Source organism: Streptomyces sp. NPDC001920 (genome assembly GCF_053594495.1).
Genome location: NZ_JBSFEP010000002.1, coordinates 1 through 113523, shown reverse-complemented (window position 1 = coordinate 113523; position 113523 = coordinate 1). Strand labels below are relative to the sequence as shown.

Below are 113523 nucleotides of genomic sequence, written 5' to 3'. Positions count from 1 at the left end.
TTCGGTAATCCGACCGGCGTTGTCAGTGGCTCCCCCTAGTCTGAGAAAGCACGGGGGCCTCGCCCCTGTCACTTCTCTCAAGAAAGGTGCGGACCGGCGTGGCCGACCGTCTCATCGTCCGTGGCGCGCGCGAGCACAACCTGAAGAATGTCTCGCTCGACCTGCCGCGCGACTCGCTCATCGTCTTCACGGGCCTGTCGGGGTCGGGCAAGTCCTCGCTGGCCTTCGACACCATCTTCGCCGAGGGCCAGCGGCGCTACGTCGAGTCGCTGTCGTCGTACGCCCGGCAGTTCCTCGGCCAGATGGACAAGCCGGACGTCGACTTCATCGAGGGCCTCTCCCCGGCGGTCTCCATCGACCAGAAGTCGACCTCGCGCAACCCGCGCTCGACGGTCGGCACCATCACCGAGGTCTACGACTACCTGCGTCTGCTCTTCGCGCGCATCGGCAAGCCGCACTGCCCCCAGTGCCGCCGCCCGATCTCGCGCCAGTCGCCGCAGGCCATCGTCGACAAGGTGCTGGAGCTGCCGGAGGGGAGCCGCTTCCAGGTGCTGTCGCCGCTGGTGCGCGAGCGCAAGGGCGAGTTCGTCGACCTCTTCGCCGACCTCCAGACCAAGGGCTACTCCCGCGCGCGTGTGGACGGCGAGACGATCCAGCTGTCCAACCCGCCCACGCTGAAGAAGCAGGAGAAGCACACCATCGAGGTGGTCGTCGACCGCCTCACGGTGAAGGACTCCGCCAAGCGCCGCCTCACCGACTCCGTGGAGACCGCGCTCGGCCTGTCCGGCGGCATGGTCGTGCTCGACTTCGTCGACCTCCCCGAGGACGACCCCGAGCGCGAGCGGATGTACTCGGAGCACCTGTACTGCCCGTACGACGACCTCTCCTTCGAGGAGCTGGAGCCGCGCTCCTTCTCCTTCAACTCGCCGTTCGGCGCCTGCCCCGAGTGCACCGGTATCGGTACGCGCATGGAGGTCGACCCCGAGCTGATCGTCCCGGACGAGGACAAGTCGCTCGACGAGGGCGCGATCCACCCCTGGTCGCACGGCCACACCAAGGACTACTTCGGCCGGCTGATCGGCGCCCTCGCGGACGCCTTGGGATTCCGCACGGACATCCCCTTCGCGGGCCTGCCGCAGCGCGCGAAGAAGGCGCTCCTCAACGGCCACAAGACGCAGATCGAGGTCCGCTACCGCAACCGGTACGGTCGCGAGCGCGTGTACACCACGCCGTTCGAAGGTGCCGTCCCCTTCGTCAAGCGCCGGCACAGCGAGGCCGAGAGCGACGCCAGCCGTGAGCGCTTCGAGGGCTATATGCGCGAGGTGCCCTGCCCGACCTGCGAGGGCACCCGCCTGAAGCCGATCGTCCTCGCGGTCACGATCATGGAGAAGTCGATCGCCGAGGTCTCCGCGATGTCCATCAGCGACTGCGCGGACTTCCTGGGCGAGCTGAAGCTCAACGCCCGCGACAAGAAGATCGCCGAGCGCGTGCTGAAGGAGGTCAACGAGCGGCTGCGGTTCCTGGTCGACGTCGGCCTGGACTACCTCTCGCTGAACCGTGCGGCGGGCACGCTCTCCGGTGGTGAGGCCCAGCGCATCCGCCTCGCCACCCAGATCGGCTCCGGGCTCGTCGGCGTCCTGTACGTCCTCGACGAGCCGTCCATCGGCCTGCACCAGCGCGACAACCACCGGTTGATCGAGACCCTGGTCCGGCTGCGCGACATGGGCAACACGCTCATCGTCGTCGAGCACGACGAGGACACGATCAAGACCGCCGACTGGATCGTCGACATCGGCCCCGGTGCCGGTGAGCACGGCGGCAAGGTCGTGCACAGCGGCTCGCTGAAGGAGTTGCTGGCCAACGCCGAGTCGCAGACCGGCCAGTACCTGTCAGGCAAGAAGTCCATCCCCCTGCCGGACATCCGCCGTCCGCAGGACCCGTCCCGGAAGCTCACGGTGCACGGCGCCCGTGAGAACAACCTCCAGGACATCGACGTCTCCTTCCCGCTGGGCGTGTTCACCGCGGTCACCGGCGTCTCGGGCTCCGGAAAGTCGACGCTGGTCAACGACATCCTGTACACGCACCTGGCCCGCGAGCTCAACGGCGCCCGCAACGTCCCAGGGCGGCACACGCGCGTGGAGGGCGACGACCTCGTCGACAAGGTCGTGCACGTCGACCAGTCGCCCATCGGCCGCACCCCGCGCTCGAACCCGGCGACGTACACCGGCGTCTTCGACCACATCCGCAAGCTGTTCGCCGAGACCACCGAGGCGAAGGTCCGTGGCTACATGCCGGGCCGCTTCTCCTTCAACGTCAAGGGCGGCCGCTGCGAGAACTGCGCGGGCGACGGCACGATCAAGATCGAGATGAACTTCCTGCCGGACGTGTACGTCCCGTGCGAGGTCTGCCACGGCGCCCGGTACAACCGGGAGACCCTGGAGGTCCACTACAAGGGCAAGTCCATCGCCGAGGTCCTGAACATGCCGATCGAGGAGGCGACCTCGTTCTTCGAGGCAGTCCCCGCCATCGCCCGGCACCTCAACACGCTGAAGGACGTCGGTCTCGGCTACGTCCGCCTCGGCCAGTCAGCGACCACCCTGTCCGGTGGTGAGGCCCAGCGTGTGAAGCTCGCCAGCGAGCTCCAGAAGCGCTCCACCGGCCGCACGGTCTACGTCCTCGACGAGCCGACCACCGGTCTGCACTTCGAGGACATCAGCAAGCTGCTGAAGGTCCTCTCCGGACTGGTGGACAAGGGCAACACGGTCATCGTCATCGAGCACAACCTCGACGTGATCAAGACCGCCGACTGGATCGTCGACATGGGCCCCGAGGGCGGTGCCGGCGGCGGCCTCGTCATCGCCGAGGGCACGCCGGAGGAGGTGGCCGCTGTCCCGACCAGCCATACCGGCAAGTTCCTGCGCGAGATCCTCGGAGCCGATCGGATCAGCGATGCGTCCTCGGTGAAGGCCCCGCGCAAGGCGGCGGCCAAGAAGACGGTCGCGGCAGGGGCGACGACGCGGAGGACGGCGACGGCCAGGACCGCGAAGACGGTCAACAACAAGGCCACCGACAAGGCGGCCGGAGCCGCCAAGAAGACGGCAGCGGCGAAAAGGGCGGCACCCGTCAAGAAGGCGGCACCCGCGAAGAAGACGACGCGGGCGCGCAAGGCCTGAGGCTGGCCGGAGCCCTGAAATGTGCGGTGCCCCGCGGGAACTCCCCGCGGGGCACCGCTCGTTCCATCTTCAGCCGCCCGATCCCCGCGGCGAAGACGCACCTTGACTGCTCAACACAGTGAAAGAGAACGGAACGCCTACCGGAACGCCCCCAGTTCGGAGGCGTACGGAGGTTCGGCGCCCGCCCGGGAGCAGGTGATCGCGGCAGCCCGCGCCGCGAACCCCAGCAGCCGTGTCCAGTCCTCGGCGCCCAGTCCCAGGAGCGCCTCGGCGGACAGGGCGTCCTGGGCTTCCAGTCCGTGCAGCAAGGCCGCGTTCACGGTGTCGCCCGCACCGATCGTGTCCACGACGTCGACCTTCTCGCCCGGCGCGGAGTGCACCCCACCGCCCCGGGTGTAGGCGGTCAGCCCGTTCCCGCCGTGAGTGATGACGACGGCCGCAGGTCCCGCGGCCAGCCACTCATGAGGGGTGCCGCCCAGCCACAGCGCGTCCTCCTCGGAGAGCTTGAGCAGAGACACCGAGGGCAGCCAGCTCTTGAACCGTGCCCGGTAGCCGTCCGGGTCCGGGATCAGCACCGGCCGGATGTTCGGGTCGAGTGCGGTGAACACCCCCCGCGCCGCCGCGGTGCGCATCAGCTCCTCGTAGGCACTCGCTCCCGGTTCCAGGACGAGTGAACAGGTACCGAAGGACACCGCGCGAGTGGCGGCAGGGAGCTTCGGCGGTGCCGTGAAGAGCCGGTCCGCGGTGCCCTCCACATAGAAGGAGTAGGCGGCCGAGCCGTCGGCGTCGATGGTGGCGACCGCGAGCGTGGTCGGCTCCGCGCCGCGCTGCACGGCCGAGACGTCCACCCCGGCCTCCCGCAGCCCGTCGAGCAGGGCCTCGCCGAAGGCGTCGTGGGAGGTGCGGGAGCAGAAGGCGGTCGAGGAGCCGAGGCGGCCGAGGGCCACGGCGGTGTTGTAGGGGCCGCCGCCGAGCGCCGGCTTCAGGCCGGCCAGGGCGCCCGTGCCCTGCGGTACCAAGTCGATCAGGGCCTCACCGGCGACGACGATCACGAGACGGTTCCTTTCACGGACGTCAGGGACTGAGTGGGACTGTCCAAGGCCGAGGGCTCGGCCCTGCCACCGGGTTTCCCGGCCCCGGCCGGCTGCTCGTGCTGCACCGGCTGCTCGCGCTGCACCGGTCGCTCCGCCCCCGCCGGATCACCGGACCGCACGGATTGCTCGGGCCCCCGGGGCTGTTCCTCGCAGCCGCACGAGGTTCGATGGACGAACGCGCACGGGAGTCGCCGGGTCCTGGCAGGCCGGTCCGGCGAATCGAGTCGGTCCAGCAGCACACGAACCGCCTGCGCGCCGATGTCCTTGCTGGGCTGGGCGATCGCGGTGAGCCGGGGTGAGAACAGATCGGCCCAGGCGAAGTCGTCGAAGCAGCACAGCGCGATGTCGTGGGGCACGGACAGACCCCGGTCACGCAGGGCGCGCAGGGCGCCGATGGTCATCGCGTTGTTGGCGGTGACGAGTGCGGTGGGCGGCGAGGGGAGCGACAGGAGTGCGGCCGTGGCCCGTTCGGCGCCGGCCGACGCGGAGTCGCCGTGTACGACGAGGTCCCCGTCGTACCCGACCCCGGCGGCCGCCAAGCCGTCCCGGTAGCCGGAGAGGCGCTCGCTGGTGGTGCTGAGTCCTGGCAGCCCGGCGACCAGCGCGATCCGGCGGTGACCGAGGGCGGCGAGGTGGGTGACCAGCTGCGCCATGGGCTCGGCACTTTCGGCGCAGACCTGGTCGAACCCCGTCGAGTCGTCCCCCGAGCTGCCGACCACGCGGTCGAGAAGGACGGTCGGCACCTTGTGGCGCTCCAGATAGGCGATCAGTTCGCGCGGATCGGCCGAGGGAGCGACGATCATGCCGTCCACACGGCGTTCGTGGAGCAGCTGGACGACCTTGCGCTCATGTTCCGGATCGTCGTGCGGGTCGGCTATCAGCAGGCTGTAGCCGTGTTCCAGGGCGGCGGCCTCGACGCCCTGGAGTATCTCCGTGAAGTACGGGTTGCTGATCGCCGACACCGCCAGCCCTATGGACCGCGTGCGAGATGTCACGAGAGAACGAGCGAGGGTGTTGGGGGTGTACCCGAGTTCCTCCATCGCGTCCAGCACCGCCTGGCGCGTGTGGGGCAGCACCGGCCGGGTGCCGTTCAGCACGTGCGAGACGGTTGCCACGGACACGCCGGCGCTCCGCGCGACGTCGGCCATGGTTGTCATCGTGGTCCCCTCCCGTCTCCGCCCGCACCACGTCCTTCCCGGGGGTGCCATGGGCCTTCTGGCCGGGAAGGTATCTCATTGAGAGCCGGACGTAAACGTTTGCGCAATCGTTTACGTCGACGGTGCGGCCTCTGGGCTCCGGCTCTCCTACGAGGAGGAGAGGAGAGAGACCGCCGAGGCGAGGGGGTTGCGTGAGGCCACGGGAGGGTGCCGGCGGAAGGCCTCGGGAGAAGAAGGCCTCAGGAGAGGAAAGCCTCAGGACGGGAAGGCCTCAAGGGAGGAAAGCCTCACGGGAGGAAAGCCGCAAAGGAGGATGCTCACTCCCAGTCCCACCCGATGCCCACGATGCCCGTGCGCACTCGTGGCTCCACGAGGTGCACCGAACGGTGCAGCCCGCTGAGGGCCAGCGCTTGGCGTCCGCTGCGGGGCGCTGCCGGGGAGTGCTGGGAGAAGCGGTGGCACCGGACCGGGAGGGTGTTCTCGGCGAAGCGGACCTGCAGGGCGTACTGACCGCCCGCGAGCGGGAAGCCGCGGGCGTACTCGCGGGACACGTCGGCCGTGCCGTCCTCGACGGCGTAGCGGAAGAGGTAGGTGTCGCCGGCCCGCAGCCGTGTGCCGAAGAGCAGCTCGGCGACGAGCACACCGGTGTCGTGGTGCCGGCGGATGCGTCCCGTGCGGCAGTTCTCCAGGGCGTGCACCGCCATGCGTTCCGGTACGCATCCCGGGTCTCCGTGGTGGACGGCCACGAAGCGGTCCACGCCGTCCCTGTGGGCCCGAACGATGTGATGCGACTCGCGTCCGGCGAGTTCGCGGAGGGCGCCGATGCGTACCCGCTCGTGGTGGGCGAGCGTGTGCACGCCGCTGTCCACCGGACAGTCGAGGTCGGCGAGCAGCTGCTCCAGGACGCCCGAGGCTTCCACCAGGGAACGGTAGGAGCGAGCTGCCGGCCGCTGAAGGGCCGTGTGGTCGTCGGGGTCCTCGAGCAGCCGGATCAGTGACTCCTCCGGCAACTGGAGAATCTCCTCCAGCGCCCGTACGGCTCGCAGTGACTCCGGTCGCTGCGGCCTGCGGGCCCCCTGCTGCCAGTAGCTCAGGCTGGTGACGCCGACCTTCACTCCGCGGCGGGACAGATGGTGCTGCACACGCTGCAGCGGCAGTCCCCGGGCGGCTATCGCCGCGCGCAGAGCGACGTGGAAGGGGCCGCCCCGCAGGGCCGTGTCCAGTTCCGCGGTGGCTGGGGCGGGGATGTCCGCGTGCTGAGTGGCGTGCGGCATGCAGGGGCCTTTCTGTGGTGTTCACAACGGCTGGTCGGACCGTTCGCGCGGCTGCTCGGGGCCACCCCGTGGGCGCGGCAGAGGTTCTTCACGTCCGTACGCCGTCGTTCACGGCCCCGAGTTCCTCCGCATTGAAGCGTGTTGACCAATCCCCGACAACACCTGATGCCCAACGCGAAGCAGGTCTGGCCGAGTCCTGATGCCGTCGTGCGAGCGACCTTCTCTAGCGGCCCCGCACGTCAGGGTGTTGCGCGTACACGGCTGCGCGCATCGCAGGTCGGTCCGTGGGGTGGGCTGTGCGGTAGCGCGAGCGGCGTCGAGACGCTGTGCGTGACGAGGGGTGCGAGCGCCACCGGCCCCACTTACGGATCACCTCGCCCCTCGATGTCGGCCTGCTCACACCGACGTCGGGCACCCGGTCCCACGGCACCGGGTTCTCACGGGCGCGGGTGCGAGGGGCCGCAGCCGCACGGGTGAGCCACAGGGGCCGCGCCGGGGGGCAGGCCCGCACCGGTGCTCATGGTTGTCCACAGCCTCGTCGGACTGTCAGCCCTCGCCAGTAGGGTGTGAGACATGGCCGACCCCTCCAGCTACCGCCCCAAGCCGGGACAGATCCCGGACTCTCCCGGGGTGTACAGGTTCCGTGACGAGCACCGCCGGGTGATCTACGTCGGAAAGGCGAAGAGCCTGCGCCAGCGCCTGGCGAACTACTTCCAGGACCTGGCGGGCCTCCATCCGCGCACCCGCTCGATGGTCACCACGGCCGCCTCCGTGGAGTGGACCGTCGTGTCCACGGAGGTCGAGGCACTGCAGCTGGAGTACTCCTGGATCAAGGAGTACGACCCCCGGTTCAACGTCAAGTACCGCGACGACAAGAGCTACCCGTACCTCGCGGTGACGATGAGCGAGGAGTTCCCGCGCGTGCAGGTGATGCGCGGTCACAAGAAGAAGGGCGTCAGGTACTTCGGTCCGTACGCGCACGCGTGGGCGATCCGTGACACCGTCGACCTCCTCCTGCGCGTCTTCCCCGTGCGCACCTGCTCGGCCGGCGTCTTCAAGAACGCCCGCCGGACCGGCCGCCCCTGCCTGCTCGGGTACATCGGCAAGTGCTCCGCCCCCTGCGTGGACCGCGTCTCCCCCGAGGAGCACCGGGAACTGGCCGAGGAGTTCTGTGACTTCATGACCGGCCGCACGGGCACCTACCTGCGCCGCCTGGAGAAGCAGATGACGGAGGCGGCCGAGGAGATGGAGTACGAGCGGGCGGCCCGCCTGCGCGACGACATCGAGGCCCTGAAGAAGGCCATGGAGAAGAACGCGGTCGTGCTCGCCGACGCGACCGACGCCGACCTCATCGCGGTCGCCGAGGACGAGCTCGAGGCGGCCGTGCAGATCTTCCACGTCCGCGGCGGGCGGGTGCGCGGACAGCGCGGCTGGGTCACGGACAAGGTCGAGGAGATCACCACCGGAGCCCTCGTCGAACACGCGCTCCAGCAGCTCTACGGGGAGGAGACGGGGGACGCCGTACCCAAGGAGGTCCTCGTCCCCGCCCTGCCCGACCCGCTGGAGCCCGTGCAGGAGTGGCTGTCGGGGCGCCGAGGTGCCAACGTGTCGCTGCGCATCCCGCAGCGCGGCGACAAGCGCGCCCTCATGGAGACCGTCGAGCGCAACGCCCAGCAGGCCCTCGTGCTGCACAAGACCAAGCGTGCCTCCGACCTGACCACGCGATCGCGCGCCCTGGAGGAGATCGCCGATGCCCTGGACCTGGACAGCGCCCCGCTCAGGATCGAGTGCTACGACATCTCCCATCTGCAGGGTGACGACGTCGTGGCCTCCATGGTCGTCTTCGAGGACGGGCTGCAGCGCAAGAGTGAGTACCGCCGTTTCCAGATCAAGGGCTTCGAGGGGCAGGACGACGTCCGCTCCATGCACGAGGTGATCACCCGCCGCTTCAAGCGCTACCTCGCCGAGAAGGAGAAGACGGGGGAGTGGACCGACGGTGAGGGCGCCCTCTCCGACACCTCGTCCGCCCCGCTCACCGACACCTCCGAGGCCCTCACGGAGGCCGGCTCCGCCCCTCTCACAGCCGGGCTCAAGGACGACGACGGCCGTCCCAAGCGCTTCGCCTACCCGCCGCAGCTCGTCGTCGTCGACGGCGGCCGGCCGCAGGTCGCCGCCGCCCGGCGGGCCCTCGACGAGCTCGGCATCGACGACATCGCCGTCTGCGGCCTGGCCAAGCGCCTGGAGGAGGTCTGGCTGCCCGGCGAGGACGACCCGGTCGTGCTGCCCCGTACCAGCGAGGGTCTCTACCTGCTCCAGCGCGTCCGCGACGAGGCCCACCGCTTCGCGATCACCTACCAGCGCACGAAGCGGGCCAAGCGCTTCCGGTCGAGCCCGCTGGACGAGGTCCCGGGCCTCGGGGACACCCGCAAACAGGCGCTGATCAAGCACTTCGGTTCGGTGAAGAAGCTGCGATCCGCGACAATCGAGGAGATCTGTGAGGTTCCCGGCATAGGTCGCAAGACGGCCGAGACCATCGCCGCGGCCCTCGCCCGGGCGGCCCCGGCCGCACCCGCCGTGAACACGGCGACAGGAGAGATCATGGAAGACGAGGACTCCGCGACGACGGCGGAGACCTCGGGGGAGCCCGTGTCCGCGGGCGCCCCGGACGAACGACGGGGGCAGGAGAGATGAGCGAGCACGAGACACAACCCACGGCCGAGCGAGATCGCCGCGCCCGGGAAACCCACCAGGAGACCGGCGAGGACCTCACCCGGCAGGACACACGCCAGGAAGACGGAGCACAGGTGAGTACGGGCATCGAGGCAGCCGGGGCCCCCGAGGCGACCATCCCCGAGCTGGTGATCATCTCCGGCATGTCGGGGGCGGGCCGCTCGACGGCCGCGAAGTGTCTGGAGGACCTCGGCTGGTTCGTCGTCGACAACCTCCCGCCGGCGCTGATCCCCACCATGGTGGAGCTGGGTGCCCGTTCCCAGGGCAACGTGGCGCGGATCGCGGTCGTCGTCGACGTCCGTGGCCGTCGCTTCTTCGACAACCTGAGGGAGTCCCTCTCCGACCTGGACACCAGGGGCGTGACACGCCGGATCGTCTTCCTGGAGTCCTCCGACGACGCCCTGGTGCGCCGCTTCGAGTCGGTGCGTCGTCCGCACCCGCTCCAGGGGGACGGCCGGATCGTCGACGGCATCGCCGCCGAGCGCGAGCTGCTGCGCGAGCTGCGCGGTGACGCCGACCTGGTGATCGACACCTCCAGCCTGAACGTGCACGAGCTGCGGGCCAAGATGGACGCCCAGTTCGCGGGCGAGGAGGAGCCCGAGCTGCGGGCCACGGTCATGTCCTTCGGCTTCAAGTACGGCCTTCCGGTCGACGCCGACCTGGTCGTGGACATGCGTTTCCTGCCCAACCCGCACTGGGTCCCGGAGCTGCGCCCCTTCACCGGCCTCAACGAGGAGGTCGCGGCGTACGTCTTCAACCAGCCCGGCGCGAAGGAGTTCATCGACCGCTACGCCGAGCTGCTCCAGCTGATCGCGGCCGGATACCGCCGCGAGGGCAAGCGGTACGTGACGATCGCGGTCGGCTGCACCGGCGGCAAGCACCGCTCGGTCGCCACCTCGGAGAAGCTCGCGGCACGCCTTGCCTCCCAGGGCGTGGAGACCGTGGTCGTGCATCGGGACATGGGACGCGAATGACGGGACGTACTCCGCGGCTGAGCAGGCTGCGCCGCGCGTTGCCCGAGTCGCGCGCCGACCGGCCCGCCGAGACCCGTGGCGGCCGGCCGCGCCGCCGGGGCACCCAGCCCAAGGTCGTCGCCCTGGGCGGCGGCATGGGTCTGTCCGCCTCGCTCGCCGCGCTGCGCCGGATCACCGGCGACCTCACCGCCGTCGTCACCGTCGCCGACGACGGCGGATCCAGCGGGCGCCTGCGGGACGAGCTGGGCGTGCTGCCGCCCGGCGACCTGCGCAAGGCGCTGGCCGCGCTGTGCGGCGACGACGACTGGGGCCAGACCTGGTCCCGCGTCATCCAGCACCGCTTCCACTCCCAGGGCGACCTGCACGACCATGCGGTCGGCAACCTGCTGATCGTCGCCCTGTGGGAGCAGCTCGGCGACCACGTCCAGGCCCTCGACCTGGTCGGCAGGCTCCTCGGGGCGCATGGGCGTGTGCTGCCCATGTCCGCCGTGCCCCTGGAACTGCAGGCACTGGTCAAGGGGCACGACCCCGACCGGCCCGAGGACGTCGACACCGTGCGCGGCCAGGCCACCGTCGCCCTCACCCCCGGCGAGGTGCAGTCGGTGCACGTCGTGCCGCACGACCCGCCGGCCGTGCCGGAGGCCGTCGCCGCCGTCCGGGACGCGGACTGGGTGGTGCTGGGACCGGGGTCGTGGTTCTCCTCGGTCATCCCGCACCTGCTCGTCCCCGAACTCCTGGACGCCCTCACCGAGACGAAGGCGCGCCGGGTACTCTCGCTGAACCTCGCCCCGCAGCCGGGAGAAACCGAAGGCTTCTCCCCGCAGCGTCATTTGGAGGTTTTGGGACGACACGCCCCTAAACTCGCCCTGGACGTGGTGCTGGCCGACGAGGCCGCCGTGCCGGACCGGGATGTGCTCACCGAGGCCGCCAAGCGGCTCGGTGCCGCGGTCGAGCTGGCGCCGGTGGCCCGGACGGACGGGACGCCCCGGCACGACCCGGAGCTGCTCGCCGCCGCGTACGACCGTATTTTTCGGATGCATGGAAGGATCGGCCCATGGCGATGACGGCAGCGGTGAAGGATGAGATCTCCCGGCTTCCCGTCACCCGGACCTGCTGCAGAAAGGCGGAGGTCTCCGCCATTCTGCGGTTCGCCGGCGGCCTCCACCTGGTCAGCGGACGCATCGTGATCGAGGCGGAGCTGGACACCGCGATGGCGGCTCGTCGGCTCAAGCGGGACATCCTGGAGATCTTCGGTCACAGCTCCGAGCTGATCGTCATGGCGCCGGGCGGGCTGCGCCGCGGTTCGCGCTACGTCGTGCGGGTGGTCGCGGGCGGTGATCAGCTGGCCCGCCAGACCGGTCTGGTCGACGGGCGCGGCCGCCCGATCCGCGGCCTGCCCCCGCAGGTGGTCTCCGGGGCGACCTGCGACGCCGAGGCCGCCTGGCGCGGAGCCTTCCTCGCCCACGGCTCGCTCACGGAGCCCGGCCGTTCCTCCTCCCTTGAGGTGACCTGCCCGGGCCCCGAGGCCGCGCTCGCCCTGGTCGGTGCCGCGCGCCGGCTGTCGATCGCGGCCAAGGCCCGTGAGGTGCGCGGCGTGGACCGCGTGGTCGTCCGCGACGGCGACGCCATCGGCGCCCTGCTGACCCGACTCGGGGCACACGAGTCGGTGCTGGCCTGGGAGGAGCGCCGGATGCGCCGCGAGGTCCGCGCCACGGCGAACCGGCTCGCCAACTTCGACGACGCCAACCTGCGCCGCTCCGCCCGCGCGGCCGTCGCGGCCGGGGCCCGCGTCCAGCGCGCCCTGGAGATCCTGGGCGAAGAGGTCCCCGAGCACCTCGCCGCCGCCGGACGGCTGCGCATGGAGCACAAGCAGGCCTCCTTGGAGGAGCTGGGCGCGCTCGCCGACCCGCCGCTGACCAAGGACGCCGTCGCCGGCCGTATCCGCCGACTGCTCGCCATGGCCGACAAGCGCGCCCAGGACCTCGGCATCCCCGGTACGGAGGCCAACCTCAGCGAGGAACTCGCGGACAACCTCGCCGGATGATGTGACGTCAACAAATCGGTGCCGGTGTCCACTTGGGGCATCGGCACCGGTGTTTGTCAGTCTTTGCGCCGCTCTTGACTGGGCGTGATGTTGGCATGAGCCTGGCAGTCATTCGTCACTGTGGCGAATCACTGCTAGGGGGGTTCATGAGACCCAGAGCGAGATCGATCCTCGCTGCCGGCGCGCTCCTCATAGGTGGAGCGAGTATCGCACCCATCGCCCAGGCACAACCGGGAAGTTCACAAGAAACCGACCCGAACGAAGTCAAGGTCTTCCGCGCCGAGGTCACCAAGAAGCAGGTACCCCTGCTGCTGGCGGCCGGCCAGGACGGCCACGAACTCAGCGAGCGGGCGCCCGAGAAGGGCAAGGCCACCGTCGAGGTCTACCTCACCGACGACCAGGCCGAGAAGCTGGAGAAACAGGGCGTCGAGCTCACCGAGCACAACCTCTCCGCCAGGGCGCAGGCCCGTACCGAGAAGGCCGCGGAGGGCGTGTACCGCCCGTACAGCGGCAGCGGGGGGCTCAAGGAGGAGATGGTCCGGGCCGGGCAGGACAACCCCGGCCTCACGAAGGTCGTCTCCATCGGCAAGACGGTGCGCGGCCAGGACATCCTGGCGCTCAAGCTCACCAAGAACGCCAAGAAGACGAAGGACGGCGCCAAGCCGTCCGTCCTCTACCTCTCCAACCAGCACGCGCGCGAGTGGATCACGCCGGAGATGACGCGGCGTCTGATGCACTACTACCTGGACAACTACAAGACGGACAAGCGGGTCAAGAAGATCGTCGACTCGACCGAGCTGTGGTTCGTCATCTCGGCCAACCCCGACGGCTACGACCACACCTTCCAGGACCCCGGCAACCGCCTGTGGCGCAAGAACCTGCGCGACAACAACGGCGACGGGACCATCAGCACCGGCGACGGCGTGGACCTCAACCGCAACTTCCCCTACAAGTGGGGCTACGACGACGAGGGTTCGTCGCCCAACGCCACCAGCGAGACCTACCGCGGCGCCTCCCCGGGCTCCGAGCCGGAGACGAAGGCGCTCGACGCCTTCCAGCGCCGTATCGGCTTCGAGTACGGCATCAACTACCACTCCGCGGCCGAACTCATCCTCTACGGCGTCGGCTGGCAGGTGGCGACCGAGACCCCGGACGACGTCCTGTACAAGGCGCTGGCCGGCACACCGGAGAACCCCGCGGTCCCCGGCTACCACCCGCAGGTCTCCTCGGAGCTGTACACGACCAACGGCGAGGCCGACGGACACGCCTCGAACGTCAACGGCATCGCGATGTTCACGCCCGAGATGTCGACCTGCCAGACCGTGTCGAACCTCGACCCGAACGACCAGTGGAACGCGGCCGACTGCCAGTCGGTCTTCAACTTCCCGGACGACGAGAAGCTGATCCAGCAGGAGTTCGCCAAGAACGTCCCGTTCGCGCTCTCCGTGGCCGAGTCCGCCAAGCACCCCGACCAGCCGTCGTCCGCGGTCGGCCTGAAGGCCGCCGACTTCACGCCGGCCCCGTTCACCACCTCGTACTCGCGCGGCGCCGACCAGGAGGTCTCCGTCGTCGTACGCAAGTCCGTGCGCGACAAGGAGCTCAAGTACCGCGTCAACGGCGGCCGTACGGAGGACATGCGGCTCAGGCCCTTCAAGGGCGGTGAGAGGTACGGCGGTGAGGACAACCTCTACTTCGACGAGTACCGCGCCAAGGTCGCCGACGGCGACCCGGGCGACAAGGTCGAGGTGTGGTTCACCGGCGAGACCAGGAGCGGGAAGAAGGTCTCCAGCGAGCACTTCACGTACACGGTCGCCGAACGTCCGCGCGCGGACGTCCTCGTGGTCGCCGAGGAAGGCGCCGGCGCCCCCCACGCGCAGAAGTACGTGGACGCGCTCAAGGCCAACGGCCACCGGGCGATCGTCTGGGACGTCGCCGCTCAGGGCGCGCCGGACGCGCTCGGCGTGCTGAGCCACTTCGACACCGTCGTCCACTACACCGGCGCGAACACCCCCGGCAACGCCACTCAGCTCCAGCTGCGGGCCCACCTCAACGAGGGCGGCAAGCTGATGGAGGCGGGCGAGCAGGCCGGCGGCAACGTCGACCTCGGCGGCGGCACACTGTCGAACGACTTCAGCCAGTACTACCTGGGCGCCTACACCCGCACCGCGCTCTCCGGCGCCACCGGTTTCACCGGCTCCGGCAAGCTCGGCGGTTTCACGGGAGCGCTCGGCGAGGCCACGGGCAACCCGCTCGACAAGGCCGGGAACTACAGCCTCACCTCCGACCAGCTGCCCGCAGACAAGTACCCGCAGTTCGCCGGTGCGGGCGCGGGCCAGTTCGCCGGGACCGCCAATCCGTACGGTCCGTACGCCGGTTCCTGGATGGCGGCCGCCGTGCACACCGACGACGCCTGGAAGCGGCTCACCAGGACCGTCGACCTCACCGGTGTGACCGCGGCGCAGAAGCCCACGCTGCGTACCCAGCTGCTGTGGGACGTCGAGCCCGGCTACGACAACGTCCTGATCGAGGCCCACACCGGGGCCGACGACTGGACGACGCTTCCCGAGCTGGGCGGCGCCAGCAGCAACAGCGTGCCGGCGGAATGCGAGGCCGGGTTCTACATGGCGGAGCACCCCTGGCTCGCGCACTACCTGACGCAGTCGGCCGCGGGCTGCACGGCGTCCGGCACCAGCGGTTCGTGGAACGCCCTCACCGGCGCCTCCGCGGGCTGGAAGCAGGTCGAGTTCGACCTGAGCGCGTACGCCGGCAAGTCGGTCGAGATCTCGATCAGCTACGTCTCCGACCCGGGCTTCGGCGGACGCGGCGTCCTCGCCGACCAGGCCTCGCTCGTCGTCGGCGGCACGGCCACCGAGACGGAGGGCTTCGAGACCTCGCTCGGCGCCTGGAGCGTGACCGGACCGCCCGCGGGCAGCCCGGCCGTCCTCAAGAACTGGGCACGCACCGGAGCGCTGTTCCAGACGTACGGTGCGGTCACCACGGACGACACCGTGCTGCTGGGCTTCGGCCTCGAACACCTCACCTCGGCGGCGGACCGAAAGGCGCTCATCGGAAAGGCCCTCGACTCACTTGACGACTGACACGCCGAGGTCAACTTCGCACCACGCAAAGTGACCGAATCGAGTGACCCGGGCTTCCGGGCGGGGCGGTCCGTACCCCTACTGGCGGGTACGGACCGCCGTGCCGTCTATGAGGCATCTGGATGTCACTACGGCGGCCTCAGAGAGGTAGGGTCGTAGGCGGTCGGGGACATCCCAAACAGAGCTCGCCGGCACCGCATGGCCGGCGTACCAACGAGGAGATCGGTTCGTGACGATCCGCGTAGGCATCAACGGCTTCGGTCGTATCGGTCGCAACTACTTCCGCGCGCTGCTGGAGCAGGGCGCTGACATCGAGATCGTGGCTGTCAACGACCTGGGTGACACTGCGACCACGGCTCACCTGCTGAAGTACGACACCATCCTGGGCCGCCTCAAGCAGGAGGTCACCCACACCGCCGACTCGATCACCGTCGACGGCAAGACCATCAAGGTCCTGTCCGAGCGCAACCCCGCCGACATCCCGTGGGGCGAGCTGGGCGTCGACATCGTCATCGAGTCGACCGGCATCTTCACGAAGAAGGACGACGCCGCCAAGCACATCGCCGGCGGCGCCAAGAAGGTCCTCATCTCGGCTCCGGCCTCCGGTGAGGACATCACCATCGTGATGGGCGTCAACCACGACAAGTACGACGCGGCGAACCACCACGTCATCTCCAACGCCTCCTGCACCACGAACTGCGTGGCGCCGATGGCGAAGGTCCTCGACGAGAACTTCGGCATCGTCAAGGGTCTGATGACGACGGTGCACGCGTACACGAACGACCAGCGCATCCTGGACTTCCCGCACAAGGACCTGCGCCGCGCCCGTGCCGCCGCCGAGAACATCATCCCGACCACCACGGGTGCCGCCAAGGCGACCGCGCTGGTCCTGCCGCAGCTCAAGGGCAAGCTCGACGGCATCGCGATGCGCGTCCCGGTCCCGACCGGCTCGGTCACCGACCTCGTCCTGGAGCTCGGCCGCGAGGTCACCAAGGAAGAGATCAACGCCGCCTTCCAGAAGGCCGCCGAGGGCGAGCTGAAGGGCATCCTCGAGTACACCGAGGACCCGATCGTCTCCTCCGACATCGTCAACGCCCCGGCGTCCTGCACCTTCGACTCCTCCCTGACCATGGTCCAGGAGGGCAAGAACGTGAAGGTCATCGGCTGGTACGACAACGAGTGGGGCTACTCCAACCGCCTCGTCGACCTGACGGTCTTCGTCGGTAACCAGCTCTGATATCCAGAGCAGGCACATTGTTGTGAGTGCAGGGCTCGGGCGGCGCAGGGACGCGCCGTCCGAGCCCTGACTCACGTGCAGGTCAGACCTGTTGGATCACGAGCGTTTCCGAGCGATCACGAGCCCTTCTCAGGAGTCCCCTTCATGAAGACGATCGACGAACTTCTCTCCGAAGGCGTCGCAGGCAAGCGGGTCTTCGTCCGCGCCGACCTGAACGTGCCGCTGGACGGCACCACGATCACCGACGACGGCCGTATCCGCGCCGTGCTGCCCACCGTCAAGGCGCTGGCCGAGGCGGGCGCCCGCGTGGTCGTCGCCTCGCACCTGGGCCGCCCCAAGGGCGCCCCGGATCCCGCCTTCTCCCTGGCCCCGGCCGCCGCCCGCCTCGGTGAACTCCTCGGCGCCGAGGTCGGGTTCGCCACGGACACCGTGGGCGAGTCCGCGCAGGCCACCGTCGCCGGCCTCGCCGACGGGCAGGTCGCGGTCGTCGAGAACCTCCGCTTCAACGCCGGCGAGACCAGCAAGGACGACGCCGAGCGCGGCGCCTTCGCCGACCAGCTCGCCGCCCTCGCCGACGTGTACGTCGGTGACGGCTTCGGCGCGGTGCACCGGGGGCACGCCTCGGTCCTCGACCTCCCGGCCCGTCTGCCGCACTACGCGGGCCACCTCATCGCCACCGAGGTCGGCGTCCTGAAGAAGCTCACCGAGGACGTGCAGCGGCCGTACGTCGTCGCGCTCGGCGGTGCCAAGGTCTCCGACAAGCTCGCCGTGATCGACCAGCTGCTCGGCAAGGCCGACCGTCTGCTCATCGGCGGCGGCATGGCCTACACCTTCCTCAAGGCCAAGGGCTACGAGGTCGGTATCTCCCTGCTGCAGGAGGACCAGATCCCGGCCGTCACCGAGTACATGGAGCGCGCCGAGAAGAACGGCGTCGAGATCGTGCTGCCGGTCGACGTCCTGGTCGCCACCGAGTTCCCGGACCTGAAGACCAAGGCCCCGGCCAACCCCACGACCGTCGCCGCGGACGCCATCCCCGCCGACCAGGAGGGCCTGGACATCGGTCCTGAGACCCGCAAGCTGTACGCCTCGAAGCTCGCCGACGCCGCCACCGTCTTCTGGAACGGCCCCATGGGCGTCTTCGAGCACCCCGACTACGCCGAGGGCACCAAGGCGGTCGCCCAGGCCCTCGTCGACTCCAAGGGCTTCACCGTGGTCGGCGGCGGCGACTCCGCCGCGGCCGTGCGCACCCTGGGCTTCGACGAGAACGCATTCGGCCACATCTCGACCGGCGGCGGCGCCTCCCTCGAATACCTTGAGGGCAAGACGCTCCCCGGCCTCGCCGCACTGGAGGACTGACCCTTTATGAGCACGCGCACGCCGCTGATGGCGGGCAACTGGAAGATGAACCTCAACCACCTCGAGGCCATCGCCCACGTCCAGAAGCTCGCCTTCGCCCTCGCGGACAAGGACTACGAGGCCGTCGAGGTCGCCGTCCTGCCGCCCTTCACCGACCTGCGCTCCGTGCAGACGCTGGTCGACGGCGACAAGCTGAAGATCAAGTACGGCGCCCAGGACATCTCGGCGCAGGACTCCGGTGCCTACACCGGCGAGATCTCCGGCTCCATGCTGGCCAAGCTGAAGTGCACGTACGTGGCCATCGGCCACTCCGAGCGCCGCCAGTACCACGCCGAGACCGACGAGATCGTCAACGCCAAGGTCAAGGCCGCCTACAAGCACGGCCTGACCCCGATCATGTGCGTCGGCGAGGAGCTGGACGTCCGCGAGGCCGGCAACGCCGTCCCGCACACGCTCGCCCAGGTCGAGGGCGGTCTGAAGGACCTGCCCGCCGAGCAGGCCGAGACCATCGTGATCGCCTACGAGCCCGTCTGGGCCATCGGCACCGGCAAGGTCTGCGGCGCCGAGGACGCCCAGGAGGTCTGTTCCGCCATCCGCGGCAAGATCGCCGAACTGTACTCGCAGGACGTGGCCGACAAGGTCCGCATCCAGTACGGCGGCTCCGTGAAGTCCGGCAACGTCGCCGAGATCATGGCGCAGGCCGACATCGACGGTGCCCTGGTCGGCGGTGCCTCGCTGGACGCCGACGAGTTCGTCAAGATCGTGCGCTTCCGCGACCAGTGAGTATGCGGTAGCGGCGATACGTCGTACCCTTGCGGGGGCATGGTGGCCTACCACCGTGCCCCCGTCGTCCGTACAAGTCCGAGGAAGTTGGTCCAGCCGTGGTTTTGGGGTTCTCGATCGCCCTGATCGTCTTCAGCCTGCTGCTGATGCTGCTGGTGCTGATGCACAAGGGGAAGGGCGGCGGTCTCTCCGACATGTTCGGTGGTGGCATGCAGTCGTCCGTCGGCGGCTCCTCGGTCGCCGAGCGCAACCTCGACCGGATCACCGTCGTGGTCGGTCTGCTCTGGTTCGCCTGCATTGTCGTGCTGGGCATCCTCATGAAGGTGAACAACTGACCGGCACGCACAATCCCTACGCAAGGCCCCATGTTCGGTACGCGCAGCTGAGCGCGGCCTATCATGGGGCTTGCGTCTTGGTGTGAGGGTTCTGTAACTCCAATCACTGGACGCGCGTTGGGCCTTACGTAGACTGAGGCGCTCGCGGCGAAGCGGAACGCCGACTCGCTTCGCGGCACCATCACGCAGGGAGTTACGACCGTGGCAAGTGGCAACGCGATCCGAGGAAGCCGGGTCGGGGCGGGGCCGATGGGCGAGGCCGAGCGCGGCGAGTCCGCGCCGCGTCTCCGCATCTCCTTCTGGTGCTCCAACGGGCACGAGACGCAGCCCAGCTTCGCCAGCGACGCGCAGGTTCCCGACACCTGGGACTGCCCGCGTTGCGGCTTCCCCGCCGGACAGGACCGGGACAACCCGCCGGACCCGCCGCGCACCGAGCCCTACAAGACGCACCTGGCGTATGTACGGGAACGGCGCAGCGACGCTGACGGCGAGGCGATCCTCGCCGAGGCACTCGCCAAACTGCGGGGCGAGATCTAGGAGTTGGGACCGGCCGGGTGCCTTCGGGTGTCCGGCCGGTCCTGTATGCGGCTCGGACTGCGGCGGACTCCCGCCGTCAGGCCGGTTGTCAGTGGTGCCCTCTACGGTTTGTCCATCGATCTTGTGCATCGGTGTCCGGAGGGGGAGTCATGGCGTCGGCTGAGGTGGTGGGTGCGCGTGCACCCGCTTGGCGTGGGGGATTCGGGCGGCTGTGGAGCGCGGCCGTGCTGTCCGGCTTCGGTGACGCCCTGCGTACGGCCGCCCTGCCGCTGCTGGCCGTGACGCTGACGGACCAGCCGTTGCTGATCGCCGCGGTCACCGCCTGCGGTTATCTGCCGTGGCTCCTGTTCGGGCTGCTCGGCGGCGCCGTGGCCGACCGGGTGGATCAGCGGCGCGCGATGTGGGCGGTGGACGCGTCACGGGGCCTGCTGATGGGTGCCTTCGCGGTGGCCGTCGGACTCGGCCACGCCTCGATCGGCCTCCTCATCGCGCTGGCCTTCGTCCTGACCGCTCTGCAGACCGTCTTCGACAACGCCGCCACGGCCCTGCTGCCCCACGTGGTGGATCCGAAGGCGCTGGGCAGCGCCAACGCCCGGTTGATGACCGGGCAGCGGATCGCCGGCGGGCTGCTGGGGGCGCCCGCGGTGCCACTGCTGCTCGCCGCGGGAGCGGCCGTCCCCTTCGCGGCCGACGCCGTCACCTTCGTGCTGGCCGCGGCGCTGATCGCCTCACTGCGGACCGCGGCGCCCGATCGGGCGCCGAAACAGGCAGGGAGCACCCTGCGCCGGGACATCGCGGACGGGCTGCGCACCCTGTGGCGTGACCGGGCGCTGCGCGGGCTGTGCGCCGCGACGGCTCTGTGCAACATCGGCATGGGGGCACTGATCGCCACCCTGGTCGTCCTGGTGACCGGATGGCTGGAGGCGGGCACCACCGGATTCGCCGTCGCGTCCACCGCGTACACCGTCGGCAGCCTGGCCGGGGGAGTCGGGAACCGGTGGGTCACCGCCCGGCTCGGACGGGCGCGGGCCGTGCTCCTCGCCGGATGCGTGCAGACCGGCGCCCTCGTCGTCATGGGCACGGTACGGAGCCTGACCGCCCTGGCGGCCGCCCTGGCCGTCTTCGGATTCCTGGGGATGGTGTGGAACATCAACACCACGACCCTGATGCAACAGCGCGCCCCCGTCGACATGCTGGGCCGGGTGAGCTCCGCCTTCCGGACGCTGGCCGTCGCCGGGGCCCCGCTGGGAGCCCTGCTCGGCGGTGCCGCCGCCACCGCCTGGGGCCCGAACGCCCCCGTCCTGCTCACGGCCGCCTTCTTCGTCCTGTCGGTCCTCGCGCTGATACCAGGCGCCGGATGGGACGTACCTGTTGTCGCGTCGCCCGCCGTTTCACCGGACGACGACGCGACGACAGCTCACGTCACCCGCTGATCAACTAGGTTGGAACAGCCCCATCAGGCACGAAAGAAGGCTGAAGTCGGACATGAACGCAGACGGTCGTACCAGGCTGAACCGGACGCCCCAGTGGACCGCGCTGGTCAGGCATCGCGAGGAGTTGGGCGAGGTCCAGCTGCGGGAGCTGTTCGCCGCCGACCCGGATCGCGGCGCGGGGTACACGCTGCGGGTCGGCGACCTGTACATCGACTACTCCAAGCACCTGGTCACCGATGAGACGCTGCGGCTGCTGCGCGAGCTGGCCGCCGCGACGGACGTCTTCGGACTGCGGGACGCCATGTTCCGCGGCGAGAAGATCAACACCACCGAGAACCGGGCCGTGCTGCACACCGCGCTACGGGCCCCGCGGGACGCGGTGATCGAGGTCGACGGAGAGAACGTCGTGCCGGGTGTGCACGCGGTGCTCGACAAGATGGCCGACTTCGCGGACCGGGTCCGCTCCGGCGCCTGGACCGGCCACACCGGCAAGCGCATCCGCAACGTCGTCAACGTCGGCATCGGCGGCTCCGACCTCGGCCCGGCGATGGCCTACGAGGTGCTGCGCAGCTTCACCGACCGCGACCTCACCGTCCGCTTCGTGTCGAACGTCGACGGCGCCGACCTGCACGAGGCCACGCGTGACCTGGACGCGGCCGAGACGCTGTTCGTGATCGCCTCGAAGACCTTCACCACCATCGAGACGATCAGCAACGCGACCTCGGCGCGCAACTGGCTGCTGGGCGAGCTCAAGGCGGGCCCCGAGGCCGTCGCCAAGCACTTCGTCGCGCTGTCGACGAACGGCGAGAAGGTCGCCGACTTCGGCATCGACACGGCGAACATGTTCGAGTTCTGGGACTGGGTCGGCGGGCGGTACTCGTACGACTCGGCGATCGGACTGGCGCTGATGATCGCCATCGGCCCTGACCGCTTCCGCGAGATGCTCGACGGCTTCCGGCTCGTGGACGAGCACTTCCGTACCGCCCCCGCCGAGTCCAATGTGCCGCTGCTGCTCGGCCTCCTGGGCATCTGGTACGGCAACTTCCACGACGCGCAGTCGCATGCCGTGCTGCCGTACAGCCACTACCTGTCGAAGTTCACCGCCTATCTGCAGCAGCTGGACATGGAGTCCAACGGCAAGTACGTCGGCCGGGACGGGCAGGAGGTCGACTGGCAGACGGGGCCGATCGTGTGGGGCACGCCGGGCACCAACGGACAGCACGCTTACTACCAGCTGATCCACCAGGGGACCAAGCTGATCCCGGCGGACTTCATCGGGTTCGCCGAGCCGGTGGCCGAGATGAGCGAGGAACTCAAGGGACAGCACGACCTGTTGATGGCGAACTTCTTCGCCCAGACGCAGGCGCTGGCGTTCGGCAAGACGCCGCAGGAGGTGCGTGCGGAGGGGGTGCCGGAGGAACTGGTGGCCCACAAGACGTTCAAGGGCAACCACCCCACGACCACCATCCTCGCGCGCGAACTGACCCCGTCGGTCCTCGGTCAGCTGATCGCGCTGTACGAGCACAAGGTGTTCGTGCAGGGCGCGGTGTGGAACATCGACTCCTTCGACCAGTGGGGTGTGGAACTCGGCAAGGTCCTCGCCAAGCGGGTGGAGCCGGCGCTGACCGAGGGCACCGAGGTGCCGGGTCTCGACGCGTCCACGAAGGCGCTCGTCGCCAAGTACCGGGAGCTGCGCGGACGGCGGTGACGCCGATACGGGAAGCGGGCGCCGCCCGCTTCCCGTAGACTCCCTCGCCGATCAGGTGACGATCACTCGGGGGAGTGCAAGTTGACGTATCCGCGAGGCAGTTGGACCGGCGGCACGCCGACCGCCCGGTCGTTCCTCAAGCCCCACCGGGCGGCGAAGGCGGTCTTCCATCCGGCCTGGATCCCGGAGCCGCTGGATCCGTCCGTGGACGCGCTGAAGAAGGCGCGCGTCATCGCGGGCGCGGTCGCGGCGTTCGGGGTGTACACCTTCGTCGAGGGAGGGTTCGCCTTCGAGGAGATGCTCGACAACGCGGCGACCGCCTGCCTCGTGCTGCTGTTCGTCACACCGCTCACGGTCGCCGTGATGCTCTATCTGTGGCGGCGTTCCGGCGGGGGCACGGTCGGGCAGCTGAGGACACCGCTCGTCAGGTCGCTCAAGTTGCTGCTGCTGTTCATCGGCTCGGCGCTCGGGACGGTGCTGACCTTCCGGATGGGGAACGCCTTCGGGACCCTCGGCGGGCTGCTGGTCGGCTTTGTCGGCCTGTGGATGGCCTTCTTCGTGATGGCCGGCGCCTACCGGGTCTCGGGGAACTTCTTCGGCACCGCGGCGGTGCACCGCTGTCTGCCGCCGTTGCTCGCCACGGTGACGACGTGGCTCATGGCCATCCCCGATCTCGTCACGGGCGACCTGCACGGCCTCGGCCTCGCCATGGGCGTGGTCTTCATCCTGGGTGCCCCGTTGACGGTCACCGCCATCGCCCTGCTGGAGATGGGCCGCCTCAAGAGCAGGTACGGCATCCGGCTGGCGGCACACCCGGCCACCTTGCCGCCGCTCCCGGCGTTCGCGCCCGCACCGACACCGACACCGACCCCTCCGCCGTCGTACGCACCCGGCGGCTTCGTGCCACCGCAGAACAACCCGTACGCCCCACCCGCGCAGCCCTACGGCGCACCCCCGCAAGGCAACCTGTACGGCGCACCCCCGCAGGGCAACCCGTACGCCACCCCGCCGCAGGGCAACCCCTACGGCACCCCGCCGCAGGGCGACCCGTACGCCTCGGGCGCGCAGCACCCGTACGCGCCGCGGCCGCCCCACAACCCGCCGCCCCCGTACCACCCGCAGTGACCCAGCGGGCGCCGGTCAGGCCACCGCGCTCAATGTGTCCGCGAGCCGGCGGCGGGCCGCGCGGGAGGCCGGGACCGCGGCGAGCGCGGCCGCGCCGAGCACCGCGGCGGCCCCGAAGAGGAGCAGGAACACCGGGGACGGCCCCTGGGCGATCCCGGCACCGATTCCGCTCCACCTGCCCTGGGCGTCGATCAGCCGGCTCGCGAGCGGTGCGCCCAGGACCGTGGCGACGACGACCGCCGCCAGGGCGGTGCAGCCGGTGGAGACGATCGTGATCGCGGTGATCTGCCGTGGGGACAGGCCGATGGCCTTGAGGGCCAGCAGGTCACGCTCGCTCTCGCGGACGGCGCCGCCGATCGCCGTCAGCAGCTCGATGAGCCCGATCAGGGCCAGTACGACGATCAGGCCCACGACGACTCCGCGCAGCGGGGACAGACCCTCGGCCGGATCGGGCGCGGCGTTCACGTCCAGGTGCCCGCGTCCGGCCTCGGTCAGCCGGTCGGCGACCCGGTCCGGGTCCGCGCCCGGGTGGAGCCGCAGTTCGTAGAGGGTGGGGCCGAGGCCCGGGTCGTTCTCGCGGAGGGTGTCGAGGGACGTGGAGATGACCCGGCCGGCGTTCTCCGGCTCGATGCTGCGGCCCACGATGTGCAGGATCTGCGGCTGGTCGCCGACGGTCATCCGCACCCAGTCGCCTACCTTCACGTCCAGCAGGTCCAGCAGCCCCTGCCCGGCCACCGCCTCGTCGCGGCCGTGGGCGGCACGGCCCTCCGCCAGCGCGTACGGGTACGGGTCCTGCCGGGTGCCGAGGCCGCGCAGGGCGATCGTGGCCGTCTGGCCGGGGACCAGGGCGGCGACCTCGACGCCCGGGTAGGCGGCGGCGACCTGCGGGTCGCGCTCCAGCATCGCGCGGGCCTCCCGGTCGGCCAGACCGGCGTCGGCGTGGACGGTCAGGGCGGTCGGCAGTCCGATCTGCTCGGGCCTGCTGTCGAAACGGTCGATGGTGGTCCACGCGCTCATCGCGACCACGATCAGCAGCAGCGGCAGCGTGAGCCGGGCCACCGTCGCCAGCGACCGAGGGCGACGCGTGAACGCCCGATGCCCGCCCAGCACCAGCGCGGGCGGCAGCCGCAGCCCCAGCGCCCGCCGGGCCACCTCCGAGAGCCGCCCGCCGAACGGAGCCGCCGGACGCGGCACCGGCACCGGTGGCACCCGGCCCGCCCGCCACGCCGCCAGCCCCGTGGTCGCGCCGATGAACAGCACCGCCCCCACCGGCACCACGACCAGTGCGACGGTGTGCCCGGGCAGCCCCTGCCACACCCCGACCGCGTCCCCGAGCCGCCCCGGGATCCGGCTGCCGAGGGCCTGGATGACGGCCGCGGCGGCCAGGGCGCCCAGCACGGCGTAGGCGAGGTGCTGGAGCAGGAAGACACGGACCACCTGACCGGGGGTGAAGCCGATCGCCTTCAGAACCGAGATGTCCCGCAGGTGGCCCCGGATGCGGGTGCCGATCGCGCCGTGCACCGCGAGCCCGGCGGCGACCAGCGCACCCAGCCCGAACAGCGCCAGCACCTGGCCGAGCAGCCGGTTGTCGCCCTGCGCCTCGGCGCGCGCCTGCTGCCACGTGGAGACCTCGCCGACCGCGCCGGCGCCCAGCACGGTCACGGCGCGCTGGACGGCGTAGTCCGTGTCCTCCGGGTCCGTCAGACGCAGCCCGATCACCTGGCCGCCCGGGTCCGGCACGGCCGACGGCTGCGTCCAGACGAGCCCCGGCCGCTCGCCGGGCCGGTAGCGCGGCTCAGCGCTGTCGGCGGTACCGAGAACGGTCACGGTCCGGCCGGAGCCGGGCAGGGCGAGGGTGTCCCCGGGCATGGCCAGGAGGGCACGGGCCAGGCGGGTCTCCAGGACGACACCGTCCGGGGCGGCGGGGTCCAGCCAGTGGCCGGCGGTGAGCAGCGGGCGGCCGACGGCCGGGTGGTCGGGCGTGCCGCGCAGCTCGACGGAGGCGCGGGCGCCCTGGGAGGCCAGGGTGGTGGACACGCTGGGGTAGGGGCCCGCGACGGACTCGACGCCGTCCAGTTCGCCCAGCTTGCCGGTGTCGGCCGCGGAACCGGTGTGCAGCCACACGTGCGCGCCGTGAGCCTGGGTGAAGACACGCTGCCAGGGGTTGGTGGCGTAGCCGAAGAGGGCCGTGGCCAGCAGCAGGGAGACGACGATCCCGGCCGTGGCGAGCACGAGGAACAGCGCCTCGCCGCGGTGCGTGCGCAGATCGGAGTGCGCCCAGCGCAGGGTGGCTCGCACGGGCCTCAACCCCTCGGCCCGGGCGCCGGGCAGTGGTCGTACACCCGCATGTCAGTCCTTGAGTTCGAGCACGCCGGAGATGCCGGGCCGGCGTGGCGCAGTGCCCGCGTCCAGTTCGGCGTCGTCGGCTATCCGGCCGTCGAAGAAGCTGATCACCCGGTCCGCGGCGCTGGCCAGCCGTGCGTCATGGGTGACCAGCACGATGGTCTGGCCGCGCTGGTGGAAGCGGGACAGCAGCCGCATCACCTCGCGGGTGCCCTTGCTGTCCAGGCTGCCGGCGGGTTCGTCGGCCAGCAGCAGCGGTGGCCGGTTGACCAGTGCCCGGGCCAGCGCGACCCGCTGCTGCTCGCCACCGGACAGCTCGCCCGGCATGCTGCGCTCCTTGCCGGTGAGGCCCAGTTCGCCCAGCAGCTCCGCCCGCTCGGCGCGCGCCCGCTTCGGCGGTACTCCGGCCAGCAGGGCGGGCAGCTCGACGTTGTCGGCGACGGAGAGGTCGGAGACCAGGTTGAAGAACTGGAAGACGATCCCGATGCGCTTCCGGCGCTCGACCGCCCAGCGGGCCTCGCTCCACCCGTCGGCGCGCTCGCCGTCCAGCCAGATGCTGCCGCTGTCGGGCCGCTGGAGCCCGCCCAGCAGATGCAGCAGGGTCGACTTGCCGGCCCCGGACGGACCCGTGACGGCCACGAACTCGCCCTGCCGGACGGAAAGATCGACTCCCCGCACGGCATGTGCCGGGGCGCCCTCCCCGTGATGCGTCTTGACCAGGCCCTCGGCGCGCAGCACCGGGCCCTCGGCGGGCGGCGCAGGGGCGTCCGATCGCCGCCTGGGAGTGGAATCGTCGTTCACTCCAGCTCCTCCAGCTCTTCCTGGCACCGCTCCAGCCAGTCGAGGTCGGCCTGCAGATGCAGCATCGCGCCCTCTATCAGCAAATGGGCGATGCGGTTGTCCCGGTCCTCTGCGGCGGCGAGTTTCGACAGTTGGCGCATGGTGTTCAGGTACTGACGGCGCTGCTTGTTGATGAGGGCGACCTGGTCGGCGAGACCGCTCTGCGGGGCGAGGGCCAGTTTCATGAAGAACTCGTCCCGTACCCGTGGCTCGTCCTCGGGCTCCTCGAACCAGGCGCGCAGCGCCTCACGCCCGGCGTCGGTCAGGTGGTAGACCTTCTTGTTGGGCCGGCTCGACTGCTCCACGTCCTCGCCCTCGATCAACCCCGATTTCTCGAGGCGGCCGAGGGTCACATAGATCTGGCCGACGTTCGGCTGAGGGTACGCGGAGCCCAGTGTCTGCTCAAGGTCCTGCTTGAGCTCGTACCCGTGGGCCGGTCCGCGTGCCAGGAGCGCCAGGAGGGGCAGCCGCACTCGTGCTCTCCTCCTCGCCTGTGGGTAATGTGCCGCGAGGCCTAGTATCGCGCATACCTAACAGGTATACATGGCCTCTGACTCCGGGCGAAGGTGCCTGGGGCCGGTGTGCAAGGAGGAACCTATGCGGTGGATCCACGCCGCTGGTAGGGGCCTTCTCGTCCTTGTCGTGATCGTGACCGGCTACGTCGCCTCCGGCGTCGGCTCCGACGAGGGTCCCGCGGACGGCAGGGGCCCGTTGACCCTCGCCACCGCCGGCGACCTCACCGGCTATCTCGGTTCCGTCCTGGAGGGCTGGAACCGCACCCACCCCGGCGAGAAGGTCACCCTCGTCGAGCTGCCCGACTCCGCGGACGAGACCCAGGCGCAGATGGCCACCGACCTGCGTGCCGGTGACCGCAGCCGCTTCGACGTCCTCAACATCGACGTCAGCTGGACCTCGCAGTTCGCGGCGCACGGCTGGATCCGTCCACTGGCCCGTGACCGCTTCCCCCTGGACACCTTCCTGCCCCGGGTCGTGAACACGGCGACCTACGACGGGCAGCTGTACGCGGTCCCGTACGTCACCAACGCCGGCCTGCTCCTCTACCGCAAGGACATCCTCGCCGAGGAGGGCGTCGACCCACCGCGCACCTGGTCCGAACTGGAGCGGGCGGCGCGCACGATCGCGCCCGAGCACGGCCTCGACGGCTACGCGGGCCAGTTCCTGCCGTACGAGGGCCTGACCGTCAACGCCGCCGAGGCCGTGTACTCGGCGGGCGGCACGATCCTCGGCGACGAGGGCGAGCGCGTCACGGTGAACTCGACGGCCGCCCGTGAGGGCATCGGTTTCCTCGCCCGCGGTGTGCGCGAGGGCTGGATCCCGAGACAGGCGCTGACCTACAAGGAGGAGGAGTCCAAGCGTGCCTTCCAGGACGGACGCCTGCTCTTCCTCCGCAACTGGCCGTACGCCTACGTAGGCGCGTCGGCCAAGGGCTCACCGGTGGCCGGGAAGATCGGCGCCGTACCGCTGCCGGGTCCGGACGGGCCGGGGGTGAGCGTGCTGGGCGGCTCCAACCTCGCCGTCAGCAGCCACGCCCGGCACCCCGACTCGGCCGCCCGGCTGATCGCGTACCTGACCAGTGAGCGCGTCCAGCGCCAGGTCCTCACGCGGGGTGCGCTGCCACCCGTGCGGGCCGACATCTACGAAGATCCCGAACTCGTGCGGGAGTTCCCGTACCTGCCGACCCTGCGCGAGAGCGTGCGGGCGGCCGCCCCGCGCCCCAAGAGCCCGCGCTACGACCAGGTGAGCCTGGTCGTGCAGGCGGTCGTGCACGACGCGATGAGCGGGCGCCAGACGCCCGCGGCGGCCGTGCGGCGACTGGCGCGTGAGCTCGACGGCATCGCGCACTGACCCTTCCGTAGTTACTTGTTAAGTAACGCCGCGGTCTCTTCTGGGGTCGGTTTGGTGGAATAAATGCCCAAATAAAGCCCTGACCGGTCAGTAGCTTCTGTCCAGTTCATTGACACCTGTGCGACACGCCTACTTAACATGCATGCATAACAGCTGCCCTCCTCAGAGACAGGTCAATGGGTTGAACAGGCACCCTTGGTGGCGTGACGCGGTGATCTACCAGGTCTACGTCCGCAGCTTCCTCGACAGCACCGGTGACGGCGTCGGCGACCTCGCCGGCGTCCGGGCCGGACTGCCGTACCTGAAGAAGCTCGGCGTCGACGGGATCTGGCTGAGCCCCTTCTACCCCTCGCCCCAGCACGACCACGGCTACGACGTCGCCGACTACTGCGACGTCGACCCGGTCTTCGGCGACCTCGCCGAGTTCGACCTGCTGGTCGCGACAGCCCGGCGGCTCGGCATCAAGGTGCTGCTCGACATCGTCCCCAACCACTGCTCCAGCGAGCACCCGTGGTTCCAGGAGGCGCTGGCCGCCGGACCCGGCAGCGAGGCCCGCGCCCGATTCCACTTCGCCGACGGCCGCGGCGCCGACGGCTGCGAGCCGCCCAACAACTGGCACGCGATGTTCGGTGGCCCGGCGTGGAGCCGGGTGACCGAGGCCGACGGACAGGCCGGTCAGTGGTACCTGCACATGTTCACTCCCGAGCAGCCCGACTGGAACTGGCGCAACCCTGAAGTCGGTGCCGAGTTCGACCGGGTCCTGCGTTTCTGGCTGGACCGGGGTGTCGACGGCTTCCGTATCGATGTCGCCGCCGGCCTCTTCAAGCACCCCGAGCTGCCCGACTCCGACGACCCGGAGGCCGACGCCCGCACCCGCGACTCGGTCAACCCGCTCGCCTGGAACCAGCCCGAGGTGCACGAGGTGTGGCGCCGGTGGCGCTCCATATGCGAGGAGTACACCGGCCGTGACGGCCGGGAGCGGCTCCTGGTCGGCGAGGTGTCCGTGCCCACCGCACGCGAACACGCCCGGTACGTCCGCGCCGACGAACTGCACCAGGCGTTCTTCTTCGACCTGCTCAGCGCCCCCTGGGAGGCGGACGCCTTCCGCAAGGTCATCACCGAGGCCATGCAGGACATCGCCGGCACCGGCTCCACGGTCACCTGGGTCCTCAACAACCACGACCAGGTCCGCACCGTCACCCGCTACGGCGAACCCGCGACCGAAGGCAGCGGCCTCGGTGCCGCGCGCGCCCGTGCCGCCGCGCTGCTGATGCTGGCGCTGCCCGGAGCCGCGTACATCTACCAGGGCGAGGAACTGGGCCTGCCCGAGGTCGTCGACCTGCCCGACGACGTGCTCACCGACCCCATCTTCCGCCGGACCGGAAGCCGCGCCCGCATCCGCGACGGCTGCCGCGTGCCGCTGCCCTGGTCGGGACAGGCTTCGCCCTTCGGCTTCACCTCCGGGGTGGAGGGCGCCAAGCCGTGGCTGCCGCAGCCGGAGTACTTCGCCGAGTACGCCACCGACCGCGCCCTCGCCGACACCCGCTCCTTCTGGCACCTGTACCGCGACGGACTGCAACTGCGTCACGCGCTGCCCCAGTTGGGCGAGGGCACGCTGCGCTGGCTGGACAGCCCGCCCGGTGTCCTCGCCTTCGTCCGCGGCGACGGCCTCGTGTGCGCCGTCAACTTCGGTACGGCGCCCGTCCCCGCGCCCGCCTCCGGCAGCCCCCTGCTGTCGAGCGGCCCCTGCCCGGCCGGTGTACTGCCCGGCTCCACCGCGGCCTGGTGGATGAGCGACGGGACCGCCCCCGAAGCCGTCTGACCGCGCCCGCCCGACCCTGCCCGACCCTCCTGTCCGCAAGGCCCGATCAACCGTCAGTTCTCCCATTCCCCGAAGGGACATCGATGATGATGCGACGACGTACCACCCTGCTCACCGGCTGCACCGCACTCGTCCTGGCGCTCGGCGCGACCGCCTGCGGCGGCGGACCGGTCTCCGCGGGCGGCGGTGACAAGGCGCTCAGCGGCCAGACGGTCACCGTGGCCGGCGTCTGGTCCGGCACCGAGCAGAAGAACTTCCAGAAGGTGCTGGACGCCTTCACCGAGAAGACCGGCGCCAAGACGCAGTTCGTGTCCACCGGGGACAACGTCTCCACCGTGGTCGGCAGCAAGATCGAGGGCGGCAACGCCCCCGACGTGGTGATGGTCCCGCAGGTCGGCGTGCTCAAGCAGTTCGCGAAGCAGGGCTGGCTCAAGCCGCTGTCCAAGACCGTCCAGAAGTCCGTGGACGCCAACTTCGCCCCCGTCTGGCAGGACTACGGCAGCGTCGACGGCGCCCTCTACGGCCTCTACTTCAAGGCCGCCCACAAGTCGACCGTCTGGTACAGCCCCGACGCCCTCGCCCAGGCCGGCGTGAAGCCGCCGAAGACGTACGACGACATGCTGAAGGCCGGGCGGACCGTGTCCGACTCCGGGCTCGCCGCGTTCTCGGTCGCCGGGCAGGACGGCTGGACCCTCACCGACTGGTTCGAGAACGTCTACCTCTCCCAGGCCGGGCCCGAGAAGTACGACGCCCTCGCCGCGCACGAGCTGAAGTGGACCGACGCCTCCGTCGTCGACGCGCTCACCACCCTCGGCAAGCTCTTCAAGGACAAGCAGCTGATCGCGGGCGGCCAGAAGGGCGCCCTCAACACCGACTTCCCGGGCTCCGTGGAGAAGGTGTTCGGGCCGAAGCCCGAGGCGGGCATGGTCTACGAGGGCGACTTCGTCGCCGGCGTGGCCAAGGACCAGTTCGGCAAGTCGATAGGCCAGGACGCGAACTTCTTCCCGTTCCCGGCGGTCGGAGGCGGCAAGGCACCCGTGGTCAGCGGCGGGGACGCGGCCGTCGTCCTCAAGGACGGCAAGAACCAGAAGGCCGGCATGGCGCTCCTGGAGTACCTGGCGACCCCGGAGGCCGCGGCCGTGTGGGCGGAGGCGGGCGGCTTCCTGTCCCCCAACAAGAACGTCGACCCCGCCTCCTACGGCGACGACGTCACCCGTGCGACCGCCAAGTCTCTGGTGGCGGCCGGTGATTCGGACTCGGTCCGCTTCGACATGTCCGACCAGGCCCCCGCCTCCTTCGGCGGCACCAAGGGCGCGGGCGAGTGGAAGCTCCTGCAGGACTTCCTGCGCGACCCGTCCGACCCGAAGGCGACCGCGGCGAAGCTGGAGGCCGCGGCGGCCAAGGCGTACCAGGACCAGGGCTGACGTTCATGACCGCCACACTCGTGAAAGAGGCGGGCCCCACGCCCGCCTCCGGCGCCGACAAGGCGCGCTCCCGGCGCACCCGGCGGCGCGGGAAGATCGTCGCCCTGCTCTTCGTCTTCCCCGCGCTGCTCCTGCTGGGCGCCCTGGTCGTCTACCCGGTGCTGTTCTCCGTCGGGCGCAGCCTCTTCGACGCCTCCGGCACCCGTTTCGTGGGCGGCGAGAACTACGCCGAGATGTTCCGTGACCCGGCGACGCTCAAGGCCGTCCGCAACACCACGATCTGGGTGGTGGTGGCCCCGGCGCTGCTCACCGGCCTCGGCCTGATCCTGGCCGTGCTGGTGGAGAAGGTCCGCTGGGCCACCGCGTTCAAGCTGCTGCTGTTCATGCCGATGGCGGTGTCCTTCCTCGCCGCCGGCATCATCTTCCGGCTCGCCTACGACGAGGACCCGGACAAGGGCGTGCTGAACGCCGCGGCCGTCTCCGTGCACGACGTGTTCCAGGGCTCGTCGACCTACCCGACGGCCCGGGCGCGCGACGGGCAGCAACTGACGAAGGGGACGGACGGCTCGTACCGCCTGAACGCGAGCGCGTCCCCGGGTGAGGCGGTCACGCTGGGCCTGGTCGGTGTGCTCCCGGACGACGTGCCCGACGGAGCCGAGCCGGCGTACGCGGCGGCGGGGGCGAAGGCGAGGCCCGATGAGCTGCGCGGGGTCGTGTACCTCGACTTCACGCCCGGCGGGGGAGGGAAGCAGGGCGAGGTCGACCGGCGCGAGAGCGGGCTGCCGGAGATGGAGGTCGAGGCGGTGCAGGCCGGGAAGGCGGTCGCCTCGACGACCACCGCGTCCGACGGCTCCTTCCGTTTCGAGGGTCTGGACGAGGGGTCCTACACGGTCAGGTTGCCGGCCTCCAACTTCGCCGCCCCTTATGAGGGCATCTCCTGGCTCGGGCCCACGCTCGTCACTCCGGCGATCATCGGGGCGTACCTGTGGATCTGGACGGGCTTCGCGATGGTCCTGATCGGCGCGGGCCTGGCGACCCTTCCCCGGGACGCCCTGGAGGCGGCACGGATGGACGGGGCCAACGAGTGGCAGATCTTCCGGCGGATCACGGTGCCGCTGCTGGCCCCGGTGCTGACGGTCGTGTTCGTCACCCTCGTCATCAACGTGATGAAGGTCTTCGACCTCGTGTACATCATCGCGCCCGGACCGGTGCAGGAGGACGCGACCGTGCTCGCGACGCAGATGTGGCTGGTGTCGTTCGGCGGCGGCAACAACCAGGGCCTGGGCAGCGCGCTCGGTGTGCTGCTTCTGCTCCTGGTCATCCCGGCGATGGTCTTCAACGTCCGCCGTTTCCGAAGGAGTCAGCGATGAACGCGGCCATGAACACGGTCCGGCGCGGACTGGGCAACGGACTCGTCCAGGCCTTCCTCGTGGTGGTCGGACTGGTGTGGATGACACCGCTCGCCGGACTGTTCCTGTCGTCGCTGCGGTCCGCCGAGGACACCGCGAAAGGCGGCTGGTGGACGGTGTTCACCAGCCCCGGCCAGCTGTCCTTCGACAACTACTCGGCCCTGCTGGGCAACGCCGGCATCACACAGGCCTTCTGGAACACCGTCCTGATCTCGGTGCCGGCCACCCTGCTGGTGGTCGTCATCGCGGCGCTCGCGGGCTACGCCTTCGCATGGCTGGACTTCCCCGGGCGGGAGGCGACCTTCCTGGTCGTGGTGGCGCTGCTGGTGGTGCCCGTGCAGATCGGGCTGCTGCCGGTCGCCAAACTCTTCGGCCAGCTGGGGCTGTTCGGTACGATTCCCGGCGTCGTCCTCTTCCATGTGGCGTACGGACTGCCGTTCGCGGTGTTCCTGCTGCGCAACTACTTCGCCGAGATGCCGAAGGAGATGCTGGAGGCGGCCCGGATGGACGGCGGCAGCGAGTGGCGGATCTTCACGCGGCTGGTGCTCCCGGTGGGGCGCCCCGCGATCGCCTCCCTGGCCATCTTCCAGTTCCTGTGGGTGTGGAACGACATGCTGGTGGCACTGCTCTTCGCCGACAGCGCCTCACAGCCGCTGACCGTGGAACTCCAGTCCCAGATACGGCAGTTCGGCAGCAACATCGATGTGCTGGCGCCGGGCGCGTTCGTGTCGCTGGTCGTCCCGGTCGTGGTGTTCTTCGCGTTCCAGCGGCACTTCGTGCAGGGAGTCATGGCCGGCTCGGTGAAGTAGCGCGGGCGAGCCGCGCAGGCACTTCGGGCCCTCGCTCCACTGGGGAGCGAGGGCCCGAAGGTCGTTCACGCGGACGCCGGCGGATACAGCGACCGCGGCAACTGCGAGGCCGCCGCCGCGTCCAGGAGCCACAGGGTCCGGGAACGGCCGTACGCTCCGGCCGCCGGGGCCTGGATCTCACCCGCTCCCGACAGGGCGATCGCCGCGGCCCGCGCCTTGTCCTCGCCGGCCGCCAGGAGCCAGACCTCCCGCGCCGCCCGGATCGCCGGGAGGGTGAGGGTCACACGGGTCGGCGGGGGCTTGGGGGCGCCGTGCACCCCTACGACCGTGCGTTCCGTCTCCCGCACGGCCGGCAGTTCCGGGAAGAGGGACGCCACGTGGGTGTCGGGGCCCACGCCGAGCATCAGGACGTCGAACGTCGGCACCGCGCCGTGGTTCTCCGGACCCGCCGCCCTCGCCAGTTCCTCCGCGTACGAGGCGGCCGCCGCGTCCACGTCCGAGCCGAACGGGCCGTCCGACGCGGGCATGGCGTGCACGCGCTTGGGATCCAGCGGCACCGCGTCCAGCAGGGCCTCGCGGGCCTGCGTGACATTGCGCTCGGGGTCGCCCTCGGGGAGGAAGCGCTCGTCGCCCCACCACAGGTCGAGGCGGGCCCAGTCGACGGCGTCCCGGGCGGGGGCGGCCGCCAGCGCGGCCAGCAGGCCGTTGCCGTTGCGGCCACCCGTGAGGACCACGGACGCCGAGCCCCGGGAGGCCTGGGCGTCCACGATCTTCGTGATCAGCCGGGCCGCCGCGGCCTGCGCCATCAGCTCCTTGTCGTGGTGCACGACCAGCTGCGGAGTGCTCACTTCGCCGCCGCCTTCTTCACCGGTTGCGGTGCCGCCGCTTCCTTCGCGGGTGCTTTCGCAGCGGCTTCGACGGGAGTCTCGACCGCCTCTCCTTTGGCCGGTGATCCCCCCTCGTCCCCAGGCTCCCGGGGCCCCGCCTGCTCGGCCTGCGCCGCCGCCACGGCCGGCGCGGCCTCGGCCGCCTCGGCGCGCCGAACCGCAGGAACCGATCCGGAGGCCAGCCGCCCCACCCCGAACCGCAGCGCCGAGGCGTAGGTGTCGTCCGGGTCGAGCCGCCGCAGCTCCTCCGCGATCAGCTCGGCCGTCTCCCGCCGCTTCAGCGCCACCGCACGGTCCGGCTGGCCCTGGATGGAGAGGGTCGCAAGCGAGCCGTCCGCCCGGTCCAGCGCTATCGGGCCGCAGTCGGTGTCCATGCGGACCGCGGTCAGACCGGGGCCCGACGACAGCGACCGCTTCACGGGCACGTCCAGCCGGTCGGCGAGCCACATCGCCAGCAGCTCACAGCTCGGGTTGAACTCCTCGCCCTCCACCTCGACGGCCTTCACCTCGCAGACCACCTGGTCGAGAGCCGCCGCGAGCATCGAGCGCCAGGGCGTGATCCGGGTCCACGACAGGTCCGTGTCGCCGGGCGTGTAGGTCTCGGCACGGGCGGACAGCTCCCGCACCGGCTGCTCGGCGGCGTAGGTGTCCGTCACCCGGCGCTGGGCCAGTGAGCCCAGCGGGTCGTTCGCCGGGTCCAGCGGCGCGTTCACCGGCCACCAGACGACCACCGGCGCGTCCGGCAGCAGCAGCGGCAGGACGACGGACTGGGCGTGCTCGGCCACCTCGCCGTACAGCCGCAGCACCACCGTCTCACCGGTGCCCGCGTCCGCGCCCACCCGCACCTCGGCGTCCAGCCGGGACTGGGTACGGTCGCGCGGTGAGCGCGAGACCCGCTTGATGACGACCAGGGTGCGCGAGGGGTGCTCGCCGGAGGCGTCGTTCGCGGCCTTCAGGGCGTCGTACGCGTTCTCCTCGTCGGTCACGATGACCAGCGTGAGCACCATGCCCACGGCCGGTGTGCCGATGGCCCGGCGGCCCTGCACCAACGCCTTGTTGATCTTGCTGGCGGTGGTGTCCGTGAGGTCTATCTTCATGGCCGGCGCCAGCTCCGTCCGTCTCGCTCCAGCATTTCGTCCGCCTCGACCGGACCCCAGGTACCGGCCGGGTACTGGGCCGGCGCGCCGTGCTTGTCCCAGAACTCCTCGATCGGGTCGAGGATCTTCCAGGACAGCTCGACCTCCTCGGTGCGCGGGAAGAGGTTGGCGTCGCCGAGCAGGACGTCCAGGATCAGGCGCTCGTACGCCTCCGGGCTGGTCTCCGTGAAGGACTCGCCGTAGGCGAAGTCCATCGAGACGTCCCGGATCTCCATCGACGTGCCCGGCACCTTCGAACCGAAGCGGACCGTCACGCCTTCGTCGGGCTGGACGCGGATCACGATCGCGTTCTGGCCGAGTTCCTCGGTGGCCGTCGTGTCGAAGGGGGAGTGCGGCGCCCGCTGGAACACCACGGCGATCTCCGTCACCCGCCGCCCCAGCCGTTTGCCGGTGCGCAGATAGAAGGGGACGCCCGCCCAGCGGCGGTTGTCTATCTCCAGTTTGACCGCGGCGTACGTGTCGGTCTTCGACTTGGGGTCGATGCCCTCCTCCTGGAGGTACCCGACCGCCTTCGCGCCGCCCTGCCAGCCGGCCGCGTACTGCGCGAACACCGTGTCCCGGCCCAGGTCCTTCGGCAGCCGTACGGCTCCGAGCACCTTGGTCTTCTCGGCGGCCAGCGCGTCCGCGTCGAAGGAGGCGGGCTCCTCCATGGCCGTCAGGGCCATCAGCTGCAGGAGGTGGTTCTGGATGACGTCACGGGCGGCGCCGATGCCGTCGTAGTAGCCGGCGCGGCCGCCGATGCCGATGTCCTCGGCCATGGTGATCTGCACGTGGTCCACGAAGGACCGGTTCCAGATCGGCTCGAACATCGTGTTGGCGAAGCGCAGCGCCAGGATGTTCTGGACGGTCTCCTTGCCCAGGTAGTGGTCGATGCGGAAGACCTGGTCCGGGGCGAAGACCTCGTGGACGACCTTGTTCAGCCGCTCGGCGGACTTCAGATCGTGGCCGAAGGGCTTCTCGATGACCGCGCGGCGCCAGGAGCCGGACGTCTGGTCGGCGAGACCGTGCTTCTTCAGCTGCTGGATGACCACCGGGAAGGAGCGTGGCGGCACCGACAGGTAGAAGGCGAAGTTGCCGCCCGTGCCCTGTGCCTTGTCCAGTTCCTCGATGGTGGCCCGCAGCCGCTCGAAGGCGTCGTCGTCGTCGAACGTGCCCTGCACGAAGCGCATGCCCTGGATGAGCTGCTGCCAGACCTCCTCGCGGAAGGGGGTCCGGGCGTGCTCCTTGACCGCGTCGTGGACCTCCTGAGCGAAGTCCTCGTGGGCCCACTCGCGACGGGCGAATCCGACGAGCGAGAATCCCGGCGGCAGCAGACCCCGGTTGGCGAGGTCATAAACGGCCGGCATCAGCTTCTTACGTGACAAATCGCCCGTAACGCCGAAAATCACCAGGCCCGACGGCCCCGCGATACGCGGGAGCCGTCGGTCGGCGGCGTCACGAAGCGGATTCGCTTCCGTGACGGTGAAGGGTGACAAGGGATCAGCCCTCCGAGGGGGCGAGGCGCTGGAGCTCCGCCTCGGTCGACTTCAGCAGGTCGTTCCAGGACGCCTCAAACTTGTCGACGCCCTCGTCCTCCAGCAGCTGGACGACCTCGTCGTAGGAGATGCCGAGCTTCTCCACGGCGTCCAGGTCGGCGCGGGCCTGCTCGTAGGTGCCGGCGACGGTGTTGCCGGTGATCTCGCCCTGCTCCTCGGTGGCCAGGAGGGTGGCCTCCGGCATCGTGTTGACCGTGTTCGGCGCGACCAGGTCGTCGACGTACAGGGTCGGCTTGTAGGCCGGGTCCTTCACGCCGGTGGAGGCCCACAGCGGACGCTGCTTGCGGGCGCCCGCGTTCTCCAGCTTCGACCAGCGGTCGGAGGAGAAGACCTCCTCGTACGCCTGGTAGGCGAGGCGCGCGTTGGCCACCCCCGCCTTGCCGCGGGCGGCCTTGGCCTCGTCGGTGCCCAGCGCGTCGAGGCGCTTGTCGATCTCGGTGTCCACACGGGACACGAAGAAGGACGCCACCGAGCGGATCAGCGACAGGTCCAGGCCGCGCTCCTTGGCCTTCTCCAGGCCCGCCAGGTAGGCGTCCATGACCTCGCGGTAGCGGTCCAGCGAGAAGATCAGCGTGACGTTGACGCTGATACCGAGGCCGATGACCTCGGTGATCGCCGGGAGGCCCGCCTTGGTGGCCGGGATCTTGATGAGGGTGTTGGGCCGGTCCACCAGCCAGGCCAGCTGCTTGGCCTCGGCGACCGTCGCGCGGGTGTTGTGCGCGAGCCGCGGGTCGACCTCGATGGAGACCCGGCCGTCCTGGCCGTCGGTGGCGTCGAAGACCGGGCGCAGGATGTCGGCGGCGTCCCGGACGTCCGCCGTCGTGATCATGCGGATCGCCTCTTCGACCGTGACCTTGCGGGCGGCGAGGTCGGCGACCTGCTGGTCGTAGCCGTCACCGCTGCTGATCGCCTTCTGGAAGATCGTCGGGTTGGTGGTGACACCGACGACGTGCTGCTGGTCGATCAGCTCGGCGAGGTTGCCGGACGTGATGCGCTGGCGCGACAGGTCGTCCAGCCAGATCGCGACGCCTTCCTCGGAGAGGCGCTTCAGTGCGTCTGTCATGGAAAATCAAACTCCTACGTCTCGTATATCAGCGTCAGCGCTGGGCCGCCGCGAGGGATTCCCGGGCGGCGGTGGCCACGTTCTCGGCGGTGAAGCCGTACTCCCGGAAGAGGACCTTGCCGTCGGCCGAAGCTCCGAAGTGCTCCAGGGAAACGATGCGTCCCGCTTCCCCGACGTACTTGTGCCAGGTCAGCCCGATACCGGCCTCCACCGCGACACGCGCCTTGACGGACGGCGGCAGGACGCTGTCCCGGTACCCCTGGTCCTGCTCCTCGAACCACTCCACGGACGGCATGGACACGACCCGCGTCGGCACCCCGTCGGCCTGGAGCTGCTCGCGCGCCTCGACGGCCACGTGCACCTCGGAACCGGTCGCGATGAGGACGACCTGCGGCGCAGTGCTCTGCCCGGAGGGCCCTTCGGCCTCGAACATCACGTAGCCGCCGCGCGCGGCGTCCTCGTTGGCCTCGTACGTCGGCACACCCTGACGGGTCAGCGCCAGACCGTGCGGCCGGCCCTTGCCGAACTCCTTGGTGTAGCGCCCGAGGATCTCGCGCCAGGCGATCGCCGTCTCATTGGCGTCCGCCGGACGGACGATGTTCAGACCCGGGATGGCGCGCAGGGACGCGAGGTGCTCGATCGGCTGGTGGGTGGGGCCGTCCTCACCGAGACCGATGGAGTCGTGCGTCCACACGTACGTCACCGGAAGGTGCATCAGCGCCGACAGGCGCACGGCGTTGCGCATGTAGTCGGAGAACACCAGGAAGGTGCCGCCGTAGATACGGGTGTTGCCGTGCAGCGCGATGCCGTTCATCTCCGCGGCCATGGCGTGCTCGCGGATGCCGAAGTGGATCGTGCGGCCGTACGGGTCCGCCTCCGGCAGCGGGTTGTCCGCCGGAAGGAACGACGACGTCTTGTCGATCGTGGTGTTGTTGGAGCCGGCCAGGTCGGCCGAACCGCCCCACAGCTCCGGGATGACCGCGCCGAGGGCCTGGAGCACCTTGCCGGAGGCGGCACGCGTCGCGACCGCCTTGCCGGGCTCGAAGACCGGGACCTTCTCCTCCCAGCCGGTGGGCAGCTCGCCCTTGCTGATCCGGTCGTACTCGGCGGCGCGCTCGGGGTTGTTGTCCCGCCACTGCTGGAACGCCTTCTCCCACACGGCGCGGGCGGCCTGCCCGCGCTCCAGGGCGCCCCGGGTGTGGGCGATGACCTCGTCGGCGACCTCGAAGGTCCGCTCGGGGTCGAAGCCGAGGACGCGCTTGGTGGCCGCGACCTCCTCGTCACCGAGCGCGGAGCCGTGGGCGGCCTCGGTGTTCTGCGCGTTGGGGGCGGGCCAGGCGATGATCGAGCGCATCGCGATGAAGGACGGCTTGTCGGTGACCGCCTTGGCCTTCTGGACGGCGTCGTAGATGGCGGCCGGGTCGAGGTCGCCGCTCTCCTGCGGCTCGACGCGCTGCACATGCCAGCCGTACGCCTCGTAGCGCTTGCAGACGTCCTCGGAGACGGCCGTCTCGGTGTCGCCCTCGATCGAGATGTGGTTGTCGTCCCACAGCAGGACCAGGTTGCCCAGCTTCTGGTGGCCGGCCAGCGAGGACGCCTCGGCGGAGATGCCCTCCTGCAGACAGCCGTCACCGGCGATCACGTACACGAAGTGGTCGAAGGGCGAGGTGCCCTCCGGGGCCTCCGGGTCGAACAGGCCACGCTCGTAGCGCGCGGCCATCGCCATGCCGACGGCGTTGGCGACACCCTGGCCCAGCGGGCCGGTCGTCGTCTCCACGCCCGTGGTGTGGCCGTACTCGGGGTGACCGGGAGTCTTCGAACCCCAGGTGCGGAACGACTTCAGGTCGTCCAGCTCCAGGCCGAAACCGGCCAGGTACAGCTGGGTGTACAGGGTCAGGGACGAGTGGCCGGCGGACAGCACGAACCGGTCGCGCCCGACCCAGTCGGCGTCCGCCGGGTCGTGCCGCATCACCTTCTGGAAGAGGGTGTAGGCGGCAGGTGCCAGGCTCATCGCCGTACCCGGATGGCCGTTGCCGACCTTCTGTACGGCATCGGCGGCCAGGACACGGGCGGTGTCGACGGCCCGCTGGTCCAACTCGGTCCACTCGAGGTCTGTGGTGGTCGGCTTGGTGCTCACCCTGGGTCAGGGCTCCTCTCCACATGTCACGCATGTCGAATGCCGGTGCATCGGGCGCCCGGCCGTGGTCGAGCCTACCCCCGTAAGTACGTGCGTCTTTTCGAGTCATTCCAGACTGCCGGGACTCTTTGCCGTCCGCCTCCCGACTGGGCGGGACCGCATTCGGCAAGTGAATACGCAGCCGCTCGTACGAGTGCTCAACGGAGTCGTGCGGGACTCCGACGAGGGCCCTCCTCAACACGACCCGACCCCCGCGAATGTCCGGGTCTGGGCAACGTCTACAGTGGCGTGGTACGCGCGAGCCTTTACCGGGACTTCACAGGGGGAGGCTCGCTGGGATGTCTCTGTCAGGGGTGTGCGTGACGGCCGTTGAATCCCGTCCAGCGGGGATTATCGGGACGAGCCAGAGCCCGAGCCGGCGGCCGATCGGGGCCCGGGTCAAGGCGTTCGTGGCGCTGACCAAGCCGCGGATCATCGAGCTGCTGCTCATCACCACCGTTCCGGTGATGTTCCTGGCCGAGCAGGGAGTGCCCGACCTGACGCTGGTCCTGCTGACCTGCGTCGGCGGCTACCTGTCGGCAGGCGGCGCCAACGCGCTGAACATGTACATCGACCGCGACATCGACGCGCTCATGGACCGCACCTCGCAGCGCCCGCTGGTCACCGGGATGGTCAGCCCGCGCGAGTGCCTGGCCTTCGGCATCACGCTGGCGGTCGTGTCCACCCTGCTGTTCGGGCTCACCGTCAACTGGCTGAGTGCCTGGCTCGCCCTCGGAGCGCTGCTCTTCTACGTCGTCGTCTACACGATGATCCTCAAGCGCCGCACCTCGCAGAACATCGTCTGGGGCGGCATCGCGGGCTGCATGCCGGTGCTGATCGGCTGGACGGCCGTGACGAACTCCCTCACCTGGGCGCCGCTCATCCTCTTCCTCGTCATCTTCTTCTGGACGCCGCCGCACTACTGGCCGCTCTCCATGAAGGTGAAGGACGACTACGCGCGCGTGGGCGTCCCGATGCTGCCGGTCATCGCCTCCAACAAAGTGGTCGCCAAGCAGATCGTGATCTACAGCTGGGTGATGGTCGCCGTCTCCCTGCTGCTCACCCCCCTCGGCTACACGGGCTGGTTCTACACCGCCGTCGCCCTGGCGGCGGGCGGCTGGTGGCTGTGGGAGGCACACGCCCTGCAGAACCGTGCGAAGGCGGAGGTGACGGGCGGGAAGCTGAAGGAGATGCGCCTGTTCCACTGGTCGATCACCTATGTCTCGCTGCTCTTCGTGGCCGTGGCGGTCGACCCGTTCGTCCCCGCTCTGACATAGGTCACAGAGCCCTGCTGATGCAGGTCACAGAGCCCTGCTCTCGCCAGGCGATCTACCGGTGAGTAGCATCCCTGCCATGGCAGACACGCAGCAGGTTGACGCTCGGGCCGAGCGCAGGGTGGCCAAGCTGGCCAAGCAGATCGGATCCTTCGCCAAGTCCCACGGCGGAGCCGAGGCCCAGGTCGCGTACATCGGGCAGCGCGGCGCCCGCATCGTGCTCGTGGGCGAGGACGGCGGCTGGGGCGACCTCGTCGCACCGTCGTACGAGATCGCCGAGAAGGCGGTCGCGAAGGCCGGCGTCACGGCCCACGAGGCGTTCGACGGCGAGTTCGCGGCGAAGGTGAAGACCGGTCCGTACGAGTGGAGCCGCATGGCGGGCATCCAGGTCGGCGGACCCAGCAACGGCTGAGACCGGTCGTTTTTTCGCACGGGGTGTGTGACACCAACACCTGAAGCCCGGTTCACCCGTTAGGACCTGTAGGGATAACACGGTCCAGCAACGGGGAGTCCGGATGATCGAAACGCCGTCCCTCGTGGACCAGTACTGCCACGGCGTACTGAGGACGGAGCTGGGCCTCGGCACCTTCGAGGCCCAGCTGGCCCGCACCGAGGGCCCGCCCGCGCCCGGCACCACCCTGTTCGACACGCAGACCGGCTTCGCCGTACGCCGCTGGTGCCCTCCGCTCCTGGGGCTGGAGCCGCACTGCCCGCCCGCCCGCTACCTGGCCCGGCGCCGTGAACTCGGGGTGTTCGAGGCGGGCCGGCGCCTGCTGCGCGGCAGCGGCATCACCACCTATCTGATCGACTCCGGCGTCCCCGGCGACCTCACCGGCCCCACCGAGCTGGCCTCCGCCGCCTCCGCCGAGGCCCGTGAGATCGTGCGTCTCGAACTCCTCGCCGAACAGGTCGCCGACACCTCCGGCACCGTCGAGTCCTTCCTGGCCAACCTCGCCGAATCGGTGCACGGCGCGGCCGTGCACGCCGTCGCCTTCACGTCCGTCGCGGGCGTACGGCACGGTCTCGCGCTCGCGCCCGAGCCGCCGGGGCCGGGGGAGGTGCGAGGCGCGGCGGGGCGCTGGCTCGCGGCCCGCAGCGTCGGCGGTGAGCTGACCGACCCCGTGCTGCTGCGGCACCTGCTGTGGATCGCGGTGGCGTCGGGGCTGCCGCTCCAGCTGCACGCGGGGCTGGGCGAGCCCGGCGTGCGCATCGACCGCACGGACCCGGTGCTGCTCACCGACTTCGTCCGTGCCACGGCCGGCCTCGGCACCGACCTGATCCTGCTGCACGGCTACCCGTACCACCGCCACGCCGCCCACCTGGCCGGGGTCTTCCCGCATGTCTACGCCGACTCGGGCGCCGCGCTCATCCGCACGGGCGCCCGTGCCGCCACGATCCTCGCCGAGATCCTTGAACTGGCCCCCTTCGGCAAGATCCTCTTCTCCAGCGGCGCCCAGGGCCTGCCCGAACTGCACGTCGTCGGCGCCGGTCTGTTCCGCGAGGCCCTCGCCAGGGTGCTCGGGGGCTGGGTGGCCGAGGGGGCATGGTCGCTGGGGGACGCGCAGCGCGTGGCGGGCATGGTCGCCGCGGGCAACGCCAAAAGGGTGTATGGGCTGGAGTGACCGGGTTCACCACCGGTGGCGTCCCGTACGGACCGGGCGGAAGCCGACGGAGGCCTCGCTCGACAGGTCGACCAGCCACGACGGCACCGCGCCGCCCACCGAGGAGTGGGCGGCGCGGTGCCGGGCTGACGCGGGACTACCTGGGCCCGGCCATCGACGCGCTCGTGGCGTCGTACGACTGAGGGGGCAGGTCGGGCACCGACTCCTCGGGCCGTTCCCGCAGGGCCAGCAGGACGCGCAGCACCGCGATCCACGTCACCGCCGAGCCGAGCATGTGCAGGCCGACCAGGAGCTCGGGAAGGTCCGTGAAGTACTGGACGTAGCCGATCGCGCCCTGGGCGAGGAGGATCACGAAGAGGTCGCGGGTGCGGTTCAGCGGTCCCTTCGGGGAGTCGACCGCCTTCAGGACGAACCACAGGGCGAACGTCAGCGTGACCACGATCCACGCCAGCACGGCGTGCAGCTTGGTGACGTTCTCCCAGTCGAGCGGCATCCGCTCGACCTCGCTGGAGTCGCCCGCGTGCGGACCGGCGCCGGTCACCACGGTGCCGACCAGGATCAGCAGCACCGAGGCCCCGACCATCACCCACACCAGCTGCCGCACGGCCTTGCCGACCAGGGGGCGTGGCTCCGCGTCACCCTCCCGGGTGCGCTGCCACATCACCGTCGCGACCGCGATGAGGGCGGACGTCGCCACGAAGTGGGCCGCGACCGTGTACGGGTTCAGGCCGACCAGGACCACGATGCCGCCGAGCACGGCGTTGCTCATGACGATCCAGAACTGGGCCCAGCCCAGCCGGGTCAGGCCGCGCCGGTGCGGCTCGGTCGACCGGGCGGCGATGATCGCCCAGCCGACGGCCGCGCACAGCACGTACGTCAGCAGGCGGTTGCCGAACTCGATCGCGCCGTGCAGGCCCATCTCGCGGGTGGCGGTGAGCGAGTCGTCGGTGCACTTGGGCCAGGTCGGGCAGCCGAGTCCGGAACCGGTGAGCCGTACCGCGCCACCGGTGACCACGATGATCACCGACATCACGAGCGCGGTGAGGGCAGCGCGTCGGACCGTCCGCGGGTCCGGGGTCCAGCGTGCGGCGATGAAGGCGAGCGGGTTGCGCACGACCGCCAGGGCGTCGGCGCGGGTCAGGTTTGGCACGCGCCCTATCGTAGGCGGCCGCTTGTGCACGCTTTCACGAGGGTCCCGCCACCGGGTGCGAGGCCCTCACTCCCAGCGGAAGAACCTCCCTGCCGCGGTCAGCCCCAGGACCGCCCACACGGCCAGGATCCCCAGGTCGCCCCACGGCATCCCGCCCCCGTGCTGAAGCACGTCCCGCAGCCCGTCGGAGAGCGCCGAGACGGGCAGCAGGGCGAGGACGTCCTGGGCGGCGGCCGGGAACTTCTCCAGCGGCACGATCACACCGCCGCCGACGAGCAGCAGCAGGAACACCAGGTTGGCGGCGGCGAGCGTGGCCTCGGCCCTGAGCGTGCCCGCCATCAGCAGGCCCAGCCCCGAGAAGGCGGCCGTCCCCAGGACCAGCAGGAGCACGACCGCCGCCGGACCGCCGTGCGGCGACCAGCCGAGCGCGAAGGCGATCGCCGTGAGCAGGGCGATCTGGAGGACCTCGGTGACCAGCACGGACACCGTCTTGGCCGTCATCAGGGCCCAGCGGGGCAGCGGTGAGGAGGCCAGCCGCTTCAGTACGCCGTACCGGCGCTCGAATCCCGTCGCGATCGCCTGCCCGGTGAACGCCGTCGACATCACGGCCAGCGCGAGGATGCCGGGGGCCAGGAAATCGACGGCCTCCGCGGCGCCGGTGTCGATGATGTCCACCGAGCTGAACAGCACCAGCAGCAGGGTGGGGATCACGACGGTCAGCAGCAGCTGCTCGCCGTTGCGCAGCAGCATCTTGGTCTCCAGCGCCGCCTGGGCCGCGATCATGCGGTGCAGGGGCGCCGCGCCCGGCCGGGGGGTGTAGGTGCCGGTGGTCGTCACGAGCGCAGCTCCTTGCCGGTGAGCTCCAGGAAGACGTCTTCGAGCGTGTGCCGCTCCACCGAGATACGGTCCGGCATCACCCCGTGCTGCGCGCACCAGGACGTCACCGTCGCGAGCAGCTGCGGGTCGACCTTGCCGACCACCCGGTACGACCCCGGCGTCAGCTCGGCCGCCGTGCAGTCGGCGGGCAGGGCCTTGAGCAGGGACCCCACGTCCAGGCCGGGGCGGCCGGTGAAGCGGAGCGTGTTCTCGGCGCCGCCCCGGCACAGCTCCTCGGGGGAGCCCTGGGCGATGACCCGGCCCGCGTCGATGATCGCGACGTCGTCGGCGAGCTGCTCGGCCTCGTCCATGTAGTGGGTCGTCAGGATCACGGAGACGCCGTCGGCGCGCAGGTCCCGGACCAGGTCCCAGGTGGCCCGGCGGGCCTGCGGGTCGAGACCGGCGGTCGGCTCGTCGAGGAAGACCAGCTCGGGGCGGCCGACCACGGCCATGGCGAGGGCGAGCCGCTGCTGCTGGCCGCCGGAGAGGCGGCGGTAGGTGGTACGGCCGCAACCGCCCAGCCCGAGCCGCTCGATCAGGGCGTCGACGTCCAGGGGGTGCGCGTGCAGCTTGGCGACATGGCGCAGCATCTCGTCCGCGCGCGCTCCCGAGTAGACACCGCCGGACTGGAGCATGACGCCGATGCGCGGCCGCAGTTCGCCGGACTGCCTCACGGGGTCGAGACCCAGGACACGCACCGTGCCGGAGTCCGGCTCGCGGTAGCCCTCGCAGGTCTCGACCGTCGTGGTCTTGCCCGCACCGTTGGGGCCGAGCACCGCGGTCACACCTGCCCGGGCCACCAGGTCGAGGCCGTCCACCGCGGTCTTCGTGCCGTACCGCTTCACCAGGGCCTGGACTTCGACCACGGGCTCAGTTCGCATGGCTCCAGAGTCTAGGTAGGCGGCCCGTCACCCGGACGGCCGGGTGCGCCTCTCCCGGCCCGATCGGGTCAGATCTCCTCCGCGCGGGGCCGGTGGATCGCCAGCCACCGCTGCGCGTACGCCACCGCGTCGGCCAGCGGAAAGAGCCGTACGTCGGCCGCGCCCGCCTTCCCGCGTACGACGGGACGGTCCCGCTCGAAGTCATGGCCCAGCTCGTCGAACCGCTCCGAGGTGATCGACACCTCGGTGACCACCTCCCACCCCGCGGGCCCCGGGCGTCCCACCTTCACCAGCGGTGACGGGATCCGGTACTCGGCCAGATGGAAGCAGGTGCACGTGTCGTAGCCGGCACCGAGCAGCAGCACGCGCGCGTCGAGTGCCTCCAGCCGGGCCAGCGGGCTGCGCTCGCCGAGGCGGCAGTCGGTCGCGTGCCCCTCGGTCAGGTGCCGCGCGCGGGGTCCGACGGCGGCGAACGAGGTCTGCGGATGGGCGCTGCGCAAGGCGCCCGGCCATGTCCGTACGGTCTCGGGGATCACGCCGACGCCGAGGCTGGGCGTGACGAGGGGGTCGTACGCCGGCATCGTGGCCCGGATGGTGTCCCACCACTCCTCGGGCACCGGGGGATTGCTCCACACGCTCGGATCGCAGAGGTCGCCGGACTGGGTGGGGACCACGAGCGTGCCGTGCGGGCCGAGGGCGTCGAGCAGCCCCTGGACGACGGTGACGGCCCCTCCGCAGACCCATCCGAGGGAGCTGAGGGAGGAGTGGACGAGGAGCGTTTCACCGCTTCGGACGCCTAGCTCGCGCAGCTGTGCGGCGAGGGCCCCGCGGGTGACAAGAGGGCCGGTGGGAGGGGGTGTCGACATGTTTCGGGAGTGTCCAGGAGACCGCCTTGTCATGCCACCGATTTGATCGATCAAAGATCGTTTCCGCAGGTCAGATTAGGTATGCCTAAGTGACGCAGGGCACCATCCGTCCGGCCGGACGCCGCTTGCCTGCCTTTGAGGAATTACGCAACAATGGCGTTGTGAAAAACGTCGGCGAGGCTCGGGAGACCCCCGTGGGGGCCCCTCAGGAAGAGCTCGCGGCTGGGATGCGCTCGGACCGCTCGACGCGCAACCGGGTCGCGCGGTCCATCCTGGACCACGGGCCCTCGACCGTCGCCGAGCTGGCCGGCCGGCTGGGTCTCACCCATGCCGCCGTGCGCAGGCATCTGGACGCGCTCGTCGCGGACGACGTCGTTCAGGCCCGGGAGCAGCGGGTCTACGGCACGCGCACCCGCGGCCGTCCCGCCAAGGTCTTCGCGCTCACCGACTGCGGTCGCGACGCCTTCGACCAGTCCTACGACACGCTCGCCGCGGACGCCCTCAAGTGGATCGCCGAGCGCGAGGGCGGCAGCGAGGCGGTCGCCGCCTTCGCCCGCGCCCGGATCACCGCCCAGGCACGCGCGTACCGCAAGGCGATCGAGGCCGTCAGCCCCGACCAGCGCACCGAAGCCCTGGCCAAGGCCCTGAGCGCAGACGGGTACGCTGCAACGGCGCGCAGCGCACCCCTCCCTCAAAAAGGCGAGCAGCTCTGCCAGCACCACTGCCCGGTCGCCCATGTCGCGGAGCAGTTCCCGCAGCTGTGCGAGGCGGAGACGGAGATCTTCGCCGAACTGCTCGGGACGCACGTCCAGCGGCTGGCGACCATCGCGCACGGCGACGGCGTCTGCACGACGTTCATCCCCAAGATTTCCCACACGCAAGTTCACAGCGACAACGCATCTGCAAGCACGGCCGGGAGGAACCCCGCATGACTCTCCCCACGGAGACTGCCCACCCTGAGCTCGAGGGCCTGGGCAAGTACGAATACGGCTGGGCCGACTCCGACGAGGCCGGTGCCGCAGCGAAGCGCGGCCTGAACGAGGACGTCGTCCGCGACATCTCCGGCAAGAAGTCGGAGCCGGAGTGGATGACCAAGCTGCGCCTCAAGGGCCTGAAGCTCTTCGAGAAGAAGCCCATGCCGAACTGGGGCTCGGACCTGTCGGGCATCGACTTCGACAACATCAAGTACTTCGTGCGCTCCACGGAGAAGCAGGCGGCGTCCTGGGAGGACCTGCCCGAGGACATCAAGAACACCTACGACAAGCTGGGCATCCCGGAGGCCGAGAAGCAGCGCCTCGTCGCCGGTGTCGCCGCCCAGTACGAGTCGGAGGTCGTCTACCACCAGATCCGTGAGGACCTGGAGGAGCAGGGCGTCATCTTCCTCGACACCGACACCGCGCTGAAGGAGCACCCGGAGCTCTTCAAGGAGTACTTCGGCACCGTCATCCCGGCCGGTGACAACAAGTTCGCCGCGCTGAACACCGCCGTGTGGTCCGGTGGCTCCTTCATCTACGTGCCGAAGGGCGTGCACGTGGAGATCCCGCTCCAGGCCTACTTCCGGATCAACACCGAGAACATGGGCCAGTTCGAGCGCACCCTGATCATCGTCGACGAGGGCGCCTACGTGCACTACGTCGAGGGCTGCACCGCTCCGATCTACAAGTCGGACTCGCTGCACTCCGCGGTCGTCGAGATCATCGTCAAGAAGAACGCCCGCTGCCGCTACACGACCATCCAGAACTGGTCGAACAACGTCTACAACCTGGTCACCAAGCGCGCCGTCGCCTACGAGGGCGCGACCATGGAGTGGATCGACGGCAACATCGGCTCCAAGGTGACGATGAAGTACCCGGCCGTCTACCTGATGGGCGAGCACGCCAAGGGCGAGACCCTGTCCATCGCCTTCGCGGGCGAGGGCCAGCACCAGGACGCCGGCGCCAAGATGGTCCACATGGCCCCGAACACGTCCTCGAACATCGTCTCCAAGTCGGTGGCGCGCGGCGGCGGCCGTACCTCCTACCGCGGTCTGATCGAGATCGGCGAGGGCGCCCCGGGTGCGAAGTCCAACGTGCTCTGTGACGCTCTGCTCGTCGACACCATCTCGCGTTCGGACACGTACCCGTACGTCGACGTCCGCGAGGACGATGTCTCCATGGGCCACGAGGCGACCGTCTCCAAGGTCTCCGAGGACCAGCTCTTCTACCTGATGAGCCGCGGTCTGAGCGAGGACGAGGCGATGGCGATGATCGTGCGCGGCTTCGTCGAGCCGATCGCCAAGGAGCTGCCGATGGAGTACGCGCTGGAGCTCAACCGGCTGATCGAGCTGCAGATGGAAGGCGCGGTCGGTTAAGAACCGCCGTTCCGTCCGGCAGCAGGCGGCCCGCCTTCCGGGGCGGGCCGAAGATCGCAGACACGTAAACGAAAGCGAGCACTACGACAGCCATGGCTGAGGCTCAGAACATCCCGGTGGGCTCCACCACCGCCGGCTCGATCGCGGTCGCCGCGGAGTCGACCGTCGTCTCGCGCATGAGCGCGCCCCCGTCGTTCGACGTCGCGGACTTCCCCGTCCCGCACGGCCGCGAGGAGGAGTGGCGCTTCACCCCGCTGGAGCGCCTGCGCGGCCTGCACGACGGCACCGCCGTCGCCACCGGCGAGGGCCTGAAGGTCGAGGTGCAGGCCCCCGAGGGCGTCACCGTCGAGACCGTCGGCCGCGACGACGCGCGGCTCGGCAGGGCGGGCACCCCGGTGGACCGCGTCGCCGCCCAGGCGTACTCGGCGTTCGAGAAGGCCGGCGTGGTCACCGTCCCCAAGGAGACGGTCCTGGCCGAGCCGATCCGCATCGCCGTGCACGGCGAGGGCGGCACCGCCTTCGCCCACCAGGTGATCGAGCTGGGCGCCTTCGCCGAGGCCGTCGTCGTCATCGACCACACCGGTGACGCCGTGCTGGCCGCCAACGTCGACTACATCCTGGGCGACGGGGCCAAGCTGACCGTCGTCTCCGTCCAGGACTGGGACGACAAGGCCGTGCACGTGGCCCAGCACAACGCCCTCGTCGGCCGCGACGCCTCCTTCAAGTCGGTCGTCGTCACCTTCGGCGGTGACGTGGTCCGCCTGCACCCGCGCGTCGAGTACGCCGGCCCCGGCGGCGAGGCCGAGCTGTTCGGCCTGTACTTCACCGACGCCGGGCAGCACCAGGAGCACCGTCTGCTGGTCACCCACAACACCCCGCACTGCAAGTCGAACGTCGTCTACAAGGGCGCGCTCCAGGGCGACGACGCGCACGCCGTGTGGATCGGTGACGTACTGATCGAGGCCAAGGCCGAGGGCACCGACACCTACGAGATGAACCGCAACCTGGTTCTGACCGACGGTGCACGCGTCGACTCGGTGCCGAACCTGGAGATCGAGACCGGCGAGATCGTCGGCGCCGGCCATGCCTCGGCCACCGGCCGCTTCGACGACGAGCAGCTCTTCTACCTGATGGCCCGCGGAATCCCGGAGCACGAGGCCCGCCGCCTCGTCGTCCGCGGCTTCTTCGCCGAGCTGGTCCAGCAGATCGGCGTCGCGGACATCGAGGAGCGGCTGATCACGAAGATCGAAGAGGAGCTGGAGGCCTCGGTCGCATGACGACCTTCGACCGTGCCCGTTTCGTCCGGGCCTGTGGGCTGAGCGAGCTGGAGGAGGACACCCCCAAGCGGGTGGAACTCGACGGCACGCCGGTCTCGGTCGTCCGTACCGAGGGGGAGGTGTTCGCCATCCACGACATCTGCTCCCACGCGAACGTCTCGCTCTCCGAGGGCGAGGTGGAGGACTGCCAGATCGAGTGCTGGCTGCACGGCTCCAGCTTCGACCTCCGCACCGGTAAGCCGTCCGGCCTTCCCGCGACGCGCCCCGTCCCCGTATACCCCGTACACATCGAAGGGGACGACGTTCTCGTCTCCCTCACCCAGGAGTCCTGAGGCACCCATGGCAACGCTTGAAATCCGAGACCTGCACGTCACCGTCGAGGCCGACAACGCCACGAAGGAGATCCTCAAGGGCGTCGACCTCACCGTGAAGCAGGGCGAGACGCACGCCATCATGGGCCCGAACGGCTCCGGCAAGTCGACCCTCGCCTACTCCCTCGCGGGTCACCCGAAGTACACGATCACCAGCGGCTCCGTCACCCTCGACGGCGAGGACGTCCTGGAGATGTCCGTGGACGAGCGCGCCCGCGCCGGCCTGTTCCTCGCCATGCAGTACCCGGTCGAGGTCCCCGGCGTCTCGGTCTCCAACTTCCTTCGCACCTCCGCCACCGCCGTCCGCGGCGAGGCCCCCAAGCTGCGCACCTGGGTGAAGGAGGTCAAGGAGGCCATGGAGCGCCTCAACATGGACCCCTCCTTCGCCGAGCGCAACGTCAACGAGGGCTTCTCCGGCGGTGAGAAGAAGCGCCACGAGATCCTCCAGCTGGAGCTGCTCAAGCCGAAGATCGCGATCCTCGACGAGACCGACTCCGGTCTGGACGTCGACGCCCTGCGCGTCGTCTCCGAGGGCGTCAACCGGGTCCGCGAGACCGGCGAGGTCGGCACCCTGCTGATCACGCACTACACGCGCATCCTGCGCTACATCAAGCCCGACTACGTCCACGTCTTCTCCGCCGGCCGCATCGTCGAGTCCGGTGGCGCCGAGCTCGCCGACAAGCTGGAGAACGAGGGGTACGAGGCCTACACGAAGGGTGGCGCATCCGCGTGACACAGCTGCCGGGCCTCCTCGACACCGAGGCGCTCCGCAAGGACTTCCCGATCCTGGACCGCGTCCTGCACGACGGCAAGAAGCTCGTGTACCTGGACAACGCGGCGACTTCGCAGACCCCGCGCCAGGTGCTCGACGTGCTCTCCGAGTACTACGAGCAGCACAACGCCAACGTCCACCGTGGCGTGCACGTCCTCGCCGAGGAGGCCACGGCACTGTACGAGGGCGCGCGTGACAAGGTCGCGCAGTTCATCAACGCGCCGTCACGCGACGAGGTGATCTTCACCAAGAACGCCTCCGAGTCGCTCAACCTCGTGGCCAACATGCTCGGCTGGGCCGACGAGCCCTACCGGGTGGACTCCGAGACCGAGATCGTCATCACGGAGATGGAGCACCACTCCAACATCGTCCCGTGGCAGCTGCTCGCGCAGCGCACGGGCGCGAAGCTGAAGTGGTTCGGTCTCACCGACGACGGTCGCCTGGACCTGTCCAACATCGACGAGGTCATCACGGAGAAGACGAAGATCGTCTCCTTCGTGCTGGTGTCGAACATCCTCGGCACGCTCAACCCGGTCGAGGCCATCGTGCGCCGCGCGCAGGAGGTGGGCGCGCTGGTCTGCGTCGACGCCTCGCAGGCCGCTCCCCACATGCCGCTGGACGTGCAGTCGCTCCAGGCCGACTTCGTGGCCTTCACCGGCCACAAGATGTGCGGCCCGACCGGCATCGGCGTCCTGTGGGGCCGCCAGGAGCTGCTGGAGGACCTGCCTCCGTTCCTCGGCGGCGGTGAGATGATCGAGACCGTGTCGATGCATTCGTCGACGTACGCTCCCGCCCCGCACAAGTTCGAGGCGGGCACGCCCCCGATCTCGCAGGCGATCGGCCTGGGCGCGGCGATCGACTACCTCAACTCGATCGGCATGGACAAGATCCTCGCCCATGAGCACGCGCTCACCGAGTACGCGGTGAAGCGGCTGGGAGAGGTCCCCGACCTGCGGATCATCGGCCCGGCCACGGCCGAGGACCGCGGCGCCGCGATCTCCTTCACGCTGGGCGACATCCACCCGCACGACGTGGGCCAGGTTCTCGACGAGCAGGGCATCGCCGTCCGGGTCGGCCACCACTGCGCGCGGCCGGTCTGCCTGCGGTACGGAATTCCTGCGACCACGCGAGCGTCGTTCTATCTGTACTCCACGCCGGCCGAGATCGACGCTCTGGTGGACGGCCTGGAGCACGTACGGAACTTCTTCGGCTGACGGGACGGGACGAGCGACGCATGAAGCTGGATTCGATGTACCAGGAAGTCATCCTGGACCACTACAAGAACCCGCACGGGCGTGGTCTGAGGGATGGCGACGCCGAGGTGCACCACGTGAACCCGACGTGCGGCGACGAGATCACCCTGCGTGTGAAGTACGACGGCACGAAGATCGAGGACGTCTCGTACGAGGGCCAGGGCTGCTCCATCAGCCAGGCGAGCGCGTCCGTACTGAACGAACTCCTCGTCGGCAAGGACCTCTCCGACGCGCGCAGGATCCAGGAGACCTTCCTGGAGCTGATGCAGTCCAAGGGGAAGATCGAGCCCGACGACGCGATGGAGGAGGTCCTGGAGGACGCGGTCGCGTTCGCCGGGGTCTCCAAGTACCCGGCCCGGGTCAAGTGCGCCCTCCTCAGCTGGATGGCGTGGAAGGACGCGACGGCCCAGGTGCTGGGCGGAGCCGACGCCGAAAGGAAGACGGCATGAGTGACACCGTGGAGATGAAGCCGGCCTCGGAGGAGGAGCTCCGCGAGGCCCTGATGGACGTCGTCGACCCCGAGCTGGGCATCGACGTCGTCAACCTCGGCCTGATCTACGGCATCCACGTCGACGACTCGAACGTGGCCACGGTCGACATGACCCTCACATCGGCGGCCTGCCCGCTGACGGACGTCATCGAGGACCAGGCCAAGTCCGCCACGGACGGTCTCGTCAGCGAGTTGCGCATCAACTGGGTGTGGATGCCGCCGTGGGGCCCGGACAAGATCACGGACGACGGCCGTGAGCAGCTTCGGGCGCTGGGGTTCAACGTCTGAGGCACACAAGCCGCATGGGAACGGCGAGGTCCGGTGGACCTCGCCGTTCGCGTTCTCAGGCCAGCCCCGCGACCAGCTGGAACGAGGAGTCCGCCTGGTACAGGGAGCTGTTCTGGAACGGAGCCAGCCTCAACTGGAAGTTCTGGTGGCGCAGGAACCGTCCCGGGTAGTTGGCGGACTCCAGCATCACCGCGCCCGAATGGGCCGAGCCGCGGGGGCAGAAGGTGGCATCCTGCTCGAACAGCGCGGAGCCGTCGTTGCGTTCGGAGCGCAGGACGAACTCGCGGTGGCGCAGGTAGCTGCCGTCGGCCGTGGCGAAGGAGTAGCAGCCGTCGCCGGCCAGGCCCTTGACCAGCTTGAAGGTGGAGTCCTCGCGGCTCTCCGAGCCACGGACCGGTTCCAGCCGCACGTAGCCGCCGCTCGCACGCCAGTAGCGGTCGGGGAAGTTGACCGAGCGGACGGACCGCCAGGTCGCGGCGGGGGGCTCGGGGGACGAACCGGCCTCGCCCGAGGGCGACTTGGACGGTTTCGGCGTGGGTTCGGGTGTGCCGTCGCCCGATGGCCGCGGTGCCTTCGGCGTCTCCTTCGCCGTCGACAGACCGCTCTTGCCCTCGGGGGGAGCCGTCGACTTCGACGGGGTGGCGAAGGAGATCAGGCCGGGGCCTGACGTGCTCTCCGAGGAAGCCGAGGCCGAGAGGGAACTCTCGGGCTCCCTTTCCGACACGGCTATGGCGGTGGCACAGGCGATGACCGTCGCTATCGCCATGCCGGCCGCGAGCCAGAGACGGCGCGTCCCCGGTGCTCGGGAGGTGTCGGATGCCCAGCCGTTTTCCCAAGGTTGGTCCTGAGGCGGCCGGGACTTGTTTTCTGGCATGCGCTGATCCTCCAGCGGCGTCATGGAACGACAGCCGCGGCTGCGAGGGCCCGGTATGTGAACGCTGAAACAGTAGTGGTTCCTGTGGTCCGAGGCAGCAGTTCGGAACGAGCCGTTTCCACATTGATGTCTGGCACTGGACGCGCCGGTGTGGTCCCGGCCCCATCGGGCCTGACACGTCCTCAGGTTCCGCTGCCCTGGGACTCATTGGCCGACTCCGACCACGCCGGGGGGACAGGGCATCATGACCGCGACAGCGGCAGCGCCGCCCTCTTCCGACAGGAGTCCCAGGATCATGGTTCACCGAGCCCAACGTGCCCTGCGCGGCGCGCCGGTCCTCGCGGCTCTGTGTGCCGCGCTTGCCCTGGCCGCGGGGGGATGCGCGAAGTCCGACGGCGACAATGCCGAGGTGCGGAAGGTGAAGTTGCCCGAGCCGGGCGTCGCCTTCGACTACCAGATCGGCGGCTCCTATCCGCCCCCGGCCGGCGTGCGGGCGGTCTCCCGGGACCGCACCGCGAAACCGGCGCCGGAGGTCTACAGCATCTGTTACGTCAACGCCTTCCAGGCCCAGCCGGACTCCGAGCGCTGGTGGCGCACCCACCACCCCGACCTGCTGTTGCGCGACGCGGACGGCAGGACGGTGATCGACCGGGACTGGGACGAGGCCCTGCTGGACATCTCGACGCCCGCCAAGCGCGAGCGACTCGCCGACGTCGTGGGGGAGTGGATCGACGGCTGTGCCGCCGCCGGGTTCCAGGCGGTCGAGGCCGACAACCTCGACTCGCACGAACGGTCCCGCGGACTGCTGACCGCCGAGGACAACCTGGCCTTCGGCAAGGTGCTCGCCGCCCGCGCCCATGCCGCCGGTCTGGCCATCGGCCAGAAGAACGCGGCCGAACTCGCGCGCCGGGGACGCGGTCTCGGCTTCGACTTCGCGGTCGCCGAGGAGTGCGGACAGTACGACGAGTGCGACGCGTACGCCGACGCCTACGACGACCGGGTCTTCGTCGTCGAGTACCGGTCGGGCGGCCTCACCGCGGCATGCGCCCACTGGGCCGACAGGCTGTCGGTGGTGCTGCGCGACCTGGACGTCGCACCCGCGGGCGAGGACGGGTACCGCCGCCGCACCTGCTGACGCGACAGCTTTGTGTACGGCCGTACGCAACGTTGTGTACGCTCGTACACATGGGATACCTGCTGCTCGCCGGAGCCATAGCCGCCGAGGTGGCCGCCACCACTGCCATGAAGTACAGCGACGGGTTCAGCAGGCTCCTGCCGTCCGTGCTGACCGCCCTCGGTTACCTCCTCTCCTTCGCGCTGCTCGCCCAGACGCTGAGGACCGTCGCCGTGGGCACGGCCTACGCGATCTGGGCCGGGGTCGGCACCGCGGCCATCGCCACCATCGGGATCGTCTTCCTCGGGGAGGGGCTGACGGTGGCCAAGGCCGCCGGAATCGCGCTGATCATCGTCGGCGTGGTGGTGCTCAACCTGGGGGGCGCGCACTGATGGCCCGGCGCTACGACCCCGAGCGACGGCAGCGGATCATCGACGCGGCGATCCGGGTCGTCGGGGACAAGGGCCTCGCGGGGCTGAGCCACCGCACGGTCGCCGCCGAGGCGGACGTGCCGCTCGGCTCCACGACGTACCACTTCAAGACCCTCGACGATCTGCTGGTCGCCGCCCTGCGCCAGGCCAACGAGGGCTTCGCCAAGGTGATCGCCTCGCGCGGCGGCCTGGAGGACCCGCACACCGACCTGGCCGCCGAACTCGCGGGCTGGATGGGCGAATGGCTGGCGGGCGACCGCACGGGCGTCGAGCTGGAGTACGAGCTCTACCTGGCCGCCCTGCGCCGCCCCGCCCTGCGCCCGGTCGCCGCCGAATGGGCCCGGGAAGTCGCGGACCGGCTGTCCCGGCGCACCGACGCGGTCACGGCGCGGGCGCTGGTGGCGCTGATGGACGGGATCTGCCTGCAGGTGCTGCTCACCGAGACGCCGTACGACGAGGCGTACGCGCGCGACGTGCTGCGCCGGGTGATCCCCTGACATGCCCTTCGGGGCGGGCCCCGACACGTCGGCCGTGAACCCTGTGCCGCCCGGCGCCGCACAGATCTGCGAGCGGGCCACCACGGCCCGCGGAACGGATGGCGAACGCAGCCGGGACCGTCGCCGGGTCGCCGGAACGGCCCGAGCCGTCCGCCCGGCCCCGGTACGCGGCAAACCCCCGAGCCCGCGCCGGGTGACCGCGGCCCCCGGCGCCCCGCGTCGGCTCGCACGATGAGACGCCCCCTGCCCGAGTTCGCCCCGACACGCCCCCGCCGGTTAGGTTGCCCTCATGACCGACACGACTGCTCCTCGCACCACCGGCGCCGTGGCCGCCGGTCTCGCCACGATCGCTGCCGACGGCACTGTTCTCGACACCTGGTTCCCCGCGCCCGCACTCGTCAGTGAGCCCGGCCCCTCCGGCAGCGAGCGGCTGTCCGCCGAGCAGGCCGCCCAGCTGCTCGGCGGCGGCGCCACCGCGGCGATCGGGCCGGACGCCCGCCGGGGCGTCGAGGTCGTCGCGGTCCGCACGGTCATCGCCTCGCTCGACGAGAAGCCGATCGACGCGCACGACGTCTACCTGCGCCTGCACCTGCTCTCCCACCGCCTGGTCAAGCCGCACGGCCTGAGCCTGGACGGGCAGTTCGGCTTCCTCGCCAACGTGGCCTGGACCTCCCTCGGCCCGGTCGCCGTCGACGACGTCGAGAAGGTCCGGCTGAACGCCCGCGCCGAGGGCCTGCACCTCCAGGTGACCTCGATCGACAAGTTCCCGCGGATGACGGACTACGTGGCCCCGAAGGGCGTCCGCATCGCCGACGCCGACCGGGTCCGCCTGGGCGCGCACCTCGCCGAGGGCACCACGGTCATGCACGAGGGCTTCGTCAACTTCAACGCGGGCACCCTCGGCACCTCCATGGTCGAGGGACGTATCTCCGCCGGCGTCGTCGTCGGCGACGGCTCCGACATCGGTGGCGGCGCCTCCACGATGGGCACGCTGTCCGGCGGCGGCAACGTCATCATCACCATCGGTGAGCGCTGCCTGATCGGCGCCGAGGCGGGCGTCGGCATCGCCCTCGGCGACGAGTGCGTCGTCGAGGCCGGCCTGTACGTCACCGCCGGCACCCGGGTCACCATGCCCGACGGCCAGATCGTCAAGGCCCGCGAGCTCTCCGGCGCCTCCAACATTCTCTTCCGCCGCAACTCGGTCACCGGCACGGTCGAGGCCCGCCCGAACAACGCGGTGTGGGGCGGACTGAACGACATCCTGCACAGCCACAACTGAGCGACGGCGGCCCGTGACCCGCGGCCGCCCCCTCGATCAACTGCCGACGTTGGTCATCGACGAGCGCCCTTCCACGGCCCCCACGGCCCCGGGAGGGCGCTCGTGCGTCATGCCGTCGCCCAGGGTGCGCTCACGTACGGGTTACACCACGTGACCTCCGTGCGGTCCAGGCAGATGAACGGGTGGACGCAGTGTCCGATCAGACGCCGAACCGACGAAATGAGGACCGATGGCGGGTCGAGGCAGGACGAGCGAGCGGACGCGGACCGTGCTGCGCCTGGTGGTGGGCGCATGGGCGGTGGCGGGTGCCTGCTGGCTGCCGGCGGGCAGCGCGTACGCCGACGAGACGAACACCGGCTCGCACAACGGGCCCCGCATCGGGTTGGTCAACGTCGGGCAGGTGGACGACCCGATGGAGGATGTGCTGGAGCACTTCCTGCTCCTCGGCGACGGGTACAAGTGGGGCTGATCGCCCGCCGGGCACAGCGTGGGGGTGGGGCCCGTACCGCTCGGTGAGGCGGTGCGGGCCCCGGCCCTTCTCGCCGGCCGCGACTTTTTCTCCGGTGAGCGGCATAGCGGCCGGGTCCCGCACGCGTCACTTGGGTGGGGAAGGCGGGCACCCGGCCCGCCCGGCGAAGAGAAGGTGACGATGGATGCCGAGGCACAGGACAGCTTCCGGGAGTTCGTGGAGAACCGGTCGTCCGCTCTGCTGAAGACCGCGGTCCTGCTGACCGGCGGCGACCGGCACGCCGCCGAGGACCTCCTGCAGAACGCCCTGATCAAGGCCGCCGGCCGCTGGCAGCGCGTCGACGAACCGGAGGCGTACGTACGGCAGATCCTGTACCGGCAGCAGATCAGCCGGTGGCGGCTGAAGTGGCGCCGGCGCGAACTGACCGTCGCCGAGCCGCCCGAGAGCGGCGCGGGAGCGGACACCGCCTCCGCAGCCGAGCTGCGGTTGCTGATGCGGGGCGCGCTGGCCCGGCTGACCGTACGGCAGCGCACCGTACTGGTGCTCCGCTACTTCGAGGACCTGCCGGAGGCCGAGGTGGCCCTGATCCTCGGCTGCTCGGTCGGCACCGTGCGCTCCACCACCCACCGTTCGCTCGCCCGGCTGCGGGCCCTCGCTCCCGAACTGGCCGCGCTCGGCCCCCGGACCGAGGCCGCCCGTACCCAGCCGTCCCGTGACTTCTCGCCCGTGGAGGTGCGTTAAGTGAACGTCGAGGAACTCGTGCGCGACTCCCTGCGCGAACTGGCCGCCGAACAGACGCCGGCCGGTCCCGGATACGCGGACCGGGTGCTGGCCGTCCGCAGGCGCCGCCGTACCCGTCGGCTCGCCTCGGTCGCCGCCGCCACCGCGGCCTTCGTCGGTGCCGCGGTCGCCGTTCCGTTGCTGGACACCGGGAAGGAGGACCGGCGTCCGGCCAGTGTGCTGAACGGCCGTGGCACCAGCGCCCACCCGGACCAGTCGCCGCCGAGCGACCTGATCGCGGCCGGTGACGTGGCGCTCGCCGCGTACTACACCACGCAGATCGTCCCGCGGTCGAAGGACCGGGCCGTGTCCGAGCGCACCTACTGGCTCCTGGACCAGGAGACCGGACGCTACGAGAAGGACGCCAGGTGGTCCGTGGTCGCCGTCGCGCCCGGGATGCGCACGGCCGCCGTACTGGAGCGGACCCTGCCGGCCCGGCGGATCGGGCTGCTCGACCTCACGACGGGGGAGGTCGAGCGGTGGGTTCCGGTGGACCACGGGGTGGGTGGGCTGGCGTTCTCGTACGACGGGCGCAGGCTCGTCGCGACCACGTACGACGAGAACCCCGATGTGCGTCTGAGGCAGAAGGCCGACGACGCCGTCCGGTGGGTGCCGCGGTATCACCGGCCGAGTCGCAGCGGCTTCCACGTCGTGGACGTCGCCTCCGGCAGGACCTCCTGGGCCGGGGTACGCGACGACCGTGCGTTCCTCTCCCGCGCGGACTTCGCCTTCAGTCGCAGCGGCGACCTGGTGTACACGCCCGTCCCCGGGCCCGGGGACGGCATGCAGCAGTTCTACGACCTCGACGGCAACAAGGTCGCCGCACCCGCGAACGAGCGGCACCTGCGTACGGACGTCGAGGCCCGGCTCTCCCCGGACGGCAGCCTCGCCGCCGCCGGCCTCGCCAAGGAGGTCCCGGACAAGTCGTACTCCTCGATCCGCGACCCCCACACCGGCAAGGAGGTCACCAGGGTGCGCGGTGCCGAGCTGCTCGCCTGGGTGGACGACCGACGGCTGATCGTCGAGGAGCGAGCCGCGGGTGAGGGACCGTACCGGCCCAGGCTCGCGCTGGTCACGATCGGACGCGACGGGGTCGAATGGCTGAGCGGCCCCAGCAGGCAGAAGGACGACGACCTCTCGTACGAGTGGGAGCCCGTCCTGGCGCGCCGCTGATCAGTCCTCGGCGAGCGCCTCGTACGCCGCCAGCAGCCCGTCGACCGCCTCGCGGCCGGCGGGCCGCAGCGGGGCGCGGACGGGACCGGCCGGCAGGCCGAGTTCGCTCAGGAGCGCCTTGGCGGTGACGGCGCCGGGCAGACCCGCCGCCATCATCGATTCGATGAGCGGCGTGGCGCGTTGCTGGAGGCGGGCGGACAGGGGGGTGTCGCCCGCCTCGAACGCGTCCAGCACCGAACGAAGGTGGCGCGGGATCACGTTCGCGACCGTGCTGACGTAGCCCGTGCCGCCCACGGCGTAGAGGGCGAGATTGTGCTCGTCGCAGCCCGCGTAGTACGCCAACTCCGTGCGGGCGATGACCTTCTGGGCGGCCAGGAAGTCGTAGGAGCAGTCCTTCACCGCGACGATCCGGGGGTGCTCGGCGAGGCGGATCAGCGTCTCCGGCTCGACGCGGGTGCCGGTGCGGCCCGGGATGTCGTACAGCATGAGCGGCAGTCCGGCCGCGTCGGCGACCTCGCGGAAGTGCGCCTCGACGGCGTCCTGCGGGGGCCGGCTGTAGTACGGCGCGACCACCAGCAGGCCGTCGGCGCCCGCCTTCTCGGCCGCCAGGGCCAGTTCGACGGTGTGCCGGGTGTCGAAGGTGCCCACGCCCGCGACGACCGACGCCCGGTCGCCCACCGTCTCCCGGACGGCCCTGATCAGCTCCGCCTTCTCGGCGTCCGTCGTGGTCGGCGACTCGCCCGTCGTACCGGAGAGCACCAGTCCGTCGCAGCCCTCGTCCACCAGCCGGTCGGCCAGCCGCTGCGCGCCGTCGAGGTCGAGCGCCCCGGCCTCGGTGAACGGCGTGATCATGGCGCACAGAGCGCGGCCGAAGGGAGGGGCGGGGGTGGCGGCAGTCGTCATGAGAGCAGTGTCGACCGGACGATTCCTCAGCTCCACTTAATTCTCCTACGGGGTATTGGTCAGCAATGCTGAAAGGTGGTCGATGTTCGGGGTGACCTGGGCGTTGTAGGCCCTATGTCCAAAGCGGGGCGTCATGGGTCACCATGGGCCGGACGGCAACGGCACCTGCTCATGGAGGTCTCATGAAGCTCGGCAAGGCACTCGCCACCGGAGTCGCGCACGAGCGGCCGCAGGACCGCGACGGACGACTCCAAGTCCCGGAAGAGAGTGCGGAGATCGCACGGATCGGGAAGGCCGAGACCGCCGAGGCGCCCGCCTGCGAAGAGGTCCCGGTCGCACGATGAGGCTGCGGCTTCCGGAGGAACGCCCGACGGAGCCGCCGACCGGATTCAAGATCGCCCATCCGGTGCTGTCCCAGGACGGCGCCCGGGCCGCTTTCACCGGTGTGTCGCTGGGCGGCGCGCTGCCGTACGGAGTCCTGGCCGACGCGTCCTGTGTCTACGGCCTGCGGCACCGTGCGCCGCACCGCCGCTGCGACTGCGGCTTCCACTGCGTGCTCGACCGTACGACGGCCGAGGCGCTGCTGTGCACGGCCGAGCACCGGGCGGCCGTCCTGCTCGAAGTCACCGTGCTGGGCCGCTACATCCGCTTCGAGCGCGGCTTCCGCTACGGCCGCCAGCGGGTGCGCACGGCGACGGTCGGCCCGTGCGCCTGCGGTGCGGTCGCCGCCGCCCTGGCCGACGCGGGCTGGGGCCGCCCCGGCTGGCGGGGGCTCGCGCCGTCCTGCGTGGGGTGCCTGCACGACCGTACGGCCGTCTCGCTCGCCGGGTTCGCGCGGCTGGCGGGCGAGGGGCTGCGCGTCATGGCCCGGAAGGGGGCCTCCGCGGCGGTGGCCGGTCCCGGGGCCGACCAAGGGCTCGGAGTGCCCGAACTCGCCGCCGAGGCAGCGCTGTTGCAGGCCCGGCTCGACCTGTTCCAGGCTCAGCTGGCCCGGCTGGGCGAACGGGGATCCGGCGGCGGGCGGCAGGGATAGCGGGGGCCGGTCCGGGTACCCGGGAGTTCCGAACCGAGAGGAGGCGGAACGCATTGACCGGGACCACGGCCCCCGAGCCGGTGCCCGACGGGCACCGTTCAGTGGGTGAACTCGTAGGGCAGGCAGGCGAACAGCTCTCCCGACTCGTACGACAGGAAGTCGCCCTCGCCAAGGAGGAGCTGGCCGAGAAGGGCCGGCGCGCCGGTCGCGGCGGCGGTCTGCTGGGCGCGGCGGGCGCCGTCGCGTACGCCGGTCTGCTGTTCCTGGCCGTGACCGCCACCGCCGCCCTCTCGCTGACGCTGGCCGTGTGGGCCGCGGCGTCGATCGTGACCGGGGTGCTCTTCGCGGTGGCCGCTGTGCTGGCGGCGACCGGTCGCAGCCAGTTGCGGCGGGCCGCGCCCCCGACGCCGGAGGAGGCGCTCGGCAGCGTCAGGGCGGACGTCGAGGAGATCAAGGAAAGGGCGCATCCATGACGCAGAAGAAGGCGGGGGACAAGAGCGCCGCGGAAGCCGCGAAGCAGGGCTCCGCGAAGGCCGCGGCCGCGGGCAGGGCCGTGACCGGCAAGGCCGTCGCCGCGGGGAAGTCCGCGGTCGGGAAGGCGGGCGGCGGGGCCAAGGGGCCCGAGGAGCTGCGCCGCCAGATCGAGCGGACGCGCGGCGAGCTCGGTGAGACGGTCGCGGCGCTGGCCTCGAAGGCGGACGTGAAGGGCCGAGCCATGGCCCGCGCCGCCGACCTGAGGGACAAGGCCGGGGCGATGACCGTGCAGCTGCGCAGCAGCGCGGCCCAGGCGAGCCATGTCGTGCAGGAGCGGGCGGCGCGCGCCGGGCATGTCGTGCAGGACAAGGCGACGCAGGCCGGGCACGTGGTGCAGGACCGGGCGTCACAGGCCGGGCACACCGTCCAGGACAGGGCCGCGCACGCCGGCCACATGGTCGAGTACAAGGTGCCCGGCCCGGTCCGCACCGCCGTCCGGTCCGGGCTGCGGCACCCGCGGCCGGTGCTGGTCGTCGGGGCGGCGGTCGCAGCGGTGGTCGCCGCCGGGATGATGCGGCGCCGACACCACTGACGCCACAGCCCCGGCGGACACCGCCGAGCCACCGCGTGCGCGGAACGGCACGGCACGGCACATACTGCGCGGCGGCGCGGGACCGGACACCGGTTCCGCGCCGCTTCCCGTGCGGGGTGGGACCCCGGGGCGAACCACGTCCGCCCTCCTCGCCGATCTCCGCCCACCCCTCGGCATCCGCCCTCCCCGGGCCACTTGACCTCAAGTCCGGTTGAGGTCGAAAGGTGATCAGTGCGCGCACACCGCACGCGTCCGCACACGTAGATCACCACCGTGGAGGCCGGCATGACCCGCCGTACCGACGCCCACCCCGACCCGACCCGCCCCGAGGTCGGCGCCCCCTTCTTCAGCACCTGGCGCGTGGGCACCCGCCCGCGGCAGCGGCAGACCGTCGAGGCGATCGCCGGTACCTGGGAGAACCGCCCCTGGCCCTCCGCCGGCCTGCTCGGCTACCACGTCTACGTCGGCGAGGACGCCTCCACCCTCCTGCACTACTCGCAGTGGAGGAGCGAACAGGCCTACGACGCCTACGTCAAGACGCACCGGCAGGAACGGGTCGACGAGATCGACACCGCCGTGCCGGGGATCGAGCGGGTGAGGCTCGACCGCTACCGGCACTACCGCAGCGGCACCCGTGCGGGCGACACCCGCGCCCCGGGCTGCATCGTGATCGTCGACGTCGAGTTCGAGGGGCCCGACCCCGACCGTCAGCGTGCCTGGGTGGACGCCGTCTTCGAGGCGCTGGAGGGCGAGCCGAACCCCCATCCCGGAGGCATCGCCGCCCACTTCCACCTGAGCACCGACGGGACCCGTGTCCTCAACTACGCCGAGTGGGAGAGCGCCCAGGCCCATGCCGAGGCCCTCGCCGCCCCGGGCGACGGCATCGGCTCGTCGACCGGGCCCTGGCGGCGCGTGCAGACCTGGCCGGGCCTGAAGAGCAGTGGTTCGGTCAGCCGGTACGAGCACGCCCTCGGCCTGGTGCCGGACTGATCCTCAGCAACCGAAAGCTGAAGTCGTCTGGACAAAAAAAATTTTCGGTGAGACGGTGGACCCATGCTGGATGTCACCGTGATCGAGGACCCCGAGGCCGCAGCCGTCTCGCTGGACCCCACAAGGGCTCGCCTGCTGGCGGAGCTGGCGGCCGGCCCCGCGTCCGCCACCATGCTGGCGGGCAAGGTCGGGCTGCCCCGGCAGAAGGTGAACTACCACCTCAAGGCGCTGGAGCGGCACGGCCTCGTCGAGCTGGTCGACGAGCGCCGCAAGGGCAACGTCACCGAGCGGCTGATGCGGGCCGCCGCCGCGTCGTACGTCATCTCGCCGCTCGCGCTCGCCCCCGTGCAGCCGGACCCGGAGCGCTTCCGCGACCAGCTCTCCGCCCGGTGGCTGCTCGCGCTCGGTGCCCGGCTGGTCCGGGACGTCGGCTCACTGATCACCGGTGCGGCGAAGGCCCGCAAGCCAGTGGCGACGTACGCGCTGGACGGCGAGGTCCGGTTCGCCTCGGCGGCCGACCGGGCCGCCTTCGTGGAGGAGCTGACGGCCGGGGTCGGCGCGCTGATCCGCAAGTACGACGCGCCCGACGCGGAGGGCGGCCGGGACCACCGGATCGTCGTGGCCGTCCATCCCACGGTCAAGCCCCAGCAGCAGAACCCCGAACTCGACAGTCACCAGGCAGGAGTCCACCATGTCCAAGGAATTCGAGATCGCCCGTGAGTTCGAGGTCGACGCCACGCCCGAACAGGTCTGGGAGGCGGTCACCTCCGGTACCGGCGGCTGGCTGTGGCCGATGGAGCCGCCGGAGCCGCGGGAGGGCGGCAAGGGCCCCTTCGGGTCCAAGGTCACCGCCTGGGACCCGCCGCACCGCTACAGCAACCGTGTCGATGACGTCGACGGGATCTCCGAGCAGACCGTCAACCAGCTCGACTACACGATCGAGCCGCGCGACGAGGGCCGCCGGGCCTGGGTGCGGTACGTGCACAGCGGGATCTTCGTCGACGACTGGGACAACCAGTACGACGGTGCCGCCAAGCACACCGACTTCTACCTGCACACCCTGGGCCAGTACCTGACGCACTTCGGCGGCCGGACCGCCGCCTTCGCGACCTTCGACGGACCCGAGGCGTCCAGGGCCGCGGACGCGCTCGTCGCCGTCGGGCGGGCGCTCGGTGTCGGAGAGGACGTGACCGCGGGCACACGCGTGCGGGTTCACGGACCCGACGAGTTCGACGCCGTGGTCGACTTCCGCAACCCGTACTTCATCGGGCTGCGCACGGACCGGGGCCTGACCCGTGTCTTCGGGCGCAACCACTGGGGCCACCCGGTCGGCGTCTCCCTGCACGACTTCACACCGGGCGCCGACGTCAAGGAGTGCGAAGCCGCCTGGCAGGACTGGCTGAACGGGGTGTTCAGCCAGTCCTGAGCAAGCCGTCGGTTACGGCCTGAACCGCAGTACCTGCGGGTCGTGGTCGCTGATCTGGTCGTTGAACTCCGCGTTGATGTGCACGCTGTCGTACTCGAAGTCGCACGAGCGCCGGATCGACGGGCTGACCAGGATCTGGTCCAGGGTCTGCGCGTTGCCCTGGTAGACGTACGAGTAACGCTCGCTCCTGGGCAGCGACTTGATCGCCGACCACAGTGCGCCGCCGTCCTCCAGCCGCTCGGTGGTGCCGGAGAACTCGAAGTCGTTGATGTCGCCGAGCGTGACGACGTCCGCGTTCTTCTGGACGGCCAGGATGTCCTTGACGAAGGCGTTCACCGCGGTCGCCTGGAGGTGGCGCTGGGTCTCCGAGCTGCGGGCCGGCGGCTGGAACTGCGCGTGCAGCGACTGGTCGCCGCCCTTGGAGGCGAAGTGGTTGGCGATCACGAAGACCGTCCGGCCGCGGAAGGCGAACTCACCGGCCAGCGGCTTGCGGCTGTTCGTCCAGGCCGCGTTCGCCGGGTCGATCCGGCCGGGGGAGACCGTCAGCGCCGCCCGGCCCTTGACCTCGGTCACCCCGGCGGCCGTCGTCGCGTCGCCGCCCGCACGGTCGACGAAGGAGACACGCTTCGGGTTGAACAGGAACACCTGGCGGATGTTGCCGCCCGGCTCACCGCCGTCGGCCTTGTCGACCGGGTCGATGGAACGCCAGTCGTACGCCGGACCGCCCGCGGCGGCGATCGCGTCGATCAGCTTCTGCATCGTCTGGTCCGCGGCGACCGTACCGTCGTTGGTCGCACCGTTGTTGTCCTGGATCTCCTCCAGGGACACGATGTCGGGCGACTGGAGGTTGTTCACGATCGCGGAGGCGTGCGCGGCGAAGGTGGCGTCGGACGGGTCCAGGTTCTCGACGTTGTACGTCGCGACCGCCAGTTCCCCGCGTCCCTGCCGCTGCGTCGTCTCCCGCTTCAGGTCACCGCTCTTGAGCGTGCCCAGCTCGCTCGCCACGAGGGTGTACCCGCCGTACTGCGTGTAGTCCAGCGGGCCGGTGGTGGTCCCGGCGAGCGTGTCACCGACGTTCGCGACGGGGAACTGCGCGCCCGGGCCGAGCGACTGGATCTGGAGCCGGCCGGTGTTCTGGGACTCGTAGGAGCCGTAGACCGTGCCACCGCGGCGGTTGCGGTGCTCCCAGGGCTTGACAGTCACCCAGAGCTCGTTGAAGTCGTCGGTCGCGGTGACCACACGGGCGTCGGCGACGCGGACGTTCATGCCCTCCAGGGACTCGTAGTGGTCCAGGGCGTACGTCGACGGCTGCAGCGTCAGGCCGTTGATCGAGCCGTTCGCGGCGCTGTCGCCGGCCGGGGTGTACCGGTCCGGCACCGAGTCCTCGTCCACGACCGTCGCGGCGGGCACGGCGTTCCCGGCGGAGACGACGGTGACCGTCGGCTTGGTGATCTCGGTCAGCGACTGGTTGCCGGAGGAGGCGCCGCCCGGCACGAACTCCGTGACCGTGCCCGAGACGAGAACCGAGTCGCCGACGGCGACCTTCGGGGCGGAGCCGGTGAAGACGAAGACGCCCTCGCTGGTGGCCGGGTTGTCGTCGGCGTCCGGATCCTGGATCCAGAAGCCCTTGGACGAGCCGTAGGTGCGTACGCCGGTGACGATTCCGGCCACATCCGCGACCGGCTTGCCGGCGTACGGCGATATTCGGGTACTGCCCTGAATGTCATGGATGCGCACGGATTCCGCGTGCGCGGGGGTGGTGAGGACGACGGTGGACGCCGCGGAACAGACGGCGGCGACGGTGAGCGCGGCGAGGCGCACGGACTTCTTGCTCGGCAACGGGATCCCTCCGGGGACGTACGTGGGCGCCGGGACGAGGGTGGTGCGTGGAACGGTGGGTGCGGGCGCGACCGGTGAGGCGGTGGCGACGCGCGTAGAAATTACAGTGAACAGCTGTCCCCCGACTTCTACGCGCGTCAATCTCGTGCCTGCTCAGGCCACTTGTCAAGGTTTCGGCCATGTACACCTCCTGACGGGGAGATGAACCGGGCGGCATGGGTGGAAATCCGTCTAGGCTGAGCGGTTGAGCCGTGCGGTGTACGGCAAGGGTCGTGTCGCGTACGGCCACGCAAAGTGCTCTAGGAGAACCAGCCGATGTCAGACAGCTCCCCCCTGCCGCCGGTGCGCCTGCACCCCGAAGCGGAGCTGGCGCGTGACGCGCTGTCCACGCCGTTGCTCTCCCGGTCCGCGCGGCTGGCCCGTTGGGCCGGGCCCGACACCCGCGTCGACGCCGGTGGCGGGCTCGTCGACGAGCAGTTGCCCGCCGCCGCCGAGGTGCTCGGACTGAGCGGGAACGACGCCGCGGCGTACGCCAGTGAGGCCTGGCGGGTGGCCGTCGACACCGGTCTGGTCGAGATCCTCGACGAGGACAGCGGCACGGTCGCGACCGGTGCGGACCTGGCGCTGCTGACCGGCGGTTCGCCGCAGGACGTGCTCGGGGTGTGGCTGACGGCGCTGGAGACGGTGCTCGCCGACGCGAGCGTGCCCGACCTCGACGACCTGGTCGACGCCATGGACGCGGGCGGCGAGGTCGACCTCTCCTCCCTGGACTGGGACCCGGAGGCCGAGGCGGAGTTCCTCGACGGGGTGCTCGGCAACCTCTACCTGCTGACGGTCAGCGAGGACGGGCCCGGCGAGGCTCCGGTACCGCTGCCGGCCCTCGCCGCGTCGATGATCGTGCCGAGCGACATGGGCGAGCCCACCAACGACGTGCTGGAGCAGGTGTCCGACGCGATGATGCGTCTGGACGACCAGTTCCGGCTGCTGGAGCCGGCCGGACTGGTGGAGTACCAGCCGGTCGACGAGGCGCTGATGGCGGACATCGACGGCGACGCCGAGGAGCCGCCGGCCGGCCTGGACGACACCGACGTGTCGCGGTACGGCATGGTCCGGCTCACCCCGCTCGGTCTGTACGGGCTGCGCTCACGGCTGCTGGAGGCCGGGTTCGAGGCGCCCGTGGTCGGAGAGCTCGCGGACAAGGGCGCCGACACCCTGCTCGCAGGGACGGCCGCCTTCCCGCAGACCGCCGCGCGGGCCGAGACCGAACTGTGGCTCGTACGGCGCGAACCCCTCGCCGCGGCCCGGGAGTTGCTGGCGGCGGCACGCGGCTCGGACGCCGGCGCGCCACTGCGGCGGCTGCGCTGCCAGCAGGCGCTGTCCCTGCTGGGCCCGGAGGCCGAACCGGCGCTGCGGGAGGTCCTCGACGACCCCGAGCTGGGCGGGCTGGCGCGGGTGTGGCTGACCGAGCGGGGCGCCGCCGACGTGCCCGCCCCGTCGCAGGACCTGGTGTTCTGGCTGACCGTCGACACGGTCGCCGCCCAGCTGGCCGCGGAGGGGAACTCCGACGAACTGCGGGCCCTGGTCGAAGGACTGGCCGCGCAGCACACGGGGTTCTTCGCGGCGGCCTGGCGGGTGGAACACCCCGCGACCGCCGATGTCCTGGAGGCGATGGGACGGTTGCACCCGGACAAGAAGATCGCGAAGGAAGCGCGGAAGGCGGCGTTCAAGGCGCGTTCGCAGCACGGCGGATGACGGCCGGGCGGCGGCCGGGGGCGCGTACCGATTAATTCATTCGCCCGTCCCGCGGCGCTCCTTTTAGAGTGATGAACGTCCAGGTGCGAAGGCAGGACCTACTTCCACTCATAATGGGGCGGCCGCGGGTTCGAGTCCCGCCACCGGTACAACGCGCCGGTGTAGCTCAGGGGTCAGAGCACCTGATGTCGGTTCCGCCGGCCTGAACTCTGGACACCACAACTTCATGCACCTCCCGGTGCGCGGGCTGCGGCTACTTCTTCTCCCAAAAGAATCCCACGCCGCCGCCGACTTGATCTCGGGAGGCGCAGCTCATGGGGGGTGCCCGGTGCGCAGGCGGCGGATACTTCGGGAACTGGTGGGGGGAGACCCCCGTACGGGTTCGAATCCCGTCATCGGCTCCAGGCCGATGTGGCGGAACGGAAGACGCGTCAGTTTATGGTCACCGCAGCCGAATTCGAACTCGGGCATCCTCCTTCTGTCGCGCCTCCCTTCTGAACGGAAAAGGAATTCGGGGGAATTCACCATGGCGCGATTCAACAAGCGAGCCGCCACGGCTCGGCCCACCTCGCGGGTCACCTCGACGGGCCGAGTGCTCCGCACCTACGAGGGCGGCCGTGGTCACGAGCGCGACAAGCGCTCCGAGCTCTTCCTGCTCGCCGTCGCCAACTTCGTCTCGCAGGACACCTTCTACGAGAACGGCGGCGACCGCGACGCCCGGTTCGCGAAGCTCGTACGCGAACTCGCCGTCACCGACCCGGTGTGGACGGCCGGCCTGCTGGGCTGGCTGCGCGGCGAGGGCAACCTCCGTACCGCCTCCCTCGTGGGCGCCGCCGAGTACGTGCACGCACGGCTGGCGGCGGGCGCCGTCGACGGCCCGGCGAACCGGCAGGTCGTCGCCTCCGTGCTGCGGCGGCCGGACGAGCCCGGCGAACTCCTGGCGTACTGGACGGCGACGTACGGCCGCAACGTACCCAAGCCGGTCAAGCGCGGAATCGCCGACGCCGTACGGCGCCTGTACACCGGGAAGTCGTTCCTGAAGTACGACACCGCGTCCAAGGGCTACCGCTTCGGCGACATCCTCAACCTCGTGCACGCGGCGCCGGACCCGGCCAAGCCCTGGCAGGGCGAGCTGTTCCGGTACGCCCTCGACCGTCGGCACAACCCGGACACCGCCGTGCCGCCCGCGTCCGACCGGACGCTGGTCGCGCACCGCGAACTGACGGCACTGCCGGTCGAGCAGCGGCGTGCGCTCGTCACGTCCGAGGGCGGCGCCGAGCGGCTCGCCGAGGCCGGGATGACCTGGGAGGCGCTGGCGGGCTGGCTGCAGGGGCCGATGGACAAGGAGGCCTGGGAGGCCGTGATTCCGTCGATGGGCGCGATGGCGCTCGTACGGAACCTGCGGAACTTCGACCAGGCCGGCGTGTCCGACGAGGTCGCGGCCCGGGTCGCGGCCCGCATCGCTGACCCGGCGGAGGTCGCGCGGTCGCGGCAGTTCCCCTTCCGGTACCTCGCGGCGTACCAGCACGCGCCCTCGCTGCGTTGGTCGTACCCGCTGGAGCAGGCGCTCGGCCACTCGCTGGCCAACGTGCCCGCGCTGCCCGGCCGGACGCTGATCCTGGTCGACCGCTCGGGCTCGATGTGGGCGCGGCTGTCGGACCGCTCGCAGCTCAACCGGGCCGACGCGGCGGCGATCTTCGGCACCGCGCTGGCACTGCGGGCCGAGCAGGCCGACCTCGTCGAGTTCGGCACCACGAGCCGGCGCCTGAAGCTCCGCAAGGGCGAGTCGGTGCTGAAGATCCTGGAGCGCTTCGGCGACCTGGGCGGCACCGACACCACGTCGGCGGTCCGCGCGCACTACCGGGGGCAGGACCGGGTGCTGATCGTCACCGACGAGCAGTACACCCACAGCCGCCACGGCGACCCGACCGAGCAGATCCCCGCCGAGGTGCCGGTCTACACCTGGAACCTCGCCGGGTACCGCGCGGGCCACGGCCCGTCGGGCCGGGCGAACCGGCACACCTTCGGGGGCCTGTCGGATGCGGCGTTCCGGATGGTCCCGTTGCTGGAGAGCGCCAGGGACGCCGACTGGCCCTGGGCCGCCTGAGCCCCGGCACGCGTGGCCCGCACTTTCACGGGGGGTGCGGGCCACGTCCCGGTCCGCCGTGCTCCCCGCCCACCTGGGCGGGCAGCCGTCGCCGAACGCGGACAGGGCGCCGTGGCGGCTCATCGCGGCTCATCGCGGCACTTCGGGCGGAGCGCTCCGCCGGATACAGTGCACTGCGTGTGGGCGGACGATCAGCAGCGGGACCCGGATGCCGAACGGTCCGACGGCCCCCGCCGCCGGGCCACGATCCACGACGTCGCCAAGCTGGCCGGAGTGTCCCGGCAGACGGTCTCCCGCGCGGTCAACGACAAGGGCGAGATCGACCCGGCCACGAAGGAACGGGTGCTGGAGGCGGCGCGGCTGCTGGACTACCGGCCCAGCCGTTTCGCGCGCGGCCTCGTCCGCAAGGGGACCGTCACGGCCGGTCTGGTGATCCCGGACCTGATGAACCCCTTTTTCCCCGAGGTCGCCGCCGGTGTCCTGGAAGCCGCGGAGCGGCGCGGCTGGCAGGTGGTCGTGTGGGACTCACGGGCCGACGAGGCCCGGGAGCGGGAGGCGCTCGACGTCCTGTCCCACCAGGCCGACGCGGTCGTGGGCTACTTCAGGAACCCCGACGACGTGCTGTCCCGGCACCTCGGCGGCGTACCACTGGTGCTGCTGGAACGCGGCCCGCAGCAGACCCGCTTCGCGGCCGTGGGCATCGACGCCGCGGCCGGTCTGGAACAGGGCATGGCCCACCTGGTGCGCGCCGGGCACCGCCGGATCGGCATGCTGGACGGTGTGCACGGCCCCGCCCCAAGAAGACAGGCGTTCCTCGCGGAGGCCCGGCGGCACGGCCTGCCCGTCGACGAGGGCTGGACAGCCCAGTGCCAGGAGCACAGCGTGGCGGGCGGCGAGACCGGCATGGGACGGCTGCTGGACGCCCGGCCCGACATCACCGCCGTGTTCGGCTTCAACGATCTGATCGCGGTCGGCGCGATGCGCGCCGCCCGGCGCCGGGGCCGGAGGGTGCCCGACGACCTGGCCGTGCTCGGCTTCGACGGCCTGTCGCTGGGCGAACTGGTGGAACCCGCCCTCACCACCCTGCACATCGACAAACGGCGGCTGGGCCGGCTGGCCGTGGAGCAGGTGGCGCGCCTGCGGGCGGGAGAGGAGCCGATGAGCGGCGCCGACGCCTGGGTGGTTCCGGAGCTGGTGGTGCGGGCCTCGGCCTGAGACGGGCCGACGAGGCCGCGACCGCCTCGACCCCTGTGACTCGCGGGCACGTCGGCAGTGCGGCACACACGCGCCGGGGCGCCCCCTCGGCAGGGGGCGCCCCGGATGCCGTACGGCTGCCGCGGGGGTTTCGAAACACCCCTAGAGGGCCTGGGCCGCCGGCTTGACCATCCCCCTCACCGTGCGGGACTTCACGAAGTCGCCCATGGCCGTCATCTCCCACTCGCCGGAGAACTGGCGGATCAGCTTGGCCATCATCACGCCCGTCTGCGCCTCGGCGCTGGTGAGGTCGAAGCGGACCAGTTCCTCGCCGGTCGCGGCGTCGAGGAGACGGCAGTAGGCCTTGGCGACCTCGGTGAACTTCTGGCCGGAGAAGGAGTTGACCGTGAAGACCAGGCCGGTGACCTCCATGGGCAGGCGCCCCAGGTCCACGGTGATGACCTCGTCGTCGCCCCCGCCCTCACCGGTGAGGTTGTCGCCGGAGTGCCGGATGGCGCCGTTCACGATCTGCAGCTTGCCGAAGTAGCAGCTGTCGATGTGGTTGCGCTGCGGGCCGTAGGCGATCACCGAGGCGTCCAGGTCGATGTCCTTGCCGCGGTACGCCGGCTCCCAGCCGAGACCCATCTTGACCTGGGAGAGCAGCGGACGGCCGCCCTTCATCAGGGAGACGGTCTGGTTCTTCTGGAGGCTGACCCGGCCCTTGTCCAGGTTGATCTTGCCGGCGCCCGGGGCGGGCGGCGCGGGCGGGGCCGGGGGAGCGGCGGGGGCCTGGGGCACGGGAGGAGTGGCCAGGGGCGGTGCCGGCGGGGCGGCGGGGGGCTGCATGGCGGGCTGCGGCGGGGCGGCGGGCGCGGCCGGCTCCTCGACCGTGACGCCGAAGTCGGTGGCGATGCCGGCCAGGCCGTTGGCGTAGCCCTGGCCGACCGCGCGGGCCTTCCAGGCGCCGTTGCGCAGATAGATCTCCACGATCACCAGGGCCGTCTCGGTGCCGAGCTGCGGGGGCGTGAAGGTGGCCAGGACGCTGTTGTCGTCCGCGTTGCGGATGGTGGCCGTGGGTTCGATGCCCTGGAAGGTCTGGCCGGTGGCGTCCGGGCTGGCGGTGACGACGATCTTCTCGATGCCCGGGGGGACGGCCGTGGTGTCGACCGTGATCGCGTCGGGGCTGGTGCCGCCGCCCGAGCGGTAGGTCACGCCGGGGCCGGTGGGCTGGTTGTAGAAGATGAAGTCGTCGTCGGAGCGCACCTTGCCGTCGGCGGTGAGCAGCAGGCCCGATACGTCGAGCCGCACCGGGGCGGCGACGTCCACCGTGACGCGGGCGGCGGAGAGAGGGATGTTCGAGCCGGGGGTCATAGCTGTCATGCCGGGTGAACGAGCGGGGGCGCTTTACCGTTCCCTTACCCGGGGCCATTCGGAGGGCGTGGGCCACGCTCCGCCGCCCCGTCCCTTCAGGAGGGGACGGGGCGGCGGGGGGCGAGGTACCTACGGCACCACCACGATCTTGCGGCCCACTCCGGAGGCGAACTGCGCCAGCGCGTCCGGGTACCGCTCCAGCGGGATGCGGTCGCTGATGAAGACGTCCGGGTCCAGGACGCCGTTCGCGAACAGTTCCGCCGCGCGCTCGAAGCTGTGCAGGACCGCCATCGATCCCGTGATCGTGATCTCCTGGTTGTAGATGCGGTACGGGTCGATCGTCACCCTCGTCGCGTAGTCCGCCACCCCGAACTGCAGGAACGTGCCCGCCTTCGCGACCCGGTCGAGGCCGTCCTGGATCGCGGCCGCGTTGCCCGTGGCGTCGACCACGAGGTCCCAGCCCTGGGGGCGGTCCAGCTCGTCCGGGTTCGCGGCGGACGCCGAGACGCCGAGCCGCCGTGCCGTCTCCAGCCGGGCCGGGTTCACGTCCACCACGTCCACGCTCGCCGCTCCGGTCCGCTTGGCCAGTTCCAGCATCATCAGGCCCATCGTGCCCGAGCCGTAGATCAGGACGTGGGCGCCGAGGCGGGACTGCAGGACGTCGTAGCCCCTGACCGCGCACGACAACGGCTCCACCAGCGCCGCGTCCTCGGTGCGTACGTGCTCCGGGAGCCGCACGCAGTTCGCCACCGGGGCCACCGCGTAGCGCGCCGCGCCCCCGGGGGTCGTCACGCCGATCGCGGCCCACCGTTCGCAGAGGTTGTTGTGGCCGGTACGGCAGTAGCGGCACTCGTAGCAGTAGAGGGAAGGGTCCACCGCCACCCGGTCGCCGACCGACACCTCGGTGACCCGGGTGCCGACCCCGACCACCTCGCCCGCGAACTCGTGCCCGGGCACGATCGGCAGCTCGGGCGCGAACTCGCCCTGGAGGATGTGCAGGTCCGTGCCGCACAGGCCGCAGGCCGCGACCTCGACGACGACCTCGCGCGGGCCGGGCGTCGGGTCGGGGACCTCGGCGACGACGGCCTTGCCCACGGACTCGATGACGGCGGCCTTCATTTCACGGCTCCCAACGACAGGCCCTGGACCAGTTTGTCCTGGGCGGCGAACCCCGCGGCGAGCACCGGCAGGGAGATGACGAGCGACGCGGCGCACACCTTGGCCAGGAACAGGCCCTGGCTGGTGATGAAGCCGGTCAGGAAGACGGGGGCGGTCTCCGCCACCACGCCGGTCAGCACCCGGGCGAACAGCAGCTCGTTCCAGCTGAAGATGAAGCAGATCAGGGCCGTCGCGGCGACGCCCGGCAGCGCGATGGGGGCCACCACGCGGGTGAGGATCGTCGGGAGCCTCGCGCCGTCCACCCTCGCCGCCTCGATCACCGCCACCGGGATCTCGGCCAGGAAGGACTGCATCATCCACACCGCGATCGGCAGGTTCATGGAGGTGTAGAGGATGACCAGCAGCCAGATGTTGTCGAGCATGCCCGTGTTCTTCGCGAACAGGTACAGCGGCAGCAGACCCGCCACGGCCGGCAGCATCTTCGTGGACAGGAAGAAGAACAGGACGTCCGTCCACTTCCGCACCGGGCGGATCGACAGGGCGTAGGCCGCCGGAAGGGCGAGGAGCAGGACGAACAGGGTCGACGCCACCGACGCCACCGTCGAGTTGACCAGTGCGGGCCAGGGGCTGGCGCCGCCGCCGGCGCCGAAGAACTCGCGGTAGCCGTCCAGCGTCAGCGACGCGGCGAAGGACGGCGGGTTGGTCGCCGCGTCCTGTTCGGAGTGGAAGGACGTCAGGGCCATCCACGCGATGGGCAGGAAGAACACGATCCCGAGCAGCCAGGCCACCAGGCCCAGGCCGACGGTCTTGCGACCTCTGCCGAGTCGTACGGTCAGGGCACTCACGCGCGCGGCACCTCCTCGCGGAACAGGGACGACACCACGCGCAGTGCGAAGGTCGCGATGACGATGGAGCCGATGACCACCAAGACGCCCGCGGCGGAGGCGAGGCCGTTCTCGTGGGCCTGGTAGAAGCTCTGGTAGACGGCGTAGGGGAGGTTGGCGGTGCCCAGGCCGCCTGACGTGATCGTGAAGACCGCGTCGAAGTTCTGGACGATGTAGATCGAGCCCAGCAGGGCGCCCAGTTCGAGGTAGCGGCGCAGGTGCGGGAGGGTGAGGTGGCGGAAGATCTGCCAGTCGCTCGCGCCGTCGACACGGGCCGCCTCGATCTGCTCGTGGTCGCGGCTCTGGAGACCGGCCAGCAGGATCAGCATCATGAACGGCGTCCACTGCCAGACCAGGGAGGCCTCGACCGCGAGGAGCGGAGTGTGGGAGATCCAGTCGGGCTGTGGGCCGCCCACATAGTGCAACAACCCGTTGAACAGGCCGTATTCGGGGTTGTAGAGCACATGCTTCCAGAGCAGGGCGGCAGCCACCGGGACCACCAGGAAGGGTGCGATCAGCAGGGTGCGGACCACCCCGCGGCCCTTGAACCTCCGGTCCAGAAGCAGGGCGAGCACCAGGCCGAGGACCAGGCTGGCCAGTACCACTGCGACCGTCAGCAGCACGGTCGTCCACACCGAGTGGCGCAGGTCCGCGTCGGTGAGGACCTCACGGTAGTTGTCGACGCCGGCGAAGCGGCGGGCGTCCGGGTAGAGGGAGTTCCAGTCGAAGAAGGAGATCACCAGCGTGGCCACGAAGGGCAGCTGGGTCACCAGGATCATGAAGACCAGGGCGGGCATCAGGGGGGCCCGGGTCGCCCAGGCGCGCAGCCGGGCGGAGGGCGGGCGTGTGGTCCGTTCGGGAGTCGTGGCCAGGGGGGCCGTGGTCGTCGCTGTCATCGCCCCTCGTACTCCTCGGAGATCTTCTCGGCGAGCTGCTGGGACTTGTTCAGGGCCGACTCGACGGACTGGCGCCCGGCGATGGCCGCGCTGATCTCCTGGGAGACCTTGGTGCCGAGGTCGGTGAACTCGGGGATGCCGACGAACTGGATGCCGGGCGCGGGCCGCGGCTGCACGCCGGGGTCGTTCGGACGGGCGCCCTCGATGGCCTCCTTCGTCATCTCCTGGAAGGCGGCCGCCTCCTCCCGGTACGCCGGGTTGGCGTAGGTGGAGGCACGCTTGCCGGCCGGGACGTCGGCCCAGCCGATCTGGTCGCCGACCAGCTGCTCGTACTGCTTGCTCGACGCCCACGACACGAACTTCCAGGCCCTGTCGGGGTTGCGTGACGCCTGCTGGATGCCCCAGGCCCAGGTGTAGAGCCAGCCGGAGGACTCCGTCTTCTCGACGGGGGCCGGCGCGTAGCCGACCTTGCCCTTGACGGGGCTCTTCGCCGCCTCCAGGGATCCGGCCGCGGAGGTGGCGTCGTACCACATGGCGACCTTGCCCTGGGTCATGTTGTTCAGGCACTCGGCGAAGCCGGACTGGGCCGCTCCGGACTCCCCGTGCTCGCGGACCAGGTCGACGTAGAACGTCGTCGCCCTCTTCCACTCGGGGGAGTCCAGTCGCGCCTTCCAGTCCTTGTCGAACCAGGTGCCGCCGAAGGTGTTCACCACCGTGGTGAGCGGGGCCATCACCTCGCCCCAGCCCGGGAGTCCGCGCAGACAGATGCCCTTCATGCCGGGCTCGGCGCCGTCCACCTCCGCTGCCAGGTCCGCCACCTGCCGCCAGGTGGGGTGCGCCGGCATCGTCAGGCCCTCCTTGGCGAACACGTCCTTGCGGTACATGAGGAAGGACGATTCGCCGTAGAAGGGCTGGCCGTAGAGTCTGCCGTCGTCGCCGGTCAGGGACTGGCGCATCGGCTTGAGGACGTCCGGCTCGTCGTAGGCCGCATCCCGCGCGACGTAGGAGTCCATCTCCCGCAGCCAGCCGTTGCGGGCGTAGATCGGTATCTCGTAGTTGGAGAGGGTGGCCACGTCGTACTGGCCCGCCTGGTTGGCGAAGTCCTGGCTGATCTTGTCGCGGACGTCGTTCTCGGGCAGGACGGTGAAGTCGACCTCGATCCCCGTCTCCTTCGTGAAGTGCGGGGCCAGCTTCTGGAGTGCGGTCATCTGGGGGTTGTTGACCATCAGGACGTTGATCGAGTCGCCGCCCGACCCGGCCCCGCCGGCTCCGACCCAGCAGCCGGAGAGCAGCGGGGCGAGCAGCGTCCCTGCGGCGGCCGCGGCGAGCGTGGCTCGCGGGGGCCGTCGTCGGCTCTGGGTTCGCATGGATCGCTCCTGGACGTATAGGGAGATAAGGGGAACTGTCCGGCGTGGAGGTGCCCTGCGGGGGACGAGAGTCGGTTGTCAGGACACAGGAGGGGCTGGTTGTCGGAACGCGGGACGGGAGTCGGTTGTCAGACGCGGATGACCTGCGGGCCGAGCAGTGAGTACCGATGCGCCTCGGCCGCCGGGAGCAGCGTGCTGGTCACGATCGCTTCCAGGGCGCCGACCTGTGCGAACCGGCAGAAGCTGACCGCTCCGAACTTGGTGTGCACTCCCGCGAAGACCGTGCGGCGCGCGGCCCGGATCGCCTGTGCCTTGACCTCGCTGACCGCGGGGTCGGGGGTGGTGAGTCCGTGGTCGCGGGAGATGCCGTTGGCGCCGATGAACGCCAGGTCGATGACGAAGCCGGACAGCATCTTCGTCGTCCAGTGGTCGACGGTGGCGAGTGTCCCGGCCCGCACCCGTCCGCCGAGCAGCAGCACGCAGACCTGCTCGGCCTCCGCGAGGGCGCCCGCGACCGGCAGGGACGCGGTGACCACGGTCAGCGGCCGGTCGGTCGGCAGGGACTCGGCGATGAGCTGCGGGGTGAAGCCCTCGTCGACGAAGACCGTTTCCGCGTCGTGGAGCAGCTCGGCCGCGGCGGCCGCGATCCGGCGCTTCTCCGGGACGTGGCTGGTCGCACGGAAGGCGAGCGTCGTCTCGAAGCCGGCGCTCTCCACGGGGTAGGCCCCGCCGTGGGTACGGCGGAGCAGGCCGTGGTCCTCCAGGACGCGCAGATCCCGCCGTACGGTCTCCTTGGCCACGCCCAGGTCGGCGGCGAGCGCGGTGACGTCGACCGAGCCGTCGCGCCGGGCCGCCTGCACGATCTCGCGCTGGCGCTCTTCCGCCGTTCTCGTGCTCATGCCGACACCTGCCTCCGCCGTGCTGCCCGTTCGGGCCCGGTAGGACCCATGCCGGAATTTCTACAGCGGGTGCGCGGGGCTGACCAGGTCTGTTGCCGGTCCGATGCTGCCCGTGTGTGCCCGTTCACCGGCGGGTGCGCCCGCCGCGGACCTGCGTGGTTGTCGCGGGCGGCGTGAGATCGGGCGCCGCGGATGCCCGAAGGTGCGGCGGACGGGCCCGTTCGGTGCCCGCCCGCCCGTTCGCGACGATGTGTTTCGGTCAGTACGGCCAGATCGGTGGGTCGCTCACGAAGTGGCCGCCCAGGTAGGTGTGCGCGATGTTCTCCGGGTCCAGCTCGCCCTGCTCGGCGATCAGTTTCTCGGCGTACGGCTCGGAGTCGTCCTGCGGCTCGTAGCCGAGGGTGCGCGCGGTGGTGAGGTCCCACCACAGCCGCGTGTTCGCCGAGGAGCCGTAGACGACCGTGTGTCCGACGTTCTCCGCGGTCAGGGCGGCGTGGAGGAGCCGGGCGCCGTCGGCGGGGCTCATCCACACCGAGAGCATGCGGACACTGGTGGGCTCGGGGAAGCAGGAGCCGATGCGCACCGACACGGTCTCCAGGCCGTACTTGTCCCAGTAGAACTGGGCGAGGTCCTCGCCGAAGGACTTGGACAGGCCGTAGAAGGTGTCCGGGCGGCGCGGGGTGTCGATCGGGATGAGGGCACCGCTCTCCCGGGGCCTGGGTGTGAAGCCCACGGCGTGGTTGGAGGAGGCGAGGACGACGCGCTCCACGCCCTCCTCACGGGCGGCCTCGTACAGGTTGTAGGTCCCCTCGATGTTCGCCTTGAGGATCTTGTCGAACGGGGCTTCGAGGGAGATCCCCGCGAGGTGGATGATCGCGTCGACGCCTCGCACGGCCTCGCGCAGGGCCTCCCTGTCGCCGAGGTCGGCGACGATCGCGTCCGGCACGCCGTCGACGGGACGCAGATCGAGCAGCCGCAGCTCGTAGCCGTACGCCGGGAGGCGGTCCCGCATCAGGGTGCCGAGGCCGCCGGCGGCGCCGGTGAGCAGAACGGTGCGGGGTGTCGGCATCCTCGGGACTCCTCGGGTCGGCGCGGATCGGCGTTGGTGCGCGGGTCGGCTCGTGCGGCTAGGGCGGCTCGCTCAGCCGACTCGTCGACCGCATGTGTGGACGGCATTCATATGTGTGGACACGCTAGGGATGAGCGCCGATCGCGTCAAGTGTCCCGCGTGTACGGAGAATCCGCGCTGGATCGCCGGTTCGGGCGCTTGACCGGCCTCGACGGGGCTCCCTAGGCTGATGATGTTCAAGAATGTAGACGTGGATCAGAAGCGTGAGCGCCTGTTCTAGGGAGAGCCCGTGACTCCAGTCCCCCTCGCCGCGCGCCTCGGCAGCCCCGGCGGGCCGCTGTTCTTCCCCGTCACCGCCTTCGACCCCGACGGCTCGGTCGACCTCGACACCTACCGCGTCCATGTACGCCGGGGCGTCGAGGCCGGGGCGGCCGCCGTGTTCGCCTGCTGCGGCACCGGAGAGTTCCACGCGCTCGCGCCCGAGGAGTACGAGGCGTGCGTGCGGGTGGCCGTCGAGTCCGCCGCGGGCCGGGTGCCGGTCGTCGCGGGCGTCGGCTACGGCACCGCCCTCGCCGTGCGGTACGCCGGACTCGCCGGGACGGCCGGCGCCGACGGGCTCCTCGCCATGCCGCCGTACCTCGTGGCCGCCGGGCAGGAGGGGCTGCTGCGGCACTACCGGGAGATCGCCGCGGCGACCGCGCTCCCGGTCGTCGTCTACCAGCGTGACAACGCCGTCTTCACCCCGGCCGGCGTCGTCGCACTGGCCCGCACCGAGGGGATCATCGGCCTCAAGGACGGCCTCGGCGACCTCGACCTCATGCAGCGGATCGTCAGCGCCGTACGCACCGAGGCCCCCGGCAGTCTCCTCTACTTCAACGGCCTGCCGACCGCCGAGCAGACCCAGCTCGCCTACCGAGCCATCGGCGTCCCGCTCTACTCCTCCGCCGTGTTCTGCTTCGCCCCGGAGATCGCCCTCGCCTTCTATCGGGCGCTGGAGACGGGCGACGACACGACCGCTCACCGTCTCCTGGACGGGTTCTACCGGCCGTTCGTCGAACTGCGCGCCCAGGGCCGCGGCTACGCCGTCGCCCTGGTCAAGGCGGGCGTACGGCTGCGCGGGCTGGACGTGGGGGAGGTGCGCCCGCCGTTGCACGAGCCCGGCGAGGACCATCTCGGGCAGCTCGCTCAGGTGATCGAGCGCGGCTACGCGCTGCTGGGGAAGGAGCGGGAGGAAACCGAGTGAAGGCGTCGGCATTCGTCTACCCCTGGGACGTCAACGGTGACCCGGATGCACCCGCGAGGATCGCCGCCCTCGGCGTGCGGCAGGTGACGCTCGCCGCCGCCTACCACTCCACCCGCGCCCTCACCCCGCGCCACCCGCGTCACCGCATCGTCACCGCCGAGCACGCGGCCGTGCTCTACCCCCCGGACGACCGCTGGCAGGGCCGGGAACTGCGCCCGTACCCGGCGGGGGACTGGGCACCCGGTGACGCGTACGCAGAGGCGGCCGCGGCGCTCGCGCAGGCCGGCCTGGAGGTGCACAGCTGGGTGGTGCTCGCGCACAACTCCCGCCTGGGCGCCGAGCATCCGCACACCTGCGTCGTCAACGCCTACGGCGACCGCTACCCGTGGGCCCCCTGCATCGCACAGCCCGCCACGCGCGCGTACCTCGTCGACCTCGCCGCCGAGGCCGCCGTACGCCCCGGAACGCGCGGCACCGAACTGGAGTCCCTCGGCTGGTACGGCCTCCAGCATCTGCACGCCCACGACAAGACCGCCGGGGTCCCGCTCGGGGACGCCGGGCAGTACCTGATGGCGCTCTGCTTCTGCCCGACCTGCCGGGAGGGGTACGGCGCCCAGGGCCTGCACGCCGACGAGCTGGCGGCCGCCGTACGCGGCGCCCTGGAGCCGCTGTGGCGGGGCACGGCCACCGACGAGGGCTGGGCCGGGGTGGAGAAGCTGCTCGGCGGGTCGACCGCGGCCGCCACGCGCGCGTGGCGCGACGGAACCGCCCGGACGCTGCAGGAGGAGGCGGTGCGGGCGGTACGCCGGGCCGCCCCCGCGGGCTTCCAGGTGCTGCTGCACGCGGACCCCGTGACGTATCACTGCGGCGCGAACGCGGGCGTCGACCCCGCGCACATCCTGACCGTCGCCGACGGCGTGGTCGTGCCCTGCGCCGACGGCCCCGGGCTGCTTGCGCCCTTCGCCGAACAGGGTCGCGCGGGCGCGGTCGTCGCCGCCAACTTCTGCGTGGTGTCCGGGATGGGGGGCAGCCCGGGCACCCTCGCCACGGACATGGCGCGCGCGCGTGAGCTGGGGGCCACTCAGATCCGGCTCTATCACGCCGGGTTGGCGTCGGACGGGGACCTGGTGGCGGTGCGGGAGGCCCTGGCCGCCTTCTGAAGCGGCGGCAGCGCGGCCACCGGCAACAGCAGGCCGAACACGATCAACACACCTCGCACGTCGAGCAGTTCGACGAGCGCCGCTCCGACGGCGAGTCCGATGACGTTCGGGGTGAAGACGAGCGTGTCGGCCGTCGCGGCGGTACGGCCGAGCACGGCGTGCGGTGTCGCGTCCTGCACGGCGGTGAACGTGGCGATGAGCACGCAGGGCAGACCCACGCCGATCGCCGCACCGCAGACGAGGGCCACCGGGTCGGACGGGATCGACCGCAGCCCGGTCCCGACGGCCGTCAGGACGATGCCGCAAGCGGCGAAGCGGCGTTCGCCGAGGCGGCGCAGTGCGGGGCCGGCCAGCAGCCCGATCGCCACCGACCCGGCGCCCTGGACGGCGTACAGCACACCGGCGTAGGCGGGGGCGTGCCCGAGCCCGTCGATGACGGCGTAGGTCATCGCCCCGTTGAGGCCGGCGAAGAGCATGGTGGCGCCGCCGGCCAGGACGAGAGGACGCAACCGGCCGTGCGCCCACAGGAAACGGGCCCCCTCGGCGGTCTGCGCCCGCCATCCGCCCTTCGGCGGCTCCGGCCTGCTCTCGCGGACCCGGAGGCAGGCGTACAGGCCGCTCGCGAGCACGAACGTCACCGCGTCGAGCAGGGCGACACCCGCACCGCCGTACGCCGCGTACACTCCCGCGCCGGCCAGCGGGGCGAGGAGCTTCATGCCTTCGTTCACCGTCATGCGCAGCCCGTTGAAGTCCCCGAGCAGGGGCGCCGGAACCGCGCCCGCGACCAGCGCGGACTCGGCGGCGCCGTGCACCACGCCCACCGCCCCGTAGACGAACAGGACCGCGAAGAGGAGCCGGACGCGGCCCTGGGAGTCGACGGTGACGAGGGTGAGGAGCAGGGTGGCCAGCAGCAGGTTGGCGCCGATCAGCAGCGGCTTTCGGCGGGTGCGGTCGGCGAGGGTGCCGAGGAGCGGGCCCGCCAGGGTCGGGGCCCACATGGCCAGCATGCAGAGCGCCGCCAGACCGTCGGAGCCGGTGAGGTCCTTGACCCAGACGCCGGACACCAGCCACAGCGCCGAGGTGCCGAAGCCGGAGATCAGGACTCCGGCGAGGTACAGGCGGGCGTTGCGGTCGCTCAGGACGCGGGGGAGGGCCCAGGTGGTGATCGTCATGCCGCACCATCGTGCGGCTGAGGCGGGGGCCTCGGGATGGGGAAAGTGCATTAGATCCCCGCGCACACGAGAGGGCGGCGTACTCCGACGGGTGTCGGTGTACGCCGCCCTCGGTGGGGTCGGGATGCGGGAACCGGCCCGCGTCGTCACGGCGGCTACTTCGGGTCCTTGCCGAACGTGGAGGTGGACCAGAGGTAGCCGAAGGCGGTGAGACCGAGGCACCAGGCGAGGGCCAGCCAGCCGTCGTGGCCGATCTCGGTGCCGAGCAGGAGTCCGCGCAGCGTCTCGACGGCGGGGGTGAAGGGCTGGTACTCGGCGATCGGCTGGAACCAGCCGGGCATCGCGTCGACCGGGACGAAGGTGCTGGAGATGAGCGGCAGGAAGATCAGGGGCATGGCGTTGTTGCTGGCGGCCTCGGCGTTGGGGCTGACCAGGCCCATGCCGACGGCGATCCAGGTGAGTGCCGTGGCGAAGAGGACGAGCAGGCCGAGGGCCGCGAGCCATTCCAGGGCGGTGGCGTCGGTGGAGCGGAAGCCGATGGCCACACCGACGGCCGCGACCAGGACCACGCTGAGGACCGACTGCAGGACGCTGCCGAGCACGTGTCCGACGAGTACCGATCCGCGGTGGATGGCCATGGTGCGGAAGCGGGCGATGATGCCTTCGGACATGTCGTTGGAGACGGAGACCGCGGTGCCGATGGTGGTGCTGCCGATGGTCATCAGCAGCAGGCCGGGTACGAGGTAGGCCACGTAGGCCGAGCGGTCGGCGCTGCCGTCGCCGATGCCGGCGCTCATGGTGTCGCCGAAGATGTAGACGAAGAGCAGCAGCAGCATGATCGGGGTGAGCAGGAGGTTGAGGGTGAGGGAGGGGTAGCGGCGGGCGTGCAGGAGGTTGCGGCGCAGCATGGTGGAGGCGTCGCGCACGGCGTAGGAGCGTGTGGTGGGACGGGCGGGGGCCGCAGAGGTGCTCATCGGGCGTTCTCCTTGGGCTGGTGGGGGAGGCCGGTGCCGCCGGTGAGGGCGAAGAAGACGTCGTCGAGGTCGGGGGTGTGCACGGTGAGTTCGTCGGCCTCGACGCCGGTGGCGTCGAGCCAGTCGAGGACGGAGCGCAGTTCGCGCTGGCCGCCGCCGCTGGGGAGGAGCAGGGCGAGGGCTTCGTCGTCGTGGGAGGCGCCGTTCAGCGTGGCGGCGGCGGACCGGTAGGCGGCGGGGTCGGTGAAGCGCAGGCGGATGTGTCCGCCGGGGACGAGGCGCTTGAGTTCTTCGGCGGTGCCCTCGGCGGCGATCTTGCCGTCGTTCAGGACGGCGATGCGGTCGGCGAGTTCGTCGGCTTCTTCCAGGTACTGCGTGGTGAGGAAGACGGTGACGCCGCCGGTGACGAGTTCGCGGATGATGTGCCACATGGTGTGGCGGGAGCGCGGGTCGAGACCGGTGGTCGGCTCGTCCAGGAAGATGATCTTCGGGTCGCCGACCAGGGTCATGGCGATGTCCAGGCGGCGCTTCATGCCCCCGGAGTAGGTGGAGGCGGGCTTGTTCGCGGCGTCGGTGAGGTCGAAGCGCTCCAGCAGTTCGGCGGCGACCCGCCGTCCCTCGCGCTTGGGCAGGTGGTGCAGGTCCGCCATGAGGAGCATGTTCTCCTCCCCGGTGATCAGGCCGTCGACGGCGGAGAACTGCCCGGTGACCCCGATCGCCGCGCGGACGGCCTGGGCGTCGGTGGCGAGGTCGTGGCCGCCGACCCGGATCACGCCGTCATCGGCGCTGATCAGCGTGGAGAGGATCTTGACCGCGGTGGTCTTGCCGGCCCCGTTCGGGCCGAGCAGGGAGAAGATCGTTCCTTCGGGGACGGCCAGGTCGACGCCGTCGAGGACGGTCTTGTCGCCGTAGGACTTGCGCAGCCCGTTCGCCGCGATGGCCAAAGTGGTCATGAGGGGGTGCTCCTTCTGCGGGCCGGGTGTGTCTACAGGCTGCGGGCGGTGATGTCGCCGTAGGCGGTGGTCGCGTGGATCTGCAGGCCGGCGCCGGCACCGTCGGTGTTCTTGAGCGCGTTGTGGACCCGGCCGTATCCGGTGCCGGCGTCCAGGGAGGCGGAGACGCCGTGGGCGGCGCCGACCGAGATGTCGCCGTGCTCGGTGTGCAGGGCGACCGTGCCGTGCGCGGCCTCGCCGATGCGGAGGTCGCCCTTCTGGGTGCTGATCTCCGCGGGGCCGCCCAGGCGGCCGACGCAGACGTCGCCGGCGAGGACGGTGACGCGGGCGCTCGCGGCCTCGTCGAGCTTGACCGGGCCCTGCGCGCTGTCGTACGTCACGTCGCCGAGCCGTCCGACGCCCCGGAGCTCGGTGCCGGCGGCCTTCACCGCGACGTGGGAGCCGGTGGGCAGCTGCACCGTCACCTCGACGGATCCGGAGGCGCCGAAGTACTGCTTCTTCGTCGGGGCCTCGATCCGCAGGACCCCGTCGCCGAACTCGACGGTGGTCTGCTCGGCGGCTTCGGCGTCCCGGCTCTTGCCGGGGTCGGCGGGCCGGACCTCGACGGTGGTGTCCGCCCGGTCGGCGGCGATGACCTGGACACGGCCGGCGGGGATGTCGAGGACGGCGGCGACCGGGGCGGGGGTGTCGAACTTCTGCATCGTTTTCTCCTGTGCTCGCTGGTGTGCTCGTCGCTGTTTCGTCAGGTGCTTCCGGGTGTTTCCGCCGGGTGTTTCCGACATCGAAAAAGCTACGTTGCGTTCATGGATCTGGCAACGCACTCGTTGCATGAAGTAGGTATTTATGCAGCTCAGCTGCTAGAAATCGTTGCAACCGATGAGGAGATAACGCAACGTCAGCTCAGTGCTCGTTGCATTGAGGTGAGGGTGAAAGCTACAGTGAGGGCATCTGAGGACCAGGAAGGGAGATCTCATGCCGGGAGGCAGGCTCACCCAGCAGGAACGCCAGCAGATCGCGCTGGGGCTGGCCGACGGGCTCGCCTATGCGGAGATCGCCCGCCGCCTCGACCGTCCGACGTCGACCGTCACACGCGAGGTCATGCGCAACGGAGGCCCCGTCGCCTACCGTGCCGACCTGGCCCACCGTGCCACCGAACGCCGCGCCCACCGGCGCAGGCAGGCCGCGCCCCGGGGGCGGCAGGCGCCCGAGCAGGCCCATGGGCGCGACCCCGAGGCCGTGCGCGAGTACGAGGAGGCGTTCACCACCCTGTTCATGCAACAGGGCCTGCCCAAGATGACGGCCCGGGTCCTGACCTGCCTCTTCATCACCGATGCGGGCAGCCTCACCGCGTCCGAACTCGTCGAGCGCCTCCAGGTCAGCCCGGCGTCGGTGTCCAAGGCGATCGCGTTCCTCGACAGCCAGGGCCTCATCCGCCGGGAACGCGACGAACGTCGCCGCGATCGCTACGTCGTCGACAACGACGTCTGGTACCAGTCGACGATGGCCGCCGCCCGCTCCAGCGCCGAGCTCGCCCGGATCGCGCGCCAGGGCGTCGGCGTCCTCGGCCCCGACACCCTGGCGGCCGTCCGCCTGGAGAACATCGCCCGCTTCTCCGACTTCATCAGCGAGAGCATCACCCGTGCCGCGGAGCAGGCCCGCGAGGTCCTCTTCGCGAAGGCCGAGACGGCTCCGGACGGCGATGCGGGGCCGGTGTCGGATCGTTGAGCGCCGGGTTCTGCCGGCAGGTCGTTCTCTTCGCCGGCGGGCCGTCGGCGCCGCCGCGGTGGGCGCCGCCCGTCCGTGCCGGCGATGAGTTTCGCGTCCGGCTCCGGTCCACCTCCCAGGAACAGATCTGTGAGGAGCCGCTCATGACCGACACGATCGTCGACCTCGGACCGCAGGCCCGCATCGTGGCCCGTCTCGCGGACGGCGTCACCGACGACCAGCTCTCGGCGCCCACGCCCTGCCCCGGCATGGCGGTGCGCAATCTGCTGGGCCACCTGCTCGGCCTCGCCGTCGCCTTCCGCGACGCCGGCCGCAAGGACCTGGGCCCCACGACCGACACCAGCCCGGACGACGCCGTACCGGACATCGGGCCGGGCTGGCGCGAGGAACTGCCGAAGGTGCTCGACGAGCTGGCCGAGGCGTGGCGGGACCCGGCCGCGTGGACCGGCGACACCCGCGCGGGCGGGGTGGCGCTGACCGGCCCGGAGGCGGGCACCGTCGCTGCGGACGAGCTGGTGATCCACGGCTGGGACCTGGCCCGCTCGACCGGCCAGGAGTACGAGCCGGACCCGTCCGCACTGCGGCTGTCGTACGGCATGCTCCTCGCGGCCGCCGACGACCCGAGCCGGGGCGGCGGCATCTTCGGCCCCGTCGTCCCGGTCGCCCGGGACGCGTCGCTCCTGGACCGGGCGGTGGGGCTGAGCGGACGGGACCCGGCCTGGCGGCGGCCCTGACGGACCGGGGAGTCTGCGGAGCCCCTGCCGGCCGGACAGCGCAGCCACGCCTTCGGCCACGCTCGACCGCCGCCCCCGGGGCCCGCCTCCCCGGCACGTCCGCCCGCCCGCGCGGACGGATGCCGCCACCGACACCCTCGTGCACATACGGCGCCTCACAGGTCCGGCGCGGCCCGGCGCGATCCGGACCCGGCGTCCTCACACCGATGGCACCGCCGATCTCCTCACGGGTACGTCGTCCCGGCCGAGGCGCACGACCACCGGTACTCGCCCGGCGCCTCCCCCGAGTCGGGCCTGTACGCGCAGAACAACGCCTTCCGCACTCTCGGCCGCATCGAGGCGGCCGACCTGGTCAACAGCTGGAACGGCACCGCCCTGCACCAGAGCGGCACCCTGTTCAACGGCTTCCCGGTCGACCTGCCGGCCATCCACCACGCCTGCAACTCCGGCAGCGAGCGTGACCTCACGGCCGACGTGGGATGGGCCCTACCCTGCACACAAAGATCGACAGCGCCGAGACGGCCGACCGAGCGGTGGCACGCGGCGCGGGCGCAGGGAGGACCCCATGAGCACTGCCGTACCCGTCGTCCTGGCTGGCGCGCGCGGCCATGGCCGCTGGCACCTGGACAACATCCGCCGGCTCCAGGACAAGGGGATCGTGCGGCTGGCGGGGATCTGCGAGCTGACCCCGCTGAGCGCCCGGGAGCTGCCCGAAGGTCTCGGGGAGCCGGAGCAGTCCGCCGACTTCGGCGCCCTCCTCGACTCCACCGGCGCCCGCGCCGCGGTGATCTGCACGCCGATCCCGACCCACACCGACCTGGCCCTGACAGCGGCGCGCAAGGGCGTGCACATCCTGCTGGAGAAGCCGCCCGCCCCGTCGTACGCGGAGTTCCGGCGCATGGCCGACGGGGTCGCCGAGGCCGGCGTCGCCTGCCAGATCGGCTTCCAGTCGCTGGGCTCGCACGCCGTGCCCGCGATCCGGACGCTGATGGCCGCCGGCGCGATCGGCGAGATCACCGGGATCGGCGGGGCCGGCGCCTGGGCCCGTCCCGAGGCGTACTACCGGCGGGCGCCCTGGGCGGGCAAGCGCAGGCTGAACGGGGTCGACGTGATCGACGGCGCCCTCACCAACCCGCTCGCGCACGCCGTCGCCACCGCACTCGCGCTCGGCGGCACGACCCGCGCCGAGGACGTCACCGCCGTGGAGACCGAGTTGCTGCGCGCCAACGACATCGAGTCCGACGACACCTCCTGCGTCCGCGTCACCGGCCCGCGCGGCCCGCAGGTCGTCGTCGCCGCGACCCTGTGCGCCGAGGACCCCGGCGAGCCGTACGTCGTCGTGCACGGCACCCGCGGCCGGATCACCTTCTGGTACAAGCAGGACCGCGTCCTGCTCCAGCGCGCGAAGCACGGCCCCGAGGAGTACGAGTACGGCCGGACCGACCTGCTGGAGAACCTCGTCGAGCACCTCACCGACGGCACCGGACTGCTGGTCGCACCCGAGACGACCGGCGCCTTCATGAAGGTCGTCGAAGCGATCCGGCTGGCCCCCGACCCGGCCCCCCTGCCCGGCGGGGCATGGCAGCTGCTCCCCGGCGAGCGGCGCCGGGTCGTGCCCGGCATCGACGGCCTGGTCGCCGCGGCCGCCGACACCCTCGCCCTCTACTCCGAGCTGGGCGCCCCCTGGGCCCTCCCGGCCGGATCGAAAGAGGTGAGCCCCTGATGACCCCCCGCGCGTACGGCGGCTTCTTCTGGCGCGCCCGCATCGAGTCCGACGCTGGTCTTCGCCGGAGCCATGGACCGCACCCGGCAGGACCCCTGGTTCGTCCGCACCGCCGAGTACCCGGGCGTGGGTCCCGGAGCGGGGCGTGCGGGCCGCGTACGACAGGCTGCGAGCCGTCCGGCGTTCGCGGCACGCCGGGGAGCGACGCACCTGAAGACCTGGCCGGACCTCGGCCATGTCTTCGTCGACCGCATGCAGGACGAGGTGTTCGCCTGGCTCGACGCGGTCCTGTGATCCGCCCGGCGGTTCCTCTGTCTCCGGTCAGTCCCGGCGGATCAGTTCGGGGTCGATGCGGCGGCCGACCAGGGGAAGGGTGCCGATGACCGCTGCGGCGAGGACGCCGAGCGTGGAGACCAGCAGTACGGGCAGGCCCGCACCGTCCCAGAAGATCTCGCCGCCGCCCGTGACCAGATAGGCGGTCTCGGCCAGCTTTCCCGAGACCAGGGCCAGCAGCAGGCCGATCGCGAGCGGCAGCACCACCTGCAGGCACTGCACGGCGCGCAGCGTTCCCGGCCGGGCTCCGATGAGGGCGAGGGCGGTGACCTGGGAGCGGCGTTCCACGGCCCGGTCGGTGACCGACACGAGGAACGCGGCGACGCCGATGACCAGGCCCATCACCATGCCCAGCACCAGGAGCGTCTTGATCACCGTGAGCTGCTGCAGCGCCTCGATGTTGATGCCCGTGGGATCCACGTCGGCCGTCGGTGCGACCGCGCCGATCCCGTCCAGGACCGAGCGCACCGTCGACGGGTCGGAGGCGGAAGCCAGGAGCAGCGTGGCGGACGCCGGGACGGCGCCTGGCGGCAGCTTGCCGGGCGGGACGAGGACGTAGACGCTGGACAGGTTGGTCACGCCCTGACCCGCGTACAGCACGGTGTCCTTCGGCACCGGGATGCGCAGGGTCATGCGCTTGCCGTCCTTCTCCAGCGTGTAGGTGGAGGTCTTGAAGGGCTCGTCCCCGGTGTTCGGGTCCGACATGCGCATCACCTTGCCGTCCACACAGCCCTCGACCCGCCGGGTCAGCGCGGTGAGCTGGGCACAGGTGGCGACCAGGGCGGTGGCCTGGTTGTCGTCGGTGTCGCTCTGCAGGTCGTTGTCGAAGTCCATGACGACGGCGGACACCTCCACGCCGCCAACCTCGCGCAGCCGCTGCTGCTGGTCCCGGCTCAGCTGGGACATCGGCAGGGCGTACTCCTGGGTCGGCGAGGTGTTGCGCGAGACCTGGCTCAGCTCGACGAGGACGCCCTGGGCGAGGGACGCCGAGAACACCAGCAGGACCAGGCCGGTGACCACGCGCATCGCGCTGCCCGGTTCGACCTCGTTGCGGCGCATGGCCAGGTTGAGGGCGAGGTTGCCCGAACGGGCGAGCCGCTTGGCCAGCAGGTAGGACAGCAACGGCAGCGTCAGGACCAGGCCGAGGCCGGTCAACAGCACACCGCCCGGCACCAGGAGGGCGTTGATGCCGTCGCTGCGCGCGGGGTGGTCGGTCAGGCCGGTGGCACTGAAGCCGATGACGATCCCCAGGCCGGTGACGAACAGCAGCCCGCCCCAGACCCGGGGTGCCTTGGGGGCCGCCGTGCGGCGGGTGGCGAGCGGGTTCCGGGCCGCCGCGCGGGCACTCGCCCGGCCGACGAACCAGGCCAGCGCCGGGCAACCGAGCAGACAGACGGCCATGGTCTGCCCCGACACGGCGCCGTCGGCGGCGTACCACTTCAGGCCGGGCAGGCCGGTCCGGGCCACGACCTGGTTGAGCAGCCAGAACTCCGCGAGGCCGAGGGCCGCACCGAGCAGGGCCGCCACGACCGTCTCGGCGGCGTTGACCCGCTGGGTGCCCTTCGCACTGAGGCCGAGCAGACGCAGGGCGGCGAGCCGGCGGTTGCGGCTGGCGGCGGACAGTTTGGCGCACACCGACAGGAAGACCGCGAGGGGCAGCAGGACCAGGCTGGCCAGAGTGAAGCGGAGGATCTCCAGCGTGGAAGGATCGACGGCCCAGGTGGGCGGGTACGGGCTGCCGAAGCTCTTCAACGCCCGGGCGTCGCCGCCGAGGTGGGCACGGGTCGTGCCGATGTAGGCGTACAGCTCGTTCGGGTCGGTCAGACCGGCCGCACCGATCAGGCCCTTCACGGTGCCGGGCAGCAGGCCCTTGAGGCCGGGCTCCTGCCGCAACTGGTCGCGCAGGGCGGGGGAGACGTACACCTCGCCGGGGCCGGGCAGCCTGCTCAGGCCGGGCGGCGGCGCGGGCGTGTCCTGGGTGCCCGGGGCGATGAAGACGCGGCCGAACGGCCGGGAGCCGTGCGGGTCCCGGAACTCCTGCACCAGGGTCCGCTGACCGGTCGGCTCACCGGCGTAGACCCTGGGGTACCGGGCGGCGGCCCGCCCGTCGTGGGCATCGAGGATCGCCGGGATCGTGAGGACGAGGGCGAGACAGCACACGCCGAGCGACCCGCCCAGGGTCATCAGCACAAAGCGGGCGCGGTTGCCCCGGCCGGAACCGAACAGCAACCGCAGACCGAGCAGGAACTCCCTCATCCCGCCGCTCCCATGGGGGCGAGCACACCGTCGGCCATGGTGTAGCGGCTGTCGGCGCGGGCGGCCACCGTCGCATCGTGGGTCACCAGCAGCACGGCGGTGCCCTGCGAGCGCGCCAGATCCAGGAACTCCTTCAGCACGGCACCGGCGTTGGCGCTGTCGAGGGCGCCGGTCGGCTCGTCCGCGAACACCACGGCGGGCTTGTGGACCAGGGCCCGGGCGACGGCGACGCGCTGGTTCTGCCCGCCGGACACCTGGGACGGCCGCCGCTCGCGCAGATCGGCGATGCCCAACCGGTCGAGCACCTCACCGGCGGCTTCCAGCGCGGGCCGCTTGCGCTGACCGGCGAGCCGCAGTGGCAGGGCGGTGTTCTCCTCGATGGTCAGCTCGGGCAGCAACTCGCCGTACTGGAAGACGAATCCGAACCGCTCCCGGCGCAGGGCGCTGATCTCCTCGTCGTCCAGATCGGCGAACGACTGTCCCTCGAAAGCGATCCGGCCCCGCGACGGCGGCAGCACCCCCGCCAGGCAGTAGAGCAGCGACGACTTCCCGGAACCGCTGGCCCCGGTGATCGCCGCGACCTCGCCCCGCGCGAGCGCGAGATGGGCGTCGCGCACGGCGGGTGTGGAGCCGTAGGAGAGCTCGACACCGCTCGCGGAGAGGATGTGTGACGTGTCTGACGTACTGGTACTGATCGTGTCCCCCGGAGGCCGGAGGGCCCCGGCGGTCAGACCGGGGCCCAAGGGTTGTTCTGCGACTGACGGTGTCACCCGTCGAGTCTCTCCTAGCGGTGGTACGCCTTCGTCACCGAGCAGTTGTCCGGACGGAGCGAACCCCGGTCGCGGCAGGCACGTATCCACGCGTCATCGGTGTGCAGCGCGGCACCGTCGTAGCTGAGCTTGTCCAGCCAGACGGTCTTCTTCTGCTTGCCGTTGAACCGGCCCCAGTCGTATCCCTCGACGCGGACCTGCATGTAGACGTTGTGTCCGTCGCCGTGGTCGGCGTCCCGGAGGTTGCCCTTCCAGTGGAAGGCGCCCTTCTTGGTGTGCGCAGGCTCGAACTTGTACTTGCCGTCCTTGAACTGGACACCGCCGCTGTTCAGCTTGGGGATGCCCTTCCACGCGGCACGAGCCTCGGCCGCACTGGTTGCTTCCCCGCTTGCCGTGGCGAACGCTGTCCCCATGCCAGTCAGAAAGAGCCCGGTCGCGAGCGCTCCGACAGCCAGCTTTCGATTCACTTGTTTTCCTCCCGTTTTCCCGGTGTCAAACCTTGATCACCGAGCGCTGGGAACAGTAACACCCGCTGGCCGAAAGGTGATCAACTTTTCGGCGGGGATGCACGATCAAGGTGCACTTTCGCAAATGGCATGCACACCCTTCACGGACATCGCACTGACCTGAGGGAACCCGAACGCCGTTTTTCCCCTCGCTCAGGACGTGAGCTGGGCCTCACCGCCGCACAGGTCTGGTCCCCTCCCGCGTCGGCACCACCGGCTTGATCGTGCCGTCGGCCGCGAACTTCAGGCGGTCGATGGTGGTTTCGCGGTGCATGCCGTCGCCGCCCGGCTTGCCGGGGCCGTTCAGGGCGAAGCGGTGGTAGACGATGTACCAGTCGTCGGTGCCGGGGGGGACCACCGAGTGGTGGCCGGTGGCGAGGATGCCGTCGGGCAACAAGATCAGCGGGGCGCGTCTGTACGACGACTCGGACGACGGCATCGACCTCCGGCAGTTCTCCTCGCCCGTCACCGTCGAGCACACCTGGGCCTTCGGCAACGGCAAGAACCGCTGGAACGACTCCGCCTTCGAGGGCAACGGCAACGGGTTCGAGCTCGGCGGTGGCGGCGCCTCGGTCGCGCATGTCGTCACCGACAACGCGGCCTGGGACAACACCCTGCACGGGTTCACGGAGAACTCCAGCACCGGGGCGATCGTGCTGAACCGCAACACCGCGTACGCCGACGCCGAGTCGGGATTCTCCTTCGCCACCGGCAAGGCGCGGTTGGCGTGCAGTCTCGCCGTGGGCAACAAGAAGGGTCCGGCCGCGCTGGGACCGTCGACCGTGTCCGCGGCCAACAACTGGGGCAGCGGGGTGTCCGCCCCTTCCTTCAGGTCCACGGACGCGACGACGGCGTACGGCGCCCGCGAGGCGGACGGCTCACTGCCCGACGACGTTTCTGACGACGGGCTCCACCGCCATCGGCTCCACGATGAACTAGGTCTCGATCAAGGCGAACGCCCCGCCTGTCGTCACAGGCGGGGCGTTCTCCTTGCCGGCCCGAGGGGGGCTCCAGCCGGCGCTGCTGACCGAGGGGGGCTCAGGTCAGCAGGTCCAGGCAGCCGAACGAGGCGCTCGGGCTGAGATAGGCCGAGCCGCTCGAACCACTGACGATGTCGATCTTCAGCACGTCGTACGGGACCGTGTCCTTCTTTCGCGCACTACTAGGGACGTCGAACGTGAACATGTGGTTGTTTCCGCGGTGCGAACCCGTGGTGCACGAGCGCGTGGAGGTGCAACGTCGGCCAGGAAGCGGCCGCGCCGGCCGAGGACGGTGGCGACGTGGTGGTGACGATCGCCGCACCGGTGATCGCCGAGCGCGCAGAGCCCGGCGATCACGGCCCGCCGCTCGGTGACCTTGCGACGGTGACGGACGCGCTGTTCGGACTGAGCTGTCATGACCCGGTTCCTCGGTGGTGGGGGACCCTTGCGTCTCCTGGTCGCCGCACACCCGGAAAGGGTTGCCGGTCCGGACGGAATTTCTTTACGAGTCCCCGCCCGGCGACGCGAAGCCGCCCGCCACGGACAACTGCTCGCCGCCCGCCGTGGCCGTCATCGCATAGCTGTCGTCCTTGGCGTCCCGCCCGCCGCGGTCATGGTCGTACTGCCCCGCGAACACCCACTCGCCCGCACGGACCGTACGGCCCTCCTTGAGCACCCAGGTGTAGACGACGAAGCCGTCCTCCTCCTCGACCGTCAGCGTGAAGTCGTCCTCCGGCAGCGAGCGCCAGGCGCCGGTCGAGGTGACACCGCCGGTCTGGGCGACCTTCAACCGCACCGTGAGCGCGGTGAGTTGTTCGCTGGTCCTGAGGGTCAGATTGCTCTGCGCCCAGAAGTCGTTGCTGTGCGGGTCCACCGAGCCGTCCGACCGCAGGGGGCCGTCCTCCTCGCCCTTGGCGGCGGGCGGCTGCGCCGGAGTGGTCCGCGCCGGAGCCTCGGTCGTCCGGCGGGACCGCGGTGTGTCCTCGGGCGTCGGGCCGGCCGGCGGGGCGGGCGGGACAGGGGCGCGGCTCGTCGCGTCCGGCGACGGGGTGGGCGTCGGCGACGTGGCCACCGTCTGCTGCGGGGTGTCGTCCTTGACGGCGGACGCCACCGCATAGCCGCCGACCGCGAGGACACCGGCCACCGCGGCCGTGGCGGTCGCCACCCGGAACCAGCCGTAGACCGGCGGACGGGTCGCCCGGTGGTCGGGGCGGGTCTGTTCGGTCATGCCGCGCTCGACGCGGGCCAGGATCCGCTCGCGGTTGGGCTCGTGCGCCTCGGCCGCCTCGTGCAGCCGGGCACGCAGTTCGTCGTGCACGTCCCGCTGCATCATCGGTTCCTTCCTCCGGCGTTCCCGGTGCGGGCCATCGCCGCCGCGTGCACCTTGAGCGGAGCGCCCTGCGCTCCGAGCAACCGCTGCAGCTCGGCCATCCCCTTCGAGGTCTGGCTCTTCACCGTACCGACGGAGACGCCCAGGGCGAGCGCGGTGTCCTTCTCGGAGAGGTCGAAGGCGTGCCGCAGCACCACGCAGGCGCGTTTGCGGAACGGGAGTCTACGCAATGCCTCCTGGACGTCGACGACGCCCGCTACGTCCGGGTTCTCGACCTTCTCCTCGCGCTGCGACCAGAACAGGGCGATACGCCGCCGCTCCCGGACGGCGCTGCGGATCCTGGTGCGGGCCAGGTTGGCCACGACCCCGCGCGCGTACGCCACCGGATGGTCGGCCGCCCGGACCCGGTCCCAGCGGTGCCACAGCGCCAGCAGCGCGTCCGCGGCCAGATCGTCGGCGGCGTCCGCCTCGCCCGTCAGCAGATGGGCCAGTCGCGACAGTTCGGCGTAGTGGCGCTCGAAGAACGTGTGGAACTCCACGGAGGCGGCGTCGTCGACGACTGTGCCCACGGGCGACCTCTCCTGCCTGTGCGTGCCGTGTGGATGACATGTGCTTGTCCGGAGATCATCCGGGCGAGATCCGGAAGCGTAGCAGCGATCGAGTACGTGGTTCGTACGAGGCTTCGAACGCCGTGTGGCAGGCCGTACGTTGAACGGCGCTGATTCCGTAACACGGGGAAAACCTGAAACGGGTTCAACGCGGGAACAATCCAGCCAGCATCCGCACACCGATCACGTACGCACCGAGGAGCAACCCCCATGTCCGAATCCCAGAAGGTGACCGACCGGCAAAGTGCCACGCCACCAGGCGTGAACGGCGTCGACCGGTTCTTCAAGATCTCCGCGCGGGGATCCACCTTCGGCCGTGAGATACGCGGCGGCTTCGCCACGTTCTTCACGATGGCCTACATACTTGTCCTGAATCCCATCATCCTCGGCAGCGCGAAGGACAAGTTCGGCCAGCAGCTGGACGCGGTCCAACTCACCACCGCCACCGCCCTGGTGGCCGCGGTCATGACGATCATCATGGGGGTCGGCGGCAACCTGCCGCTCGCGCTCGCGGCGGGCCTGGGCCTGAACGCCGTCGTCGCCTTCCAGATCGCGCCGCTGATGTCCTGGGACGACGCGATGGGGTTGGTCGTCCTCGAAGGACTGCTGATCTGCGTGCTCGTGGTCACCGGTCTGCGCGAGGCCGTCATGCACGCCATCCCGCAGCCGCTCAAGCAGGCGATCAGCGTCGGCATCGGCCTGTTCATCGCGTTCATCGGCTTCGTCGACGCCGGGTTCGTCAGCCGCATCCCGGACGCCGCGAACACCACGGTGCCGGTTCAGCTGGGCGGCACCGGCGCGCTCACCGGATGGCCGATGCTCGTGTTCTGTCTCGGCGTCCTGCTGACGATCGCCCTGCTCGCCCGCAAGGTCAAGGGGGCGATCCTGATCAGCATCGTCACCATGACGCTCGTCGCGATGATCATCAACTCGGTCGCCGACATCAAGGCCTGGGGCCTGACCACGCCGGCGTGGCGCGACAAGGTGGTGGACACGCCCGACTTCGGACTCATCGGCGACTTCAGCCTGTTCGGCGCGTTCGGCGCGACCACGGTCATCACCGTCGTCCTGCTCGTCTTCACCCTCGTCCTGTCCGACTTCTTCGACACCATGGGCACGGTCGTCGGCGTCAGCGCCGAGGCGGGCCTGCTGGACGAGCAGGGCAAGGTGCCCGGCCTCGGTCGGGTCCTGCTGATCGACGGCGCCGCGGCCGCCGCCGGAGGCGCTGCCTCGGCGTCCTCCGCCACCTCCTACATCGAGTCGGCGGCCGGCGTCGGCGAGGGCGCGCGCACGGGCTTCGCCAACCTCGTCACCGGCGGCCTCTTCGCCCTGGCCCTCTTCCTGACCCCGCTGCTCACCATCGTCCCGCTCCAGGCGGCCGCGCCCGCCCTGGTCGCCGTCGGCTTCCTGATGATGACCCAGGTCAAGTACATCGACTGGGACAAGTACGAGATCGCCATCCCGGCGTTCTTGACCATCGCCGTCATGCCGTTCACCTACTCGATCACCAACGGCATCGGGGCGGGGTTCCTCTCCTACGTCGTGATCAAGGTGGTGCTCGGGAAGGCGAAGGAGGTCCACTGGCTGCTGTGGGGGACCTCGGCGCTGTTCCTGGTGTACTTCGCGATCGACCCGATCGAGCAGCTCCTGGGCGTGAAGTAGCACCCGCCCCCGCGCGGGGCCGGCCCTTCGGACAGGGCCGGCCCTTGCGCGGTTCAGCCCTTGAGTGCCGCCTCCATCACCTTCCGGGCCACGGGGGCGGCCAGCCCGTTGCCGCTGACCTCCGAGCGCGCCGCGTCCGACTGCTCGACGACCACCGCCACCGCGACCTCCTTGCCGCCGGCCTTCCCGTAGGACGTGAACCAGGCGTACGGCGTCTTGCTGTTGTTCTCGCCGTGCTGGGCGGTGCCCGTCTTGCCGCCCACCGTCGCGCCCGGGATCCGCGCGTTGGTGCCCGTGCCCTTCTCGACGACCGTCCGCATCGCCGACTGCAGCTGGTCGGCCGTGCCGGAGCTGACGACCTCCTTCGTCCCGGCGCTGTCGTCGTGGTTCTCCAGGGTGCCCCCGCCGCCGTCGGTGATCCGGGACACCATGTGCGGCGAGACCAGCTTGCCGTCGTTGGCGATGGCCGCCGACACCATGGCCATCTGCAGCGGCGTCGCGGTCACATCGAACTGGCCGATGCCGGACAGCGCGGTCTGCGCCTTGTCCATGCCCGTCGGGTACACGCTCTCGTACGCCCGCACCGGCACGTCCTGCGCGTCGTCGTCGAACCCGAACCTCTCGGCCATCGCCCTGACCTTGTCCTGGCCCAGGTCCACGGCCAGAGCGCCGAAGACGTTGTTGCACGAGTACTGCAGGGCCACCCGGATCGAGGCGTTCTCGCACGGGGCCGACGGGTTCTCGTTGGTCAGCTTGCCGCTCGACTGCGGCAGCGGGTACGGATCCGGGCTGTCCGTCTTCTCGTCCACCGACGAGTACAGCCCGTCCTCCAGCGCCGCCGCCGCGACGACCAGCTTGAACGTCGAACCCGGCGGCAGCGGCTGGCGCAGCGCGCGGTTCGTCATCGGCTTGTCGGAGTCCTCGGTCAGCCGCTTCCAGGCGTCCGAGTCACCCGTGGTGATCTTCGACGGGTCGTACGACGGAGTGGAGACGACCGCCAGGATCCTGCCCGTGGCCGGGTCGATCGCGACGGCGGCGCCCTTGCTGTCCCCGAGCGCCTCGTACCCGGCCTTCTGTACGTCCGGATCGATCGTCGTGATCACGTTGCCCGGGTCGGAGCGCTTGTTCGTGACCGTGTCCAGCACGCTCTTCAGCCGGTTGTCGGTGCCGTCGAGCAGGTCCCGGTAGATCCCCTCCAGCTGTGTCGCCCCGAACGCCTGCGAGCTGTAGCCCGTGACCGCCGCGTACAGCGGGCCGTCCGTGTACGTCCGCTTGTACGCGAGGTCGCCGCTCTTCATCGGAGCGGAGCCGGTGACGGCCTTCCCGCCCACGACGATGTCGCCGAGCGGCTCGCTGTACAGCTCGATCGTGTTCCGCCGGTTGTCCTTGTCGTCCGCGAGCGCCTGACCGTCGTAGAACTGCACCCAGGTCGCCCTGACCAGCAGGGCGAGAACGAGGAGCAGCGCGAAGACGGAGGCCCGCCTGATCGTCTTGTTCATCCCACTACGGGGACGACCGGGGTGGGGGCAATCGTTCCTTGCGCCCCGTTTTCTCATCGACTGTTCATGAAGCCCGCCTCGTACGCGGCGATCACGGCCTGGGTGCGGTCCCGGGTGCCGGTCTTCGCCAGGACGGCCGCCACGTGCGACTTCACGGTGGCGGGGCCGACCTCCATGCGCCGGGCGATCTCCGCGTTGGTCAGGCCCTGCGCCATCAGCCGCAGCACGTCGCTCTCCCGGGCCGTGAGCCTCGCCACCCAGGGAGCGGGCGCGGGGGACGCGCGCGCGTGCTCCGCCGCGAGGGCACGCACGGCCGACGGGAAGAGCAGGGTGTCGCTGTGCGCGAGCAGCCGCACGGCCTGGACGAGCGCGTCGGCGTCCGCCCGCTTCAGCAGGAACCCGGCGGCTCCGGCGCGCAGGGCGTCGTACACGTAGGAGTCGTTCTCGAAGGTGGTCACGACGACGATGCGGGGCGGGTCGTCGAGCGTGGCCAGGATCTGCTCGGTGGCGCGGATGCCGTCGATCTGAGGCATCCGTACGTCCATGAGGACCACGTCGGGCCGCCGCTCGCGCACGACGGACACGGCCTCGGCCCCGGTCGCCGCCTCACCGACCACCTCCAGGTCCGGCTCGGCGGAAAGGATGGCGCGCAGGGCGCTGCGGACCATGCGTTCGTCGTCGGCGAGGACGATCCGGATCGTCATGCGGGTCCCTTCATGGGCAGTCGTACGTGCAGTCGCCACACCCCCTGGGCGGCGCCGGCCTGTGCCGTCCCGCCCAGCAGCCGGGCCCGGTCGGCGATGCCCCCGAGACCGTGGCCGCCGCCGGGCCGGCCGCGGGAGGCGCGCTCCACCGGGTTCTCGACGGTGATCTCCAGGTACTCGTCGGCCACCGCGATCCGCAGGGTCACGGCCACCCGTTCACCGGCGTGCTTGAGGGCGTTGCTCAACCCCTCCTGCACGATGCGGTAGGCCTCGCGGGACAGGACGGGCGGCAGGGACCCGGGGTCGGCGGGCACCGTGGCGGTCACCCGCAGCCCGCTCGCGCGGGTGCGGTGCAGAAGCCCGTCGAGGTCGGCGGCGAGGGTCGGCGCGGGGGCCGTACCCGGAGCGTCGCCGTCCCGCAACACGCCCAGTACGGCATCGAGTTCGCCGACCGTGCGCCGGGTGGTGTCCTCGATGGCGGCGAGGGCCTCGCGGACGAACTCCGGGTCGCTGTCGAGGACCCGGCGGGCGGCGCTCGCCTGGAGGGTGACGGCACTGAGGGCATGCCCGACGGAGTCGTGCAGTTCACGCGCGAGCCGGTTGCGTACGGCGAGGTCCGCGGCACGCGCCTCGGCCGCCGCGAGCCGGTCCTCGTGGGTGGGGCCGAGCAGGACGGGCGCCCACCGGGCCAGGAGCGCGCCCGAGACCGCCGCGCAGCCGGCCAGCGCGACCAGCATCGCCACCCCCGCCACCGGCGCGAGCGCCGTCACCCAGGTCTGGTCGAGGGCTTCGGGCAGCTCCAGCCGGCCGCCACCCAGCCACTCGATCAACGGCAGCGCGACGAGGAAGGCGGCGAACGGCGGCACCGCCAGCGACATCCCGGCGATGATCCCGCCGAACCCGAGATGCAGCGTGAACCAGGCCGCCGTACGCCCCTTCGCCTCCCGTGTCCGGGCCGGCCCGCCGGCGAGCAGCTCCCCTTCGACCCCGCACAGCCACTGCACGGCGCCGGCCTCCAGCGGCCGGGTCAGCGGGAACAGTACGGAGGTGAGAGAGGCGAGGGGCAGGCCGACGGCGAAGGAGAGCACCTGGAGGGAGAAGTCGTGGAACACGTACCGGGCGTCCATGGCGGGACCGACGATGATCTGGCCCACGAAGACGTACGGCATGGCGAGCGCGCCGCCGATGATCAGATGCAGCCACCTGCGCCGCGCCCGCCTGCCGAACAGGAAACGGATGAACCGGCTCATACCGGGCGGCGGTCACGGCTCGCGGAGCGCTCCGCGAGGAAGTGGACGCCGAGGCAGGCGACGAGCAGGCCGACGATCATCTGGCCAGCGTAGGCCAGGTTCATCAGCGGCGAAGGGCCGTCGGCCACTTCGGTCAGCGCCGCCAGCGACAACCAGCCCGCCCAGCAGGCGGTGGCCGCGGAGCCGACCCAGACGAGGGCGAGCGGCAGCCGGACGGGCAGCGGCCGGCCGCGCCGGAAGGCGAGCAGCAGACCGCCGGTGACGGCCATGGCGAGGAAGACGGCCGAGAGCACCTCCATGACGTGGAAGCCGCTCGTCCGGGCGGAGACCTGGGAGTCGTCCAGCCCGACGGTCGCGCCGCACGCCCACAGGACGTGGACCGACAAGGGGAGCAGGGCGAGTGCGGCGGCCGTGACGGCGACGGCTCGCTGGGCCGCCCCGATGACGCCGACCGGCAGCTCCCAGACCCGGCCCGCCCACAGTCCGCCCCAGCGGTCGCGGGCGTACAGCACGAACAGGGCGCCGAGGGCGAGGCCCTGCACGATGAACCCGACGTAGACGACCCCGAAGACCCAGGCGTCGAGGAAGGGCTCCCCGCTGCCGGCGGTGGTGTCCGTGGTGCCGCCGAGCGCGTCGACCAGCAGCTGCGCCGGGAACCCGGCCATGATCGGCGCGAGCAGGCCGGTCGCCACCCAGGCCGGGACGGCCAGCAGCCACGCGGGCACCCGCAGCCCCCAGGGCCGGGTCAGGACCAGCGCCAGCACGATCACGGCCCCGTCCATGAGCACGGTGACGCCGTTGGCGACGGCCATGGTCGCCCGGTGCTCCAGCAGCGAGCTGCCGTCCGGGATCCCGAGCCGGCTCCCCGCGATCCAGGCGAACTTGAGCGACAGGTACGGCACGCACGCGAGCACGGTGACGGCGCGCAGGATCCGACGGGAGCGGCTGAGGGCGGCCGGGGCCGTCACCTGCGAGGGGGCGAGTGTCTGCGTCATACGTCCACGCTCCCGTGAGGGCGGTGCCCGGCACCTCCTGCGCGCCGACGATCCGCATCCGCCGGACGGGGGAGAGGCCCTCACCCCTCCAGGTGCAGCACGACCTCGTCGATCTCCTCACCCCGCGCGTGGGCGAAGCCCCTGGCCCGCGCGGTCACCCGGAACCCGCACTTGCGCAGCACCCGCAGCGAGCCCGCGTTGTCCGCCGCGGCCCGTGCGTACAGCGGGCGTTCGGGGACCTCGGCGAGCAACTCCCGCAGCGCGGCCGTGGCGACACCCCGGCCCCAGTACGCGCGGTCCACCCAGTACGTCACCTCACGCTCGCCGGGCTCCCCGTACACGGCCGCACTGCCCACCACGTCCCCGTCGGCCAGGATCGTGCGCAGGACGGCCGACGAGGACCGGATCCGCCGCCAGTGGGCGTCGAAGGCGTCCCGGTCGGCCGGGTCCTTGGGCGTGAAGGCCGCCATGCGCAGGGCCTCCGGATCGTTCATCTGCCGGTAGAACACCGGCAGATCGCTGTCGTGCACCTCGCGCAGTTCCACTTCCATGGGGTCATCCATGGGAGCAGAGCCTACGAAAGGCTCAGAGCCTGCGGGTGGCCAGCGTGAGCCTGTCCCGCGCGTCGAACAGCGCGTCCTTGACCATCTGCTCGTGCGCGGGCGTCAGCCGCGCCACCGGCACCGAGCAGCTGATCGCGTCACGGGCCGGGGTGCGGTACGGGATCGCGACGCCGAAGCAGCGCAGACCGAGGGTGTTCTCCTCACGGTCGACGGCGAAGCCCTGCTCGCGGACCTGGTGGAGCTCCTCGATGAGCTTCTCGCGGTCGGTGATCGTGTTCTCGGTGAGCGCCGGCAGTGTCTCCGGGAGCATCTTGCGCACCTGCTCGTCCGTGTAGGTGCTCAGCAGGGCCTTGCCGAGGGAGGTCGAGTGCGCGGGCAGCCGGCGCCCGACCCGGGTGAAGGGCCGCAGATAGTGCTGGGACTGGCGGGTCGCCAGGTAGACGACGTTCGTGCCGTCCAGCCGCGCCAGGTGGATGGTCTCGGTCGTGTCGTCCGAGAGGCGGTCCAGCGTCGGGCGGGCCGCGGCGACCACCTCGTCGCCGTCGATGTACGACGTGCCGACCAGCAGCGCCCGCACCCCGATGCCGTACCGCGTGCCCGTCGCGTCCGTCTCCACCCAGCCCAGCTCGACGAGCGTGCGCAGCAGCATGTAGAGGCTGGACTTGGGGTAGCCGACGGCCTCCTGGACCGACGCCAGGGAGTGCATACCGGGGCGTCCGGCGAAGTATTCGAGCAGTTCAACCGTCCGCACCGCGGACTTGACCTGCGCCCCGCCGCCCGTCTCGCCAGCCGACATCGCCCTTGACCCCTTCGTTCGACGGGAAATAGTCTCCACGACGTATTCATCATCACAGACGGTGTTCAGTATATCGAACGCCCCTGGTGGATGACCCAGTACTGCGGCATTACATGTGTGGAGGGACCCGCGGTGGCAGCAGCACCAGTCTGGAGTGTCGACCCCCGAACCGGGAAGCAGCGTGAACAGGTTGCGGTGGAGGCCACAGCGCAGGAGGTGGACACCGCCGTCCGTGCCGCCCACGAGGCGCGCGGCGCCCTGGCCGACCGCACGGTCCGCTCGGCCTTCCTGCGCACCGCCGCCGACAAGCTCCAGGCCGCGGGGGACCAGCTCGTCGAGGCCGCCGACGCCGAGACCGCGCTCGGACCGGTCCGCCTCACCGGTGAACTCGCCCGCACCTGCTACCAGCTGAGGGCCTTCGCGGACATCGTCGACGAGGGCGCCTTCCTGGACGTCGTCATCGACCACCCCGACGACACCGCCACCCCGCCGATCCCGGACCTGCGCCGCTACAAGGTGCCCCTCGGCGTCGTCGCCGTGTACTCGGCGTCCAACTTCCCCTTCGCCTTCTCCGTGGCCGGCGGCGACACCGCGAGCGCGCTGGCCGCGGGCTGCCCGGTCGTCGTCAAGGCGCACCCCGACCACCCGGGCCTGTCCGAGCTGGTTGCGCATGTGCTGCGTACGGCCGCCGCCGAGCACGGCATCCCGGCCGGCGTCGTGGGCCTCGTGCATGGCTTCGAGGCCGGTATCGAGCTGATCAGGCACCCGCTGGTCGCCGCCGCCGGGTTCACCGGTTCCGTGAAGGGCGGACGTGCGCTGTTCGACGCGGCGGCGGCGCGTCCGGTGCCGATTCCGTTCCACGGCGAGCTGGGGTCGCTGAACCCGGTCGTCGTCACCGAGGCCGCGGCGGCCGAGCGGGCCGAGGCGATCGGTGCCGGTCTCGCCGGGTCGATGACGCTGGGCGTGGGGCAGTTCTGCGTGAAGCCGGGGCTCGTGCTGGTGCCGTCGGGCGCGGCGGGCGACGGCCTGGTCAAGTCGCTCACGGACGCCGTCAGCGACACCGAGGCCGGGGTCCTGCTCGACCACCGGATGCGCGACAACTTCGTCGCCGGGGTCGCCGAGCGCGCGCAACTCCCCGAGGTGGAGTCGCCTGTGACGCCGGGCGCGGGCGGCGAGCACACCGTCAGCGCCGGGTTCCTCACGGTCGCCGCGAGCAAGCTGACCGAGGAGGGCGCCTACGACCTGCTCCTGGAGGAGTGCTTCGGGCCGGTCACCGTGGTGGTCCGCTACGAGGACGAGGCCGAGGCGACGGGCGTGCTCTCGCGGCTGCCGGGCAACCTGACGGCGACGGTGCACCTGTCGGCCGAGGAGGCCGCCGGTGAGGGGCGTGGCGCGCAGATCCTGCAGGAGCTGACCCCGCTGGCCGGGCGTGTGCTGGTCAACGGCTGGCCGACGGGCGTCGCCGTGGCGCCGGCCCAGCACCACGGCGGTCCGTACCCGGCGACGACCTCGACGTCCACGTCGGTGGGCGGTACCGCCATCGAGCGGTGGCTGCGGCCGGTGGTGTACCAGGGCGCGCCCCAGGCGCTGCTGCCCGCGGAGCTGCGGGACGACAACCCGCTCGGGCTGCCGCGCCGGTTCAACGGCAGGCTGGAGCGCTGAGGGTCCTTCGGCAAGGGCCGCCGGGACCGGTCAGCTCGCGCTCGACTCCAGGCCCGCGTCCCGGGCCAGGAGCGCCGCCTGGACCCGGTTCTCGCAGCGGAGCTTGGTCAGGATGCGGCTGACGTAGGTCTTCACCGTGGCCTCGCTCATGTGCAGCCGGGCGCCCGCGTCCGCGTTGGACAGGCCCTCGCCCAGGAGGGCCAGGACGTCCCGCTCCCGTTCGGTCAGCCCCGCGAGGCGGCGGCGGGCCTCCTCGCCGCGCGCGGTGGCGGTGGGGGAGGCGAGGGTGTCCACGACGTGCCGGGTGGCGGCCGGGGAGAGGTAGGCGTTGCCGGCCGCCGCCGCGCGGACCGCGTGGATCAGCTCCTGCGGCGCGGAGTCCTTCAGCAGGAAGCCCGCGCCGCCGTGGCCGAGGGCGCGCAGGACGTTGTCGCGTTCACCGAACGTGGTCAGGATCAGCACGCGCACGTCCGGCGCCGCCCGGGCGATCTCGGCCAGTGCGGTCAGCCCGTCCATCACCGGCATCCGGATGTCCAGCAGGGCCACGTCCACCGCGGTGCTCCGGGCGGTCTCCACCGCCTCCCGGCCGTCCGCCGCCTCGGCCACCACGTCGATGTCGTCGGCCGAGGTGAGGATCATCCTGATGCCGGCCCTGATGAGCGGCTCGTCGTCGGCGACGAGGACCCGGATCACGCGGCCTCCTGCACGGTGTCGGTGTGATGGACGGATGGCAAAGCCCCGCCATCATGCCCGATCCGGTCACGCGTGCGACCTTCGTTGCCGGTCGTTCCCCCCCCCCGCCCGGTCGTCACGTCCCGTTCACAGCTCGTCCTTGTAGGTCGCCTTCGCGACCAGCTTGCCGTCCCGGAAGCAGAACCGGTAGACGATGTCGTCGTCGACGTCCAGGTAGTGACGGCACTGGGCACCCTCAGGCAGACGCGGACCGCGCTTGTCCTGGCCCTCGGTGAGCAGCGAACTGCCCTCCGGCAGCTTGGCCTTCACGTCCGCCTCGGCGTCGCCGATCTTCGCGGACCTGTACGTGCTCGCCGAGATGGTGCCGCTCTTCACCTCGTCCCACAGCGCCTTCAGCCCCCAGGCGCCGAGGGTGACGACGCCCACGACGAGGACGACGGCCGTGACGGCACAGCCGAGGGCGACCTTCTTCTTGCTGCTCATGATGGCGGCGAACTCCCTTTGCGGATCGGAACGGTCGATGACCGCTCCACCGTCGCCCGCCGCGCCCTCGTCGGGCTGCCCCCGAAAGTCGTCGTCCGGGGCGACGGAGGTCGCGCCGTCCGGGCGGGGCCGCGTCTCGCCCTCGCCGTAGGGCAGTACACCGGCGAGGCGGAAACCGCCGTCGGGTGTGGGGCCGGTGTGCACCATGCCGCCGACCAGCCGGGCCCGCTCCCGCAGGCCCGCCAGGCCCTGCCCGCCGCTGACCGCGGGCGGACCCGCCGGAACCCCGGCCGGCACGGGCCCGTTGGCCACCTCGACCACCAGGCTGTCCGGTTCATAGCGCAGTGCCACGCTGATCGGGGCGCCCGGCGCGTGCTTGTGCGCGTTCGTCAGGCCCTCCTGGGCGATGCGGTACGCCGCGTGGTCGGCGGCGGGCGCGAGCGGCCGTACCGCGCCCGAGCGATGCAGCTCGACGGTGGCCCCCGCGGCCCGCGACGCCTCGACCAGGCCGTCGACCGTGGCCGCCACCCGGGCCGTCGGGGCCTCGGCGTCGGACGGGTCCGTCCCCTGCCCGGCAGGCGCCGCGACGCCGTCCCGCAGGATGCCCACCGCCTCGCGCAGTTCCCGCATCGCCGTCCTGGAGGCCTCCCGGAGGATGCCCACCCCTTCGCGCTGGCGGTCGCTCAGGTCCGGGTCCACCTCCAGCGCCCCGGTGTGCACGGCGATCAGGGCGAGCTGGTGACCGAGGCTGTCGTGCATGTCCTGCGCGATGCGCTGCCGTTCGAGGAGCCGGGCCTGGCCCGCCACCATCGCCTGTTCGCGCACCAGTTGGGCGTTGTGCCGCCGCAGGGCGTCGAGCAGCGCGTGGCGCTGGGCGCGGTACCGGGAGGCGAGCCCCGGCACGACCACCAGCGCCAGGAACGAGCCCGCGGCCAGCACGGCCGTCATGAGCAGCGGCAGTTGCGACTCGCGGTCGGTCGCCTCGTGGGTGGTGAGGGCGATGTTGAGCGCGAACCCGGCGGCGTACGCGGCCAGCGCGCGTCCGGGGCGCATGATGCGGCTGCCCGCCGACCAGCTCGCGTAGATCAGCAGCGGTGTCGCACCGGCCACGGCCCCGCCCAGGGCGGACGAGATCAGCAGCACCGTCGCCGGCAGCGAGCGGCGGGCCAGTGACAGCACGGCGACGCACAGGGCCACGGCCCCTGCCCCCACCCCGGGTCCGTCGTCCAGGACATGGACGAGTGCCGCGAGCCCGGCGAGCACGAGCGTGAGCACGACCTCCCCGACGATCCGCCTGCGGGGCCAGGGGGAGGCGGCGGTGAGCCGGGACCTGAGCGGCCGATCGGTGCGGGGTGTCTGAGTTGCGTCCACGCGCAGACGATAGACAGCCGCACCAGGGCGGGCGCATCCGCCCTTCGGTGCGGCCCCGAACGACGAAAGTCGGCACCCGCTCCCCGCTCTCCCCGTCATCTTTGGTCGTTGCGGTCTTCGACTTACGGAGACTGCCCCGGGCCGCGGCCGGCGGTGACGATGGTTGCGCAGGACACGAACGCCGGCGACAGGGGTCACCGGCAGGGGGAGGGAAACAGTGGACAGCGCGCGGCGGCAGGCGAACGAGCGTTTCACCATCCGGCAGAAGACCACCCTGATGATCAACCGGTATGTCGTGACCGAGACGCTGCCCGACGGCTCCGACGGCAAAGTCGTCGCCTTCGCCGAGCAGAAGCGGATGACGCTCAGGGAGCAGATGACCTTCTACACCGACGAGTCCAAGTCCCAGGTCCTGTTCACCGCCAAGGCCCGCCAGGTCCTCGACGTCGGTGCCGTCCTCGAGGTGCGGGACGCGTGGGACAACCCCATCGGCACGTTCCGCAAGAAGTTCGCCGCCTCGCTGCTGCGCTCGACGTGGGAGCTGGACCAGCCGGGCTCGGTCACGGCCGTCGGGCGGGAGCGCAACCGGCTGGTGGCCGTGCTGCGCCGGGTCTGGGAGCTGCTGCCGTTCGACTTCGTGCCGTTCATGTGGCCGTACCACTTCGACTTCACCTCGGGTGACCAGCCGGTGATGCGGGTCGACAAGAAGCTCGGGCTGCGCGACTGCTATCTGGTCGACGTGGCCTCACCCGATCTGGACCTGCGCCTCGCCCTCGCCCAGGCCGTGGCCCTGGACGCGCTCCAGTCCCGCTGACCGGATCACCGCCGAGGGCCCCGGCGCCGGGCCGCGCCTGGAAGAATCCCCTCATGGACTTGGAGCTCCCGGAACTGCCCTTCGCGCTGCGCACGTACGGCCCCGACGGCCACTGGTCCTACGAGGACGGCATCCTGTCCGGATGGGCCGGCCCCCGGCAGGACCGTTTCGTGCCGCCCACCGGCGAGGCCCTGGACCCCGCCTCCGACGCGCCGCGGCTGCTCGGCGCGCCCGAGGGCGACTTCCAGCTGATCGCCCGGGTCACCGTCGGGTTCGCCGGGGCCTTCGACGCCGGGGTCCTCTACGTCCACGTCGGTGAGCGGGCCTGGGCCAAACTGTGCCTGGAGTACTCCCCGGACGTGCCCACCGTGTGCACGGTGGTCACCCGCGGCCACTCCGACGACGCCAACTCCTTCACCGTGGAGGGGAGTTCGGTGTGGCTGCGGGTGAGCCGCACGGGCCGTGCCTTCGCCTTCCACGCCTCCCGCGACGGCGAGCGCTGGACCTTCGTCCGGCTGTTCACCCTCGGCGACGAGAAGGAGACCGGCGCCGCCCTCGTCGGCTTCATGGCACAGTCCCCGATGGGGGAGGGGTGCGTGGTGACGTACGACCACCTGGAGTTCAGGCCGAACTGGATGACGGACCTGCGAGACGGAAGCTGAGCAGGTACGTCACCGCGAGCAGCGCCGCACTGATCACCACGCTCAGCCACATCCCCGCCACGAAGCCGTCGGAGACCAGCGCTCCGAAGACCGCGATCCCCAGTGCCCCGGCCATCCGCCGCGCGGAGTCGAGGACACCGGCCGCGAGCCCCGCGCGGTCGGCGGGTACGGCCACCGTCATCGCCGCGGTCAGCGGCGGCACCGTCAGCGCACAGCCCAGCGCCATGGGTACGGGGAGCAGGGCCACCACGACCGGGGGCGTGCCGGCGTCGACGTACGGCGTCATGAGCACTCCCGCGAGGGCCGGGCCCTGGCCCACCGGCATGGGCAGACGTGCGCCGCGGCGCCCCGCGAGCTTGCCCGCCACCAGGTCCCGGACGGTGGTCAGCGCCCCGCCCGCCACCGGACCCAGCGCCACCGCCGGTTCGGAAGCCAGACCGCAGGCCGCCGAGGCCGGCGTGAACACGGCGGCGCCCACCGGGCGCAGTTCGGCCGGCTCGGGCAGCCGGGAATGGACCCCGCTGCTTGAATGTTCACCTATAAGACGGAGGGAGTCTCCGCATCCGCCCGACCTGGAGAGAGCCACACATGCGCGTCGAGATCTGGAGCGACATCGCCTGCCCCTGGTGCTACGTGGGCAAGGCCCGCTTCGACAAGGCGCTCGCCGCCTTCCCGCACCGCGACCAGGTCGAGGTGGTGCACCGCTCGTTCGAGCTGGATCCCGGGCGCGCCAAGGGCGATGTCCAGCCCGTGATCACCATGCTCACGAAGAAGTACGGCATGAGCGCGGCGCAGGCCCAGGCCGGTGAGGACAACCTCGGCGCGCAGGCCGCCGCCGAGGGTCTGGAGTACCGCACGCAGGGCCGTGACCACGGCAGCACCTTCGACATGCACCGCCTGCTGCACCTGGCCAAGGAGCAGGGCAGGCAGGACGCGCTGATCCAGGTCTTCTACACGGCGAACTTCGCCGAGGAGCGGTCCGTCTTCACCGAGGGCGACCAGCGGCTCGTGGAGCTGGCCGTCGCCGCCGGACTCGACGCCGACGACGCCCGCAGGGTCCTCGCCGACCCGGACGCCTACGCCGAGGAGGTCCGCGCCGACGAGCGCGAGGCCGCCCAGCTCGGCGCGACCGGTGTGCCCTTCTTCGTCCTCGACCGCACCTACGGCGTCTCCGGCGCCCAGCCCGCCGAGGTCTTCGAGCAGGCGCTGGCCCAGGCATGGGGGGAGCGGTCGCCCCTGACGCTCATCGACCAGGGGGACGCGGACGCGTGCGGTCCCGAGGGCTGCGCGGTTCCGCAGCGGTGAACGAACGCGCAGGTCGGACGGCATCCATAAGCGCTCCTTAGGGACATCGCGTAAAAAATCGCAATGGACCGATAGGTGTTCAGGGCCCACAGTGGAGCCATGGAGACCTTCGAGAGCCTCGTCCGCGCAGAGTTCGCCCCGAAGACCGTCTATCTCAACACCGCGAGCAACGGGCTGCTGCCGGCCCGTACCGTGGCCGCCCTGGACCGGGCCGTGCGGATGCGGGCCGAGGGCACCGCCCTGGGGCCGCTGTACGAGGACGTGGAGATCGTCCGCGCCTCGTTCGCCCGGCTGGCCGGCGTGCCCGCCGAGCGGGTCGCGACCGGGGCGTCCGTCGCCGAGTACGGCGGTCTGATCGCCGCGTCCCTGCCCGCCGGTGCCGAAGTCCTCACCGCCGAGGCCGACTTCGCCTCCCTCGTGAACCCCTTCCACATGCGCGGCGACCTCAAGGTGCGGACCGTCCCGCTGGACCGCCTCGCCGAGTCCGTCCGCCCCGACACCGCGCTCGTCGCGGTCAGCGCCGCCCAGTCCGCCGACGGCCGCGTCGCCGACCTGTCCGCGGTGCGCGCGGCGGCCCGAGCGCACGGGGCGCGCACCTACGTCGACGCCTCCCAGTCGGCCGGATGGCTGCCGATGGAGGCCGGCGAGCACGACTTCCTGGCCGCCGTGGGCTTCAAGTGGCTCCTGGGCCCGCACGGCGTCGCCTTCTGCGTCGTCCCCGAGGACTTCGGCGGGCTGACCCCGCTGCTCGCCGGCTGGGTCGCCGGAGAGGTCCCCTGGGACAGCTGCTACGGCCCCGTCGAGAACCTCGCCCGCTCCGCCCGGCGTTTCGACATCAGCCCCAGCCTCTTCACGTACGCCGGTCTGCGGACCTCCCTGGAACTCGTCGAGGAACTCGGCGTGGCCGCCATCCGGGCCCACGACCTCGCCCTCGCCGACCGCTTCCGCGCGGGGCTCGCCGGTCTCGGCCACACCCCGGTGCCCGCGCCCGGCTCGGCCATCGTCTCCGTGCCCGGACTCGGCGAGCGCCAGCCGGAGTTGAGCCGCGCGGGCATCGAGGTCTCCAACCGCGCGGGCAACCTGCGCGCGGCCTTCCACCTCTACAACACCCCTGGGGACGTGGACCGCCTGCTGGACGTCCTGTCCGGCTGAACCCCCGCGACGACCGACGCGGCCCGCTCCCCCGTCTCGTACGGGGAGCGGGCC

At 71.0% G+C, this 113523-nt stretch carries 102 protein-coding genes and 4 pseudogenes; 61 read left to right on the top strand and 45 right to left on the bottom strand.

Going from position 1 to position 113523, the window contains the following annotated elements; genetic code table 11:
* Positions 1-98 precede the first annotated feature (98 nt).
* Entirely contained in the window at positions 99-3173 is a 3075-nt protein-coding gene (gene uvrA / locus ACWCPI_RS03070; protein WP_451036448.1) for an excinuclease ABC subunit UvrA, read from the top strand.
* A gap of 137 nt (positions 3174-3310) precedes the next feature.
* On the opposite strand, the gene ACWCPI_RS03065 is transcribed toward uvrA, so the two are convergent.
* The 3 genes from ACWCPI_RS03065 to ACWCPI_RS03055 form a co-directional block, all read right to left on the bottom strand.
* Entirely contained in the window at positions 3311-4225 is a 915-nt protein-coding gene (locus ACWCPI_RS03065) for a carbohydrate kinase family protein (RefSeq protein WP_451036447.1), read from the bottom strand.
* Complete coding sequence (locus tag ACWCPI_RS03060) at positions 4222-5424, bottom strand: LacI family DNA-binding transcriptional regulator (RefSeq protein ID WP_451036446.1); 1203 nt, start codon at positions 5422-5424, stop codon at positions 4222-4224. Before ACWCPI_RS03060 ends, ACWCPI_RS03065 begins: the two co-directional genes overlap by 4 nt.
* A gap of 317 nt (positions 5425-5741) precedes the next feature.
* A complete protein-coding gene (locus ACWCPI_RS03055) occupies positions 5742-6698 on the bottom strand; it encodes a hypothetical protein (protein ID WP_451036445.1) in 957 nt (318 codons plus the stop codon).
* Positions 6699-7271: 573 nt separating this feature from the next.
* Between ACWCPI_RS03055 and uvrC the strand changes: the two genes are divergently transcribed.
* The 13 genes from uvrC (at position 7272) to ACWCPI_RS02990 (ending at position 24058) form a co-directional block, all read left to right on the top strand.
* The gene (uvrC, locus tag ACWCPI_RS03050) at positions 7272-9389 is read left to right on the top strand and encodes an excinuclease ABC subunit UvrC (RefSeq protein WP_451036444.1); all 2118 of its coding nucleotides are present in this window, start codon (positions 7272-7274) and stop codon (positions 9387-9389) included.
* Positions 9386-10402, top strand: coding sequence for an RNase adapter RapZ (gene rapZ, locus ACWCPI_RS03045; protein WP_451036443.1), 1017 nt, complete (start codon positions 9386-9388; stop codon positions 10400-10402). The genes uvrC and rapZ overlap by 4 nt, the downstream gene beginning before the upstream one ends.
* Positions 10399-11466 carry a gluconeogenesis factor YvcK family protein gene (locus tag ACWCPI_RS03040; RefSeq protein WP_451036442.1) on the top strand — a complete coding sequence of 356 codons (1068 nt, stop codon included), beginning with the start codon at positions 10399-10401 and terminating at the stop codon, positions 11464-11466. The genes rapZ and ACWCPI_RS03040 overlap by 4 nt, the downstream gene beginning before the upstream one ends.
* Positions 11457-12446 carry a DNA-binding protein WhiA gene (whiA, locus tag ACWCPI_RS03035; RefSeq protein ID WP_190070616.1) on the top strand — a complete coding sequence of 330 codons (990 nt, stop codon included), beginning with the start codon at positions 11457-11459 and terminating at the stop codon, positions 12444-12446. The genes ACWCPI_RS03040 and whiA overlap by 10 nt, the downstream gene beginning before the upstream one ends.
* 146 nt (positions 12447-12592) lie before the next feature.
* On the top strand, positions 12593-15544 hold the full coding sequence (locus ACWCPI_RS03030; protein WP_451036441.1) for a M14 family zinc carboxypeptidase: 2952 nt from the start codon (positions 12593-12595) through the stop codon (positions 15542-15544).
* A gap of 229 nt (positions 15545-15773) precedes the next feature.
* Positions 15774-16781 (top strand): type I glyceraldehyde-3-phosphate dehydrogenase, encoded by a 1008-nt coding sequence (gap, locus tag ACWCPI_RS03025; RefSeq protein ID WP_451036440.1) that lies wholly within the window; start codon positions 15774-15776, stop codon positions 16779-16781.
* Positions 16782-16925: 144 nt separating this feature from the next.
* Entirely contained in the window at positions 16926-18137 is a 1212-nt protein-coding gene (locus ACWCPI_RS03020; protein ID WP_451036439.1) for a phosphoglycerate kinase, read from the top strand.
* Positions 18138-18143: 6 nt separating this feature from the next.
* Positions 18144-18920: a triose-phosphate isomerase gene (gene tpiA, locus ACWCPI_RS03015; protein WP_451036438.1), complete on the top strand. Its 777-nt coding sequence runs from the start codon at positions 18144-18146 to the stop codon at positions 18918-18920.
* Between the two features lie 98 nt (positions 18921-19018).
* Positions 19019-19255: a preprotein translocase subunit SecG gene (secG, locus tag ACWCPI_RS03010; protein WP_031121198.1), complete on the top strand. Its 237-nt coding sequence runs from the start codon at positions 19019-19021 to the stop codon at positions 19253-19255.
* A 201-nt stretch (positions 19256-19456) separates the two neighbouring features.
* The gene (locus tag ACWCPI_RS03005; protein ID WP_003957010.1) at positions 19457-19792 is read left to right on the top strand and encodes an RNA polymerase-binding protein RbpA; all 336 of its coding nucleotides are present in this window, start codon (positions 19457-19459) and stop codon (positions 19790-19792) included.
* A 149-nt stretch (positions 19793-19941) separates the two neighbouring features.
* Positions 19942-21225, top strand: coding sequence for an MFS transporter (locus ACWCPI_RS03000; RefSeq protein WP_451036437.1), 1284 nt, complete (start codon positions 19942-19944; stop codon positions 21223-21225).
* A gap of 52 nt (positions 21226-21277) precedes the next feature.
* Complete coding sequence (gene pgi / locus ACWCPI_RS02995; protein WP_451036436.1) at positions 21278-22933, top strand: glucose-6-phosphate isomerase; 1656 nt, start codon at positions 21278-21280, stop codon at positions 22931-22933.
* Positions 22934-23014: 81 nt separating this feature from the next.
* Positions 23015-24058, top strand: a complete 1044-nt coding sequence (locus ACWCPI_RS02990; protein WP_451036435.1) for a proline-rich domain-containing protein — start codon at positions 23015-23017, stop codon at positions 24056-24058.
* 15 nt (positions 24059-24073) lie between these two features.
* Here ACWCPI_RS02990 and ACWCPI_RS02985 read toward each other — a convergent pair whose 3' ends face one another.
* Genes ACWCPI_RS02985 through ACWCPI_RS02975 form a run of 3 tightly spaced genes read right to left on the bottom strand, consistent with a single transcriptional unit; the run spans position 24074 to position 27714 of the window.
* Positions 24074-26356, bottom strand: coding sequence for an FtsX-like permease family protein (locus tag ACWCPI_RS02985; protein ID WP_451036434.1), 2283 nt, complete (start codon positions 26354-26356; stop codon positions 24074-24076).
* A 51-nt stretch (positions 26357-26407) separates the two neighbouring features.
* Positions 26408-27202, bottom strand: coding sequence for an ABC transporter ATP-binding protein (locus ACWCPI_RS02980; protein ID WP_451036433.1), 795 nt, complete (start codon positions 27200-27202; stop codon positions 26408-26410).
* Positions 27199-27714 carry a PadR family transcriptional regulator gene (locus tag ACWCPI_RS02975; protein WP_451036432.1) on the bottom strand — a complete coding sequence of 172 codons (516 nt, stop codon included), beginning with the start codon at positions 27712-27714 and terminating at the stop codon, positions 27199-27201. Before ACWCPI_RS02975 ends, ACWCPI_RS02980 begins: the two co-directional genes overlap by 4 nt.
* A gap of 124 nt (positions 27715-27838) precedes the next feature.
* On the opposite strand from ACWCPI_RS02975, the gene ACWCPI_RS02970 reads away from it, so the two are divergent.
* The 5 genes from ACWCPI_RS02970 to ACWCPI_RS02950 all read left to right on the top strand — a co-directional run bounded on the left by ACWCPI_RS02970 (position 27839) and on the right by ACWCPI_RS02950 (position 34571).
* Positions 27839-29107 carry an ABC transporter substrate-binding protein gene (locus ACWCPI_RS02970; RefSeq protein WP_451036431.1) on the top strand — a complete coding sequence of 423 codons (1269 nt, stop codon included), beginning with the start codon at positions 27839-27841 and terminating at the stop codon, positions 29105-29107.
* Between the two features lie 142 nt (positions 29108-29249).
* The gene (locus ACWCPI_RS02965) at positions 29250-30929 is read left to right on the top strand and encodes a glycoside hydrolase family 13 protein (protein WP_451036430.1); all 1680 of its coding nucleotides are present in this window, start codon (positions 29250-29252) and stop codon (positions 30927-30929) included.
* 86 nt (positions 30930-31015) lie between these two features.
* Positions 31016-32353, top strand: a complete 1338-nt coding sequence (locus ACWCPI_RS02960) for an ABC transporter substrate-binding protein (RefSeq protein WP_451036809.1) — start codon at positions 31016-31018, stop codon at positions 32351-32353.
* Positions 32354-32358: 5 nt separating this feature from the next.
* The gene (locus tag ACWCPI_RS02955) at positions 32359-33723 is read left to right on the top strand and encodes an ABC transporter permease subunit (RefSeq protein WP_451036429.1); all 1365 of its coding nucleotides are present in this window, start codon (positions 32359-32361) and stop codon (positions 33721-33723) included.
* Positions 33724-33731: 8 nt separating this feature from the next.
* On the top strand, positions 33732-34571 hold the full coding sequence (locus ACWCPI_RS02950) for a carbohydrate ABC transporter permease (protein ID WP_451036808.1): 840 nt from the start codon (positions 33732-33734) through the stop codon (positions 34569-34571).
* 65 nt (positions 34572-34636) lie between these two features.
* Here ACWCPI_RS02950 and pgl read toward each other — a convergent pair whose 3' ends face one another.
* From pgl to tkt, 5 genes are read right to left on the bottom strand one after another with little or no spacing between them, the layout of a single operon-like run.
* Positions 34637-35419 (bottom strand): 6-phosphogluconolactonase, encoded by a 783-nt coding sequence (gene pgl, locus ACWCPI_RS02945; protein WP_451036428.1) that lies wholly within the window; start codon positions 35417-35419, stop codon positions 34637-34639.
* Entirely contained in the window at positions 35416-36555 is a 1140-nt protein-coding gene (gene opcA / locus ACWCPI_RS02940; protein ID WP_451036427.1) for a glucose-6-phosphate dehydrogenase assembly protein OpcA, read from the bottom strand. Before opcA ends, pgl begins: the two co-directional genes overlap by 4 nt.
* Complete coding sequence (gene zwf / locus ACWCPI_RS02935; RefSeq protein ID WP_451036426.1) at positions 36552-38090, bottom strand: glucose-6-phosphate dehydrogenase; 1539 nt, start codon at positions 38088-38090, stop codon at positions 36552-36554. Before zwf ends, opcA begins: the two co-directional genes overlap by 4 nt.
* Positions 38091-38094: 4 nt before the next feature.
* Complete coding sequence (tal, locus tag ACWCPI_RS02930; protein WP_451036425.1) at positions 38095-39213, bottom strand: transaldolase; 1119 nt, start codon at positions 39211-39213, stop codon at positions 38095-38097.
* Positions 39214-39247: 34 nt separating this feature from the next.
* The gene (gene tkt / locus ACWCPI_RS02925) at positions 39248-41350 is read right to left on the bottom strand and encodes a transketolase (protein WP_451036424.1); all 2103 of its coding nucleotides are present in this window, start codon (positions 41348-41350) and stop codon (positions 39248-39250) included.
* A 338-nt stretch (positions 41351-41688) separates the two neighbouring features.
* On the opposite strand from tkt, the gene ACWCPI_RS02920 reads away from it, so the two are divergent.
* The 3 genes from ACWCPI_RS02920 (at position 41689) to ACWCPI_RS02910 (ending at position 44285) form a co-directional block, all read left to right on the top strand.
* Positions 41689-42666, top strand: coding sequence for a heme o synthase (locus tag ACWCPI_RS02920; RefSeq protein ID WP_451036423.1), 978 nt, complete (start codon positions 41689-41691; stop codon positions 42664-42666).
* Positions 42667-42742: 76 nt separating this feature from the next.
* On the top strand, positions 42743-43075 hold the full coding sequence (locus tag ACWCPI_RS02915) for a hypothetical protein (RefSeq protein WP_451036422.1): 333 nt from the start codon (positions 42743-42745) through the stop codon (positions 43073-43075).
* A 103-nt stretch (positions 43076-43178) separates the two neighbouring features.
* Positions 43179-44285 carry an amidohydrolase family protein gene (locus tag ACWCPI_RS02910; protein ID WP_451036421.1) on the top strand — a complete coding sequence of 369 codons (1107 nt, stop codon included), beginning with the start codon at positions 43179-43181 and terminating at the stop codon, positions 44283-44285.
* A gap of 136 nt (positions 44286-44421) precedes the next feature.
* On the opposite strand, the gene ACWCPI_RS02905 is transcribed toward ACWCPI_RS02910, so the two are convergent.
* From ACWCPI_RS02905 to ACWCPI_RS02890, 4 genes are all read right to left on the bottom strand, one after another.
* The gene (locus tag ACWCPI_RS02905; RefSeq protein WP_451036420.1) at positions 44422-45435 is read right to left on the bottom strand and encodes a COX15/CtaA family protein; all 1014 of its coding nucleotides are present in this window, start codon (positions 45433-45435) and stop codon (positions 44422-44424) included.
* A 66-nt stretch (positions 45436-45501) separates the two neighbouring features.
* Complete coding sequence (locus tag ACWCPI_RS02900) at positions 45502-46218, bottom strand: ABC transporter permease (RefSeq protein ID WP_451036807.1); 717 nt, start codon at positions 46216-46218, stop codon at positions 45502-45504.
* Positions 46219-46268: 50 nt separating this feature from the next.
* A complete protein-coding gene (locus ACWCPI_RS02895; RefSeq protein WP_451036419.1) occupies positions 46269-47192 on the bottom strand; it encodes an ABC transporter ATP-binding protein in 924 nt (307 codons plus the stop codon).
* Between the two features lie 68 nt (positions 47193-47260).
* Positions 47261-48058, bottom strand: coding sequence for an aminoglycoside N(3)-acetyltransferase (locus ACWCPI_RS02890; protein ID WP_451036418.1), 798 nt, complete (start codon positions 48056-48058; stop codon positions 47261-47263).
* Positions 48059-48219: 161 nt separating this feature from the next.
* Between ACWCPI_RS02890 and ACWCPI_RS02885 the strand changes: the two genes are divergently transcribed.
* From ACWCPI_RS02885 to ACWCPI_RS02850, 8 genes are all read left to right on the top strand, one after another.
* Positions 48220-48990, top strand: a complete 771-nt coding sequence (locus ACWCPI_RS02885; protein WP_451036417.1) for a helix-turn-helix transcriptional regulator — start codon at positions 48220-48222, stop codon at positions 48988-48990.
* Positions 48987-50408, top strand: coding sequence for a Fe-S cluster assembly protein SufB (sufB, locus tag ACWCPI_RS02880; RefSeq protein WP_388811940.1), 1422 nt, complete (start codon positions 48987-48989; stop codon positions 50406-50408). The genes ACWCPI_RS02885 and sufB overlap by 4 nt, the downstream gene beginning before the upstream one ends.
* A 92-nt stretch (positions 50409-50500) precedes the next feature.
* A complete protein-coding gene (gene sufD, locus ACWCPI_RS02875) occupies positions 50501-51685 on the top strand; it encodes a Fe-S cluster assembly protein SufD (protein ID WP_451036416.1) in 1185 nt (394 codons plus the stop codon).
* Entirely contained in the window at positions 51682-52017 is a 336-nt protein-coding gene (locus tag ACWCPI_RS02870) for a non-heme iron oxygenase ferredoxin subunit (RefSeq protein WP_451036415.1), read from the top strand. Before sufD ends, ACWCPI_RS02870 begins: the two co-directional genes overlap by 4 nt.
* Positions 52018-52024: 7 nt before the next feature.
* Complete coding sequence (gene sufC / locus ACWCPI_RS02865; protein ID WP_451036414.1) at positions 52025-52789, top strand: Fe-S cluster assembly ATPase SufC; 765 nt, start codon at positions 52025-52027, stop codon at positions 52787-52789.
* Entirely contained in the window at positions 52786-54042 is a 1257-nt protein-coding gene (locus ACWCPI_RS02860) for a cysteine desulfurase (RefSeq protein WP_451036413.1), read from the top strand. The genes sufC and ACWCPI_RS02860 overlap by 4 nt, the downstream gene beginning before the upstream one ends.
* Positions 54043-54062: 20 nt before the next feature.
* Positions 54063-54530, top strand: coding sequence for a Fe-S cluster assembly sulfur transfer protein SufU (sufU, locus tag ACWCPI_RS02855; RefSeq protein WP_388811952.1), 468 nt, complete (start codon positions 54063-54065; stop codon positions 54528-54530).
* Complete coding sequence (locus ACWCPI_RS02850) at positions 54527-54859, top strand: metal-sulfur cluster assembly factor (RefSeq protein WP_004002168.1); 333 nt, start codon at positions 54527-54529, stop codon at positions 54857-54859. The genes sufU and ACWCPI_RS02850 overlap by 4 nt, the downstream gene beginning before the upstream one ends.
* A gap of 55 nt (positions 54860-54914) precedes the next feature.
* Here the strand turns inward: ACWCPI_RS02850 and ACWCPI_RS02845 are convergent, their stop codons facing one another.
* Positions 54915-55625: an AbfB domain-containing protein gene (locus tag ACWCPI_RS02845; RefSeq protein WP_451036412.1), complete on the bottom strand. Its 711-nt coding sequence runs from the start codon at positions 55623-55625 to the stop codon at positions 54915-54917.
* 403 nt (positions 55626-56028) lie between these two features.
* On the opposite strand from ACWCPI_RS02845, the gene ACWCPI_RS02840 reads away from it, so the two are divergent.
* From ACWCPI_RS02840 to ACWCPI_RS02810, 7 genes are all read left to right on the top strand, one after another.
* Positions 56029-56868, top strand: a complete 840-nt coding sequence (locus tag ACWCPI_RS02840; protein WP_451036411.1) for an endo alpha-1,4 polygalactosaminidase — start codon at positions 56029-56031, stop codon at positions 56866-56868.
* Positions 56869-56918: 50 nt separating this feature from the next.
* Positions 56919-57239, top strand: coding sequence for a DMT family transporter (locus ACWCPI_RS02835; RefSeq protein WP_451036410.1), 321 nt, complete (start codon positions 56919-56921; stop codon positions 57237-57239).
* Positions 57239-57775: a TetR/AcrR family transcriptional regulator gene (locus ACWCPI_RS02830; RefSeq protein WP_451036409.1), complete on the top strand. Its 537-nt coding sequence runs from the start codon at positions 57239-57241 to the stop codon at positions 57773-57775. The genes ACWCPI_RS02835 and ACWCPI_RS02830 overlap by 1 nt, the downstream gene beginning before the upstream one ends.
* A 289-nt stretch (positions 57776-58064) precedes the next feature.
* A complete protein-coding gene (gene dapD / locus ACWCPI_RS02825) occupies positions 58065-59054 on the top strand; it encodes a 2,3,4,5-tetrahydropyridine-2,6-dicarboxylate N-succinyltransferase (protein ID WP_451036408.1) in 990 nt (329 codons plus the stop codon).
* A 229-nt stretch (positions 59055-59283) separates the two neighbouring features.
* Complete coding sequence (locus tag ACWCPI_RS02820) at positions 59284-59523, top strand: hypothetical protein (protein WP_451036407.1); 240 nt, start codon at positions 59284-59286, stop codon at positions 59521-59523.
* Positions 59524-59703: 180 nt separating this feature from the next.
* Positions 59704-60264 carry a SigE family RNA polymerase sigma factor gene (locus ACWCPI_RS02815; RefSeq protein ID WP_451036406.1) on the top strand — a complete coding sequence of 187 codons (561 nt, stop codon included), beginning with the start codon at positions 59704-59706 and terminating at the stop codon, positions 60262-60264.
* The gene (locus ACWCPI_RS02810) at positions 60265-61476 is read left to right on the top strand and encodes a WD40 repeat domain-containing protein (RefSeq protein WP_451036405.1); all 1212 of its coding nucleotides are present in this window, start codon (positions 60265-60267) and stop codon (positions 61474-61476) included.
* Here the strand turns inward: ACWCPI_RS02810 and dapA are convergent, their stop codons facing one another.
* Positions 61477-62379 carry a 4-hydroxy-tetrahydrodipicolinate synthase gene (dapA, locus tag ACWCPI_RS02805; RefSeq protein WP_451036404.1) on the bottom strand — a complete coding sequence of 301 codons (903 nt, stop codon included), beginning with the start codon at positions 62377-62379 and terminating at the stop codon, positions 61477-61479.
* A 182-nt stretch (positions 62380-62561) separates the two neighbouring features.
* Between dapA and ACWCPI_RS02800 the strand changes: the two genes are divergently transcribed.
* The 7 genes from ACWCPI_RS02800 (at position 62562) to ACWCPI_RS02770 (ending at position 66894) form a co-directional block, all read left to right on the top strand.
* Complete coding sequence (locus ACWCPI_RS02800) at positions 62562-62723, top strand: hypothetical protein (protein ID WP_451036403.1); 162 nt, start codon at positions 62562-62564, stop codon at positions 62721-62723.
* A complete protein-coding gene (locus ACWCPI_RS02795; protein WP_451036402.1) occupies positions 62720-63412 on the top strand; it encodes a hypothetical protein in 693 nt (230 codons plus the stop codon). The genes ACWCPI_RS02800 and ACWCPI_RS02795 overlap by 4 nt, the downstream gene beginning before the upstream one ends.
* A 53-nt stretch (positions 63413-63465) precedes the next feature.
* Complete coding sequence (locus tag ACWCPI_RS02790; RefSeq protein ID WP_451036401.1) at positions 63466-63885, top strand: phage holin family protein; 420 nt, start codon at positions 63466-63468, stop codon at positions 63883-63885.
* A complete protein-coding gene (locus ACWCPI_RS02785; RefSeq protein WP_451036400.1) occupies positions 63882-64478 on the top strand; it encodes a DUF3618 domain-containing protein in 597 nt (198 codons plus the stop codon). Before ACWCPI_RS02790 ends, ACWCPI_RS02785 begins: the two co-directional genes overlap by 4 nt.
* A 285-nt stretch (positions 64479-64763) precedes the next feature.
* Positions 64764-65468, top strand: a complete 705-nt coding sequence (locus ACWCPI_RS02780; protein ID WP_451036399.1) for an antibiotic biosynthesis monooxygenase — start codon at positions 64764-64766, stop codon at positions 65466-65468.
* A gap of 63 nt (positions 65469-65531) precedes the next feature.
* Positions 65532-66188 (top strand): ArsR/SmtB family transcription factor, encoded by a 657-nt coding sequence (locus ACWCPI_RS02775; RefSeq protein WP_451036398.1) that lies wholly within the window; start codon positions 65532-65534, stop codon positions 66186-66188.
* Positions 66160-66894 (top strand): SRPBCC family protein, encoded by a 735-nt coding sequence (locus ACWCPI_RS02770; protein ID WP_451036397.1) that lies wholly within the window; start codon positions 66160-66162, stop codon positions 66892-66894. The genes ACWCPI_RS02775 and ACWCPI_RS02770 overlap by 29 nt, the downstream gene beginning before the upstream one ends.
* Before the next feature lie 12 nt (positions 66895-66906).
* On the opposite strand, the gene ACWCPI_RS02765 is transcribed toward ACWCPI_RS02770, so the two are convergent.
* Entirely contained in the window at positions 66907-68733 is a 1827-nt protein-coding gene (locus tag ACWCPI_RS02765) for an endonuclease/exonuclease/phosphatase family protein (protein ID WP_451036396.1), read from the bottom strand.
* A 315-nt stretch (positions 68734-69048) separates the two neighbouring features.
* Between ACWCPI_RS02765 and ACWCPI_RS02760 the strand changes: the two genes are divergently transcribed.
* The 3 genes from ACWCPI_RS02760 to ACWCPI_RS02750 all read left to right on the top strand — a co-directional run bounded on the left by ACWCPI_RS02760 (position 69049) and on the right by ACWCPI_RS02750 (position 73807).
* Entirely contained in the window at positions 69049-70485 is a 1437-nt protein-coding gene (locus ACWCPI_RS02760) for a hypothetical protein (protein ID WP_451036395.1), read from the top strand.
* A gap of 526 nt (positions 70486-71011) precedes the next feature.
* Positions 71012-72592, top strand: a complete 1581-nt coding sequence (locus tag ACWCPI_RS02755; RefSeq protein ID WP_451036394.1) for a TROVE domain-containing protein — start codon at positions 71012-71014, stop codon at positions 72590-72592.
* Positions 72593-72769: 177 nt separating this feature from the next.
* Positions 72770-73807 carry a LacI family DNA-binding transcriptional regulator gene (locus tag ACWCPI_RS02750; RefSeq protein WP_451036393.1) on the top strand — a complete coding sequence of 346 codons (1038 nt, stop codon included), beginning with the start codon at positions 72770-72772 and terminating at the stop codon, positions 73805-73807.
* Between the two features lie 141 nt (positions 73808-73948).
* Here ACWCPI_RS02750 and ACWCPI_RS02745 read toward each other — a convergent pair whose 3' ends face one another.
* The 7 genes from ACWCPI_RS02745 to ACWCPI_RS02715 all read right to left on the bottom strand — a co-directional run bounded on the left by ACWCPI_RS02745 (position 73949) and on the right by ACWCPI_RS02715 (position 81391).
* Positions 73949-75157, bottom strand: coding sequence for a TerD family protein (locus ACWCPI_RS02745; RefSeq protein WP_451036806.1), 1209 nt, complete (start codon positions 75155-75157; stop codon positions 73949-73951).
* Between the two features lie 129 nt (positions 75158-75286).
* Positions 75287-76276, bottom strand: coding sequence for a zinc-dependent alcohol dehydrogenase family protein (locus ACWCPI_RS02740; RefSeq protein WP_451036392.1), 990 nt, complete (start codon positions 76274-76276; stop codon positions 75287-75289).
* A complete protein-coding gene (locus tag ACWCPI_RS02735; protein WP_451036805.1) occupies positions 76273-77112 on the bottom strand; it encodes a carbohydrate ABC transporter permease in 840 nt (279 codons plus the stop codon). The genes ACWCPI_RS02740 and ACWCPI_RS02735 overlap by 4 nt, the downstream gene beginning before the upstream one ends.
* Positions 77113-77117: 5 nt before the next feature.
* On the bottom strand, positions 77118-78056 hold the full coding sequence (locus tag ACWCPI_RS02730; RefSeq protein ID WP_451036391.1) for a carbohydrate ABC transporter permease: 939 nt from the start codon (positions 78054-78056) through the stop codon (positions 77118-77120).
* Positions 78053-79423, bottom strand: coding sequence for an ABC transporter substrate-binding protein (locus tag ACWCPI_RS02725; RefSeq protein WP_451036390.1), 1371 nt, complete (start codon positions 79421-79423; stop codon positions 78053-78055). The genes ACWCPI_RS02730 and ACWCPI_RS02725 overlap by 4 nt, the downstream gene beginning before the upstream one ends.
* Before the next feature lie 128 nt (positions 79424-79551).
* Positions 79552-80322 carry a DeoR/GlpR family DNA-binding transcription regulator gene (locus ACWCPI_RS02720; RefSeq protein ID WP_451036389.1) on the bottom strand — a complete coding sequence of 257 codons (771 nt, stop codon included), beginning with the start codon at positions 80320-80322 and terminating at the stop codon, positions 79552-79554.
* A 259-nt stretch (positions 80323-80581) separates the two neighbouring features.
* Positions 80582-81391, bottom strand: coding sequence for an NAD-dependent epimerase/dehydratase family protein (locus ACWCPI_RS02715; RefSeq protein WP_451036388.1), 810 nt, complete (start codon positions 81389-81391; stop codon positions 80582-80584).
* Between the two features lie 289 nt (positions 81392-81680).
* On the opposite strand from ACWCPI_RS02715, the gene ACWCPI_RS02710 reads away from it, so the two are divergent.
* Positions 81681-82634: a 5-dehydro-4-deoxyglucarate dehydratase gene (locus ACWCPI_RS02710; protein ID WP_451036387.1), complete on the top strand. Its 954-nt coding sequence runs from the start codon at positions 81681-81683 to the stop codon at positions 82632-82634.
* The gene (locus tag ACWCPI_RS02705; protein WP_451036386.1) at positions 82631-83794 is read left to right on the top strand and encodes a hypothetical protein; all 1164 of its coding nucleotides are present in this window, start codon (positions 82631-82633) and stop codon (positions 83792-83794) included. Before ACWCPI_RS02710 ends, ACWCPI_RS02705 begins: the two co-directional genes overlap by 4 nt.
* Here the strand turns inward: ACWCPI_RS02705 and ACWCPI_RS02700 are convergent.
* The 4 genes from ACWCPI_RS02700 to ACWCPI_RS02685 all read right to left on the bottom strand — a co-directional run bounded on the left by ACWCPI_RS02700 (position 83731) and on the right by ACWCPI_RS02685 (position 87594).
* Positions 83731-84966 (bottom strand): MFS transporter, encoded by a 1236-nt coding sequence (locus tag ACWCPI_RS02700; protein ID WP_451036385.1) that lies wholly within the window; start codon positions 84964-84966, stop codon positions 83731-83733. The genes ACWCPI_RS02705 and ACWCPI_RS02700 overlap by 64 nt on opposite strands.
* Before the next feature lie 155 nt (positions 84967-85121).
* On the bottom strand, positions 85122-85940 hold the full coding sequence (locus ACWCPI_RS02695) for an ABC transporter permease (protein ID WP_451036384.1): 819 nt from the start codon (positions 85938-85940) through the stop codon (positions 85122-85124).
* Positions 85937-86893, bottom strand: coding sequence for an ATP-binding cassette domain-containing protein (locus tag ACWCPI_RS02690; RefSeq protein ID WP_451036383.1), 957 nt, complete (start codon positions 86891-86893; stop codon positions 85937-85939). The genes ACWCPI_RS02695 and ACWCPI_RS02690 overlap by 4 nt, the downstream gene beginning before the upstream one ends.
* A 32-nt stretch (positions 86894-86925) precedes the next feature.
* The gene (locus ACWCPI_RS02685; protein ID WP_451036382.1) at positions 86926-87594 is read right to left on the bottom strand and encodes a DUF4097 family beta strand repeat-containing protein; all 669 of its coding nucleotides are present in this window, start codon (positions 87592-87594) and stop codon (positions 86926-86928) included.
* A 271-nt stretch (positions 87595-87865) separates the two neighbouring features.
* Here ACWCPI_RS02685 and ACWCPI_RS02680 point away from each other — a divergent pair, with 271 nt between their 5' ends.
* The 5 genes and pseudogenes from ACWCPI_RS02680 to ACWCPI_RS02660 all read left to right on the top strand — a co-directional run.
* Positions 87866-88618: a helix-turn-helix domain-containing protein gene (locus tag ACWCPI_RS02680; RefSeq protein ID WP_451036381.1), complete on the top strand. Its 753-nt coding sequence runs from the start codon at positions 87866-87868 to the stop codon at positions 88616-88618.
* 143 nt (positions 88619-88761) lie between these two features.
* On the top strand, positions 88762-89352 hold the full coding sequence (locus ACWCPI_RS02675; RefSeq protein ID WP_451036380.1) for a TIGR03086 family metal-binding protein: 591 nt from the start codon (positions 88762-88764) through the stop codon (positions 89350-89352).
* A gap of 231 nt (positions 89353-89583) precedes the next feature.
* Positions 89584-89921 (top strand): annotated as a pseudogene (locus tag ACWCPI_RS02670) (pectate lyase); the annotation flags it as partial.
* Entirely contained in the window at positions 89918-91075 is a 1158-nt protein-coding gene (locus tag ACWCPI_RS02665) for a Gfo/Idh/MocA family protein (protein WP_451036379.1), read from the top strand. The pseudogene ACWCPI_RS02670 and the gene ACWCPI_RS02665, both read left to right, overlap by 4 nt.
* Positions 91076-91208: 133 nt before the next feature.
* Positions 91209-91369 (top strand): annotated as a pseudogene (locus tag ACWCPI_RS02660) (hydrolase); the annotation flags it as partial.
* A 27-nt stretch (positions 91370-91396) separates the two neighbouring features.
* Here ACWCPI_RS02660 and ACWCPI_RS02655 read toward each other — a convergent pair.
* The 4 genes and pseudogenes from ACWCPI_RS02655 to ACWCPI_RS02640 form a co-directional block, all read right to left on the bottom strand.
* Positions 91397-93664 (bottom strand): ABC transporter permease, encoded by a 2268-nt coding sequence (locus ACWCPI_RS02655; RefSeq protein WP_451036378.1) that lies wholly within the window; start codon positions 93662-93664, stop codon positions 91397-91399.
* Positions 93661-94281, bottom strand: coding sequence for an ABC transporter ATP-binding protein (locus ACWCPI_RS02650; RefSeq protein ID WP_451036377.1), 621 nt, complete (start codon positions 94279-94281; stop codon positions 93661-93663). The genes ACWCPI_RS02655 and ACWCPI_RS02650 overlap by 4 nt, the downstream gene beginning before the upstream one ends.
* A 167-nt stretch (positions 94282-94448) precedes the next feature.
* Positions 94449-94847, bottom strand: a complete 399-nt coding sequence (locus tag ACWCPI_RS02645) for a hypothetical protein (RefSeq protein ID WP_451036376.1) — start codon at positions 94845-94847, stop codon at positions 94449-94451.
* Positions 94848-95112: 265 nt separating this feature from the next.
* A pseudogene (locus tag ACWCPI_RS02640) lies at positions 95113-95325 on the bottom strand (family 43 glycosylhydrolase); the annotation flags it as partial.
* Between the two features lies 1 nt (position 95326).
* Here ACWCPI_RS02640 and ACWCPI_RS02635 point away from each other — a divergent pair.
* Positions 95327-95879: pseudogene (locus tag ACWCPI_RS02635) on the top strand (right-handed parallel beta-helix repeat-containing protein); the annotation flags it as partial.
* 99 nt (positions 95880-95978) lie between these two features.
* On the opposite strand, the gene ACWCPI_RS02630 reads toward ACWCPI_RS02635, so the two are convergent.
* From ACWCPI_RS02630 to ACWCPI_RS02620, 3 genes are all read right to left on the bottom strand, one after another.
* Positions 95979-96125 (bottom strand): hypothetical protein, encoded by a 147-nt coding sequence (locus tag ACWCPI_RS02630; RefSeq protein WP_451036375.1) that lies wholly within the window; start codon positions 96123-96125, stop codon positions 95979-95981.
* A gap of 297 nt (positions 96126-96422) precedes the next feature.
* A complete protein-coding gene (locus ACWCPI_RS02625) occupies positions 96423-97253 on the bottom strand; it encodes a hypothetical protein (protein WP_451036374.1) in 831 nt (276 codons plus the stop codon).
* Positions 97250-97819, bottom strand: a complete 570-nt coding sequence (locus ACWCPI_RS02620) for a SigE family RNA polymerase sigma factor (protein ID WP_451036373.1) — start codon at positions 97817-97819, stop codon at positions 97250-97252. Before ACWCPI_RS02620 ends, ACWCPI_RS02625 begins: the two co-directional genes overlap by 4 nt.
* Positions 97820-98068: 249 nt before the next feature.
* On the opposite strand from ACWCPI_RS02620, the gene ACWCPI_RS02615 reads away from it, so the two are divergent.
* Positions 98069-99520, top strand: a complete 1452-nt coding sequence (locus ACWCPI_RS02615; protein ID WP_451036372.1) for an NCS2 family permease — start codon at positions 98069-98071, stop codon at positions 99518-99520.
* 53 nt (positions 99521-99573) lie between these two features.
* Here ACWCPI_RS02615 and ACWCPI_RS02610 read toward each other — a convergent pair whose 3' ends face one another.
* The 6 genes from ACWCPI_RS02610 to ACWCPI_RS02585 form a co-directional block, all read right to left on the bottom strand.
* Positions 99574-101019 (bottom strand): penicillin-binding transpeptidase domain-containing protein, encoded by a 1446-nt coding sequence (locus ACWCPI_RS02610; RefSeq protein ID WP_451036371.1) that lies wholly within the window; start codon positions 101017-101019, stop codon positions 99574-99576.
* 53 nt (positions 101020-101072) lie between these two features.
* Positions 101073-101723 carry a response regulator gene (locus ACWCPI_RS02605; protein WP_451036370.1) on the bottom strand — a complete coding sequence of 217 codons (651 nt, stop codon included), beginning with the start codon at positions 101721-101723 and terminating at the stop codon, positions 101073-101075.
* On the bottom strand, positions 101720-102973 hold the full coding sequence (locus tag ACWCPI_RS02600) for a sensor histidine kinase (protein WP_451036369.1): 1254 nt from the start codon (positions 102971-102973) through the stop codon (positions 101720-101722). The genes ACWCPI_RS02605 and ACWCPI_RS02600 overlap by 4 nt, the downstream gene beginning before the upstream one ends.
* Positions 102970-103968, bottom strand: a complete 999-nt coding sequence (locus tag ACWCPI_RS02595) for a hypothetical protein (RefSeq protein ID WP_451036368.1) — start codon at positions 103966-103968, stop codon at positions 102970-102972. Before ACWCPI_RS02595 ends, ACWCPI_RS02600 begins: the two co-directional genes overlap by 4 nt.
* An 80-nt stretch (positions 103969-104048) precedes the next feature.
* On the bottom strand, positions 104049-104519 hold the full coding sequence (locus ACWCPI_RS02590) for a GNAT family N-acetyltransferase (protein WP_451036804.1): 471 nt from the start codon (positions 104517-104519) through the stop codon (positions 104049-104051).
* Positions 104520-104553: 34 nt separating this feature from the next.
* The gene (locus tag ACWCPI_RS02585) at positions 104554-105327 is read right to left on the bottom strand and encodes an IclR family transcriptional regulator (RefSeq protein ID WP_004002235.1); all 774 of its coding nucleotides are present in this window, start codon (positions 105325-105327) and stop codon (positions 104554-104556) included.
* A 132-nt stretch (positions 105328-105459) separates the two neighbouring features.
* Between ACWCPI_RS02585 and ACWCPI_RS02580 the strand changes: the two genes are divergently transcribed.
* Positions 105460-106989, top strand: a complete 1530-nt coding sequence (locus ACWCPI_RS02580) for an aldehyde dehydrogenase (NADP(+)) (RefSeq protein ID WP_451036367.1) — start codon at positions 105460-105462, stop codon at positions 106987-106989.
* A 30-nt stretch (positions 106990-107019) separates the two neighbouring features.
* Here the strand turns inward: ACWCPI_RS02580 and ACWCPI_RS02575 are convergent, their stop codons facing one another.
* Complete coding sequence (locus ACWCPI_RS02575) at positions 107020-107682, bottom strand: response regulator transcription factor (RefSeq protein WP_451036366.1); 663 nt, start codon at positions 107680-107682, stop codon at positions 107020-107022.
* 126 nt (positions 107683-107808) lie between these two features.
* Positions 107809-109536: a sensor histidine kinase gene (locus tag ACWCPI_RS02570; protein ID WP_451036365.1), complete on the bottom strand. Its 1728-nt coding sequence runs from the start codon at positions 109534-109536 to the stop codon at positions 107809-107811.
* Positions 109537-109753: 217 nt separating this feature from the next.
* Here ACWCPI_RS02570 and ACWCPI_RS02565 point away from each other — a divergent pair, with 217 nt between their 5' ends.
* Both ACWCPI_RS02565 and ACWCPI_RS02560 read left to right on the top strand, forming a co-directional pair.
* On the top strand, positions 109754-110350 hold the full coding sequence (locus tag ACWCPI_RS02565; RefSeq protein WP_451036364.1) for a hypothetical protein: 597 nt from the start codon (positions 109754-109756) through the stop codon (positions 110348-110350).
* A 53-nt stretch (positions 110351-110403) separates the two neighbouring features.
* Positions 110404-111012, top strand: a complete 609-nt coding sequence (locus ACWCPI_RS02560) for a DUF1349 domain-containing protein (protein WP_451036363.1) — start codon at positions 110404-110406, stop codon at positions 111010-111012.
* On the opposite strand, the gene ACWCPI_RS02555 is transcribed toward ACWCPI_RS02560, so the two are convergent.
* The gene (locus tag ACWCPI_RS02555; RefSeq protein WP_451036362.1) at positions 110972-111490 is read right to left on the bottom strand and encodes a hypothetical protein; all 519 of its coding nucleotides are present in this window, start codon (positions 111488-111490) and stop codon (positions 110972-110974) included. The two genes, ACWCPI_RS02560 and ACWCPI_RS02555, sit on opposite strands and share 41 nt — an antisense overlap.
* A 110-nt stretch (positions 111491-111600) precedes the next feature.
* Here ACWCPI_RS02555 and ACWCPI_RS02550 point away from each other — a divergent pair, with 110 nt between their 5' ends.
* Together ACWCPI_RS02550 and ACWCPI_RS02545 are read left to right on the top strand one after the other, a co-directional pair.
* Positions 111601-112317, top strand: a complete 717-nt coding sequence (locus ACWCPI_RS02550; RefSeq protein ID WP_451036361.1) for a DsbA family oxidoreductase — start codon at positions 111601-111603, stop codon at positions 112315-112317.
* A 99-nt stretch (positions 112318-112416) separates the two neighbouring features.
* Positions 112417-113469: an aminotransferase class V-fold PLP-dependent enzyme gene (locus ACWCPI_RS02545; protein WP_451036360.1), complete on the top strand. Its 1053-nt coding sequence runs from the start codon at positions 112417-112419 to the stop codon at positions 113467-113469.
* The last annotated feature ends 54 nt before the right edge of the window (positions 113470-113523 follow it).

What these genes read in the sequence shown, in the direction of transcription:
- ACWCPI_RS03060 (WP_451036446.1), bottom strand. Translation starts at nt 5,424, where the DNA reads ATGACAACCATGGCCGACGTCGCGCGGAGCGCCGGCGTGTCCGTGGCA.
- whiA (WP_190070616.1), top strand. Translation starts at nt 11,457, where the DNA reads ATGGCGATGACGGCAGCGGTGAAGGATGAGATCTCCCGGCTTCCCGTC.
- ACWCPI_RS03000 (WP_451036437.1), top strand. Translation starts at nt 19,942, where the DNA reads ATGGCGTCGGCTGAGGTGGTGGGTGCGCGTGCACCCGCTTGGCGTGGG.
- tal (WP_451036425.1), bottom strand. Translation starts at nt 39,213, where the DNA reads ATGACAGACGCACTGAAGCGCCTCTCCGAGGAAGGCGTCGCGATCTGG.
- sufU (WP_388811952.1), top strand. Translation starts at nt 54,063, where the DNA reads ATGAAGCTGGATTCGATGTACCAGGAAGTCATCCTGGACCACTACAAG.
- ACWCPI_RS02740 (WP_451036392.1), bottom strand. Translation starts at nt 76,276, where the DNA reads ATGAAGGCCGCCGTCATCGAGTCCGTGGGCAAGGCCGTCGTCGCCGAG.
- ACWCPI_RS02690 (WP_451036383.1), bottom strand. Translation starts at nt 86,893, where the DNA reads ATGACCACTTTGGCCATCGCGGCGAACGGGCTGCGCAAGTCCTACGGC.
- ACWCPI_RS02920 (WP_451036423.1), top strand. Translation starts at nt 41,689, where the DNA reads ATGTCTCTGTCAGGGGTGTGCGTGACGGCCGTTGAATCCCGTCCAGCG.
- ACWCPI_RS03030 (WP_451036441.1), top strand. Translation starts at nt 12,593, where the DNA reads ATGAGACCCAGAGCGAGATCGATCCTCGCTGCCGGCGCGCTCCTCATA.
- ACWCPI_RS02830 (WP_451036409.1), top strand. Translation starts at nt 57,239, where the DNA reads ATGGCCCGGCGCTACGACCCCGAGCGACGGCAGCGGATCATCGACGCG.
- uvrC (WP_451036444.1), top strand. Translation starts at nt 7,272, where the DNA reads ATGGCCGACCCCTCCAGCTACCGCCCCAAGCCGGGACAGATCCCGGAC.
- ACWCPI_RS02560 (WP_451036363.1), top strand. Translation starts at nt 110,404, where the DNA reads ATGGACTTGGAGCTCCCGGAACTGCCCTTCGCGCTGCGCACGTACGGC.
- dapA (WP_451036404.1), bottom strand. Translation starts at nt 62,379, where the DNA reads ATGACGACTGCCGCCACCCCCGCCCCTCCCTTCGGCCGCGCTCTGTGC.
- ACWCPI_RS02600 (WP_451036369.1), bottom strand. Translation starts at nt 102,973, where the DNA reads ATGAGCCGGTTCATCCGTTTCCTGTTCGGCAGGCGGGCGCGGCGCAGG.
- ACWCPI_RS02960 (WP_451036809.1), top strand. Translation starts at nt 31,016, where the DNA reads ATGATGCGACGACGTACCACCCTGCTCACCGGCTGCACCGCACTCGTC.
- ACWCPI_RS02970 (WP_451036431.1), top strand. Translation starts at nt 27,839, where the DNA reads ATGCGGTGGATCCACGCCGCTGGTAGGGGCCTTCTCGTCCTTGTCGTG.
- ACWCPI_RS02890 (WP_451036418.1), bottom strand. Translation starts at nt 48,058, where the DNA reads ATGTCGACACCCCCTCCCACCGGCCCTCTTGTCACCCGCGGGGCCCTC.
- ACWCPI_RS02550 (WP_451036361.1), top strand. Translation starts at nt 111,601, where the DNA reads ATGCGCGTCGAGATCTGGAGCGACATCGCCTGCCCCTGGTGCTACGTG.
- ACWCPI_RS02730 (WP_451036391.1), bottom strand. Translation starts at nt 78,056, where the DNA reads ATGACAGCGACGACCACGGCCCCCCTGGCCACGACTCCCGAACGGACC.
- rapZ (WP_451036443.1), top strand. Translation starts at nt 9,386, where the DNA reads ATGAGCGAGCACGAGACACAACCCACGGCCGAGCGAGATCGCCGCGCC.
- ACWCPI_RS02845 (WP_451036412.1), bottom strand. Translation starts at nt 55,625, where the DNA reads ATGGCGATAGCGACGGTCATCGCCTGTGCCACCGCCATAGCCGTGTCG.
- sufB (WP_388811940.1), top strand. Translation starts at nt 48,987, where the DNA reads ATGACTCTCCCCACGGAGACTGCCCACCCTGAGCTCGAGGGCCTGGGC.
- ACWCPI_RS02545 (WP_451036360.1), top strand. Translation starts at nt 112,417, where the DNA reads ATGGAGACCTTCGAGAGCCTCGTCCGCGCAGAGTTCGCCCCGAAGACC.
- ACWCPI_RS02780 (WP_451036399.1), top strand. Translation starts at nt 64,764, where the DNA reads ATGACCCGCCGTACCGACGCCCACCCCGACCCGACCCGCCCCGAGGTC.
- ACWCPI_RS02685 (WP_451036382.1), bottom strand. Translation starts at nt 87,594, where the DNA reads ATGCAGAAGTTCGACACCCCCGCCCCGGTCGCCGCCGTCCTCGACATC.
- sufD (WP_451036416.1), top strand. Translation starts at nt 50,501, where the DNA reads ATGGCTGAGGCTCAGAACATCCCGGTGGGCTCCACCACCGCCGGCTCG.
- ACWCPI_RS02915 (WP_451036422.1), top strand. Translation starts at nt 42,743, where the DNA reads ATGGCAGACACGCAGCAGGTTGACGCTCGGGCCGAGCGCAGGGTGGCC.
- ACWCPI_RS02815 (WP_451036406.1), top strand. Translation starts at nt 59,704, where the DNA reads ATGGATGCCGAGGCACAGGACAGCTTCCGGGAGTTCGTGGAGAACCGG.
- ACWCPI_RS02955 (WP_451036429.1), top strand. Translation starts at nt 32,359, where the DNA reads ATGACCGCCACACTCGTGAAAGAGGCGGGCCCCACGCCCGCCTCCGGC.
- ACWCPI_RS02900 (WP_451036807.1), bottom strand. Translation starts at nt 46,218, where the DNA reads ATGATCGCGGCCCAGGCGGCGCTGGAGACCAAGATGCTGCTGCGCAAC.
- ACWCPI_RS02720 (WP_451036389.1), bottom strand. Translation starts at nt 80,322, where the DNA reads ATGAGCACGAGAACGGCGGAAGAGCGCCAGCGCGAGATCGTGCAGGCG.
- ACWCPI_RS02840 (WP_451036411.1), top strand. Translation starts at nt 56,029, where the DNA reads ATGGTTCACCGAGCCCAACGTGCCCTGCGCGGCGCGCCGGTCCTCGCG.
- ACWCPI_RS02645 (WP_451036376.1), bottom strand. Translation starts at nt 94,847, where the DNA reads ATGGGGACAGCGTTCGCCACGGCAAGCGGGGAAGCAACCAGTGCGGCC.
- ACWCPI_RS02965 (WP_451036430.1), top strand. Translation starts at nt 29,250, where the DNA reads ATGCATAACAGCTGCCCTCCTCAGAGACAGGTCAATGGGTTGAACAGG.
- ACWCPI_RS02665 (WP_451036379.1), top strand. Translation starts at nt 89,918, where the DNA reads ATGAGCACTGCCGTACCCGTCGTCCTGGCTGGCGCGCGCGGCCATGGC.
- ACWCPI_RS02625 (WP_451036374.1), bottom strand. Translation starts at nt 97,253, where the DNA reads ATGATGCAGCGGGACGTGCACGACGAACTGCGTGCCCGGCTGCACGAG.
- ACWCPI_RS02895 (WP_451036419.1), bottom strand. Translation starts at nt 47,192, where the DNA reads ATGCGAACTGAGCCCGTGGTCGAAGTCCAGGCCCTGGTGAAGCGGTAC.
- ACWCPI_RS02595 (WP_451036368.1), bottom strand. Translation starts at nt 103,968, where the DNA reads ATGACGCAGACACTCGCCCCCTCGCAGGTGACGGCCCCGGCCGCCCTC.
- dapD (WP_451036408.1), top strand. Translation starts at nt 58,065, where the DNA reads ATGACCGACACGACTGCTCCTCGCACCACCGGCGCCGTGGCCGCCGGT.
- ACWCPI_RS02800 (WP_451036403.1), top strand. Translation starts at nt 62,562, where the DNA reads ATGAAGCTCGGCAAGGCACTCGCCACCGGAGTCGCGCACGAGCGGCCG.
- opcA (WP_451036427.1), bottom strand. Translation starts at nt 36,555, where the DNA reads ATGAAGATAGACCTCACGGACACCACCGCCAGCAAGATCAACAAGGCG.
- ACWCPI_RS03020 (WP_451036439.1), top strand. Translation starts at nt 16,926, where the DNA reads ATGAAGACGATCGACGAACTTCTCTCCGAAGGCGTCGCAGGCAAGCGG.
- ACWCPI_RS02755 (WP_451036394.1), top strand. Translation starts at nt 71,012, where the DNA reads ATGGCGCGATTCAACAAGCGAGCCGCCACGGCTCGGCCCACCTCGCGG.
- sufC (WP_451036414.1), top strand. Translation starts at nt 52,025, where the DNA reads ATGGCAACGCTTGAAATCCGAGACCTGCACGTCACCGTCGAGGCCGAC.
- ACWCPI_RS02630 (WP_451036375.1), bottom strand. Translation starts at nt 96,125, where the DNA reads ATGTTCACGTTCGACGTCCCTAGTAGTGCGCGAAAGAAGGACACGGTC.
- ACWCPI_RS02715 (WP_451036388.1), bottom strand. Translation starts at nt 81,391, where the DNA reads ATGCCGACACCCCGCACCGTTCTGCTCACCGGCGCCGCCGGCGGCCTC.
- ACWCPI_RS02795 (WP_451036402.1), top strand. Translation starts at nt 62,720, where the DNA reads ATGAGGCTGCGGCTTCCGGAGGAACGCCCGACGGAGCCGCCGACCGGA.
- tpiA (WP_451036438.1), top strand. Translation starts at nt 18,144, where the DNA reads ATGAGCACGCGCACGCCGCTGATGGCGGGCAACTGGAAGATGAACCTC.
- ACWCPI_RS02775 (WP_451036398.1), top strand. Translation starts at nt 65,532, where the DNA reads ATGCTGGATGTCACCGTGATCGAGGACCCCGAGGCCGCAGCCGTCTCG.
- ACWCPI_RS02820 (WP_451036407.1), top strand. Translation starts at nt 59,284, where the DNA reads ATGGCGGGTCGAGGCAGGACGAGCGAGCGGACGCGGACCGTGCTGCGC.
- ACWCPI_RS02680 (WP_451036381.1), top strand. Translation starts at nt 87,866, where the DNA reads ATGCCGGGAGGCAGGCTCACCCAGCAGGAACGCCAGCAGATCGCGCTG.
- ACWCPI_RS02835 (WP_451036410.1), top strand. Translation starts at nt 56,919, where the DNA reads ATGGGATACCTGCTGCTCGCCGGAGCCATAGCCGCCGAGGTGGCCGCC.
- ACWCPI_RS02950 (WP_451036808.1), top strand. Translation starts at nt 33,732, where the DNA reads ATGAACACGGTCCGGCGCGGACTGGGCAACGGACTCGTCCAGGCCTTC.
- ACWCPI_RS02590 (WP_451036804.1), bottom strand. Translation starts at nt 104,519, where the DNA reads ATGGAAGTGGAACTGCGCGAGGTGCACGACAGCGATCTGCCGGTGTTC.
- ACWCPI_RS03055 (WP_451036445.1), bottom strand. Translation starts at nt 6,698, where the DNA reads ATGCCGCACGCCACTCAGCACGCGGACATCCCCGCCCCAGCCACCGCG.
- ACWCPI_RS02785 (WP_451036400.1), top strand. Translation starts at nt 63,882, where the DNA reads ATGACGCAGAAGAAGGCGGGGGACAAGAGCGCCGCGGAAGCCGCGAAG.
- ACWCPI_RS02910 (WP_451036421.1), top strand. Translation starts at nt 43,179, where the DNA reads ATGATCGAAACGCCGTCCCTCGTGGACCAGTACTGCCACGGCGTACTG.
- ACWCPI_RS02605 (WP_451036370.1), bottom strand. Translation starts at nt 101,723, where the DNA reads ATGACGATCCGGATCGTCCTCGCCGACGACGAACGCATGGTCCGCAGC.
- ACWCPI_RS02850 (WP_004002168.1), top strand. Translation starts at nt 54,527, where the DNA reads ATGAGTGACACCGTGGAGATGAAGCCGGCCTCGGAGGAGGAGCTCCGC.
- ACWCPI_RS02745 (WP_451036806.1), bottom strand. Translation starts at nt 75,157, where the DNA reads ATGACCCCCGGCTCGAACATCCCTCTCTCCGCCGCCCGCGTCACGGTG.
- ACWCPI_RS02585 (WP_004002235.1), bottom strand. Translation starts at nt 105,327, where the DNA reads ATGTCGGCTGGCGAGACGGGCGGCGGGGCGCAGGTCAAGTCCGCGGTG.
- ACWCPI_RS02655 (WP_451036378.1), bottom strand. Translation starts at nt 93,664, where the DNA reads ATGAGGGAGTTCCTGCTCGGTCTGCGGTTGCTGTTCGGTTCCGGCCGG.
- ACWCPI_RS03040 (WP_451036442.1), top strand. Translation starts at nt 10,399, where the DNA reads ATGACGGGACGTACTCCGCGGCTGAGCAGGCTGCGCCGCGCGTTGCCC.
- ACWCPI_RS02615 (WP_451036372.1), top strand. Translation starts at nt 98,069, where the DNA reads ATGTCCGAATCCCAGAAGGTGACCGACCGGCAAAGTGCCACGCCACCA.
- ACWCPI_RS02760 (WP_451036395.1), top strand. Translation starts at nt 69,049, where the DNA reads ATGTCAGACAGCTCCCCCCTGCCGCCGGTGCGCCTGCACCCCGAAGCG.
- ACWCPI_RS02770 (WP_451036397.1), top strand. Translation starts at nt 66,160, where the DNA reads ATGTCCAAGGAATTCGAGATCGCCCGTGAGTTCGAGGTCGACGCCACG.
- ACWCPI_RS02870 (WP_451036415.1), top strand. Translation starts at nt 51,682, where the DNA reads ATGACGACCTTCGACCGTGCCCGTTTCGTCCGGGCCTGTGGGCTGAGC.
- ACWCPI_RS02610 (WP_451036371.1), bottom strand. Translation starts at nt 101,019, where the DNA reads ATGAACAAGACGATCAGGCGGGCCTCCGTCTTCGCGCTGCTCCTCGTT.
- ACWCPI_RS02725 (WP_451036390.1), bottom strand. Translation starts at nt 79,423, where the DNA reads ATGCGAACCCAGAGCCGACGACGGCCCCCGCGAGCCACGCTCGCCGCG.
- ACWCPI_RS02675 (WP_451036380.1), top strand. Translation starts at nt 88,762, where the DNA reads ATGACCGACACGATCGTCGACCTCGGACCGCAGGCCCGCATCGTGGCC.
- pgi (WP_451036436.1), top strand. Translation starts at nt 21,278, where the DNA reads ATGAACGCAGACGGTCGTACCAGGCTGAACCGGACGCCCCAGTGGACC.
- ACWCPI_RS02695 (WP_451036384.1), bottom strand. Translation starts at nt 85,940, where the DNA reads ATGAGCACCTCTGCGGCCCCCGCCCGTCCCACCACACGCTCCTACGCC.
- ACWCPI_RS02700 (WP_451036385.1), bottom strand. Translation starts at nt 84,966, where the DNA reads ATGACGATCACCACCTGGGCCCTCCCCCGCGTCCTGAGCGACCGCAAC.